Source organism: Paraburkholderia fungorum (assembly GCF_046027215.1).
GTDB classification, from domain to species: Bacteria; Pseudomonadota; Gammaproteobacteria; order Burkholderiales; family Burkholderiaceae; genus Paraburkholderia; species Paraburkholderia fungorum_D.
Genome location: NZ_JAQQEN010000001.1, coordinates 1552830 through 1668172, shown reverse-complemented (window position 1 = coordinate 1668172; position 115343 = coordinate 1552830). Strand labels below are relative to the sequence as shown.

The window sequence follows — 115343 nt, the reverse complement described above, 5'->3', positions numbered from 1 at the left end:
ATGCTGGTGGCGCGCGAGGAAACGTTCGGTCCGCTGGCGCCCCTCTTCCGCTTCGAGACCGAGGACGAAGTGGTCGCAATGGCAAACGATACTGAGTTCGGCCTCGCGAGCTATTTTTATTCGCGCGATCTCGGCCGCGTGTGGCGCGTCTCGGAGCGGCTCGAATACGGCATGGTCGGCGTCAATACCGGTCTGATATCCAATGAGGTTGCGCCGTTCGGCGGCATCAAGCAATCCGGCGTGGGCCGGGAGGGATCGCATTACGGCATCGAGGATTACCTGACCATCAAGTACACGTGCATGGCTGGGCTCTGACAATGAACCTGGCCACCGATTCAGGCGGCGGCCAGGCTCCGGCTCCAGGGAAGCCGTCACCGTCCCCGGACCTCGCCCGCCCTACGCCCCGCTCAACCTCTTCCAGAATGTCGCTATGCAGATAGATGGCAATACCCAGCTCGTCGGCATCATCGCCTCGCCGATCGCACACGTGCGTACTCCCCAGCTCTTCAACGCCGCTGTGGCAAGGCAAGGCTTGAATGCGGTATGTGTGCCGCTCCATGTGGATGCCGCGCAGTTGCCGGCGTTTCTGGCCGGTGCGCAAGCACCGCACAATCTGCTTGGACTGGTGGTCACCATCCCCCACAAGGAAGCCGTGGTCGCCGCATGCGGCGAGTTGACCGACACCGCCCGGCTGGTGGGCTCCGTCAATGCGATGCGCTTTGACCGGACAAAGGGTCATTGGGTCGGCGCAAATTTCGACGGCGACGGCTTCGTCGCCGGCTTGCGCGAACGCGGGCACACGATCAGTGGAAAACGTGTTCTGCAAGTCGGCGCGGGCGGCGCCGGCAAATCCATGGCCTACGCAATTGCCCGCGAGCGGCCGGCCGAACTCGTCATCCATAACCGTTCGGCCAGCAAGGCCGCGGAACTGGCTGCGCAATTGAAAAAGGCACTGCCTGACGTATCGATTCGCAGCGGAGACAACAATCCTGCTGACTTCGATATCGTAGTCAATGCCACTGCCCTCGGCTTGCACGACGGCGATGCGATCCCGGTACAGGCTGAACTGCTGAGCGCTGGCACGCTGGTGTGCGAGGCGGTGGTCCGGGATGAAGATACGTCGTTACTAAAGACGGCGCGCGAGCACGGCTGTCCGGTGCATCACGGGCAATGGATGCTGTATGGACAGATTGTTGAAATTGCCCGGTTCCTTGAGGTCCCGCTGGAACCCCAATACGTTGAGCGCATGCTGGGCCCTTTTGACGACCGCTGATGCCACCGTGGTTCCCAATGCGTCAAAGTTCGACATACAACATCGCTTCGCCCTGGTGAACCAGACGCTGGAATTCCGCTACCCATTGGGAGATTTATCATGAACGCTCGCGACATCCTTCTGACCAAGGAAACACTAGTGCGCCATGCCGATGGCGTCTATACGCTGGGAGGCCAGGGTAATTCACTGGTCGTCGATCTTGGCGACACCCTGCTCCTCGTCGATGCGGGCCCTGGGGACGAGATTACCGAGGCCATGATTCAGGAGCTCAGGGGCAGCCTCGTCAAGCCGGTTGCTTATCTGGTCTACAGCCACGGCCATATGGGCTACAACAACGGCGTGTGCTACTGGCAGGACGATGCGGCGAGGCGCGGCCATCCCGCGCCAATTCTTATTGCACAAGAGAACGTGCCTGCGCGGTACCGCAGATACCGCGAAACAGCAGGGCTCCAGGCATATACGAACGTCCGGCAGTTCCGCAGCGGCTATCCCGCCGACCCGCCGGCACACTGGTTCCAGATGCCCACGCTGACCTATCGCGAACGGCTGGTGGTGCACGGGAGCGAGCGCGAGGTCATCCTGATGCACGTCCCCTCCGAAACCGATGATGGCACCGCAGTATGGATTCCAGATGTCCACACGCTGTTTGCCGCGAACGCCTTCATCAAGACATGCCCGAATGCGGGTTCGCCCTACCGGATCTTTCGCGACCCCATGCGTTGGGCGCAAACCCTCGACCAGCTTGCCGAACTGCGCCCGCAGGTGTTGATCCCGCAGTTTGGCAAGCCGGTGACCGACTGCGCCGACATCCACGAAGCGCTGAGCGTTCCCGCACGCGCCATGCGATATCTGCGCGACGAAGTGCTCAGACGGATGAATCAGGGCATGGAGGAAAACGACATTATTCATGACGTTCCGCTGCCAGACGAGTTGTTTGGCAGCAAATTCATGAAGCCGGCCTACGGGTGCGCAGAGTACCTCATGCACGACATCTGGCGCTCGGAGAATGGATGGTGGAATCGCAATCCGACAGACCTGCACCCGGCCCCGCCGGCGCAGGTCGCCGCAGCCGTGCGGCGCGCGCTGGCCCACCCGGAAAAAGTACTCGCGCGTGCTCGAGAGCTGCAGGCTGCCGGTGAAATCCAGCTTGCGCTGCATGTGATCGACCTGCTTACCGAAGGGGACGCGCGGGACACGCTCGCGAACGAGGCAAGGGCGCTGAAGGCGCAACTCTGCAAGGAGAGAGCCGGCACGGTTACCGCTGCCGTATCGCACAACCTCTATTTGAGCGCCGCAGACGAGTTGCTAGGGTTGCCGGCGGGGGCTGACGACCTCGCCCGCGTCGACTCATACGAGTGGAAATGAGTGGAAGTAGTCAGAATTCGACAGCAGGGGATCAAAACATGCAATCCAATATAAGCAAGGCGATCGACAAGCAGGTTAAGCCAGATGCTGGCCTGGGAATGCCTGCGACCGGCGAACTGCTCGAGAACATCGTGCCGGGGGTTCATACCCTTGGTGGACAGCGCAACACACTTGCCATTGAAACCGCGCGCGGCGTGATCATCGTCGATGCCGGACCCGGTGGCTGCGCCACCGAGGCAATGATTGCGCGGTTACGCGAGCTGACCCCGGCACCCGTGCTGGCTATTGTCTATAGTCATGGCCACGCCGGCTACAACCGGGGCGTGCCGCAGTGGCTGAAGCACGCCGCTTTGCGCGGCGAGCCACGGCCGACCACGATTTCCCACGAGGGCGTGCCAGCAAGCTATCAGCGCCAACTCCAGGCTGCATCGCTGCAGGCGTGGATCAATAATCGGGAAAACAGAGAGGCGACGCAGCCGTACACCGCGGATGACTGTCCGATGCCCGACCAGACCTTTGGCAGCAAACTGGTGATCGACGGCGCGGATCGCACCGTTGAACTGCTGAGCGCTCCATCCGAAACGGACGACGCGCTCGCCGTCTGGTTGCCCGCCCAGCGATTCCTGTACAGCGGACTTTCGATGAGCCGCGGAATCCCGAACGTTGGCATGCCGCTGCGGACCCTGCGGGACCCCATGCGTTGGGCCACTACACTCGAGCGCCTCCATGCGCTGGCCCCACTCTGCGTATTGCGTGAATCTGGCGCGCCGATCAATGATCCGAAGGACATTGAAGACGCCTTCCTCGTGCCGGTGCGGGCACTACGCTATCTCCGACAGGAAGTGGTCAAGCGGATGAACGCCGGGATGAATGAACGCGAAATTCTGCATGACATGGTGTATCCGGAATCTTTTTTCGATCATCAATTCATGCGGCCGATATTCGGTTCACCGGACTACATCGTGCGTGCGATCTGGCGTACGGAGAACGGCTGGTGGGACCGCAATCCGGCCAACCTGCATCCGGCCAGGCCGGCGGATGCCGCCAACGCAGTACTGTCTGCGCTTCTCGATTCCACGCACATCCTCGACGAAGCCAGGCGGCTACAGGCACAAGGCGAAATTCAACTCGCCATGCATGTGATCGACCTGCTCGCGCTCTCGGGCGAAGATCGTCCAGACGTGAAGGCGGCACGGCAAATCAAGGCGCAGTTGTGCCGGCAGCGGGCCATGCAAGTGTCTTCCGTCGTTTCCCGGCAGATTCTGCTCAGCAGCGCGGAAGAGTTGCTTGGTCTTCCGATTGGGAGCACGAGTGCCGGGGATCCACCCGCATCTTTTTAGTAGTATGCCGTGATGTCGCCGACGCCCCCAGGCGCTGCAAGACTCGATATGCGAAATTGCTTCACCGGGTCAATCTCAGACAACGCGGCATCGACGCGGCACCATGCGAATCGCGCTTTAGTCGGGGGCGCCAGGCTGCCGTCATTTGACGGGTGCCGGATCCTCGTCCATACCGGCCACGGCATTGAGCGCGCCACAATCGAGTACGCGAATCGATGAATACGCCAGGCAAATAAATCCTGCGTTTTCGAGCGCCTTCAGTTCACGGTTGACGGATTGCCGCGACGCGCCCAGCAACGCGGCGAACTCTTCCTGCGATAACTTCAACGTAATGGACACCGTCTCGCCGTGCCGGACCCCGTGGACCGGCAGCAGCGACAGCAGCGCGCGCGCCACCCGCACTCGCAAAGGTGCCAAAGCACTTGCTGCGGCGCTGCCATACAACGCGCGAGACCGCTTGCAAAAGAGCCGCAGGAGCGCCTGTGCCAATCCCGGGTCTTCCCGGACCGCCTGCGCGAACACCGCCCTGGGAATGAGCAATGCCACCGCCTCGCCATGCGAGCGTGCGTCATGGACAGGGCCGCCGCCATCGAGAATGGGGATGAGCCCGAAGATCAATCCAGGCCCGAGATAACCGATTACGAAATGCTTGCCTGAAACGGTGGACAGCCCGACCTCGATCGAACCGCTCAACACCACGACAAGTGCCTCCATCTCACCGCCGGCTACGGCCAGTACGTTTCCATCCAGGTACTTTGCAATCCTGCCGTTTTCGACGAAGCGCTCCAGTGTCTCACTGGCCGCACCGCGCAGGTCATCCGAGCGGGCCAGTAAGCTGCGCGCCAATGCGCGATAAGGGGAATCTGGGAATTGTGTCGTCATTGCGACAGATTGCTGCGGCGCACCACGCTCACACTGTGCAGCACATGAATGAGATCAGACAAGACGTGCCCCCGAGAGACATTAAATGAAGCCAGAGCAAACAACGTTGCCTCCCGACTCCTTCCTTCATACGGCGGACCCGGCCGCAGGCTATCTCGGCCGGATCGGTAAAACGTTGCGGGAGTCTACACCATGGTGGAAGCCCCACAGCCGCGCGCCGCACGGCACACCGAACGTCATCGTGATCTTGCTCGACGATCTTGGCTTTTCGGATTTCGGTTGCTACGGCAGCGAAATCCGCACGCCGAATATCGATGCGCTGGCCAGCGCCGGGCTGAGATTCACAAACTACACCACGGTTCCGATGTGCACGCCGGCGCGTGCAGCGCTGCTGACTGGCAAGAACCCTCATTCGGTTGGCTGTGGCTGGCTGACACACAGCAGCCCCGGCTATCCGGGCTACATGGCGGGTGAAATGTCGGAGGACGCGCCGACCATTCCGGAACTGCTGCGCGAGCGCGGATTTTCGACCTACGCGATCGGCAAATGGCACAACACCGGCGACCATAACGTCTCGCCAACCGGCTCACGAAACTCCTGGCCTTTGCAGCGCGGATTCGACCGGTTTTACGGCTTCCTCTCCGCGGAGACCAACTATTTTGCGCCGGGGCAATTGGTCGAAGGCAACAGTTTCGTCGATACCGACGTCTACCCGGAAGACTACTATTGCAGTGATGACTGGACCGACAAGGCTGTCAGCTGGCTCAAGTCTCATCAAAGCAGCAGCCCCGACAAACCGTTCTTCCTGTACCTCGCGCACAACGCGCCCCACGTGCCACTGCACGCAAAGAAGGACGATATCCAGCGTTATAGCGGCCTGTATGAGAAGGGCTGGGACACGGTCCGGCAAGAGCGTTACGCGCGCCAGATCGAGGCCGGACTGATTCCGCAAGACTGGCGCTTGTCCGGCCGTTCGCCGAATATCGCGGACTGGCATACGCTCGATCAGCCGACCCAGGCGCTCTATGCCAGCTATATGGAGCTCTATGCAGCGATGGTCGACAACATCGACCAGAACGTCGGCCGCCTCACGGATTTTCTCAAAGACGCCGGACTGTTCGATAACACGCTGATCATCCTTACCTCAGATAACGGCGCCTCTTCGATCGGAGGCCCGGAGGGGTCGGCGAACATCTTCGAGAAGCGCGTGGCCGGCGCCGAGACAGCCGGGCTGGCGAGCGAGATGATGCGTAGCGGCAAGCTCGGCGGCATGGAATCGTATGCGGCGTATCCGGTCGGATGGGCCAACGCGTCGAATACGCCATTTCGCTTTTATAAGCGCACGCCGATGAACGGCGGTATCCGCGTGCCCTACATCGCGCACTGGCCGCAAGGCATTCTCGACGGCGGCGCGATACGAACACAGTGGATTCACGTCACCGATACCCTGCCGACGCTACTGGAACTGGTTGATACGCCCTACCCCGCAACCTTCCGCGGTCATGCTACGCGCGGACTCAACGGTCAGTCCTTCGCCGGCATGCTCGACGACCCGCATCAGGTTTCGCGGCGGGACCGGCAACATTACGAGCTGGAGGGCAATCGCGGCTATATCAGAGACAACTGGAAAATCGTCTCGCTGCAGCCGCCCGGCACGCGCATCGATCTGGACAACTGGATGCTCTTCGATCTCGCCAGCGATCCCACCGAGTGCGATGACATCGCCTCATCCCACCCCGAACTGCTGGCGGCGCTCATCGCCGAGTTCGAGGCGCACGCGCAGGCCAACTACGTCTACCCGCTCGATAACCGGGACAGTCGTCGTGGGCTTTGCGTTCCGCCGTTTGCCGAGGCGAGCCTCGGTCAGGCCAGGACCTTTTATCCCGACACGTCCACCGTGCCGGGCACCGTCATCTCACCTCTGATCGCCGACCGGAATTTCGAGCTGGAATGCCGGTTCGAGTACAGCGGCGCCGAGGAAGGCGTCCTGGTGGCTGTCGGCAACGCGTTCGCGGGCTTCACCTTCTTCGTGGATGGCGCGCGATTGCACTTCACGTTTCGCAGCGGCTCGAGCCTGACGGAATTGACCGACATCGTACTGGCTCAAGGCGTCAATCATCTGGTGCTCGAGCACCGTGCAACCGGTGACCGGCGCGGCATCGGCCATCTCAGGCTCAACGAAACCCCGGTAACCCCGGCCTTTGCGATGACCCCCACGATCCTGCGCCTGACTGGAGAAGGTCTCGACGTGGGACGCGACCGCCGCATCCAGGTCAGCGAGCATTATCGGGACCGCGGCGCGTTTCCCTATGCTGGACGAATCCATTTCGCACGTCTGACGCCCGGCGCGCAGGCGCCCGGCAGCATCGCGAACCGGCCTGAACAGTTGGCGCAGCTCGACTAACCCGCCATGCCGCGAAACCGTTCCGCGACACATTGCAAACGAGCGAAGCCACTGGCTCCTTCCTTCTCGCACCGAGACCTATCTTGACTGCCTCTGCCGACTACCGACCACTAGCCGCCTGGTCCATCGCCCTGCTGCTGACGGGTCTCTCGCTGATCAACTTCCTCGACAAGATCGTGCTCGGGATGGTGGCCGTGCCCTTGATGGCCGAGTTCAATCTGTCACCTGCCGCGTTCGGCGTGATCGCCGGCAGCTTCTTCTGGCTTTTTTCGGTGTCAGCGGTCGCCGGTGGCTTTCTCGCCAATCGCATCTCCACGCGCTGGATCTTGCTGGCGATGGCCGTGACCTGGTCATTGCTGCAAGTGCCGCTCGCGTTCGCCGCCGGCGTGCTGCCGATTCTAAGTTGCCGCGTGATCCTCGGCGCGATGGAAGGACCGGCTGCGCCTGTGTCGGTGCACGCGGTATTCAAATGGTTTCCCAACCACAAGCGCAGCCTGCCGGTGGCGGTGATCAACCAGGGCGCCGCCTTGGGCGTGATCGTCGCCGGCCTCGTGATTCCACTTGTCACGCGCGGCTGGGGCTGGCGCATGAATTTTCTGATTCTGGCCGCCATCGGCGCGATCTGGAGCGTTCTCTGGCTGTGCTTCGGGCGGGAAGGACAGTTGCAGGAGGCCGCAGCGTCATATCCCGGCGTGACCAGCGCCGATGGACACGCAACAGCCAAACCGGCGCGGCTGCCGTACCGCACGATACTGAGCTCCCCCTACGTATTGCTCGTCTTCCTGCTGGGATTTGCAGCGTACTGGACATTGGGCCTCGTGCTGACCTGGCTGCCCGCCTACCTGGAAAAGGGGCTCGGCTTCAACGGCATCACGGCCGGCCGGCTGTTCGCAATGGTCGTGCTCTGCAGCACACCGACCACGATCGGCCTGTGCTGGTTGTCGCAACGCCTCCTGACGAGCGGAGCGTCGACCCGAAAGGCGCGCGTCCAGTTAATCAATTTTTGCTTTTTGCTCAGCGGCGCGCTGTTCCTCGCATTGGTCGCATTCGATCTCACACCGATGCAAAAAGTACTGCTGTTCACGTTTGCCAGCGCCCCACCCGCCGTCTGTTTCGCACTGGCCTCGCCGATACTCGCCGAACTGGTGCCGGCGGGGCAGCGTGGGGCCATTTTCGCGATTCATACCGCGCTGTCGAGCCTCGCCGGCGTGATTGCCCCAGCGGTGATGGGTCGGCTGCTTCAAGCGCATGGCACCGCAGACGCACACGGCTATGAAACGGGCTTCCTGATCGGCGCCGTTGTACTGATCGCCAGCGCGCTCGCCAGCCTGTGTTTCCTGCACCCTGAGCGTGCATCGCAGGTGCGCCGCACCCGTGCCACAGAGCCGGCTTGACGATGCTTGCGACGGTCCGATTGCGGTGAACTGCACAACGCAAACCCACTGCGACTCGCTCTACCCCGTTCTTTTTACGCCACCGGCTTGCCCCGCAGCAAAAGGAAAACATTCATCATGACGTCCCAGCATTTTCTTGCGCCCGTTACCGCCGACAACTTCGTGCGTGCGGAGTCACATTTCTATTTTGCAACGGCCGTCCGACAGGGCAGTTTCGGCCGGTTCTTTCATCGCCGCGCGCTGGCACCGGTCGAACAGCAAACCATCGTACGCGTCAATCGCGACACGCTTTATTCAACGGCGGTATTCGATCTCGATGCCGGCCCCGTGACAGTCAAGTTGCCCGATGCGGGCGACTGTTTCAGGTCGATGGTCGCAATCAATGAAGACCAGTACGTCGGCACTGTCGTGTACGACGCTGGGGACCATACGTTCTCGAGGGAACAGATCGGCACGCGCTATGTGCTGATTGGCGTGCGCACACTGATCGACCCAACAGACGCCGATCAGGTTCGCCGCGTGCATGCGTTGCAGGACGCGATCGAGGTCGAGCAAAAGGAAGCAGGCCACTTCGACGTGCCGCAATGGGATCCGGTGAGTCAGAAGAAGGTTCGCCTCGCCCTGCAGACATTAGGCGACACACTGCCCGACTCGAGAGGTATGTTCGGCACGCACGACGAGGTCTCGCCGGTGCGGCATCTGATCGGCGCGGCCAGCGCATGGGGCGGCAATCCCGAGCGACATGCGATGTACCTGATGGTCAACCCGGCGCGCAACGATGGCGCCACCTGCTACCGGCTTTCGGTGCGGGACGTGCCGGTCGATAGCTTCTGGTCGATCAGCGTCTATAACGCTGCAGGCTACTTCGAGCCGAATCCGCATGCCGCCTACACGCTCAATAACCTCACGGCGCAAAGAGAGAAAGATGGCTCGATCTGCGTGCAGTTCGGTGGCTACGATGGAAAGACGCCCAATTGCCTGCCGATCACGCCGGACTGGAACTACATGGTGCGGCTTTACCGGCCACGCCCAGCAATCCTGGACGGCAGCTGGAGCTTCCCCGACGCGCAGCCGGTGAACTGATTGAAGCATTGATCGTCGCGCCCTGTACCCGCGTACGCGCTACCGCTAACCAATCCGGCCCGGCCACGCCCTCCTAACGAGGTAAAGACACAATGATTAAACCGCATTCGAATACAGGATCCATCGCCCTTGCGGCTGACGAAAGCAGCGCACCGCCGCTGCCATCGGAGTCGCATGTCCGATCGTTGACGCCGGCGACAGCGCGCGCCATCGCAAAAGAGGCCTACATTTATGGCTTCCCGCTCGTGGACTCGTATCGAATCCAGTATTCGTACTTCGTGGACCGTGACCATCCGGAATACAAAGGGGCGTGGAATCGCGTTCACCACATCGCGCGCGTCTACACGCCGGATGACCAGGCGATCCAGACGCCGAACTCGGACACGCCGTATTCGCACCTTGGCGCGGACTTGCGCACCGAGCCATTGGTGCTCACGGTCCCGGAGGTGGAAAGCGCCCGCTATTACGCGCTCCAGTTCATTGATCTGTACACGTTCAATTTCGCCTATGCCGGCAGCCGGACCTCGGGCAACGGCGCCGCCAGTTTTCTGCTGGCCGGTCCGCACTGGACGGGCGAGAAGCCGGAAGGCATCCATTCCGTGATCCGCGCCGAAACGGATTTCGCTTTCGTGTTCTATCGGACACAGTTGTTCAATCCAGCCGACATCGAAAACGTAAAAACCGTGCAGGCCGGCTATCGGGTACAGACGCTGTCGCAGTATCTCGGCAAGCCGGCTCCGACCGCGCTGCCGGACGTGCGCTTCGTCAAGCCTCTCACGAGGGAACAGGAACGAACGTCGCTCGATTTTTTCAACGTCATGAACTTCGTGCTGGGGCTTTGCCCACCGCATGCATCCGAAGAAGCGCTGCTGGCACGGTTCGCCGAACTGGGCATCGGTGCGGCGCAGCCCTTCGACGCACAAGCGCTCGCCCCGGAAGTTCGCCGCGCGATGGAGGACGGCATCGCGGATGCCTGGCGCGACTACGATGCGCTGGAGAAGCAGATGGCCACCGGCGAACGTACGAGCGGCGACGTATTCGGAAACCGGACCTACCTGCAGAACCATTACCTCTATCGCATGCTGGCAGCGGTGGATGGCATCTATGGAAATTCGAAAGAGGAAGCCATTTATCCCGGCTATCTCATCGACTCCGACGGCCAACGACTGAACGGCGCCCAGCAGCGCTACGCGCTGCGCTTCGCGCCCGGCCAGTTGCCACCGGTTAACGCATTCTGGTCGCTTACGTTGTATGAGGCTCCATCGAGATTCCTGTTCCCCAACCGGCTCAATCGCTATTTGATCAATTCGCCCATGTTGCCGGCGTTGAAGCGCGATCCCGACGGCGGCGTGACGCTCTACGTCCAGCATGCATCGCCTGGCGAAGACAAGGAATCTAACTGGCTACCTGCACCGGCCGGCCCTTTCATCATGGCATTGCGCCTATTCTGGCCGAAGCCCGCAGCACTCGATTGCAGCTGGAAGGCCCCGGCGTTGCACAAGGTTCACTGAGCCGTCCGAACGTCGATCGCGGCGGCGACCGTGCTGCGCGTGTTGACGCCTATGACCTCGCCGGCAGCGCCGACGGCCGTGAGCGTATGAGCGGCGCTGCCGGGGTCACAAGCCGCACCAAGATTTCAAGCAAAAAATATGTAGTGCTACGTTAAATGCGATGTTCGCGATTTAACAGGAATCACTTTCGTCTGGACGTATTGGGGGGCTGGATCGCCGAACGGCGTGTGTGCAGCCAGCCGGCATCTGCTTGAGTTTGCTTCACCCCGTGTCGGTCAGACACGGCAAACACAAAGAGGAGACATGCATGCGTTTTATCAGTCAGGGTATTTGTGGTGCCACATTGATCCTAGCTGCAGGCAGTGCTGCAGCGCAATCAAGTGTGACGCTCTACGGAGTGGCCGATACGTTTGTACAGTATCAGAACAATGGCGGCGCGCATTCGTTTGCCGAAAAAAGCGGTGGCAGCACGGGTTCCCGGTTCGGTCTCAATGGCAAAGAAGATCTGGGGAACGGTCTGCGCGCAATTTTCGACGTGGAGAGCGGTTTCAATATCGCTAACGGGGGATTCTTCGTTGACAGCACGGCGCTATTCTATCGTCAGGCTTGGGTCGGGCTGTCGGACGAGAAATATGGATCGCTGACCTTTGGTCGCCAATATGCGCCGACCTTTTGGGCCGTTTTCCCGACCGACCCATACCGTGGCGACGAAACCCTCTCGCCGCTCGCAGCCGCTGCGGCGACCGCCGATAGAAAAACGCTGGCCACACAGACCGCATCCGCTCGAACCAGTAATTCAATCGTCTACCAGTCGCCTGTGGTAGGCGGACTGAAGCTTTATGCGATGTATGGCCTGACTGCGACGGTGACCCAGCCGGTGCCGGAGACAGTGGGCAATACACTCGATCTTGCAGCGACGTATTCGGGTTACGGTTTCTACGCAGGTCTGGCCTATCAGAATCAGCATCCGGGGACGGAAACTATCCCTGGGCTGCCGTCTGCGTTGAATCTGTTGGGAACGGAGCATTTCACCGGTGCACTCGCCTATCGGATCGGTATCGTGAACTTCCAGTTCAACTATGCGTATAACCGCTCGAAGGACGCGCCGGCGAAGTCGTTGGCGGCCACGCTTGGCGCGGCGCATTCGTTCAGCGTCGCTGAATTGGGCGCGACGATTCAGGCGACACCCGCCGATACCATCGAGATCGCTGGCATCGAGCGCAACGTGCGCGGCGTGCACGACAATACGCCTGGCATCCAGATCGGCATCGACCACAACCTGTCCAAGCGCACAGAGATTTACATGCGCGCGGGATACATGAAGAACCACGGAAGCGCGACCATGAGCTGGCCGGGCACGACGGTGACCGGGATCGACACGTCGCAGACCATCGTGGCAATAGGGATGGCGCATCGCTTCTAACAGACGTTGGCGCTATTTGCGACGCCACCAGGCGGTGCCGTTGATAGCGCCCGACCCGTGCGAAAACGGGGGTGAGCGAGTGTGCTCGGAATTTCAGGAATTTGACAACAGGAGAATTAAATGAAGACAACTCAGGCAATCAGGCGCGTCGCTGGCGTGCTCGTTGTTATGGCGTCGCTAAACGCTTATGCGCAAAGCAACGGTGAGACCGCCGCACCGGCGGTTTCTGCCGCGTCGGCTACGAACGCGAAGGCGGCCAATCGCGCGTTGCAAAAGAACGTGCTGCGTGCGTTGAGCAAGACCAAGGGACTTAACGTAACCGCCATCACGGTTCGGGCCAAAAACGGCACCGTGATGCTGGAAGGCACCGTGCCGGAACAGACGCAAATCGAGCTGGCGACGCACGCCGCCCAGGATGTGGCTGGCGTCAGTTCGGTGAGGAACGAATTGACTCTCGCGGGCCCGGCAGGAAGCCAGTAATACATCGACGGATTCGACGACTCTGCTGAAGCCTTCGTCAGCAACTGAGCGAGAAGTCTTCGCCATTAGGGGCGGGCAGCCGGTTAGCCGCCTTGTCCGCGCCTGGCGACCGGCTGCACGTAGATCGTCAACGAGCCGTCAGCGCCGTTTTTCAGCGTCCCGCTCCTGGTGCCGGGAGAATCGCCGTTATATCCCTGTCGTCCCCAACGCTGCATGGCTCGATATGCGAATGCACATCGTTTGGTCAACCCATACAACGCGGCATCAGCGCGGCGTCATACGGATCGCGCCATCGAGACGCACGCTCTCGCCATTGAAATAGACGTTGGTCACGATGCTCTCGACCATCGCGGCGAATTCCTCGGGCCGGCCGAACCGCTTGGGAAATGGCACCGATTGCATGAGTGCATGCTGTACGTGGTCAGGCGCACTGCGCATCAGCGGCGTTTCGAAAATCCCTGGCATGATCGTGTTGATGCGAATGCCGTCGTTCATGAGATCACGCGCGATAGGCAACGTCATCCCCACGATACCGGCCTTGGACGCACTGTACGCTGCCTGACCGATCTGTCCGTCCTCAGCCGCCACCGACGCCGTATTGACGATCAGCCCCCGCTCGCCATCGGCGAGCGGGACTAATTCAAGCATGCCCGCGGCAGATTTCGCGATGCAGCGAAACGTGCCGATCAGGTTGATCTGAATCGTGCGCTCGAACCTGTCGAGCGGATAGTGCTTCGCTTCGCCGGTTGTCTTGTCGCGGCTTGCGGTTTTGATTGCATCGCCCGTACCCGCGCAGTTGACCAGAAGACGTTCCTGGCCATGAGCGGCGCGTGCCTTTGCAAACCCTGCATCGACTTGCGCGCCATCGGTCACATCGACTCGGCAGAACACACCGCCGATCTCGCGCGCGAGCGCATTGCCGCGCTCCGCGTCGACGTCGAAAATCGCGACACGCACGCCACGCAACGCGAGACGCTGCGCGGTGGCCGCGCCGAGGCCCGATGCGCCTCCGGTGACTACCGCTGAAACCGTTGAGTCGAGCATCATGACGAATCACGCTCCCTGTCGATGATCACCTTGCTTGAGCGCCGACACGACCGCACGGCACACCGCCGAAGTGGCACGCTGCGCCCTGCGGCTTCGGCGCACCCCGCATCCGATGCACGAGGCCCTGATGCGCTGGCTAGCTCGCCTCGACCACGATGGTCTGACCGAGCTTGGACCACTTCTGCGCCTTCGCCAGATAGCGATCCTCGATAATGCTACGCCTGATCTTGAGGGTCGGCGTCAGGAAACCATTGTCGATCGACCAACTGTCTGCGACGACCACCATATAGCCCAGCTTCTCGTGGTCTTCGAGCATGGCGTTCACGCTATCGAGCAGGCTCTGAAGTTCCGCCGTCAGCGGTTCGCGCGCGTGACGGTCCTGCATTTGCCGCTTCGCATCGGGCGCAAGCATCGCGAGGACGAAGGGCTGCGGATGTCCAGGGCCCGTCACGCACACCGCTTCAACCTTCGGGTGGCTAAGCAAGTTTTCGATCGGCACCGGCGCGACGTATTTTCCCTTGCTGGTCTTGAAGAGCTCCTTGACCCGCCCGGTAATCTTCAGGCGGCCGATCTCGTCCATCTCGCCGCGATCGCCCGTCATGAAAAAGCCGTCCGCGGTCGTGGTTTGCGCCGTCAGTTCCGGATCCTTGAAGTAACCGAGCATCTGAGTGGGTGTTTGGAGCAGGATCTCGCCGTTGTCCGCGATGCGGCATGTCACGCCAGGGAGCGCCTGACCGCTATAGCCGAGCCGAACCTGCCCTGGCCGGCTGTAGTGCGAGTACGAAAAATTCTCCGTCATGCCGTATACATCGAGCAGTTCGAGGCCCAGCTTGCGATACCAGTTCACGATTTCTACTGGCAGCGGCGCGGAGCCGGTGAAGGCAATCCTGACGGCATCGAGTCCCAGCAGCGCAAGGATCTTCTTCTTGATGGCGCCCGAGACGATGGGCAGCGAGAACAGCAGTTTCTGCTTCCATGCCGGGAGCTTCGCGCACGCGCCGATGTAAAACTTGGTCCACAGGCGCGGCATCGAGATGAACAGTGTGGGCCGCGCACGCTGCAAATCCCGCCCAAACGTCTCAAGACTGTCGGAGAAGTAGACGCGGCATCCGTGGCAAAGCGAGTTCGACTCCACGAAGCACCGTTCGGCGCCGTGCGCCAATGGCAGGTAGGACAACAAACGGTCGCCCGTCCCAAACCCGCAAAAGCGGCCGGATTCCAACGCATACGTGATCATGTTGCGAAAGCTGTGCATGACGCCTTTGGGCTTTCCAGTGCTACCTGACGTGTACATGATGGTCGCTAGCTCGTCGGGCTGAGGCAAGCTCACGTCCTGCAACGGTTTCACATTGGCCATGATCTCGTCCCAGTGCGGTACGCCCCCGATCTGGGCCATCGGCAAAGCGACGATCGGCAACTGTGCCGACGCGCCCGAGCGAATCTCATCCCAGCGTTGCGGCGCACCATCGATCCTGCCGGCAAACAGCAGGCGGGTATTGCAGTGCTCGAAGATATAGCGCGCGGAGTCGGCGCTGATGGTGGGATATAACGGCACGGACACATGCCCCGCCAGCCAGATCGCAAGATCGGCCATGATCCAGTGCGCGCTGTTTTTCCCGAGAATCGCGATGTGGCTCTTCGCAGGCAACGCAAGCGAGCGCAGATATGCAGCCATGCGCCTCGCCTGGTCGCCGACTTCCTTCCAGCTATAGTCCACCACCGTTCCATCAGGATGCGGCTGAGTAAAGTAGACAGCGTCTGGCTGAGACTGCTCCCATTGCAGGAAGCGGTGAACCAGACTAATAGAATTCATCTCTTTCATGCTTGTCCCCAAGATTCTTCTGATTTGCTTCATCCGGATGCGAGCCTTGCGAGCAGCAACGTAGGCGAGCGATGGCTGCGGCAGGCGCACGTCATACGTTCCCGATTGACGTGGTATTCACGCCGTTCGAACGAGTCGGCACCAGGCCATCATAGGCAACGTCCTGTCGGGCCGCCCCTTCCTTTTCTAGGGGCGCGGCGCAATGGCAGGCTCTGCAGCGCTGAACATCGAGGTCAGCTCGCAAGAGCGGCCCGATTTGCGCGACAACCACTGCGTGATGGTCAAGTGCCCCCCCGTTTTGGGAGGGCGGAAAGCGCGACGCCTGCGCTATTCTTTTCGGCAAGAAAAAACGCGCGGACAGACCCGCTAAGTTCGCCGAACCGGCCCGGAGACTGAGATGCGGAGTGAGCGCCAATCTTCGGCCCTAAGCAAACAGGCCTTGCGCGTGGTCGGGCCTTTCATCCCGATTGTGTTCGCATTGATGCTGGCCAGCAGCCTGAGCATCGATCTGCTCTCGTCCGTTCGCGCCTATGTGGGTGGAGAAAGCCTGTGGAGTAAGGGGCAAAAGGACGCTGTGCTCCATTTGATCCGCTATGGCGAGACCCACAATGAAGATGAGTTCCTCGCCTATCAGCGTGCCATCGCCGTACCCCTTGGCGATCGCGTTGCCAGAATCGAACTGCTGCGCGCGCAACCCGACCTGGACAAGGCCGCCGCCGGCCTGATCGCCGGCGGCAACCATCCGGACGATATTCCAGGCATGATCCGCCTCGTTCTGGATTTTCGCCGCCTGCCGCCGCTCGAACATGCCATCACCATCTGGACCCAAGCGGACGCCGAGGTGCAATTGCTCCACGACCTCGCGGAGCAATTGCACGTCGCGACGCTCGGCGGCGACCACGGCGCGGCGAACGTTGCGCGCTTGATGCTTCAGATTCGGGAATCCAATGACCGCCTCACGCAGCTCGAGGAGGCCTTTTCCTATTCGCTCGGCGAAGTCTCGCGTCGGGTGCGCAACCTGCCGATACCGGGCATTGACGTCGCCTCATTCCTCCTCTTGGCCGCTGGGATATTTCTCGCCGCGCGCGGCATGCGCAAGGAGCTGAAGCTCAGGCAGGCACTGTCGCGCAGCGAGGAACGGCTCATGCTCGCCATCAGCGGCAGTAACGACGGGCTGTGGGATTGGGACTTGCGCAGCAATGCATTCTATTTTTCGCCACGCTGCACACGGATGCTGGGCTACGACGAGTGTGAGTTGCCCCAATCGTTCGCCACCTTGCTCGCGCTCATCCACCCGGACGATTTCTCCTCCATCGAGTTGAAGCTCCACGGGCATCTGCAGGACAGCCTGCCCTTCGATGCCGAGTTTCGCCTGCGCACCAGGACCAACACCTACTTATGGGTTCGCTCGCGTGGACGCATGGTGCGCGACACCGTCGGACTCGCGCAACGCATGGCGGGCTCGCTGACCGATATTACCGAGCAAAAGCGTGCAGAGGCGCTGCTGTGCGCAGAGCAGGCGCGCGAGCGGGAGCATGCCGCGCGCCTCGCGCACGATGCCACCCACGACGCGCTGACCGGCCTCATCAATCGCATCGAGTTCGAACGGCGTCTGGCCGACGCCATGCAACGCGGACAGTCTGAGAACTGCACGCATGTCCTGATGTACCTCGATCTGGACCAGTTCAAGGTGGTCAACGATACGTGCGGGCATGCTGCGGGCGACGAACTGATTCAGCAACTGGTGTCCGTCATGACAGCGGAGTTGCGCAAGTCCGACATGCTTGCGCGCCTCGGCGGCGACGAATTCGGCGTGTTGCTGGAGGACTGCACCACCGAAGATGGCGAATGCGTAGCGGATTCGCTGCGCGAGGCGATTGCACGCTTTCGCTTCGTGCACCGCACGCGCAGCTTCGCGCTGGGCGCGAGTATCGGCATGATCCGCCTCGACGCGGACGTGTCGCACGTGGCCGAGGCGTTGAGCGCGGCCGATGCCGCCTGTTATCTGGCCAAGCAGCGGGGACGCAACCGCGTGCAGGTGTATCAGCCGCACGACGACGCCGTACGTGTCCTCCACGACGAAATGGAGTGGGTCAGCCGTACGCACGCGGCACTGGCAGACGGACGTTTCGCGCTGCATGCCCAGCAGGTAGTGCCCTTGCAGGCCGACAGCGGAACAGGCCGGCATATCGAGTTGCTGCTGCGCATGGTGGACGAACAGGGCCAGCTGGTGCCACCGATGGCCTTCATCCCTGCGTGCGAGCGCTACAACCTGATGCCCACTCTGGACCGCTGGGTGATCGATGCGGGCTTTGCCGAGCTTGGGCGCTTGCGCCGCGCGAATCAAGCGGATATCGCAGTCTGCGGACTCAATCTTTCTGCCGCTTCGCTGTCCGACGATCAGTTGTCCGAGCATATCCGCGAGCGCGCGGCGCATCACGGCATCCCGCTCGATATCGTCTGCTTCGAGATTACCGAGACCGCGGCAATCAGCAACCTGACCCAGGCGACTTCATTCATCCGCCAACTGCAGGCGATGGGCTGCCGCTTCGCGCTGGATGATTTCGGCGCGGGCATGTCGTCATTTGCCTATCTCAAGCACTTGCCGGCTGAGTACATCAGGATCGACGGCGGCTTCGTGCGCGAGATGTTCGATGATCCGATCAATATGGTTGTGATCGAGGCGATCCAGCGCATCGCCCAGGCCATGGGCATGAAGACCGTTGCCGAATGGGTGGATAGCGATGAGGCGTTGACGCACCTGCGTGAGTTGGGTGTGGACTACGCGCAGGGTTATGGCGTGGCGAGGCCGGTCCATTTTGCAGGCCGGCGCGAAGCCGGCCTGCAAAATGTCGGCAGCGCAGCATGAAACAGGGGCCGTGTGCGTCCCCTGCCGTCCTCCCCGCATTTTTGCGTATACAGATACGTATATTGCGCACACAAATAGAAATTTATTGTTTAATAATCAATCTACTACATGTCATATTCGAGTCCTCTCCTGGCACCAACAGTTGTTCCGGCCTAGTTTCAACATAAGCCGAAGAAGTTCGAGAAACCCCGTAAGATTAAAGTCTTACGGGGTTTTTTGTTGTCCGCCATTCCTCTTGTTGTCCGCTATTCCTCCCCCACTCCATTACGTTCCGCTGACGTCGGCGCTTTTTGCAAATAGACATCACAGGTGCAACGACTGACGCAAGTCGATAGACCCAGCCGGTGTACTTTCTCCTAATTCTTCGCTCATTCCATGCCGGTACGATGAACACCATTCAGTCGCTCGGACGTTATCGCCCGTCGAGAAATCATCAGATCTGAAAGGAGCTCATCATGTCACCGGCAGCAATCATTCACGGCACGCCAACCTGGGTCTGGGTGCTGCTCGTCGTTCTGCTATCGCGCGGCTTCAAGGCACTGAGAAGCGGAACGGCATCACTCTCGAAGCTCGCTATCGTCCCACTCATCTTTGCGGGCTGGGGTATTGCGCATCTGCTTTCGGATCCGCTGGCGGGATGGTCCGCCGCGATCGCCTGGACGACAGGCGCACTCGTCGGCATGATGGGCGGCGTTTTCATCGCGAGCCGGTCCCGGTTCATGGTCGATCCGATTGCGAATACCGTCATGCTGCCGGGTTCCGTGTTGCCGTTGCTGCTGATTATCGCCACATTCGTGACCAAATTCTGGCTCGGAGTGGAATTTGCGACCGTGACCGACGCATCGTCGCTCGGGACGGTTGTCCTGATCGATGCCGTGGTGTCCGGGGCCGTCGCCGGCGTATTCGCCGGGCGCTTCTTCACCTACTGGCGGGCACTGAGCGCACGCCGGACTCTTCAGTTGCAGTGACGTGAGGGTTGCAGTGCGGTCAATCCGCCACTTGCTGAAAGCCTCGTCCTTGACGAGCACCCTGGTCCGTTCGGTTTTGAAGTAGCCCGGCCCGAGACCGTTGACCTGGACACCATGCTGTCCCCAGCCGATCGTCATGCCTTTCGTCAGCATCTTCACGGCGCCCTTGCTCGCCGTGTAGGCGGCGATGTTGGGGCGGCCAAGTTCGCTTTACACTGAAAGAGGTTGTACGTAATGGGCGTGGCATTGCCGCCGTTGTTGCCATTGGCGCCGGTGACATGGCCGCTGTCCTGCGCACCGTCTTGCGGCAGCGGTTCGGCTGCGTTGCCGCCGTTGGCCATCATCAGGATGGCCGTCGTACCTGGCGTGCTGCCGTTCCAGCCGTTGGTGCTGACGACCGATCCGGACTGGTTGAACGTGATCTGGCTCGCGTCGCCGCCACCACCGGGCATGTCGGGATTTCCGGTAGCGCTGGACATCTCGCCGGCCGTACCACCGACGCCGCCATTGCTGGCTAGCTGCACCGCGGCGGGGTTTGTAGTGTTGCTGTTGACGCTAGTGCCAGCGTCCATGGTCAGCGTCACGCCACCCGCATCACCACCGGACCCACCGTTACCCGTCGGGTTGCCACCATTCGTGCCGGTACCGCCGGCGCCGCCGATGCTAATCAGCGAAATCAGGCTCTGGCTACCGGAACTGAGTCCGTAAATGACTGGCTCCGCCCTGCGCACCGCTTTGATCGGGTGCCGGCGAGCCAGACAGGTTGTTCACCGGCAGGTTATTGGCTTAAGCGAATGCGGTCGTGTTGCTGAAGGCGGCTGTCGCGAGGCAAAAGGCGAGCGAGCGATACAACGGGCGTCGAGCGAAGCAATCCGGCGCTCGTTGTGCAGAATGGTGCGAATGAAATGGTTTGGTCATGGTCGGAACGTCCAGCGGGGATCGAGGAAGGTTTGGTCGCGTACTGGTAGATGAACTCAATGCGCCACCGTCCAACCGGCCCCGCGCACGTTGCGGATCAGAGACCGCCCAAACTTCTTGCGCATCGCATGAATCAGCACGTCAATGGCATTGCTTTCGACCTCTTTACCCCATCCGTACAGCCTGTCCTCAAGCTGACCGCGCGACAGGACCATGCCGGGTCTTTCCAGGAACGCGTGCATCAGCGCGAATTCGCGCGCAGAGAGCGACGACGCCACCCCGTTGCAGCACAACATGCGCTTGTGGAGATCGAGGCTGAGCGACGCGGCACCGATACGCGAAGTGGCGTAGCCCGCCTTGCGCCGCAACACTGCCCGGATGCGCGCAAGAAGTTCGCAGACTTCGACTGGCTTGAGTACACAATCGTCGGCACCGATATCAAGACTGCGCACACGCGTTTCCAGATCGTCCTGTGCTGTGAGAACCAGAACGGGGACGTGGTTGCCCGCGGCACGCAACGAACGCAGCAGATCGATACCCCCTGCGCCCGACGGGCCGGGATCGAGCAACACGACAGCGTAGTAGGCCGTGGTGACGGCAGCGCTAGCGGCGTTGCCGTCGCGAACCCAGTCGACAAAGCAACCCGCATCCTTCAATGCGCGAAGCAGGTTCCCACCAATCTGCAAATCGTTTTCAACCAGTAAAACTCGCATGACGTCCCACCGTTCTGGATAGCGTTCGCGCCACGTCGGCCGCGCGCTATTGAAACTGATAATCCCCCTGTTGATTCGGATAACGTATTGTGATGGGCTTAAACCAACTGGAATTCACGTTCGTGAAATGCCTTGCGCATCCCCGCGCATGGTTTTGCCCTGGATCGAATCACGACAAGCGGTCGTATTGATACTGCGGGGCGGAGTGTGCAAGATTATTTGGAATGGCGAAAATACCGGCTCGTGATGCCGGTATAAGCGGCGCATATAGCTACGTCCGTAATTCCTGGCTCATTCTCGACCCCTATCTTCACGCCACCGGATCGATCCATACGAGAAGTCGATTGCAAGATTCGGTCACGTCCCGCCACATACATCGTGGCGGTTGCAAGGTTGATCGAAGGAGACGCCATGAGCTTCAATCCAGAAATCATTGCCGTCCTCGTGATCGCGGGCGTGTTCTGCGGCTTTCTCAATACAGTTGCGTCATCGGGATCGGCGGTATCGCTGCCGGTTCTCATGTCGATCGGCCTGCACGCTGCCGCCGCCAATGCGACCAATCGGGTTCCGGTTCTTGTCGGCGCGCTTGCCGCGACGATCGGTCTCGCACGCAGCGGAGCGATTCCGTGGCGACGCGCGCTGATCGTCGCTGCGCCGATGACGCTCGGCGCAGCCCTGGGCGCGCTTGCGAGCGAACAGCTTCCGGGACATGACCTTCGCAAGATCATCGTTGGCGCGGTGGTCCTTGCGCTGATTCTGATATTCGCCAAGCTCAAGGATTTGCTGAACGTTGCGGGAGACCGCGAGGTACGCCTGGGCGTCAAGCAGATGGCGCTACTTTCTCTCGTCGGATTCTGGGCAGGTTTCATCGTGCTCGACTCCGGCACTTACATGCTGCTCGTGCTCGTACTCGCAGCGGGACTGACGCTCGTCCACGCGAATGCCATCAAGAACTTCGCCACGCTGATGACGACCGCGGTCGCAATGCTGATCTTCGCCGAACACCAAAGCATCGACTGGACGAGCGGAGGACTCATGGCGCTGGGCAGTCTGGTCGGCGGCTTTCTGGGTGCGCGCGTCGCAATCTCAGCGCAGGCGCGACGCTGGATCGTCGGCTTGCTGATTGTCGTCGTCGTGGGTGAACTGGTGCATCTGGCAGTGCCGATTCAGTGGCTCGACAAACGGGTCATTCCCGCGATCGAAACGTTCGCCGCCGTGAATACCGGGGCAAAGCCGAACGTCGCCCCTGGCGTCTAGCATGCAAATCAAGACGTATCTTCAAACCCCATACATTGGAACGACGAGGCGCTCGATTGCAGCTTGCTGCTGAGCGCCAAACTTGTCGCGGCCGTCGAGCGCCGCGGATGACGCGGGCCACTCGATAGCAATCTTGATCGCGCTGCAATTGTCGACAAAGTAACTGCCGGTAATGGCTTTCAGTTTGAGTCCAAGCGCGATCGCCAGGTTGCGCGCGCAAAAGAGGTTGGAGAGGAGCGCCATTTCATAGGCCTCTTTCGACCTGAAAAATACGTCGATAGTCAGCCAGCCGGTACCCGTACCCTCGCTTCGGAACACGCAAGCGATCTCAAGCAGACGCCGGCTTCGGAATGGCCTGCCGTGTGGCGGCACATCCTCGATGACGCAAAGCGTCCTCGCATCGAGATTCTGTGTCCCTGCCAGCTCCCCCACCTCGAAGTACTCCGCTCGCGCTTGACCCGCGCCGACCCATTCGCGCCCGCTTACCCGATAGTAGTGGATCGGAAACAGGCTATCGCGGATGATCTCCTCGTTTTGCAGCAGGTGATCGATCGTCCATTCATGGATAGACCCACGACGCCGCGTGCCTTCGAGCCTGATGCTTGGCGGCCACGACCTCCTTATACGATAGAAGGCACTCCTGCGAATGCCGGCGGCCAGCGCGCTGACGGGAAAAAACTCGGTCTCTGCCGTGTTTAGCACGCCTTCAGGATAGAACTGCAGTTGCGGGTGAGCTTGCTCGTAGAGCGAATGCGCCGCGATAGAGTATGGCGTGCAGTGACGGCTTTCGACGGGTGCTACGAAAACTGCGCTGCCATCGTCATAGATTTCCGCCACAAGACAGTCGGATGACGATCCGGTCTCACATGCGCGCGCACCGTACTTGAGCACATGGCCTACGTGATACGCGAGCCCAGGCGAGATGCCGCGGCGAATCATGTCGGCGGCAAAGAGGGCCGCGCTGCACGAGCGGCCGGCGAAGACGTACTTCGCGCTACTCGCGAGGGCTGCACACAATGGATGAATGCCCATCTGGCCCACAATCGTGCTCGCGCGCAGCGCCGCTTCGTCGAGTGTGGGTCCGGCGCCCAACGGCCGCAATGCACCAGCGCGCAATTCGTCGATCACGATCGACGGAGCGACTTCGGAGCGGATCACGGCCACCTTCACGCCGCGCACCTGCAGTTCCTCGAAGATCTCCGTCGCAATGTCGAGCATCCTGTCGAGATCGCGGTCGCCGCCGGCCGTCACGCCACTACCGATGATTACGGGGGCGCCGATCCGATCGCCGGCCTCGACCATCTTTCGAAGATCGTCCTTGACGGCTTCGCGCTCGGCGCACGGGTCGCCACTGCCGACGTAGCGCTGATTTACGCCCGGTGAGCCAGCAGCGGCAATCACCGCATCGACCCGGCCATTCAGTGCCTTTTGCAGCGATTCACGCGGGAATCCGCATCCCAATGCGCCGCATGCGGACACTACCCGGTAAATCAGCCTTGCCATGCATGACTCCCACTTTGCACCTGAGGGCGACATACCGTCCTCCCGGCGTTGCGGTGTGAAGTTTGCAGGCTTTTAGGGAAGAGGAGAAATATCCGGTTGCGATGCCGCTATAAGCAACGCATATGGGCGGCCGCTTCAGTTGCAGGTGTCCCAACATCGCGACGAGCCGAGTGGATCAGGGTTAGACAGGTACAGCACCGGCGATTTTTTGTTCTTCCAGGTACCGGACTATCAGGTTACGAATCACCTGAGATGTCGCCTCGGCAGCAGGCGCCAACGGCTGCTCGGCTGACGTTATCTGAGTTACCGTCATATAGATGGGAGGCTCAAGCGGGACAGCTTTCACCTCAGCCCCACCCTTGGCGCTGGATAAATCGCCGATCGCCATGAGTGCGCTTCCAAGACCCGCCTGGACTGCCGAAAGTGTCGCGAAGACATCGTTCTCTACAATCATTCGTGGCGCAGGAGACCCCTCGTTGAACAAGGACGCAATGATCGTCCGGGAGATAACTTCATGCGGACGGGCAGGCAAAATGAGGGTCATGTCTCTCAGCCGGTCCCAGGCAACACGGTCTTCGCCGACAAGCGTTTTGGCTTGCGTGAGGAGAAAAAGCTTCTGTCTAAAAAGCGTGTGGCTGGCGACGCCCTCCGAAAATGTGCCGTCAAAAATCACCGCCATATCGAGAGTGTGTTCACGAACACGACTGGTTAGCTGCCCGCTCGTCGCACTGACGAAATGCAGCGTGACGTTGGGCAAAGCCGCTTTGCAGGCACTGGCAACGGCGTTTGACATGAACCACGCTAACACCGTTGACATTCCGATGCGAACCACGCCCGTGACATCTTCGCCGCACGACCGAACAAGGTCCGGCAAATGCTCGATGCGATGGATGATCGCCTCGGCTTCTGCGTGCAGTAGCTTTCCGGCGGCCGTTGGCTGGACGCCTCGCGCGCTGCGGTGTAGCAGAGACACGCCAAGGCTCTCTTCCAGTTCAGCCATTTGCTGACTAAGAGCGGGTTGCGCGACGTGAATCATGGTCGCTGCACGCGAGAAGCTACCCGCTTCAACGATCTTAACGAAGGAAAGCAGATGCCGCAGTTGTATTCTCGATCTCGCCATGCGCCCTCCACGAAACCAGATTCGCCCATTGCGTATGCAATTTACGCCGGGCCTCCGCTTTGAAGCTTCACGCACTCACAGATAGTCAACAATGCAGTCTACGTGGCCACCCGATTTCGGTTCGTGGCCGCGAACGCGGCAAATGCCGATCCGCGTGCTGCCGGGAGTATGCGCGTCTGGTCAGTCGCGGCGCATCCTGCAATATTATCGTGATTCGCCGACGGATACTTCTGACGTCGACCACTCCAGCGGCGACAGGGGTGACCTTGGGCCACCCGCGCGATCTGGATCACGCCTCGCCCTCGGACCACTCCGGGCTATAGCCGCCCAGCGTCGGGTGATACATTTCATCGCCAGAATGCTGGGTGAACTCGACATTGAGACGGTCTTCGCGCAGTCCGAGAATCTCGATGCAATCGCGGCAGAGTGCTTTGGCCACTTCCAGTCGCAATTCCGCCGAACGCCCGCGGCGGATGTCGCACATCAGTACGGACACGGGAACGGGTTCGCCGTCTACCGTGCGCCACACGCCGCCCTCCCCGGTTTCCCGAATGGCAATGCTAATGCGCCGGATATCGACACTCATCAGATTCGAATAGGTCTCGCAAAGCTGGCGGGCGAGGCGCTTTTTGTCGTCGGTCGAATGTTGGCCGTTAACGTCGAGTTGCAGGTACGGCATATCAGAGAGTCCCTTGAAATGAGTTGAAAACACGCATCGATCAACGCGAGCGACGCGCTTCAGCACGGCTCGCCAACGAAGGAAACAGCGACTCGATCGCGTGGGCGACTTTCAGCAAGGCCCAGTCGCCACCACGCCGCCCCACCAGCATCAAGCCCACCGGTGCGTCGCCCGGACGATGAATCGGCAGCGAGATCGCACAACGATCCAGGAAGTTGAACGGAGCGGCATTGCGCAACAGACGGGTCCGGATGGCATCCTCGGCGTTCGCGCACTCATCGAAGGTGGGTGCCACGATCGCAACCGTCGGCATGATCAGCGCGTCGTAGTGTTTCGTCGCCTCGTCAAAGGCTTCGATCAACTGTTGACGGCGCTCCAGCATCGCAATGTAATCGCTCGCCTGAATCCGCAGCCCGGTCTCGATCCGCGCCTTGATGCGCGGGTCATAGTCCTGCCCCCTGCGGCGCAGCAAGTCTCGATGCCAGCTCAATGCTTCTGCAGGTTGGATGACGCCGTTTCCGTTCAGCGCATGCACGGCGGCGAGCGCCGGAAACGACTCCGTGCTCAGGTCCGCGCCCGCTGCCGAAATGGCGCTGCATGCCGACTCGAATACCCTTGCAACCTCCGCGTCGAGATCGTCGAGCACGACTTCTCGCGGGATTGCCAGTCTCAGTCCCTTAACCCCCAGGTCGAGCGGCTGCGTGGTCTCGCCTGCGATTACCGCGTAGACCTCCGCGCAATCGGCCACCGTATGAGCCATCGGCCCGATCGAATCGAGCGTGGTGGACAGCGGAATGGTCCCGCCCAGCGGCACTGTGCGCTGGGTCGGCTTGAATCCGACGATGCCGCATAGCGCCGCCGGCACGCGGATCGAGCCGACCGTATCCGAACCGATCGCAGCGGTCGCCATGTCGTCGGCGACCGAGACGGCGGCACCCGACGACGATCCGCCTGGAATCCGCGTGCGGTCCCACGGATTACCCGGTGTACCGAAGTGCGCGTTGAGACCCACCACCGAGAACGCAAACTGCGTCATGTTGGTTCTGCCGACCAGCACCGCGCCTGCGGCCTTCAGGCGCTGCACCACCGGAGCGTCGCAGCGCGCGGCAGGCGCGTCGTCCAGCGCGATTGAAGCAGCGCGCGTAACCTCTCCTTTGATGTCCAGCAGATCCTTGATTGACACCGGTACGCCGGCAAGCGGCGAGGCCCGATAGCCAGCACTCAACAGACTGTCTTGCGCAGCGGCCACCTGACGCGCCTGCTGGTCCCACACCTTGATGAAGACCCGCTTGCCCTCCCCTTGCGGGTCGGCAATGCGTGCCAGGCACGCGTCCACACGCGCTGCACTGGTAGCGGCCCCAGCCTCGATTTGCGCAGCCTGCTGTGCGATGGTCAGCCGGCGTCCATCGGCTCCGAGCGGTGACGCAAGGGCCGGCGTGATGACATGGTTCAAATTCGAACTCCTTCAGTACGTCTAATATCGCTCACCGCCGCGGCCACGAAATCCTCGGCGACGGCGTCTCCAAAGCGCGTTTTGCGCCGATATCGTCAAACCCCAAGCAACTCCTGCAGCAACTGTTGATCGTCGAATAATTCACTTCTCGAGACCTGACGCACCACCGTCCCACGGTCCATTACATACGCCCGGCCTGCCAGTCCAAGACAGAAGTCGAGGTCCTGTTCCGCTACCAGGATCGCCAACGCGCGCTCGCGATTCAGCCGTTTCAGGATCTCCGCGATTTCTTCGACGATCGACGGCTGAACACCTTCGGTAGGCTCGTCCAGAATCAGAAGTTTCGGCTGTGTTGCGAGTGCCCGTGCGATCGCCAGCACCTGCTGCTGGCCGCCGCTCAGTGACCCGGCCAGGGTATGGGCTTTCTGCCGCAGCATCGGAAATTCGGTGAGCATGTCCTCGACCACATCAGCGCGCGACAAGCCGAACGCCGCGGCCACCGCCGCGATATTCTCGACCACCGACAGACGCGGAAACACGTAGCGCCCCTGCGGCACGTAGCCGAGCCCGGCCCTCGCGCGAACGGACGGCTCGTGCGACAGTCGCACGCCAGCCAGTTCGACGTGTCCGGCTACCCGTTCCAGCAGCCCCATTGCGTACTTCATCAGCGTTGTCTTGCCGGCTCCGTTGCGGCCCAGAAGGGCGACGACTTCCGCAGTCTCGACCTGGATCGAGGCGCCGCGCAGGATGATCGTCTTCTGATAGCCGCCGCGCGCGTCAGATATGGCGAACATGCTTTCTTCTCCCCAGGTAGATGTCGAGAATGCGCTCGTCCTGTCGAAGCGTGTCGATATCGCCTTCGGCAAACACCTGCCCTTGATGCAACACCGTCACGTTAGCGTTCAGCGTCTTGATGAACTCCATGTCATGTTCGACCACGACCACCGCGATCGACGCCGACAGGATGCGGATCAACGCGGAGAGTTCGCGTCGATCCGCGCCAGTCATGCCGGCCGCGGGTTCGTCGAGGAAAATGACTTTCGGCGCCAGGCATAGCACCATGCCGATATCCAGCCATTGCTGTTCGCCGTGCGAGAGGTCACCCGCCAGCCGTTCGGCGTGCGGCATCATCGCGAGCATGGCCAGCATTTTTTCGGTGACCTCGTCGGCGCGGTGCCTTTCGCGCGTCGCGCTATAGGCGGCAATCCAGAGATTGGCACGCACGCTTAGATCACCGAAAACCTGTGGCGCCTGCAACTTGATCCCCACGCCTTCACGAATCCGCTCAAAGGTTTTTGCCCGTGTTATATCCCGCCCAGCGAGCGTGATGCGCCCCTGGTCAACTGGAAATACACCCGTACAGCAGCGCAAATATGAGCTTTTGCCGGCGCCGTTCGGGCCGATGAGGCAGCGTACCCGGCCGGCGCTGAAGCTTTGCGTGACACCCCCGACCGGCACGACGCCGCCAAAGCGCTTGACAATGTCATGCGTCTCGAGCGACACAGACGGCACCCATGCCGGACCGCTTTTCATCAGTTGCGCCAGTAGCGCGGCATCGATCCGCACCGACTGCTCGCTTGCGTCTCCGTTGTCGGCCCCCGCACGGATGTTCAGTGCCGCTGCGCGACGCCGCGTCAGCGCGCCGAGCAGGCCGCCGCGCATGAACAGCACGAGACCGATCAGCGCCGCGCCCATCACCAGCGTCGTTTGCCCGCCGGCGGCGCCGCCGCCGAGCCAGAACGACAACCCACCGATCGCCAGCGCCCCGACGAACGGGCCGGCCAGCGTGCCGATGCCGCCCACCAGAACGTAGATCGGCACGAGCAGGGCTTCCTGCACGCTAAAGATCGAAGGACTCAGGTAAGTCGCCCATCCGCCGTAGAGCGCGCCGGCAAGACCCGCGATCGAACCCGACAGGCAGAAGGCGGCAAGCTGGTAGCGGCGCACGTCATAACCTAGCAGTTCGGCTTTTTGCTCGTTCAGACGGACACAATCGATCACCATGCCGAACGGCGAGCGCATGATCAGCTGCACCACCAGATACACGATCAGCACAATAGTTAGCACGCCAACGAATATCGCCCGCGCGGAGGGTACGGATGCATTGTTCACAAACGCAATCGAAGGAATGTTCGACATGCCGTTGTCACCGCCAATCACCGCTTGCCCGACCGTCGCATTGAGCGAAACGGTCCCGGTCCACATCAGCAGACCCGCCGTGTACGTCAGGATCGTTCCTTGCAGCGTACCCATGCGTCCATAAAAGATAATCCAGCCGATCAATGCGGCCGCCAGCGCGCCGGACGCCACCCCGGCAGGCAACGCCCAAAGCAGAATGCTGGGATTGTCGCCGCCGAGGTTGATCGCGGCCAGACTGCCGAGATAGCCGCCGATTCCATAGAACGCTGTTTGACCGAGGCTGAGGAAGCCCATGCGCCCCCAGACAATGTCGAGGCTCAGACCCAGCAACCCGAATATGAGCCACGAGGTCGCCACGTTGGCGAAATACGGCGCGAAAAACATCGAACCTGCCGCCACCGCACCGCCGACGAGAACCACCCGGCACCACCACGACCTGGCCCAGCGCGGCAACCCGCTACCTGCGGTCATCCGCGAACTCGAGTGAAGCGTGCTTGAATCGAAATTCATCGTGTACACCTTACAGTTTGAGGCGCCAATGTTCGGAAATGCCCTTTGGAAACATGCGCAAAATGGCCATCGTGGCGCAGAAGAACAACAGGTCGCCGACCACACCCGACCAGTAACTCGATGCGAGGCCCGACGCTGCGCCGAGACCTCCGGCCGAAGCCAGCGTGCCGGCCAGAGTGACGGGACCGCCCACGACCACGGCGAGAAATGCTTTGACGGTGAAGCCGAAACCCATATTGGGCGTAGCGGGAATCGAGGGCAGCAGAATCGCTCCCGCGAAGCCCGCAAGGCCGGCGCCCAGCGCGAAGGTCGCGGTATTCAGGCGTTTGACTTCGATACCCAAGGCGCTGGCCGTGGCACGATCCTGGATCGCAGCGCGCGCCATCAAGCCATAACCCGTGCGCGTCAGCAGCAAATACGATGCGGCGAACAGCAGCACCGCCGCACCGATCAGAAAGAGCGAATAAGTCGCTACGGCATAGCCGCCAATGCTCACATTCGACATCGGCAAGCCGATACCGGGTGTGACCGCCCCGAACAGCACTACCGCGAGCTGATAAAGAACAAGGCTGAGTCCCCACGTCGCAAGCATCGTGTCCAGCAGCCGCCCGTATAGGCGGCGTACGATCAGCCGTTCGACGACCGCGCCGAACAACGCAGTCGCCAACGTGGCCACCAGCACCGCGATGCAGAACGGCAGGCCGGCTTTGAAGGCGAACAGCGCGCAATAGGCGCCGATCATGATGAATTCGCCGTGTGCAAGATTGACCACGCCCATCAGCCCGAATACGACCGCCAGTCCGAGTGTCGCAATCAACAGGATCGACGCGCTCGATAGCGCCATCACCAGGGCGTGCAACAGATATCCCGTGTCCATGTCTCGTCTCCTCGGGCTCAGGAACCGGTCGGCGTGAACTGAATCGCCGTGCGTGGGTTCTTTAGCAGATCGCACTTCTCATCTTCGTAAGACGGTGCAACGGATGGATACACCGCGATTACATCGAAGCCGCGCACACGATTGCCGCGCGCGAGAAAGATGTTCTGCTTCAGGTGGTGCGAGTGAGCCTGCAGCGTGGCGAGGCCGTTCGGCGCGTCAAAGCTCAGGTTGCTTTCCAGCGCCTGCCGGACCTTGGCCGGCTCCACGCTGTTTGCCTTGTTGGCTGCCGCCGCCCAGAGATGGACGGCGTCCCAGACGTCGGCAGCGGCTTCCACGACCGGTTCCCTGGTGCCGTAGGCTGCCTGCCACTTAGCCTTGAAGGCCTTGTTTTGCGGTGTATCGATACCGTCGAGGTAAGGCAGCGAGACAACGATGCCGTCGCTGGCGTCGGGCGAAACGACCACCTGCTGATTGCCGGAGCCAAAATTGGTCGACACGATGCCAATCTTTTTCTTCAGACCTGCCGCCGCGAACTGCTCGAGAAAGCCCGTCTGGTTCGCGCCGACCGGCAGCGCGAATACGAAGTCGGGGTGCGCGGCCTCGATCTTCTGGATGGTCGACGAGAAATCGGTGACCGTCAGCGGAATAAAATCAGCACCGACGACTTCCGCACCGAACTCCTTTGCATAGGCGCGCACCCAATTGGCGGAAATCGTGCCGAAGTTGAAGTCGGCCGCCATGATGTAGATCCGCTTGCCATACTTCTCGATCGACCATTTGATCAGCACTTTGAGTTGCTGCGACGCGGAGGGACCGGTAATGAATGTATTGCCGTCGCACACGCCGCCTTCGTACAGCGACGAATAGAAGTACAGCGTGTCGCTCCGGCGTGCAACCGGACGCATCGCCTCGCGCGAAGAACTTGTGAGCCCTGCGAAGAGCGCAGCAATATGATCGCGCATGATCATCGTGTTCGCGTACTGGGTGTACTTGCTCTGCTCGGATTGCGCGTCGCTTTCCACGATCTGCACCGGTTGGCCGAGAACACCTCCGTGACTGTTGATATCGGCTACAGCAAGATGTAAGGCTTCGCTTTGCTGAATGCCGTAGATGTTCAGGCCGCCAGTCAGGTCAAAGATAGAGCCAATCCGGATCGGCTCGGCGGCACGGACCGAGGCTCCCACGCCGGCCGCCATCGCCACGCTGAGCAGGCAGCGCGCGACCACACGCTTCCATCGGCCTGAGGCTCTGTAGTCATGCTGATTCTTTTCTGTCGAATCGTCGGCCACCCAGGCGGTGGACGGCGGATTCGGTTCGGTGCGGTCGCGGTCGGCCATGGTCTTCTCCCAGAAGCGAATAGTGAGGATGCGAAGGATTGCGACGAGGCTGCAACATAGTTGCAAACTAAAACTACATGCAGCGTAGGCTGGATAGTTTAAAATTGCAACTGGAGAAAATAAGTAAGGTACCGAAACGGCTTTAGCCTGGTGAATACCCCGAGGCGGAGCCGGCTCGCAGCGGGTTGCACAGGCCACACGTGCAGCCCAAATGTCGGATGAATACGCGTATGCTGCTGCTCGCGCAGTGCAAAGCATGCGCTGGCGATGAACGGAGAAAAATGATGGCTAAGCGAAGGAGCCTGAGAAGCGACGACTGCCCAATGGCACGCGCACTCGACGTGGTTGGCGATCAATGGTCGCTGCTTATCGTGCGCGACGCATTCGACGGCATGCGTCGTTTCGGCGAATTCCAGGCAAGCCTCGGCATTGCCCGGAACATTTTGACGGAGCGCTTGCGCAGTCTGGTCGCCGAAGACATCCTCGAATTGGCGCCGGCATCGGACGGCAGCGCGTTCCAGGAATATGTGCTCACCCCAAAAGGCGAAGGCTTATTTGCCGTGGTGGTCGGGTTGCGCCAATGGGGCGAAGACCACCTGTTCGCCAAAGGCGAACGCCATTCGAAGATGATCGAGCGAAAGAGTGGCCGGCCCATTCAGCGGATGGTGTTGCGCTCGGCGGACGGTCAACCCGTTGCGTCGTCGGAAACCTATGTGAAGAAGTTGCCGGCCAAAGCGGCTGCAGCTAGCCAGGCCTCGTCGTAACCTGCGTTAAAACCGGGCGCCGTCGCGGCCCGGCATTCAGTTGCCGCGCATCGCGCCAACTTGATCCTCCCCTTCCTCCTTAGCGCGGACCGCCAGCAATGCGCTGGCGGTCTGTCTCTGCGTGTTGTCAAAGCCGTCCGTGACTATCGCTGCAGATGCGGTATTCATCGATCCCTCTCTTAGTTGCAAATTGAAACTTCAACTGCTAACCTTCTTAAAGTTTCATTTTGCAACCATCCGGCGCAAACCACAGGCCCGGACCATCAGAGCGAGGCAAATCATGACTGATTCAAACCACACCTCCGTCACAGCGGCAGAACCTCACGCCGCGGACGAACTACGCGCCAGCCCCGTCAAGGTCGCGGTCGTGCAGTTCGCTCCGCAAGTGGGCGTCGAAAACCTCGAATCGAATGCGGCCGCCGTGCGCCAGCGGTTGACCGCTGCTGTCGACGCGGGTGCGCAGTTGATCGTGTTGCCAGAACTGGCGACCACTGGCTACTGCTTTACGGGCCGGGAAGAAGCGTACGCACATGCACAAGCCGTGCCGGATGGGCCGACCGTCGCGGAGTGGGAGAAGTTCGCCGCCCGGCATAACGTGTTTATCGTCGGCTGCCTGGTCGAACAGGATGGCCTTCAGTTGTTCGACACCGCCGTGCTGGTCGGACCCGACGGGTATATCGGCCGCTATCGCAAGACGCATCTGTGGAACAACGAAAAACTGTGGTTCACGCCAGGCAATGAAGGCTATTCGGTGTTCGAAACGCGCATTGGCCGGATCGGGCTGCTGGTATGCTGGGACATCTGGTTCCCGGAAAACGCGCGCATCGTCGCGCAGATGGGCGCTGACATCATCTGTATTCCGACCAACTGGGTGTGGACGCCGCCGCCGCTTTACGACGAAAGCGGCGTTTGCATGGCGGCCTATCTGACCATCGCGGCGGCGCACTCGAACAACGTGTTCATCGCCACGGCGGACCGGGTCGGTGTGGAGCGCGGCGCGGGATTCATGGGCAATTCGATCATTGCCAGTACCAATGGCTGGCCGGTCGGCAGGATCGCAGGTCCGGATGAAGACACCATTCTCTACGCCGATATCGACCTGACCCGGACTCGCACCGCCCCGATCTGGAATCAGAACAACGATTTACACCGCGACCGCCGCACGGATCTTTACGATCAGATGCTGGGCTACGCCGGCGCCAAGCCGCACCCGCGGTAAGCGATATCGGCGGTATGTATTCGAATGAGGGCGCCGGTGGATAGGTTGCCTTCGTTCGGAACGTCTACATTGCAATGCATCGAATCCCTCGACTGGACATGCAGTCGTTCGCGGTCGAGGTGACGAAAGCGCGCGCTCATCCGGCGCGGCATCCACTTGCGCCTACGTCTGCTGCAGCAATTGCGCGGCGATATCCGCGACCCGCGCTACATGGCTTGTGGCTGCATCGCGCGCCCGCTGCGCGTCGTGCGCGCGGATCGCGTCGAGGATCCGGTTCATCTCCTGCACGGCCTGCCGGCCGCGGTCATCGGAGGCGATCGTCATTGCGCGCAGACGGTTGATCCGCGCATTGAGCGTCTGCACGATCTCCCACGACACGCGCTTGCCGCCGCCATGGAACATCGCCTCATAGAACGTGGCCGTGAGCTCACGCACCATCTGATGCGCGTGCGCTTCGAACGCCTGCTGGATTCGTGTGATCGACTCGGCCAGCAGCGCGATCACCGCGTCATCCGCATGTTGCGCGCACGCCATCGCCGCATCGCCTTCCAGCAGCGCGCGAATCTCGTAGATTTCGGCAGCCGTCCCGGCATCCAGCCTGGCGACAATCGGCCCCTGGTTTGGTATCGAATCGACCAGCCCTTCCGTCTCCAGATGCCGCAAAACCTCCCGCACGACGGTCCGGCTCACGCCCAGTTCTTCACATAGCGAACGCTCGACCAGCCGTTCGCCCGGACGAAAATGCGCCTCCAGAATCGCCGTACGCATTTTCTCAAGCGCGAGTTCGCGCAGCGTCGTGGTGCGGCGTTCGACTTTCAGCGAAGGCAGAGCGTCACTCATGGCGTGCATGACCGTGCTCACGCCTGCGCGAACAGTCGCACATCACGCATATCCCAATCGACGAGCGCATGGGTGCCAATCTCGAGGCCGCTGTCACGGCGATGTCCCGCCGACTTGCGAATCGAGATCTCCTGCTGCCAGGGCGTGGCGACGGCGTAGTGCATCGCGTCGCCGAGATACGTGATGTCGCGCACCGTGACGGGCAGACCCGCCGCGCTGCTCGCGTCGCGCAGTGGCTGAATGCGCATCTGCTCCGGGCGAATCATCAACATGCCTTCGTCGCCCGCCGTGAGCACCGGATTGAAGCTGCCCGACACCACCGTATGACCATTCGGGAACACGCCGTTCATCCGGCCGTCGCTGTGCGACGTCACGCGCACCGGCAGGAAATTCGAGTTGCCGATAAAGCTCGCGACGAAACGCGAAGCCGGATTCGCATACAGTTCCTCACCCGTGCCGACCTGCTCGATGCGCCCGTTATTGAACACGGCGATGCGATCCGACAGCCGCAACGCCTCTTCCTGATCGTGCGTCACATAGAGAATCGTGACGCCCGTCTCCTGATGAATGCGGCGCAGTTCGAGCTGGATTTCCTCGCGCAGCTTCTTGTCGAGCGCGGAGAGCGGTTCGTCCATCAGCAGCACCGGCGGATCATAGGCGAGCGCGCGGGCAATCGCGACGCGCTGTTGCTGCCCGCCCGACAATTGCGAAGGCATCCGGTCGCGGCACTCGGACAGATGCACTAGCTTGAGCATCTGTTCGACCTTGGCCTTCACTTCCGCATCGGGACGACGACGCACGCGCAACGGAAACGCGATGTTCTCGCCCACGGTCAGATGCGGAAACAGCGTATAGCGCTGAAACACCATGCCGATGTTGCGCTTGTTCGGCGCGACGGAGAGCAGCGGCTTGCCGTCGAGCAACACGCGCCCTTCGCTCGGCTCCTGGAAGCCGGCGACGATATAGAGCGTCGTGCTCTTGCCCGAGCCCGACGGCCCGAGAAAGGTCATGAATTCGCCCTTGCGGACATCGAGCGACACCTGGTCGATGGCGACGACGTCGTCGTAGGTCTTGCGCAGGCGCTGGATTTGCAGGAATGCGGCAGTCATGGCTGATTCACCTCGGTTATCGTGCGCGGCGCAACAGGGCGCCCGCCAACATCAATACGGTCGTCAATCCGACCAGCAGCGAAGACGCCGCCGCCACAACGGGCGTCAGGTCTTGCCGCAGCGTGGCCCAGATCCGCACGGGCAGCGTCTGCAAGGTCGGACTCGACATGAAGATCGACACCACCACTTCGTCCCACGACGCGAGGAACGAGAAGATCGCGGCAGCGAACAGGCCGAGCCGGATCGCCGGCAACGTGACGCGCAGCTTCACTTCGAGCGGCGACGCACCGCAAATCAGTGCCGCGTCTTCGAGCGCCGTGTCGAAACTCGACAGCGAGTTGCTGATCGAGATGATCGAGAACGGCAGCGCGATGATCAGATGGCCGATCACGAAGCCCGTCATCGTGCCGTTCAGACCGATGCGCAGGAAAAACGCATACAGCGCGACAGCCAGCACGACGACAGGCAGCACCATCGGCGTGAGGAAGAACGCCTGCACGGCATTACGTCCGCGAAACTTGCCGCGCACGAGTGCCAGCGAAGCAAGAAAGCCGATCAGCACGGACAGCGCGGTGACGATGACGGCGAGCTTCGCGCTCGTCAGCAGCGAATCGACCCAGCCGGCGTCGGTGAAAAGCTGGCGATACCACTCCAGCGTCCAGCCCGGCGACGGAAAGATCAGCCACTGCGAATCGCCGAACGACAGCGCGACAATGAACGCGATCGGCAACAGCAGAAAGAGCGCAACGGCGGCGCCAACGGCAAGCAACATATAGCGCAGCGCGCCTAGACGATCGAAATCGAGCAGCATGTCAGTCCTCCCGCCGGGCCGCCCCAAGGGGGACTGACGCCCCCTCGGGGGGCAGCGAACATAGTGAGCGTGGGGGTTGTTTCATCTCAGTCCTCCCGCCGGGCCGCCCCAAGGGGGACTGACGCCCTCTTGGCAGGCAGAGAATGTAGTGAGCGTGGGGGTTGTTTCATCTCAACGGCCTCCCAGATTGGCGCGCGCACCGCCGGTGAAGCGCAGTTGCAGCGCATACAGTGCGAGCGTCACGGCGAGCAGCACGAAGGCGGCCGCACCCGCGAGGCCCCAGTTCAGCAACTGCTGCACGAGTTGGGCGATGAGTTCCGCGAGCATCATGTAGGACGCGCCGCCGAGCAGTGCGGGTGTGACGAAATAGCCGAGCGCCATCACGAACACCATCAACGCGCCCGAGGCGATGCCCGGCATCGCGAGCGGCACCAGCACGCGCCAGAACGCCTGCCAGCGAGTGGCGCCGCAGATCGCCGCGGCACGCAAGGTCGACGGATCGATGCCACGCAGCGTCGCGTGCAGCGGCATCACCAGAAACGGCAGCATGATGTATGTCATGCCGATGGTCACGCCAATCAGGTTGTTGACGAGCGTCAGCGGCTCGCTGATCACGCCGAGCGCCATCAGCAAACGGTTGATCGGGCCGGTCTGCTGCAGCAGCACCATCCAGGCAAACGTGCGCGCCAGCAGGTTGGTCCACATCGACAGCAGCATGATCGCGAACAGCACCGAACTCAGCTTGCGGGGCGCGATGGCGAGCAGCCATGCTGTCGGGAATCCGATCGCAAGGGTTACCACCGTCACGACCGTCGCCACCAGGAACGTGTTGCCGAATACCCGCAGATAGGTGGTCGAGCCGAGCAGTTGCGCGTAATTGTTCAGCCCCGGCGCCGGTTCGAGCACGCTACGCAATAGCAGCGACAGCACCGGCAGCAGAAAGAAGATCACAAGCAGCAACAGCGCGGGTACCAGCAGGCGGATACTGCGCCAGTCGCGCCGCCGCCGTATGGCCGTCGCGGGCGGATGCGCGACGGTACTCAGAACATTAGGCATGGTGTCTCCCTGTGCAACGCTCACCTGCAGCGCGTTTATTTCGACTGCCATGCATACCAGCGCTTGGCGATCGCATCGCGATTCTCGGCCCAGTACTTCATGTCGAGATTGATCTGCGAGGACTTGTACTGATCGGGCAGCGTCTTCGCGATAGCGGGCGACATCAGCGCGGCCGATTTCACATTGATCGGCGCATAGCCGGTATCTGTCGCGAACCTGGCCTGCGCCTGTGGACTAGTCGCGGCGGCAAGGTACTTCATCGCTTCAGCCTTGTGCTTGGCGCCCTTCGGAATCACCAGCATGTCGGCCGCCGTCAGGTTCTGACTCCACGAGATGCCGACCGGCACGCCGGTCTGTTCAAGCGCATGCAAACGTCCGTTCCAGAACATGCCGATGGGTGCCTCGCCCGATGCGAGCAGTTGCTGCGATTGCGCGCCGCCGCTCCACCAGACGATATCGCCCTTGATCGTGTCGAGCTTCCTGAACGCGCGGTCGAGGTCGAGCGGATAGAGCTTGTTCGGCGGCACGCCATCGGCGAGCAGCGCGATTTCGAGCACGCCAGGCGCCGACCATTTATAGAGCGTGCGCTTGCCAGGGAATTTCTTCGTATCGAACAGATCAGCCCAGCTGGCCGGCTGCGCGCCCGTGTACTTCGCCTTGTTGTAGCCGAGCACAAACGAATAGTAGAAGCTGCCCACTGCGTCCGGCGTCGCGAAGCGCGGATCCAGGTCGTCTTTCTTCACGACGGAATAGTCGATCGGCTCGATCAGTCCTGCCTGCTGCGCGGCGTAGGCGAAATCGCCTTCGACATCGACCACATCCCAGTTCACGTTGCCGCTATCGACCATCGCCTTCAGCTTGCCGTAGTCGGTGGGGCCGTCCATCAGCACGTTGACACCGGTCGCTTGCGTGAAGGGCTGCGCCCAGTTTTTCTGTTGCGACGACTGCGTGGTGCCGCCCCAGCTCGTGAAAACGATCGGGTCCGCGGCCAGTGCCGGCGCCGCCGCGAGCGTCGCCGCGCAGAACGCGATCAGCGGCGCGATTGAGGAGGTGGTTCTGCTGCTCATGTCTGTCTCCAAAGATTGGTTTGATATCGTGGCAACGTGTACGGCGGCCCGTCGAACGCTCTATCTCAGGCAAGCGGCGAAAAACGCGCTGGCTTCATGATCTTGTTTTCCATCTCTTCCATCAGCGCCTGAATCTTCGGCGCGAAGGCCTGCCACGCGGGATCTTCAGCGAGCGCGGCACGGCGGCGCTCGCGTTCGTCGAGACCCGGATAGGCCCAGATATGCACGATCTGATTCTGCGGTCCGATCTCCGAAAAGAAGTAGCCGACCAGTTGACCCAGATACCGCTTCTGCAACTCGATGCCCTCTTCCTCCACGAGTTTCAGATAGGCGGGCACGGCGCCCGTCCTGATGCGGTACGTGCGGATTTCGTAGAACATGCTGGCTCCCGGTTGCGAGTGTTGGCGTCTCAGCGCATCACGAACGGATCGGCGATCGGTTCGTCCGAGGTGCGGATCCACACCGACTTCGTGCGCGTGTAGTCGAGCACCGCGTCAAGCCCGCCTTCGCGGCCGAGACCGGACAGGCCATAGCCGCCGAACGGCACGATCGGCGACACCGCGCGATACGTGTTGACCCACACGATGCCCGCGCGCAACGCGCGCGTGAGCCGGTGCGCGCGCGTCAGGTCACGTGTGAATACGCCCGCGGCGAGCCCATAGCGCGTGTCATTGGCGAGCGCAATGGCATCAGCTTCCGTGTCGAACGTGACGACGCTCAGCACCGGACCGAACAGTTCTTCTGTCACGCTCGGCACTTGCGCGTGAGCGCAATCGACGATGGTCGGCAAAAAGTAGTTGCCTCGGCCGACGCCGTCCGGCTGCTTGCCACCGGTGACGATGCGCCCGCCCGCTTCGACGCTCGCGCGCAGCACCTTCTCGATGTGTTCAAGTTGACGGCGGGTCGCGAGCGGTCCCATTTCGGTCGCCATGTCCTGCGGATTGCCGATGCGAATCGCCTGCGCCTTCGAGACGAGCCGCTCGACCAGCGCATCGTGAATGCCGCGCTGCACGACGAGACGCGAGCCCGCCACACAGCTTTGTCCCGTCGCCGCGAAAATGCCGGCAATGACAGCGTTGCAGGCGCTATCGAGATCGGCGTCGTCGAACACCAGCACGGGCGACTTGCCGCCGAGTTCCAGCGACATCGCCGCAAGGTTCTCCGCCGAATTGCGCACCACGTGACGCGCCGTTTCCGGCCCGCCCGTGAACGCGATACGCGACACCAGCGGATGACTCGTCAACATGCGCCCGCAATCATTGCCGAAGCCCGTGACGATATTGACCACGCCGTTCGGAAAGCCCGCTTCGTGCACGAGCCGCGCGAATTCGAGCAACGGCGCGGGACCGTCTTCCGACGCCTTGAGGACGATCGTGCAACCCGCGGCAAGCGCGGGGCCGACCTTCACCGCCGAGAGGAAGAGCTGCGAATTCCACGGCACGATGCCCGCGACCACGCCCACTGGCTCACGCCGCAGCGTGACTTCCATATCGGGTTTGTCGACGGGCAGCCACGCGCCCTGAATCTTGTCCGCGAGGCCCGCGTAATAGCGGTAGTACTCGGCGACATAGCCGATCTGGCTGCGCGTCTCACGGATGATCTTGCCCGTGTCCCGCGTTTCGAATTCGGCGAGACGCGGTGCATGTTGCGCGACGAGATCGGCAAGCCTGTAGAGCAGCTTGCCGCGCGCGCTTGCCGTCAGATTCGCCCAGGCGGGATCGTTCAGCGCGCGATGCGCGGCGCGCACCGCACGGTCGACATCCTCCGCGCTGGCGGCCGGCATGCTCGCCCACACGTCGCCTGTCGATGGATCGACGCTGTCGAAATGCTCACGCGCATCTTCGAAGGCACCGTCGATGTATTGCTGGAACCGCTGGACCATGTCAGCCACTCCGTGGAGTTAACAGGTGTGAAGTCGTTCGCGTCAGCGCGCGTCGAACGCGGGCATCACGTCGGAAATAAACAGCTCCACCGACTTGCGCTTGCGCTCGAAGCTCATGTGGCTGTCGAGCCAGAAGCTATACTGGTCGTAGCCCAGTTCTTCGTATCCCTTGAGACGCGCGATCACCTGCTTCGGCTCGCCGATCACGAGGTTCTTGCGGATCGCCTCGGGCGAGTACTGCGGGAACATCTCGACATCGGCATCCGTCAGCGGCTCGATAAAGCCCTGCTCGACCGGCCGCTCGTTCCTGAACCATTTGCTGAAGTAGCGATAAAAGCGTGCGAGGTCTTCCACCGCTTCATCCACTTCGGCGGCATTCGCGCCGACGAACGTGTGCATCAGCATCATCACCTGCGGACGCGGCACGTCCGGATGCGCGGCGCAGGCGCCGTTGAAGCGCTCCATCAGACTCACCACCTCGGCATCGCCCTGGGCGAGCGACGTCACTTGCACATTGCAGCCGTTCGCGACGGCAAACGCATGCGAGTTCGGATCGCGCGCGGCGAGCCACATCGGCGGATGCGCTTGCTGGATGGGACGCGGCACCGGCGTCGTCAACGGCCACGACCAGAACTCGCCCTGATGCGCATAATCGCCCTTGAAGAGCTTGCGCAACGCGGGCACGAGTTCACGCATCCGCGCACCGGCGCCCATCGCGTCGAGGCCCGGCAGCAGGCGTTCGTATTCGAATGAGTACGCGCCGCGGGCAATGCCCAGATCGAGCCGCCCGTTGCTCGCCACATCGACCATGCCCGCCTCGCCCGCGAGCGCGATCGGATGCCAGAACGGCGCAATCACCGTGCCCGTGCCCAGACGAATGCGTTCCGTCTTCGCGGCCAGATACGACAGGTTGACGAACGGGTTCGGCGCGATCGTGAATTCCATCGCGTGATGCTCGCCGATCCACGCTGTTTCGAAACCGCCGCGCTCGGCGATCTGCACGAGCTCGGTCATCTGGTCGAACAGTTCGCGATGCGACGTCGTGTTGTCGTACCGCTCCATATGCAGGAACAACGAAAATTTCATGATGTTTGCTCTCCCGTGTCGACCGGCGTCCGTGCTTTAGCACTGACTCCGGTCCGATGCTGCGGGCTGCGCGTCGAGCGCAGCAGGATTCGTCGGTGGATTGGCCCTTGGTGCGCTCAATGCGCGAGTGCGAGGGTCTGCACCTTGCCGGCTTCCGTGTCGCCAACATAGATGCCGAACGCGTCTTCACTGCGTTCGCGCACGTAGCGCTCGAGCATCAAGCGCACCGCGTCGTCGTGCAATTCGTTCCACGGAATCTGCGCCAACGGGACAATGCGGATCGTGCTGTCCATCCACGCCGCACCGCTGTCGATCACGCGGCCGCGATAATAGATTTGTACACTCGACGCCTGCCCGCTGCCTGATTCGAATACGGCGAAGATAAAGTCGAGATGCGCTTCGAGGCCGAGCTTTGCCAGCACGCCACGCAGGCTCGCCGCATCGCTCGCGGGTTCGAGCTTGATGCCAGTGGGCAACTGCAAACCCTTGGGCGTATCGAGCAGCACGATGCCATCGCGATGTTCGAGGATCGCGCCCACGTGCGCGCGCGATCCCGCGGCAGCCAGCGCATCCTGGGACAGGCTGAAGTTCACGTATGCGCCCCGGCAGTAGCCGAGCGGCGACGAACTCGTATGAACAAAATCGACCACACGTCCGATCAGAATGATGTGATCGCCGGCATCGACCACCTCATGCGTTGTGCAATCGAAGGTCGCCGCCGCGCCGTCCATCACCGGTGCGCCCGTTGCGCGGGTCTGCCAGGCGACTTGCGCGAACTTGTCGGCCGCCTTCGATGCGAACACGCCGGACACGGACTTCTGATCTTCGGCGAGCACGCTCACGGCGAAGTGGCGAGTCTGCGAAAACACTTCGTAGCTCGAAGCGGTCTTCGCGATGCATACGAGGATCAGCGCCGGATCGAGCGACACCGACGTGAACGAGTTGGCCGTGAAGCCGCGCGGCGAGCCGTCCGGCTGGATCGTCGTGACGACCGTCACGCCCGTCACGAATGAGCCGAGCGCGCGGCGAAATTCGGCGAGGTCGAAAGTCTGTTCCGCAGTCTGGTCAGGCATCGGCTCAGTCATGGCGTTCTCCGTTGATCGATTCATGCGGCGCTGCCTCTGCCGACACTTCGGCGAGAAACGCGAGCAGCCGTTCGTTGACACCCTCGGGATCGGTGACGTTCATCATGTGCCGCTCGTTCGCGATGATCTCCGCGCGGCCGAACGGCGCGGCCGCCGCCATCGCGCGCGACATGGCCGGGCTCGAATTCGGATCGCACTCGCCCGTGAGAAACAGCGCGGGCACGGCGAGGTCGGCGAGACGGCCGACATGAGCCGCGTCCGAGCAGGCGAAGAGCCGATAGGTGCGTGCATAACCGACCGGATCGACCGACAGCAGCAGCCCGCGCACCGCTTGCGCCGCCTGGGTCAGATGACCCGGAACCGGATCGCCGAACCAGCGTGACACCGTGGCGTCGACACCGGTATCCAGGGGCACATCGCCGAGCGTCGCGGCGCGCGTCATCACGGCCTCGCGCTGCGCCGGCGTGCGGTCGTATACCGCGTTCAGCGCGGTGACGCTCAGCGTGCGTTGCGGATGCGTCAAGGCGAATTCGAGCGCGACGAGCGCGCCCATCGAGTGTCCAATCACATGCGCGCGCTCAATGCGCATCGCGTCGAGCAAAGCTTCGAGTTGCGCCGCGTATTCGTCGAGCGTCGGCGCGGCTGTCGGCAGTGCGCTGTCGCCGTGACCGAGCATGTCGTACACGGCAACCCGATAGCTCGCCGTCAATGCTTCGATCTGCGGCGACCACACGGTCTGGTTCATGCCCACGCCGTGAATCAGCACGACCGTGGCGCGCGCTTCTTCCGACTGCGGCGTGTAGACGCTGTAGCTCGTGCCCGCGGCCTCGCCACGCGACACGGCACGCCCGGACGCGAGCTCAGGCTTCATTGGACTCGAGCTCCTTCAGGTCCTGATAGCGATCACCGATACGGTGATGCGGACGGCCACCAATCGACGCGCCGAGCGCGATCACCAGTTCATCGGGACCAGGCGCATCGACGATCGAAAACTGCACGGTCAGGTAATGCGAGCGCATGCCTTCGTCGTGCTTGTGCATCAGCGGAATCGAGATCGGGCAGTTCGGTCCGCCGCGCAGATTCGTGAAGCTCAGATAGCTCTTCGCACCGACCGCGTCGCGATAGTGGTTGCCAAAGCGCAGCGTATGAATCAGCGCCGACGCGTGCTCGATTTCGCCCGACGTGCCGACGATCGCCGCCTTGCCGTAGCCTTCTACCGCATCGCCGGAACCGGCCACGCGCAGCACTTCCGCCGTCAGCATTTCGCCCAGTTGCGGCGCGAGCGCATGAATCTCGGGCTTCAGGTCTTCGACAAAGCCGCGCCCCGCCCACGGATTGCGCAGAACGGCCGCCGCACCGAACAGCTTCAACGGCCTCGCCGCCTCCTTGCCGCCTTCAATGAAAGTCTCTTCGACGTAGGTGACCAGCTTGCGCACTTCCAGCTTCATATCGTTCTCCTGACGGGGGCCGAGGCCGTGAATGTCGTTCGTTGATATTATGGTATTCCATCTTATGGCCCACACCAAGAAATTTGGTCTTATGGAATACCATGATACGAAGCGTGCCTGTTCGGGCATGTTTTCAGCTAGCGGGCCCGCCAGTGCGTCTATTTCTGCAACGCAACACGCCGGCGCCGGGATTTGTCAGAAGAGAGCGTGGAGTCGGCTGGGCGCACAAACAAAAAGGCCGCCGGGGTCACCGGCGGCCTTCATGGGAACGGGAGGAATGCGGCTCAGACGTTGCCGGCGGTCTCGCTTTGCTGCGCTAGCGCGCTCAGCGCCAGTTCGGCGGTCCGTTTGATGTGTGCGGCCGATGCTGTCGAAGCGGCATCGCCGTCACGCCGCTCGATCGCGTCGAGCAGCTTGTTCATCTCGCGATTGGACTCGCCGCCGCGACCCGGCACGGCGATGGTCAGCGCGCGCAGCCGGTTGATGCGCGCGTTCAGCGTTTTGACGACGGCTAGCGATACGTGCTTTTGCGCGCCCTCGAACATCGCTTCGTAAAAGCGCTCCGTGTAGTCGAGCACGCGTGGCAGGTCCTGTTTCGCGAACGCGTCTTCGATGACCGCGCGAATCTCGCGGAGCCGTTGCACCAGTTCGGGGGTCGACTGCTCTGCGCACGCGCGCGCGGCATTGGCTTCGAGCAGGCCGCGCAGCTCGTAGATTTCGCCGACCTGTTCAGGGTCGAGCCGCGCGACGATCGGACCTTGTCGCGCGACGATCTCCACGAGCCCTTCCGTCTCCAGATGCCGCAGTACTTCACGCACAACAGTGCGGCTTACCCCGAGTTCGTCGCAAAGCGTGCGTTCGACGAGCCGCGCGCCTGGCCGGAAATACCCTTGCACGATTGCGCCGCGCAACTTGTCCAGCGTAAGTTCGCGCAGCGTCTTGGCATTGCGGTCGATTCTGAGGTCTGACATGGGCGGCAAAAAGAGAAATGGATGATGCCCTTGCCGCGCGCTCATACGCCGAGTTACGCGGGGGCTGGAATGCCATATTATCGTCCATCTCACCTTCATGCCTATAGGGCGGACTTCGCGGTCGCGGATTGCGAAACTTTTGCGCACCGATGACCGCGGGCCGCCTGAGCGACCCGTCAGCACCGACCTCACACCCGCCCCTGCCGTGTTAGCGGACCTCCTGCGCTCCGCTCTCCGCCGATTCGCTCCCGCGTTTGCCGAAGATCCGCGCAGGCGCCGTTTCCTTCAACGCCAGGACCGCAATGGCGCCGGCGCAGATTGTCCAGAGCGGCATGGTGACTGCATGCTCGATGCCGAAATGCTTGGCCAGATAACCCGCATATGCAGGCGCCACGCCGCCACCGAATACCTCGCCGACGCCGATGATCATGCCCGACGCAGTGGACATCAGTTGAACCGGAACGGCTTCCGCTGCGACCGGCCCCACGGTCAGAGTTATCAGGCTATACAGACAGCCCATCGCGACCATCAGGCAGAGGAACAGCGGAACCGGCGCCGCACCCGTGCGCAGGAAAATCCATAGCGACAGAAATACGCCAGCCGTTGAAAACAGCATGACGGGCTTGCGGCCGACGCGGTCTGATAGCGCCGGCAGCACGAGAGCGCCGATCGCCCCACCAAAGCCGAGTGACGAAAGAATGAAACCCATCTGCTGCATGTCGAGATGCAGATAGTCGACAAGATAGTTGGGGAACAGCGCAGCAATGACGATCTGACAGGCGAGCCAGCACAGCATGCAAATGATGCCTAGCGGCACATTGCGATAACGAAATACCTCATGCCAGCGATGCTGGGCAATATCGTGCGTCGCCGTGTGTTTCGCGATTTCAGTCGGCGACGGCCGGCGCAGCACCCTTTGTGCGAGGAGCGCTACGATGAGACCCGGAAACGCCACGAGCAGGAAAATCCACGGCCAGTTCATCACCTTGAGAAGCTGTGTCACAACAATCGGTGTCAGACCCAGGCCAAGCAGCGCCGGCATCATTTGCTGGATCCCCACATTGCGTCCGTGCCGGTTCGGCGGTGACGCATCAATGGTCGCAATGATGCTCGCGGGCGTGAAGGCGCCCTCAGCCATCCCCATGAATGCGCGAATGGCGATCAGGCTGCCGACTCCCGTCGCGAGTCCGCCAAGACCCGCTAGCAACGAGAAGCCGATCATTGCTGGCACGATGACTCTCTTGAAGCCGATCCGGTCGGAGAGATTGCCGGTCAGAAGCGCCGACAAACCCCACGCGAGCGCCAATGCTCCCGTGATATGCCCGAGATCCTGATAGTCGAGCTTCAGGTCGCGCATCAACACCGGCATCAGCGGCACAATCAGAAAGCGATCTATGCCGACCAGCCCCATGCCCAGCGCCATCAGGGTGACGGCCTTCCATTCATAGCCCTTTGACGGCTCGGCATGCGACGGCGCAACCGTTGAGGGCGCCAGTGGAGGGTTGATGTTCATTCGAAGTCCTTCTGATTGAATGGCATCGCTCGTTCGTATGCCGGATTACAGATATGAACGACAGGACCCGATGTGGGATGTGCAGCGATCACCTTCGTCTCCTGCTCGTGTTTATGTTGTGACTCACTATCGACGCTGCCGTGATCACTGTCCAACGATAAAAATCGACTACGTGATCTCGATAAGCAATGACCGGAGGTCCGCGTTCAACGCACATTCGGTAGGCAACCAGCGGCGCGTCGCGATCTACCGCTCTATCGCGTACACGCTGAGTCGATTGTCGACCGACGACACTCCCTGCACGCTCCTCGCGACATCGCCGGCACGAGCCACCTGATCACTCTTCGGCACGGAACCCGACAACGTCACAACGCCGCCTTTCGCGTAGACGAACAGCTGTGTCATGTCGATCCCCTTTGCCTTCGCCATTGCGGTACGCACACTTTTGGCGAGCTTACGATTGGCGGCCCTGATCGCTTTTGCACTATTTGCACTCGAGGCGCTGCCCGCATCCACCGCCACTGCCCCACTGCTATTGCCGTCCTGCGCGAACGCCGCAAACGGTGCGACAGTGGATGCCAATGCAACCATCAATCCAATCTGCACGATTGTTCTCATTTCGCTTTTCTCTATTCTGAAGAGGTTGGAGACCTGTGTGGAATCATCCGGAAGCCTGCGAATCCGTGTGGGAGGCACTGCCCGCGCAGTGCCTCTCCGCTACAGATCGCTATTTTTAAGGCGGCCGGCTTGACGTCTTCAGGCCTTAGAATGAATGCCGGATGCCAATCTGCGCACCGGTCTGACTACTATCGGCAGACGCCGTCCTGTAAGCCGCAGACGTACCGTTGTACGAGTCGAAGTTAAGCGCTGAATGGCGCGAATAACCCACTACCACGTACAGATCGGTGCGCTTTGATAGCAGGTAGTCGCCGATGGCCATGATCTGCTGCGGGCTGGCCGGCCTTGTCACCTCGCCATTCGCGCCGGTTGCCGTCTGAATGCGGTCGTAGTAGTACGCAAGGGTCAGTATCTTGTCGACCGCGAACAGGTAGCGTGTGGCCACCCAGAAGTAGTCGTCGCGTGCGGCGTATCCGGCAAGCGGATCGTTCTTCCCATACCGATACCCGCCCATGAACTTGAGCGCGGCAGTCGAATAGGTGATACCGATAGCGGCCTTTTCGAATCGCGCATAACTATTGCCAATGCCCTCCGAACGATGAAGGTTGTCGTATCCCAGGCTTACGGTGAGCGTACCGTTATCGTAGGCAGCAGCACCGCCGTAACCCGAACCATTCGAAAACTGTCCCGCGAGATTGCTAAAGGAATAATGTCCTGTCAGCGTCACCGGTCCGAATGAATTCTTGTATTTGACGACATTGCTCTCCCACAGGTTGGAGCCAACTTCCGCAACGACCGGTTCGTATGTCCCTGAGAGGTCCGTCGGCGAAGACGGATAAAGTGCATCGACGAGGGAGGTGTACTGCCGACCGAAGCGGAGTGTGCCCGCCTTCGGCGATGTCAGACCGACCCACGCGCTACGGCCGAAAAATTCCTGCATCAGAGCGCCGCTAGGAACCAGAAATCCGTCCTCCACCTGGAACTCCGCCTTCAGACCACCTCCAAGGTCCTCATTGCCAGTCAGACCCCAGCGGGAACCACCGGAGCGCGCCCCGTCGGCCATTGACCAACGGTTGCCGCTCGCCGCAGGCTGGGCGGCGCTGGTTGGCCAATGATTGGTGAACTCGATTGCGGTGTCGAGAATGCCGTAGAGCGTTACACTCGATTCAGCATGTCCACAAACCGCAAACGTCCCGACCACCAGGCCAGCAAACATCTGCCTCTTCATCAAAAGTCCCCTCCGTTTAGAATTGCCATTTCGAAACCTTTTGCATCCCCACTTATTCGAATTTTTTGTGGCGGGCATTCTCTGCGTCGCATGAAAATTGCGAGCAACCTCGCTCTTTCAGACGAAGGAAAATAGCGAAACGCAAGTCCAGCGGTATGCCCACTGGTGGAGAAACGTCTTTTCCACGATCAACTTAGTAGTACTACTACTTTGATCGCCAATCTCACCTCGAATCAGAGCGCACAAAAATCCTCCCGGACATTAAAAAAATGCCGGCAATCAAGGACTTTGGAATGTATCGCGCCGATGCTTCAGGTCAGAACCGCGTGTCAATCGTGGGAAGGCTTTTCACCGTCAAGTCTCCGCATTGCGTTTTGCATTGATGCAAACTATCGGGGTTGCGGTGATCTTCGTCTAACGATTAAAAATAACCACGCGATCTCGATACGCGATCACCGGCATCCGGAATTCGGAGAAGGAATCGATGTGAACTATTGGTCTACTGGCTGGAGAAGCAGCTGACCGGCGATCCCAGTCGCGATTTCACGAAAGTTTGCGACCGCCGGATTGTCCGTGCCGGGATTCCACGCGGCGATCAGTTCGTAGGATGTGAGCTCGTCTTCAAGAGGTATGTAGGTGACGCCGAGTTGCTGGACACGCGCCACCCACTGAGGCACCAACGTAACGCCCAGGCCTGCGCTAACGAGCGCTAGAAGAGTATGAAGCTGTTCGGCCTCCTGGACGATTCGAGGCGCAAACCCGGCCGACGCACAGCAGGCGACGATGATTTCAACAATCCGGCTGTTCATTCTGCGAGGAAACAGAACAAACGGCTCGCTTGCGAGTTCGGCGATTGAAAGCGTCGACCGTACGGCAAGCGGAGTGCCTTCCGGGATGGCCGCCACCAAAGGGCCGGTAGCAAGTGCTGTCGACTTCAGCGCATGACCAGGCGACGGCGAGGGCATGATCCCTATATCGATGACCGACGTGCGGATCGACTCGATCTGCGCGCTTCGATCGAGCGGATGCAGCGTCAATTCGACCTGTGGCCACCTTTGGCGAAAGTCCCGGAGTATCGGCGGCAGGATGGACCACAGCACGTTATCGACGAAGCCGATCGCGAGCCGCCCGACCGTACCATCCGCCGACGCGCGAGCGCGGCGCATGGCCTCATCTGCCCGACGAAGCAGATCACGCGCTTCCGGTAAGAATATCTCGCCCGGCACAGTGAGCCGAACATTGTGGCGTGAACGCTCCAGCAGCGAAAATCCCAGCTCCTCTTCAAGCTGTTTCACCTGATGACTCACCGCGGACTGCACCACGTGCATACGCTGCGCGGCCCGGCCGAAATGCAACTCCTCGGCGACCGCCGTGAAATACCGAAGTCTACGCAGGTCCATGATGAGAGAGCGACATAAGGTTGGGAACGTCCCGGCGGAATTTCGTTACCGTCGGGCGCTTGCATCACAAGCTGAACTACAGCCCATTGCTGACGGCAGGCCAGGCAATCTACGCAGGCCGTGTTTCGCCACAACGGGCAACTGGTATCACCGGGTCGCGTCGAGCACGACCTTGCCGCGAGCGTGACGGGTCAAGTTCTTTTTCAGGGCATCGGCGGCACGCGAGAGCGGAAAGACCGTTTCGACTTCAGCCATGAGCTCACCCGAATCGAAAAGTGCGGCGATCGCAGCCAGCTGCTTGCCGTCGGAGCGCGTGGCGAAATGTTTCGCCACCACACCCGCCTGCCTCGCGCGCTCGGCATCCGGTGGACTGACCGGTGACACCAGGGTGGCGCCCGCCTTTAACAGCGACCAGGAGCGATCCTGTGTTTCGCCGCCAACCAGATCCAGCACGATGTCCACGGGCGATATGCTCTCTTCGAAGGACTCCGTCTCATAGTTGATGACCTGCGCCGCGCCAAGCCGCCTGAGGTACTCGAGATTGCCGGAGGATGCCGTTCCGATTACGTGTGCGCCGGCGATTCTTGCCAACTGCACCGCCATACTGCCAACGCCACCCGCCGCGCCGTGAATCAGCACGCGCTGCCCCGCCCTGATGCCGGCGTGCTCATGCAATGCCTGCCATGCAGTCAATGCTGTCGCGGGCACGCCTGCCGCTTCGAGCAAGGAAAGTTTCCGTGGGACCAAAGCGAGGCGTTCCGTCGAGGTGATCACCTTCGTCGCGTACCCGCCGACGATCCCGCTGAAAGCGAAGACTTCCTCACCCACGGCGAAACCCGTTACTCCGGCGCCCAGTGCCGAAATCTTTCCCGATACTTCAACGCCAGGCGTGTAAGGCAGTGGCAGCGGCAGGAACGCCTTCATCCGGCCTTCCAGAATTTTCCAGTCGACCGGGTTCACGCCGCTCCCCGCAACGTCGATCAATACCTCGCCCTCTCCCGGTACCGGGTCAGCGATATCTTCCAGCGTCAGAACTTCGGGGCCGCCGTAGGCGGAGGCGCGGATTGCTTTCATGAACTACTCCTGATTGGGCAACCGTGCATGGACGGTTGCTTTGATGTGTCAGATCACCGAGAGCAGGCCGCCATCAACCAGCAAGGCGATCCCGGTGACATAGCTCGACAGGTCCGAGCCGAGCCACGCAACGGCGTCGCCTATTTCGGACGGCTTGCCCAGGCGGCGCAACGGAGTGCGTTGTCGAAAGCCTTCCGAGGCCGCGGCGATGCCAGGATTCGTGCGCAGCAAGTGCGTATCGATCGTGCCGGGGCAGATGGCATTCACGCGGATACCGTCGGGGCCGAGCGCATCCGCCAGAGCCTTGGCCATCAGCACGACACCGCCCTTGCTGGTCGAATAGGCGACGGTCATACCGGCGCCCGAAATACCCCCCATGCTCGCCATCAGTACGATGCTGCCCGGCTTGCCACGCGCCTTCATCTGGCGTGCCGCGGCTTGCGCACCGAAAAGCACGCCGTCGAGATTGACCGCCATTAACCGACGGTAGTCACCTTCGGCAACGTCGGGACCGTCCTCGCGCAATGTGATGCCGGCGTTGCACACCATGACATCGACGCCGCCGTACTCCGCCGCTGCATCGATCAGCGCATCGACTTCAACGTGCTGCGTCACGTCGGTGCGGTGAAATCGCGTGGGCACACCCAGCGCTTCGATTTCGGCGGTCGTCTGCGTGCCGCCCTCGTGCGGGGTTTCGGTGACGTCAGAGACGATCACTGCCTTCGCCCCATGCCGCGCCGCGCTGATTGCAATGGCACGACCGATGCCACTGGCCGCGCCGGTAACCAGCACGACTTTGTCCTTAAGAATATCGCTCATTTTGGTATCCTTATAAAATATCAAGCTCGGCTACACTTATTGGATCAACAGTCTAGTGTTGCGTAGCGGGTGTCACCACGCCAGCGCGTGGGTACAGTCCGCTCTTCACGCTTTCTCAGCGCCAGCACGAAAAGCACCGAGTTGCTGCATCAGCGAGAACAGATTGGCGACGCCCCAATGCTCGGAAATCTTGCCGTTGCGCACGCGCATCGCGTCGACAGTTTCGAAATGGATCTTTCGACCGGTGGGCGGCACGCCAAGGAATGGGCCTTCGTGTGTGCCGTGATACGTCTTGTAGGTCGTCACCAGATCTCCGTCGGCGACCTGCCAGTGGATGTCCGCGTGGAAATCGGGAAACGCTGCGCGCAGTGCGTGGTAGAGGCCGCGTGCGCCATTCTTGTCCGGGGTGCAGTTCGGCTGCGGCGTATGGTCGACAAAATCGTCCGCGAATAATTCGTCGAATAAGTCGAAGTTACCGCCGCCTTGAACCTCTTCGGTATTGCGACGAATGACGGCCTTTGCTTCTTCGCTTGCGTTGCTATGGTTCATGTCATGCTCCAGAACGGTTGAGACGTGGCTGCCGGGGCGCAGCGGGTGTTGTGCGAGGACGACCCAGGGCCGTCCCGAATGTCGTTACTGTGCGGTACCCGAGACCAGAATTTCGCGACGGCTATCGAAACTGAATGCGCCTGCGCCATAAGCGGCGACCTGGATCAAGCCACCGGCCATCGCAACGTTCTTGAGAAAGTGGAACATCTGATTCTGGTCGCCGAGCGCGTGGTGGAAGATCAGCGCGGTAACAATCGAATAGACCGCCAACAGCACTGCGACGAGTCGCGTGCGATAGCCGACCACCAACAGAACGCTGCCGACCAGTTCAAGAACCATCGAGCCCAGATAGCCAACCAACGGTGCGGGCAATCCTAGCGACCCGATGTAGCCGATGGTCGCCGCGGGCGCTGTGAGTTTGCTAAAGCCGCTTACGAGAAAAATGGCAGCGATAAGGATGCGGCCGATCAGCGGAAGTGTCGGGTAAGAATTTGCAGAGGTTGCGTTCATGACGAGTTCCTTAAGGTTTAGGAAAGAAAGTGCGAAGCTTCAATGGACTACCTGTACGACTATCGGATGCGGCCACGCGAGCGAAGCTGCTCGCCAAGTCGCGCGATCTGTGCCTCTCCCGCTTGCAGCGCGGCTTCTGATGTGTGGACCGAGTAGTAGCCGAGCACCAGGTCATGCGGGTGTTTCACTGCGGACGCGAAGATGAATTCGGTGTCGCCTTCCGCGACGAAATCGAGCGCGTCCCCGGACTCGCTGAACACTGCGATTTCGTTGCGCAAGCGTTCGTCTGCCACACGCAGCACGCCACGATGCACGTGGGTCCAGGCCACGGTGTGTCCAGCGGGCGACACATAGCGCCAGCGCTCGCCTGCGTCGAGCCGCACGTGCAGATAGTTGATCCCTTCCGGAGCCTGCACTGGGCTATGCGCATCCCTGTAGCTGCCGAGAATGACGCGCGCGGGGCCGACATGCGGGATGGCCTGCGCGGGAAGGTACTGCGTTTGCGGTTTCCCGTTCTCGAGTTCTGGCCGCAACGCCACCCACATCTGATAACCGTGAAAGCGCTTGAGGTCTGCGGGACTGGCGTCGTGCCAGATACCGCCGCCTGCGTTCATCCATTCGACGCTGCCCGCGGACAACACGCCCGACGCGCCCGTCGTATCTTCGTAACTCAGGTTGCCCGAGAGCAGGACCGTGATCGTCGCGATACCCGAATGCGGGTGCATCGGAAACAGCGCGTCGCTCGACGGTGTGAAATCGAAGTAGTCCAGGAACACGAACGGCTTGATCAGTTCGCCGAGTTCGGCGGGGCTGACAATGCGCGTGACCGGCCCATGTCGGCGCCCCTGGGTACGCGCCACGATGGTGCGCGAAAGACTGGCCGACCGGACAACGGAAGCGGCGGCATCGAGTAGATCAGTGGCAGGCACCATGGCGATTTCCTTGTGGGGATGACATGGCTGTAGGTTAGAGTCAGGTCATCTCCCGCGGAAGCCTATATATTTGGATAGAATCCATCGTATCGACCGATAGCTCCCCTGCGATGGTTAGCAATCAGTTATCGCAATCACCGATGAGTCGCTTTCGATGAGTCCTGGTGCGGTGGCCGCTTTGGAATGTGCCGTTGCGATCTATCGTGGCTTCCATCTGCACCATGTTGTGTGCAGTGTTTTGAATCGCACGACCGGGAGATTGATCCGGAGCAGGATCGAGATATACGGAAAAATATTTCGGGTGAGTCGACCGCGACGATTACTCTTCGTTCGAGGTCTGCTTTAGTCGACCGAGAAACCATCGGCCCGCGGGGCCTGGCGGCGTATCTTTGCGATAGATCGCAAACATGGCAATCGGCGGCGTTCGCGGCTGAAAGTTTTCGATTCGCAGCGATACCAGATCGCCCGACACAAGATCGGCGTGTACCATCGCCGCGGGCATATGCCCCCATCCAAAGCCGGATCGCAAAAACGCATGCTTCGCGCCCAGATCCGCCAATCGCCAGATCTGCGGAGAGAACACGCCGAACGATTTACCCTCAGTCAGCGGCGTGCGATCAGTCAATACGAGCTGCACATGCTCTTCCAGCTCCCGCGACCGGATCACTCTATTCAGCGATGCCAGGGGATGCGTCGGCGCGGTGACGGTAACCATCGGCACATCGAGCAGCTTCTCGGCATCGACCGTTTCGGGCACGGCCGGCATCGAACCACTAATGCCGAGCCTGCACGCACGTTCAAGCACGCGTTGCACTACCGCACCCAGGGCCTCGACATATAAGCGCAATGGCGTGTGAGGAAACGCGTCACGGAATTCTCCGACCGCCACGGTGAGTGAGGCCATCGGATACATGACGTCCACCACGACGGACAGTTCTGGTTCAAGTCCTTCCGCCATGGCTCGCGCCTTCGATTTGAAACCATCCATGCCGCTGACGACGAGACGCGCCTGCGACAGCAATGCAGCACCTTGCTCGGTCAATCGCGGATAGCGACCGCTCCGGTCGAACAATGGCACATCGATCTGCGCTTCAAGGTTGGCGAGTGTCTGGCTCACGACGGACTGGGCCCTGCGAAGCTTACGTCCTGCCGCAGAGAAGCTTCCCTCATCCGCAGCAGCGATAAAGGTGCGCAGTTGATCCATGGATACGCCGTCGAGCATATATCTATTTCCCGGATGGTATCCATCGAGAAATATAGCCTTCCGCGCATGGTGTCAAGTGCCTACGCTTTTGTCATGTCGCTTCACGCACTAACGCGCACGCATCGACGCAGCATTGAATGTGTGGAGGTCACGTTGCAACAGGCAGGCAACCCGAAGAGAGGCGTGGTGATCTGAATTCAAGATCACGAAGTCAGTATTCAGCGTTGGACGCGTCAGCAGCGCACAACCATACTTCTTGTCCCGTCATTTAGATTCCATCTTCACAACCGATAGGAGTTAGTCATGAATTACGCCACCCTGGCGGCGCCAGGCCGAGAAATGCCCACGGCGGACGCGCTGACATTGATGCACGTCCCGGCAAAGTTCGACGTGACGAAATGGCCCCGGGAAGTTGAAGCGTTCCTGCACAAGACCACCAACCCTCATCACCGGGCCATGTTAAAGAATTACTTCCGCCATTTGCTGCTGGAAGTAGCAGGGTACTGGGATCAGATCATCGTCCCGGAACTCACCGTGGACGAGCCCATGTATCGCGTCGGTGACCGGCGCGAAATGCATGTGCTAACGGGAAAGGCCGCTGTCGAAGGCTTCTATCGCGAAGCCGCCGAAACGCGCCAGAACGTCATGGGCGCACGGACCATGAACATGGGCGTCGACGACTACGGCGTGACCACTGAAGCCGTATGGACCCATGTCGTGCCCGGGGTATGCCTGAAAGACCACGGCATCGATGCCGACCCCACGGCGCACTATCTGATGACGCACCACCTCTTCCAGATCTTCACGTATACGAACGAGCCCAGGCCCAAGCTCATCGCAGAACGTATCTACGACGACCCGGAGAGCTATACCTATGAAAAGCTCGCACCTGCCGATGTCGTGACGCCGGAGATCGCCCGGGAACTCCTCGCCCCCTTCCTGGCTCGCGCCACGCTGGACTGATTCCCCCTTAGGGCGGGCCGGCCCGGCACCGTCTAAAGCGAGAACGACAGGCGGCGAGTTCGCGCCGCAGCAGAAATGCCTAGTCCGCGCAGCATTTCCGCAGATCGATTCTTACAGGATGTGCACGGCCACATGTAGCTGCCCGCGAGCGCGCCGCTGCCGGGGGCGCTCGCTGGACCGATAACCTGATATTCCGGCGGGTTGGGCCGCGGATTCGCACCGGTTCCGCCCCACCAGAAGCAAACCTGTGAGCGCACGACAACCGTGCGAGTGTCCAGCGACTGCTTTGAAAGATACGCGAAGGCGCGCGGTTCGGCGCAGTAACGAGAACGCGTCAGCGTGTCCCAGATCTTGCCGATCATGCGATCCATGACGGAGTCGCCGAGTGGCGGCGGCCGGTCTTCGTTCTTTCCGGCGATGGCGTTGAGTTGCCTCGGCATCTCGTTGTACAGATGATCGATCGCCGTTCTGATGCGGAGTGCTCCCGCCGCGCTCATGGCATTCAAAAGGGTGTCGAGTGCGCTCCGGACGGCCATGCGATGCGCGGATTCAACGGCATTGAGCCGCAGCGCAAGGCAGACGCCGATCAGTGCCTGAAGCTGGTCGGCGGACAACTCTTTTGATGTGCGGATCTGGTCGAACAGGGTGATTCGATGGTTCGCCTGATTCACCAGGTCTGCTATTGCCGATCCGTGTTGTGCCTGCCTGACTGCGGCCTGCTTCTTTTGATGGCCATGCACCACGGCCCTTTGCGAGCGATTGATCTGTGCACCCACCGGCAGTTGTGGCCCAGCAAGTCCTGAGGCATCGATCAACGCGGTGACCTGCTGAAAAAGGCCTTGCACGTCCTGCAACTGAACCTTCCGCACAGCGCCGTCGAATGTCGGCGAGGCCTTTTTGATGGCGCCGATGGCGTCCTTATGCATCGGCTGATACAACTCATAGGCCTGGTTTGCATAGATGAATTCAACATGGATGTTCAGGGCCCGCAACTCCGCGGTCAGATCCCGATTCGCCGCCGCCAGGTCGAATGGCTGCCCGTTGTCCGTTTCATTGAGCGCATCAGGTTTGCCGGAAGTCGCAATTACGTATTTGCGCACCGCTTCGGAGCCTATCTCGACTACCTCCACCGCGGCGCTTGTCGATGTGCGGACAATGTGTTGCTTGAGAACCTCCGCCGCAATCACCACCTCTCTCGACGGCTGCGGAAATTCACCCATCCTGCCGGCACCTGCCTGGTACACCCCAAGTACATTGCTCACATATTCCTGGTCAATTGGCATTGCCTGCCCCCCCCGGTTAGGAAAGTTCAAAAGGATACGCGAAAAAGATGCAACGTATTTGACGAACACGATTCAATGCTGGCGGCATTAATTGAATCGCAATTGGCTGCTATGAACCCTCTGGCGATCGAAGCAGAGACAGCGGAGGCAGAGACAGCGTCCCGGCGGAACGTACGAGCGCTTACCAGCGCTCACGATCGCGAAGCGTCCGTCTTCCGGATAATACTTATCTCGCCGTTGCGTTCGAGAATCGCACTTTTCACCCGGTCGAGGACATCGGAGCCCAGTTCCTGGCGAACGGTCTCAAGGACGTCTGTGCGGGTTATCAACGCCGCCAGCATCTCACGCTGGTTGAATCGGCCGTCGCTATATACCTCTCGTTCAACGCCTACCACTAACGATTCCAGCGCCCGCGAGCGGATACAGGCCCAAGCGAGCGCCCGATGTATCAGAACGATAACCAGCGACGCGACAAAGATCGGGACAGCGGGCGATGCGCCAACAATAGCTCGACTCAATGTCGCACCGAGCAGGATGGCCACGACGTAATCGAATGGCGAACGCTGTCCGAAAGACCGTCGACCGGATATCCGGATGAACACCAGAGCGGCAAAAAACGTCACCGTCGCACGCATCGCCATCTGCAATGAAGAAAGGTCCCTTCCCTCTCCGAAAAGTGCGATGAGTATTTGCATATCTGTCTCCTCCAGACCCAGTCGGGCGGATGACGGGTACACCTGAACAGGTCCATCCGCCGCCCTTTGCCTGGCCATACTAACCGTAGTCGCGACCCCGAAGTCACGACTCTTTAACTGCCACCCGAACCCGGATTGGTGGCTGAAGCCGGCGTGGCAGCGCCGGACTTTTTATGCATCTTCTTGTGCGAGGTCCCGGCGGCGGGCGCCATGGTATTCGCGCCGGACGCTCCCGACACAGTATCGGTTGAAGCATTTGCGTTCGGTTTGCTCATCCCCGTTCCGCCTTGACCCCCGGCTGCCCCACCGCCCCCCGCGCCTTGTGCGTAGACGGTCCCTGATATACCGACAAACAATGCTGAAATCAATATTCCTCTCGTCGCAACTCGCATGGCAGTCTCCTTAAGCGCGAAGCGGTCGTTAGCACCGAACGGTGTGAGCCCGCATGCTGTTGTCCGCAATTCCCATGCCGCCGGTCGGACAAACCACTCGGGCTGACGCGATACGCCTCGAGCGATATGCCAGCGCCGGCGCTTGTCGTGCTGACAGCGGCGATCAGCGAACCCCATTCCCCACCTTAAATAATGGGCGCGCCACCCGTCACGGCGATCGTTGCGCCCGAGATATAGCTTGCTTCGTCGGATGCCAGCATCACATAGGCGGCTGCCAGTTCGGCTGGCTGGCCCGGGCGCTTCATCGGCACCTGCTCGCCGAATTTCTCGACTTTCTCCGCCGGCATCGTCGATGGAATCAACGGCGTCCAGATTGGCCCCGGCGCTACGCAATTCGCCCGTATGCCCTTTTCCGCCAGCAGTTGGGCGAGACCTCCCGTGAAGTTCTGGATCGCGCCCTTGGTGGTCGCGTAGGCAATTAACCCCGGATTCGGATGATCCGCATTGATCGACGACGTGTTCACGATCGACGCCCCGGGCTTCATATATTTCACCGCCGCCCGCGTGATTCTGAACATCGCGCCGATGTTGGTATCGAAAGTCTTGTCCCATTCCTCATCACTGATGTCTTCGAGTGACGGGTAGCTCATCTGATAGGCCGCATTGTTGACCAGCACGTCGAGGCGCCCAAACGCCTCGACCGCCCGCTCGACGATCTCCTTGCAATGCGCGGGGCGCGTGATATCACCACGCAGCAGCAGCGCCTTTCGGCCCGCTTCTTCCACCCAGCGAGCGGTCTCGCGTGCGTCGTCGTCTTCGTTGAGATAGGAGATCAGCACGTCAGCGCCTTCGCGCGCGAACGCGATGGCGACAGCGCGCCCGATGCCGCTATCGCCGCCGGTGATGATCGCTGCTTTACCGGCGAGCCGTCCTGAGCCCTTATAGGATTTCTCGCCGTGATCCGGCTGCGGTTTCATGGGCGCGGTTTGCCCGGGCGTCTGCTCCTGCTGCTGGTTTGGAAACGGCGGCGTGGGACGTTGCGGGTCGGTCATGACGATCTCCAGAGCACGGATGAACATGCGCGGCGCGCACACAGCACGCAGCGGTTGGCTGGGATATAGCAACCATTGGACCCGCGGGTGAGAGTTGGGTGAAGCGAATGGCGTGTTCTGTGCAAGCCGGGTTACGGCGCAGAAGCGCCCGGCTGTCTTCACGCATCGTCATGACTGGCGGGGGCATTCATGATGCAACTGGCGTGGGTCTGTTTTCCTCATATTCGGTGCGCACACCCTTGGGTAGCCATGGTTCTTTATGACAACACCAAAGCTCGTAGCTCGGTTCATAAAGCCCCACACGGTCAAATGCTCCCAACGGGAGATCCAGTTCATCCTTGTCCAGGTACTCCATAAACGCAACCGATCCGCATGTCGGGCAAAAATGCCTGCGCGCGCCAGGCGAACTCTCCCATGCCTGGGTAGGACCGGAAAATTCCACTGCGCCGCGCACGAACATTGCATAACCGGCGAATACGTTGCCATGTATCCGCCGACACGTCATGCAGTGGCATATCGACACTCGCGTTGGTCGCGCGCTGACGCGGAATCGCACCGAGCCGCACGCGCATCCACCGGTTGCCTCGACTGGGTCGCTCTCTGTCGCCATGATGTCCTCCGCCGCTGCTGAATCTTCGCGCCTGGTTCAGCGCGATCGCTACAGCCTGCCTGGTGATACGGCAGCATGCGGCGTGCCAAACCCGCGACGGTCAGGAGCTCACTTGCGAGAAGGTTGTTACTGTTCCATCAGCGACACGCCGGGCTTGCGAGCCAGGTCGACAAAGCCTTTGAGGTAGTCAACTTCCGTGTCGGTCTCGCGGGCGCCCAGGAAAATCTGCTTGGCGATGCCTTTGCGCCCGAGGCGCACCGGGACGACGTTCATCTTGTCGGCATACTCTTCCACCAGCCAGCGAGGCAATGCCGCGACGCCCCTGCCGCTTGCCACCATCTGCAACATGATGTCGGTGGTCTCGATCACCTTGTGGCGCCGTGGCGTGACACCTGCCGGCATCAGAAACTGGTTGTAGATGTCGAGTCTGTCGGTCTCTACCGGATAGGTGATCAACACTTCCTGCGTCAGCTGATCCGGCTTCACATACTCGGCGCCGGCCAGCGCGTGCTCGCGGTTCACCACCAGTACCTGCTCGTAGTCGAACACGGGTTCGAAGCGCAAGCCCGGCTTGTAGAGCGGATCGGGCGTCACGAGCAGGTCGATCTCGTAGCCGAACAACGCGCCGATCCCACCGAACTGAAACTTCTGCTTCACGTCGACATCGACGTCGGGCCAGCGCGCGAGATACGGCGAAACCACCTTGAGCAACCACTGGTAACAGGGATGACACTCCATCCCGATGCGAAGCGAGCCACGTTCGCCCTGCGCGTACTGCCCCAGCCGCTCTTCGGCAAGCACCAGTTGCGGCAGCACGCGGTTGGCAACGGCAAGCAGGTATTGACCCGCCTGAGTCAATCGCAGGCTGCGCCCCTCGCGCAACCAGATGTCAGTACCCAGTTGCTGCTCCAGCTTCTTCATGGTGTGGCTGAGCGCGGACTGCGTCACGCACAGGATTTCCGCCGCGGCGGTGAGGGATCCGTGTTTGTCCACCGCCTGGACGATCGCCAGATGAGTTCTCTCAAGCATGTGCTGCGATCCAATGATGCATGAACAAAACTAATGGTTCGTTGAATTATCACCATTTTACTTCATAAATCGCCTTCGATAGGATTCACGCATCCGCAACCGACCAATCAAGGCGCCACGATGGCAACGACACACAATCTCGGATTTCCCCGTATCGGCGCAAAACGCGAACTGAAGTTCGCACTCGAGTCCTACTGGAAAGGCGCGTCTTCGCTCGGCGAACTGAAAGCGTTGGGCGCGCAGTTGCGCCAGCGTCACTGGGCGCATCAGGCCGACCTCGGTCTGGCAGCCGTAGGCGATTTCGCTTTCTACGACCAGGTGCTGGACATGAGCTTCACCCTGGGCAACCTGCCGGAGCGCGTGCAGGGCTTTCACGGCGATGCCCTCGACAACGCCTTCCGCGTCGCCCGCGGCCGTTCGGCCAAGGGTGCCGAAGACCACAGCGCGTGCTGCGGCGGCGTCGCTGCCGGCGAGATGACCAAGTGGTTCGATACCAACTACCACTACATCGTCCCCGAATTCAGCGCCGGCACCGAATTCAGGCTCGATCCGTCGCGTCTGCTGGAACAACTGGCCGAGGCGAGGGCACAAGGCGTCAAGGCCAAGCCGGTCATCGTCGGCCCGGTGACCTATCTGGCGCTCGGCAAGGCCAAGGACGATTCCGACAAGCTGGCGCTGCTGCCGCGTCTGCTTCCGGCTTACGCGGAACTGCTGGCCACGCTGGCGACGCAAGGCGTCGAATGGGTTCAGATCGACGAGCCTGTTCTCGTCACCGAGTTGTCCACGGAATGGCAGCAGGCATACAAGACTGCCTACCAGGCGCTCGCCCACGGCAAGATGAAGCTGTTGCTGGCCACCTACTTCGGCCAGTTGGTCCACAATCTGCCGCTCGCCTGCAATCTGCCCGTGCAGGGGCTGCATCTGGATGCGATCAATGCGCGCGTCGAAGTCGACGCGGTGATTGCCCGATTGCCGCCGGACCGCGTGCTGTCGCTGGGCGTGATCAATGGCCGCAATATCTGGAAGACCGACCTGGCTAGCGTGCTCGACTGGCTCGAACCGGTCGCGAGTCAACTGGGCGAACGCCTCTGGATCGCACCCTCATGCTCGCTTCTGCATGTACCGGTGGATCTCGACAGCGAGCAGAAGCTGGACGCGGAAGTCCGCTCCTGGCTGGCCTTCGCCCTGCAGAAACTGGGGGAACTGAAGCTGCTGGCCACTGCGTTGAACGAAGGCCGCGACGCCGTCAAGGCGGAACTGGCCGCCAACGGTGCCGCCATTGCCGCGCGGCGCGCTTCGCCGCGCGTGAACAACCCGGCAGTGAAGGCTGCCCTCGCGACGATCAATCCGGCACTGGGTCGGCGCAAGAATGGCTATCCGGCGCGGGCCGACAAGCAGGCTGCATTGCTGAAGCTACCGGCTTACCCCACCACGACCATCGGCTCGTTCCCGCAGACCAGTGAAATTCGCCAGGCACGCAGCCAGTTCAGGACCGGCGCACTGGACGAAGCCGGCTACAAAACCTCGATGCGCGCCGAGATCGAACGCAGCGTGCGTGAGCAGGAAGCCCTCGGCCTGGACGTGCTGGTGCATGGCGAAGCCGAGCGTAACGACATGGTCGAATACTTCGGCGAACAGCTCGATGGCTACGCCTTCAGCCAGTTCGGCTGGGTGCAGTCGTATGGCTCGCGTTGCGTCAAGCCGCCTATCCTGTTCGGCGACATCAGCCGCCCGAAGGCCATGACCGTCGAATGGATCAAGTACGCCCAGTCGCTCACCAGCAAGCCGATGAAAGGCATGCTCACCGGTCCGGTCACGATTCTGAACTGGTCCTTCGTGCGAGACGATCAGCCGCGTTCGGTCTCGTGCTACCAGCTTGCACTGGCGATCCGCGAAGAAGTGCTCGACCTGGAAAAGGCCGGCGTGCGCGTCATCCAGATCGACGAGGCTGCACTGCGCGAAGGCCTGCCGCTGCGTCAATCGCAGTGGAAGCCATACCTCGACTGGGCGGTGGAATCTTTCCGCATCACGGCGAACGGCGTGGACGACGAGACGCAGATCCACACGCATATGTGCTATTCGGAGTTCAACGACATCATCGCGTCGATTGCCGACATGGACGCCGACGTGATCACCATCGAGACCTCGCGCTCGGACATGGAGTTGCTCGACGCTTTCGACAACTTCAACTATCCGAACGAGATCGGGCCTGGCGTGTACGACATTCACTCGCCGAATATTCCAACCCAGGAGCACATCGTGCAACTGATGAAGAAGGCTGCCGGGCGCATTCCGGCGCAACGCCTGTGGGTGAACCCGGACTGCGGTCTGAAGACGCGTCAGTGGGAAGAAGTCATTCCGGCGCTGACCAACATGGTGGCGGCCGCGAAGACACTGCGCGCTTCAGCCTGAGGCGCACCCTCTGCCTGCCCAGTGCGTGCGGCGCTGGTTCACACCGGACCGGCGCCGCATGTCAGGTGAGCGCCCTGACGAGGCGCTTCCAGGTGTACGATTGAACGCGAAGCGCCTCCTGTGAGGCCTTGCAAGCTGTTGGAAGCGACGCCCGTTCACCGTTCCCGCCGACCTGGCATGGAGAAAACATGGCCTATCGCAACTATCACAAGCGCAAGATTGCCGATCGCGATCTGCATCCCGAAACCCAGATGATGTCTTACGGCTACGATCCTTTCCTGTCGGAAGGGTCGGTGAAGCCACCGGTCTTTCTGACATCCACATTTGCGTTTCGCACCGCTGAGGACGGCGCTGACTTCTTCGATATGGTTTCGGGCCGCAAGCCTTCACCCGAAGGCGAAAGTGCCGGCCTGGTGTATAGCCGCTTCAATCACCCGAACCTTGAAATTGTCGAGGATCGTCTTGCGCTGCTCGACGGCGCCGAGTCGGCCGTGGTGACATCGAGCGGCATGTCCGCCATCGCAGCGATCCTGCTGGCCTTCCTGCGGCCGGGCGACTGTGTGGTGCAATCCGTGCCGCTTTATGGCGGCACTGAGACGCTGATTGCAAAGTTTCTGCCGGAATGGGGCGTCCGTTCCGAGGTGATCAACGACGGGCTTTCGGTAGAAGCCATTCGCAATGCACTCGAAGCGGCGGCGCAAAAGGGCAACGTACGAATGTGCTACGTCGAAACGCCGGCCAACCCGACGGATGCGTTGTTCGATCTGGAAGGACTGCGTCGCGAGATCGATGCTTTCGAAACGCGCCACGGTTATCGTCCGCTTTCGGTATGCGATAACACCCTGCTGGGACCGCTGTATCAGAAGCCGGCCAGACAAGGCATTGATCTGAGCGTGTATTCGCTAACGAAGTACATCGGCGGTCATAGCGACCTGGTCGCGGGCGGTGTCACCGGCAACCGCAGCCTGATCACGAAAGTACGCGCGATTCGCAGCCTGCTTGGCTCGCAACTCGATCCGCATTCGTCGTGGATGATTACGCGATCCATGGAGACCCTTGTGCTGCGCATGGAGCAGGCTGCGCGCAGCGGCAGCGCCGTCGCGCGATGGCTCGCCACCAATCCACATCGCCCTGTCAAGGTCCTTCATCCGGAACTGATCGACGACCCCGCATACCAGGCGGTCTATCAGCGTCAATGCACCGGGCCTGGATCGACGTTTGCGTTTGTCCTCGACGGCGGTCGTGAGCAGGCATTCAGACTCATCAACGGCCTGACGTTGTTCAAATCGGCCGTGAGCCTTGGCGGCACGGAGTCGCTGATCTGCCACCCCGCTTCGACGACGCATTCGGGCGTGCCCGCCGACGCACGCGCTGCGGCAGGCGTGTCGGAAGGATTGATTCGCGTGTCCGTGGGACTGGAGCATCCAGACGACCTGATCGCCGACCTGTCGAACGCGCTCGAACACTGCTGAGGGAAGCCATGTGCGAGACAAGGTCTTGTCCCGCGCTCGGCGTATCGTCGTGATGAAGAGAGAAGCAGGCGCGACGCCGGCACGGTCGCGCCGCTGTATCCAGATTGAGAGCCGCGCGCTTGCGATGCTGCGCGCCCATACAACCGCTCACGGATGACTGGGTATCAGTTCAATGCTGTCCAGCTGAGCGGCGCAGATATCCCGAACGATCTTCACAAAATCATCGAAGTACGGCCGGCCCGCTATGCCTTTGGGTGCGACCGCATAGAGTTCGCTCCAAAGTCCCCCGGCACCTACCCGTTTCGCGAGCACATAGTCGTGATCGACGTAATTCTTGACGCCCCAGTTCGGTAGCGCCGCAATGCCGCGACGGCTTGCCACCAGTTGCATGATCGCGATCGTCAGTTCGGCGGTTCGCCGTTCGAGCCTGATCCCGGCTGGCTCCAGCACTTCGCGGATCAGGTCGATACGCGACTCCGGGACCGGATAAGTGATCAGCGTTTCTCCTTGCAGGTCGTCAGCGCCGACGCGGCGTTTGTTGCGCAAACGATGTTCGTTGGCCATCACCACCTGTATCTCGAAGCGGAACAGCGGCGCAATGTGCAGATTGCGCTTTGTGGCCGGCTTCGAGCCGATCACTACGTCTGCCCTGCCCTCATTCAGCAGTTTCATCGGATCGGCGTGAAACCCGGCGACCAGATCGACTTCGACCTCCGGCCAGCGACGCCGAAATTCGTCCATGACCGGCATCAGCCAGTCGAAGCAGGTATGACATTCCAGCACAATTCGCAACTCGCCCCGAACGTCGCCCTTCAGACGCACGAGATCACGCTCGGCTGTGGCGACCGCCGCCACCGTTTCCCGTGCCAGCGCGAGGAGCCGCTCTCCGGCTGAAGTAAAGCGCAAGCCTTGCCGGGTCCGCTCGAAGAGCGATACCTCGTAGTGGGCCTCCATATCGCGGATCTGATGCGACAGCGCGGACTGGCTCAGATTGACGCGCTCGGCAGCGGCCACCAGCTTGTCGGACTCGGAGATCGCGATCAGCGATCGAAGATGCCGCAGTTCAAGCATGGCACCGCCGGCGTCGAGCAGGAGGAAACGAATAAAGGAGCAAGGTTTTGATATGAATTTGGTTCATACGATGATGAAAACATGTCGATTGATGAATCATAGCGCGACTCGCACACTGCGCGGTATTCATTCAAGGATCCGTATGGCTCGCACTCACATCTCCGGTTTTCCGCGCATCGGCGCACATCGCGAACTGAAGTTCGCGCAGGAATCTTTCTGGCGTGGGGAGTCCGACGATGCTTATTTGCGCGAGGTCGGAAAGGAACTGCGCGCTCGCCACTGGGCATTGCAGCGTGCCGCGAAGCTGGATTTCGTCGCGGTCGGCGATTTCGCCTGGTACGATCCCATGCTGAATTTGACGGCGCTGCTGGGTGCGCTGCCGGAACGTTTCGGCTTCGAGCCGGCAAGCCTGTCTCTCGCTCAGTATCACGAGCTGGCGCGTGGCAACAAGGCACAGCCAGCCATGGAAATGACCAAGTGGTTCGACACGAACTATCACTACCTTGTCCCGGAGCTGGGTCCCGAAACCACCTTCAATGGTGGCGTCGACTGGCTCTTCGATGAAATCGACGAGGCGCTTGCACTGGATTTTGCGGTCAAGCCGGTGCTGATCGGTCCTGTCACCTATCTGTGGCTCTCCAAAAGCCGCGTGGCGGGCTTTGATCGCCTGTCGTTGCTGCCGAAGCTGGTCATCCGCTATCTGCGCATTCTCGACAGGCTGAAAGCACAAGGTATTGAATGGGTCCAGCTGGACGAGCCTGCGCTCTGTCTCGATCTGGACGCGGATTGGCTCGAGGCGTTTTCCGCCGTGTATAACGTGCTCGGCGACTCGGGCGTCAAGGTGCTGCTGGCGACCTATTTCGACACTGCCGCCGATCATGCGGCCACCGTCGCGAATTTGCCTGTTCACGGTGTCCACATCGATCTGGTCAGGGCGCCGCAGCAACTGGAAGTGTGGCGTTCCGCTCTTCCGGCGCACAAGGTGCTATCTGTCGGCGTGATTGATGGACGCAACATCTGGCGCGCCGATCTCGGGGAAATCGTGGCTTCGCTGGAAAGCCTCTCCGCGGAACGCGGCGAACGACTATGGATCGCCCCGTCGTGTTCGCTGGTCCATGTACCGGTGACACTTGCTTCCGAAAAAAGACTCGATGCCGAACTCAGGTCGTGGCTTGCGTTCGCAACCGAAAAACTCGATGAGATCAGCACGGTTGCGCTGGCGCTGCGCGATCCGTTGGCAGCGGAACCTGCGCTTGCGGCGGCGGATAACGCGCTCGAATCGCGGCGCAGTTCAGGCACGGTAGCCAATGTATTGGTACAGAGACGGGTGGCCGCCATCACCGACACGATGGCCCGCCGTAAGAGTCCGTTCGCCGACCGGAGTCGTGTGCAACGTCATTCGCTCAAGCTGCCGCTCCTGCCCACCACGACCATCGGTTCGTTTCCGCAAACGGCCGCGATCCGGCAAGCTCGCGCCGCGTATCGGCGAGGCGAGATACGAGCACTCGAATACCTCGAACGTATGCGGGCCGAAACAGCGACCGTCGTTCGCCGGCAGGAAGAACTGGGGCTCGACGTGTTGGTGCACGGCGAAGTCGAGCGCAATGACATGGTCGAATTCTTTGCGGACAAGCTGTGGGGCTACGCATTCACTGAGAACGGGTGGGTTCAGAATTACGGCTCGCAGTGCGTCAAGCCTCCGATCATTTACGGCGACATCTACCGACCCGAGCCCATGATGGTGGACGCGGCCTGTCACGCGCAATCCTTGACCGACAAGCTGGTCAAAGGGGTTCTGACCGGGCCGGTAACATTGCTCGAGTGGTCATTCGTTCGCGACGATCAGCCGCGCTCAACCACGGCGCTCCAACTGGCCCTGGTCATTCGCGACGAAGTCGTGGACCTCGAAAAAGCCGGCATCCGCATCATCCAGATCGATGAGCCCGCATTCCGTGAAGGCCTGCCTCTGCGTAAGTCGGACTGGTCCGCTTATCTCGACTGGGCGACCCGCGCTTTCAGGATTGCAGCGGGTGGTGTCTCCGACGCCACGCAGATTCACACCCACATGTGTTATTCGGAGTTCAACGACATTCTGCCGTCGATCGCAGCGCTGGATGCGGACGTGATTACGATCGAGACGTCGCGTTCGTCGATGGAATTGCTCGACGGTTTTGGCGAGTTCGCCTATCCGAATGGAATCGGGCCTGGCGTCTACGACACCCATTCGTCGCGTGTCCCGAGTATCGAGGCGATGCAGCGATTGCTTGAACGCGCCTGCGAGGTCATTCCCGCCGAACGTCTGTGGGTCAATCCGGACTGCGGCCTGAAAACCCGTGGCTGGGCCGAGACGGAAGCCGCATTGACCAACATGGTGTTAGCCGCCAGAACATTGCGACAGAGGTTCGCGGCGCAACGAGCCGGCTCGCCCGACCAGGGTTCATCAGAACAGATTTCATCCATCACAAACCATCATTTGATGTGATCTAGCGGTCGATATATCGTCCAGGAAACAGAAAGCTGCAGCCCAGGAGGTCGACCAGGCAATCTCCTGATGGGACTGGGTATCAACATCCTTCCATGGACGGAGACAAGCTGATGGACACAACTGCAGTTGCCGGTATCCGGAGCAATCCGCTATTCGGTGCGCTGGTAAGCCGCCGAAGAAGATTTGTCGCCTGGCTGACCGCCGCGACGGTCATTCCCTACTACGCCTTTATCCTGATCGCTGGATTCGCTCCAAACGTTCTCGCGACGAAGTTTTCGAGTACGAGTGTCATCAATATCGGCTGGCCGGTGGGCATCGCGCTGATTGTCGGGACCTGGTGTCTCACGGGCCTGTATATTCGACGCGCCAATGGCGAATTCGACGAGCTCACCGCAAAGATCCTGGCGGGAGCAAGCAAATGAGACTTGCCCGTCAATTCCTCATTATTTCAGCGCTTCCAGGCGTATCGATCACCGCGTCTGCATCACCTGCGCTGCAGGCAGTCGAAAAACAGCCCATCAACCTCACGGCGATCGGGATGTTTCTGGTGTTCGTGCTGGCCACCTTGGGGATCACCTACTGGGCGGCCAAAAAGACGAAATCGATGCAGGACTTCTACACCGCGGGCGGCGGCATCACCGGCTTCCAGAACGGCCTCGCACTGGCCGGGGACTACATGTCGGCGGCTGCGCTGCTGGGTGTCACCAGCATGATCTTTTTCCATGGCTATGACGGCATGATCTACGCGATCAGCTTCTTCGTGGCATGGCCGCTTCTGCTGTTCCTGTTTGCCGAGCGCATCAGGAATCTGGGCCGCATCACCATTGCCGATATCGCGTCCTTCCGGCTCGATCAAAACCGGATTCGTACGCTGACGGCTTTCGGATCATTGACCGTGGTCTGCTTCTACCTCGTCGTCCAGATGGTTGGAGCCGGGCAACTCATCCAGTTGCTGTTCGGCCTTCAGTACGACTATGCAGTGATCGTGGTCGGCCTTTTGATGGCGATCTACGTCACCTTTGGCGGCATGGTTGCAACGACGTGGGTGCAGATCATCAAGGCCGCTCTGCTGCTGTTCGGCGGCACCGTGCTGGCGATCCTCGCGCTGAGCCGCTTCGGCTTTTCACTCGATGCGCTGTTCACGCAGGCCGTGGCGACCCACGGCGCACGCATCCTGTTGCCGAGTACGTTGGTGTCCGATCCGTTCGCGATGATCTCGCTGTCGGCCGGCCTGGTATTCGGTACCGCAGGACTCCCGCACATTCTGATGCGCTTCTTTACCGTTCCCGACGCGAAGCAGGCTCGCAAATCCGTATTCGTCGCAACGGGTTTCATTGGCTTCTTTTTCCTTATCGTATCCGTGCTCGGGATGGCCGCCATCGCGATCGTCGGCCGCGATCCCGCGTTTTACGAGGGTGGCGTGCTGGGCGGCAAGCTGATCGGCGGCGGCAACATGCCCGTCATGCATCTGGCGAAGGCGCTGGGTGGCAATCTCTTCTTCGGTTTCCTTTCCGCTGTCGCCTTTGCCACCATTCTGGCTGTGGTGTCGGGCCTCACCATGGCGGGTACGTCGGCGATTTCTCACGATCTCTATGCCGTGGTCCTCAAGAAGAATCGTGCCGATCCGGTCGACGAACGACGCATCTCGAAGATCGCATCGGTGTGCATCGGCGTGGTCGCGGTGGTGCTCGGCATCCTGTTCAAGGAACAGAACATCGCCTTTCTCGTCGCACTGACGTTTGGGGTTGCGGCATCCGTCAATTTCCCGATTCTGGCGCTTTCCATGTACTGGCAGGGGTTGACGACGCGTGGCGCGCTCATGGGCGGGGTCGCGGGCCTCGTGAGTGCCGTCGGACTCGTCATCCTTTGCCCGGCCGTCTGGGTCAAGGTATTGGGCCATGCCACGGCCATTTTCCCGTATGAATACCCCGCAATTGTGTCAATGACGGTGGCCTTCTTCTTTGCCTGGCTGGGGTCGATCACCGACCACAGCGAGCGGGCCGTGCGGGAACGCGGCGATTTTGATGAGCAGTTCATTCGTGCGCAGACGGGGCTAGGCGCAGCCGACGCGGTTAGCCACTAGGTTTGCGGCTCGCGCCTGCCTTGAGGGCTGAATTCCACCAGACGGTCTCAGCCCTCTTCACGGCCCGCGCATCCACAGAAAACACCTGCAAGGAGATAAGTATGCAACTGCGAGACAACGGCCTCGGGTTCTCGCCCATCACTATCGCGCTGCACTGGCTCGTGGCCGCGCTGCTCTTCTCGATTATCGGGCTCGACATCGCGCTCTCCCAGGCAGCCGGTGAGGTGCAAAGGGAGGCCTTGATGCGGGTGCAAAACCTGCTGGGCGCCGTCCTGTGTGTCATCTCGATCTATCGATTCTGGGCGCGGATTACTTCGTATCACCCCTTGCCCGTCGGCACGCCGAACCCCATCGAAGTGATTGTCAGCCGGTCCGTGGCAGTGTCCCTGGCGCTAGCGATGGTTCTGCTGCCGATCGCCGCGTGGCTTTCAAAGTCGGCTGCGGGTGACGTCATTGCACTACCAGGCGGATTCGCGATACCTGCGCTGATTGAACCCAACGCGCAGGTGAAGCGGGTTGTCGATTTCCTTTTCAACGTCGGCGCGACAGCCTTTCTGCTAGGTTTGGCGCTGCATATGTTCGGCGCGCTCAAGAATCACTTCGTTCTGCGGAATGACGCCTTGAAGCGTATGGCCGGAAAACACGTGGAGCTTTGAAACCATGAGCGAATTCAAATCGGGTTTTGCCGGGAACGAGGTGACTCAACTCTGCGGCGTCAGGTATCCCATCTTTCTCGCGGGAATGGCGGCGATTTCCGGCCCCAGGCTCGTCGCCGCGGTGGCGAATGCCGGCGGGATGGGTACGCTCGGCGGCCTGCGTCTGCCGCCGTTGTCCCTGCTCAAATGGATACGGGAAACCAGGGAACTGACGGATAAGCCCTTCGGCGTGAATCTCGTGCCGTCGTTTGGTGGTCCTGACGTATTCGAAGCGCAGTTCCAGGTCATCCTCAGGGAAAAACCGCGGCTGCTGTCACTGTTCTACGCCGAGAAGTATGCCGGGATGATTCCCCGTGCCAAGGATGCCGGAATGGTGGTCTCCGTGCAGGTAGGCTCGGTCGAGCTCGCTGAGCGGGCGATCGCGCACGGCGCGGACATGATTGTGGCGCAGGGAAGCGAGAGCGGCGGCCACCTCAACCGCGGCACCATTGGCCTGATGTCGCTGCTGCCATCGCTGTGCAAGATCGCAAAAGGACGGCCGGTGCTGGCGGCTGGCGGCATCACGAATCGCGATGACGTCAGAGTCGCGATGGAGCTCGGCGCCGCAGGCGTGCTCGTGGGCACAGCGTTCGTGGCCAGCCACGAGTCGAACGCCCATGCGCTTTACAAGCAAAAAATCGTCGAAGCCACCGTGGACGATACGGAGTATCGGACGGGCTATTCATTCGGCTGGAAGTACGGCACCCCGCACCGGGTGATTCCAAACCGCGATAAGTGGAACCTGCTGCGCTTCATCGGCGGCGGAGCACGCATCATCGACAAGCCGCGGATGGCGCAGAAATTGTCGCTCTACGCCGGACAGGGTGTGGGAAAGATCAGCAGCGTTGTGTCCGCGGCCGAACGAGTTGCCGAACTCATCGAAGGGCTGCCTGTGTCATCGGCTTACCCTGGAACGGTGGACAATGATGCGAGCGACCATTGCGCATTAGCACCGCTTTATCTGGCAGCGGGCGGGGGTATCTAGCCGCGTCGGCGTTTCAGATCAGATCCATGGTTCCCGCCGCGTGGAACGACGCAAGAAGCAGCCGTCACCGCGGCGCTTCTTGCCGACCTGATCGCAAGCCGCTTCAGGCGGTCTTGCGATCCCTAGCGCGCGTTGGGTACCAGCGCTTTGGTGGCAGCACGTTTGCCTGCCTGTCCTTTTGCCGGGCCGGCTTTCGTGCCGCCATTCACCTGGATGAATTGATCGCGCGCGAGACCAATGAACGCGGCCAATGCCGGAGTGATCATGGTGTCATTCCTGCGGATGAAAACCGTCTTGACGTTGGCGAACTCGGGCGGAAGCTGGTGGTACCGGATCGCCTGCCGCGATCCGTAGCTTTCGGCGACGGTCTTCGGCAATAAGGTGACGCCCATGCCGGCCGCCACACACGACAGGATGCCATCGAGCGTTCCTAGCTCCATTACCTGATTGGGGACCAGTCCGACCTGATAGAACCAATGCTCGAGCGTGGAGCGGTAGAAACAGCCCGTGCGAAATACCAGCACCGTTTGCTGAGGCATGACGCGGATAAGCGCTGCAAGCGAATCGAACTCGCAACTGCTCACAAGGACCAGTTCTTCCTCGAACACCTCTTCCTGCGACAGATCCGCGTTCTCGTGAAATCCGCCAACGAAAGCGCCATCGAGGCGATAACTTTCAATGGCCTTGATCAATTCAACAGTGGTGCCCGTCAAAAGAGATAACTGAACCTGAGGATGCTTTTCGCGGTACCTGGTCAGCACCGGAGGCAGACGTATCGCGGCCGTCGTTTCCATCGACCCGAGCCGAAGATGGCCTGCGGGCGTGGCGGTATCCAGCAACGCGTTGCGGCTCTCATCCGTGAGTTGCAGGATACGCCGCGCGTAGCCCAGGAAAGTCTGTCCAGCCGATGTGAGGACCACGCCACTCTTTTGCCGAATGAACAACTGCTGACTCAATTCGGTTTCGAGTTCTTTCACCCGCATGGTGACGTTGGACTGAACGGTATGCACTTTCTCCGCCGCCGCAGTGAAGCTGCCCTGCTCTGCCACAGCACAGAAAATCCTCAACTGACGCATTTCCATGACTGATCCTATGAATCACCAAAAATGATGAATGGCATCACGCAATATCACTTTACGCGATCCATAGTATGCGGCACAGTCGCGTAAACACTGACGCCAGGAGTGCTCGACGATGAAGCCCACTTCGACCATTGATCATCTTTTTGCTGGAGGTCTTGGCTACCTGGATGAAGGGCAGCGCAGCGGCATCTTCAAGCGGAGAATCCTTGGTCCGGTTCTCGTGCGAGCGCAGGGCATTGTTGGCGACGAGCATGGTGACCCGCGGGTACATGGTGGCCCGGAAAAAGCCGTCCACCACTACGCGGCGGAAAACTATGGGCGGCTTGCGCAGGCGTTCGAGCAGAGCGCGCGGGCGTTGATTCCTGGAAGCCTGGGGGAGAACATCTCGTCGCGCGATCTGTGCGAGCGCAACGTACATATCGGCGACGTGTTCCAGATTGGCGGTGCGGTTTTGCAGGTTTCCCAACCGCGCAGTCCCTGCTGGAAAATCAATCACCGTTTCGGTGTTGAGCGCATGTCGGTACATGTTGCCCGGGAGAGGATCACGGGCTGGTATTACCGCGTCATCAGCCCCGGCGTCATTCAGGAGGGCGATACGATTTCGCTGCTGGAAAGGCAAACCGAGCGCTTTTCGATTGACCAGTTCTGGCAGGTACAGCTGTCCCACCGACCATCGATCGACGACCTCATCGAGCTGACGGCTGTCGCGGGTTTGGCGCAGGACTGGAAGCGACGTCTGGGAGAACGGGTTATATGGCTTCGAAAGCGGACGGAGCCCCCGGTGTCCCTGGCAGACCCAACCGCGACGCACGCAGTGCGGAGTGGGAGCGGATGACGGCTGTGTCACAGACACTAATGGACCGAGGCGTGATCCGTTAATCGGATCACAGTCCCCTCCAAGCCAGGGGACCCACTTAAGAATTAGCGCTGTGAAGCCGCTTTCTTTGCTTAGGAATGTCTGCAAAAGTCCTGGCGTTGACGTGAGCGTGGACTATCCTGGGAGCAGGGGAATTCAAGGAGTGACGTGATGACGCAACTTGGTCTTGGTCTGGATCTGTCAACGAAGCGCACCCGCAAGCGTGAATTTCTCGACGAGATGACACGCGTGGTGCCGTGGCAGAAACTGATTGCGCTCATCGAGCCGCACTACCCTAAAGGCAAGACTGGCCGCCCGCCGTTTCCGATTGCGACGATGCTGCGCATTCACTTCATGCAACAGTGGTTCAGTCTCTCGGACCCGGCGATGGAGGAGGCGCTGCACGACATTCCGCTGTATCGGGAGTTCGCGCTGCTGGACGTTGGCATGACGCGGCTGCCCGACGAGAGCACGATCCTGCGGTTCCGGCACCTGCTCGAGGCTCATGAACTGTCGGTCAGCATGCTGGCGACGGTCAATGAGATCCTGCAGGCGAAGGGCTTGATGCTCAAGGTGGGCTCGGCGGTCGACGCGACGCTGATTGCCGCGCCCAATTCGACGAAGAAGCCCGGCACGCGGGACCCCGAGATGAGCCAGACGCAAAAGGGAGGCAGCTGGTACTTCGGCATGAAGGCGCATATCGGAGTCGATGCCGAATCGGGTCTGGTGCACACGGTGAAGTGCACGCCGGCGAACGTTCACGACATCACCGTGGCGCACGCGCTGCTGCACGGCAAGGAGAAGGTTGTATTTGCCGACGCGGGCTATGTGGGCATCGAGAAGCGAGGCGAAACGGGTGCGGTTCAGTGGCACGTCGCGATGAGGCCGAGCAAGCGGCGAAAGCTGGACAGGAGCAAACGAATCGATAAGATTTACGACGAGATCGAGCGGCTCAAAGCGGCCGTGAGAGCGAAGGTGGAGCACCCGTTTCGGGTGCTGAAATGTCAGTTTGGATATCTGAAGGCACGGTATCGGGGATTGGCGAAAAACACGGCGCAGATCGAAACGCAGTTCGCGCTGGCCAATCTCTGGATGGCGCGCAAGACGCTGTGAAGCGCAATGAAGGACGAAAACGAACCGCACGGGCGCAGCGCCAATGACAAGACGCGACAGGTATTGGCTCAACTCAGTGCGAATGACGGCGCGATCTTCACTCTGAGTGTGCCAGTTAAAAATCCCAAGCAGAAAACGGGTTGTTCAGACCTTCCCTTACTTTCTTTGCGGCGGCAAAGAAAGTAAGTGCCTGCCCCGCACAGGGGCGACGCTAATAAACCAATAAGAAAACAAGGAAAGGCCCAAGAAGCCAATCCGCCGAGCCGGCCCCTCTTTCATGCAATGAAACCCCAAACTAGCGCCTGCAACAGCCAGCAAAACCGGAATCAAAAACCCCCACCCCACCCGCGTAAACTCAAAAACAAGCACAACAGCGGTAACAGGCATCTGCATGGAAGCAGCCAGAAACGCCCCCGCGCCGACAACCGCAAACGCCCCTAAAGAAGCCCCAGGCCAGACGAGATTCCAAATCCCGCCAAGCACAACCGCCAGCAAGGCGCCACTCGCGAGCCCTGGCGTCAACAACCCACCTTCCGCGCCCGCGCGCAAACTACTCGCGGTAATCAAGACCTTCAACACCAGCAACGTAGCCGCGAGTCCAATAGTCAACCCACCATCGAATGCAAGCCCAGCAGGCCCTTTCCCGTTGCCGAGCAACTGCGGGAAATGCATCGCCAGCGCACCAATAATCGCGAAGTTCACCAGCGAGAACACCGGTAACCGCCAATCCCTCGGCGCCCGTGCGCGCGAGCGCTTCATCAGCTCGGTGAACGCCCATGCCGCGACGCCGAAAATCGGCCCGCACACCACGGACCACACCACCAGCGACGCACTCACCGTCAGCGACGGCACCAGATACTGATGTTCATTGCCCAATCCCGCTTGCGCAACCAGTGCAGCAATCGACGAAGTCACGATCGCCGGCACCCAGGCCCGCCAGCCAAACGTGCCCAACAGCACTTCGAGCACGAACACCGCGCCACCCAGCGGCACGTTATAGACCGCGGCGAGGCCCGCGCCCGCACCGCACGCAACCATGATCCGGCTCTGCTCGACCGACAGGCCCGCGCGCCGCGCCAGCCACCCGGCCTGCGCCGAGCCGATCTCGCGTGGCGCCACTTCGCGGCCGAGCGGCGAACCGAGCGCAACCGTGACGATCTGCAGTAGCGCATGCACCGTCGTGCTCAATATAGGCATGCGCGGGTCGTCGGATTTCACCGCGTTGCGAATGCTCACGAGCGGCCGCCCGAAGCGGTATAGCAACCACCAGCCAGCTCCGGCTACCAGTCCGCAAATCGCCAGCACCAGCAGGCGCCGCTCGGGCGCGGCATCGGTCACGCCCTGCAGAAAACTTTCGCCGCTAATCACGTGTGTGACGCTGTAGCCGTATGCGACATGCTGAATGCCGCGCAACAGCAACGCGAGCAACATACCGCCTACACCTGCGCCGATACCCGTCAGCAGGGTGACCGCCGCCAGCGCCGCCAGCGCCGCCAGCGCCGCCACAGGACGCCGCGCGCGGTGAACAGGTTCGGAAGTGATTGATTCGACTGACATAATCGTCCACCGGACAGCATAAATGAGATGGCAGTCATCTTATTCTGCGTCATATCATGAATCAAATTGATTTTTCTGCTCTACTGATGCGTGCAGCGCATATATTTGGTCCAATGCTTCAATGGCTCCGTTTCGCCTCGGTTCGACCACAACCCGTCCGCGATTCGCCGTTTCAGCGGACCGACACAAGGAACATAGACACCACACACGCGAGACCGACAAACCACACCAGCGAGCGCAACGACGCCAGGTTCGCCAGGTACAGCAAGCCATGCAGCACGCGCGTAACGACAAACATGATCGCCAGCCAGTTGACCCACGTGCTCGACCCGCCCGCCTGTCCGGCCACCACGACCCCGGCGGTGAACAGCGCCAGCGCTTCCCACGCGTTCTGATGCGCGGCGTGCGCACGGGCGCGCCAGCCTTCAAGACCCGCGAGGTAAGCGCGCGGCGTGCGATTGTCGTAACGCTTACTGACCTTCGCGACCATGGTCCATGGAAACGGCAGCAGCGCCACGATAAGCAGGCATAGATGCGGAATCGTCATTCGTCAGTCTCCTTGTATGCGCGACGTAAATGCCGCGCGAGCCGCTGTTATACCTGTGCGCATCGGGTGCGGCCAACCGGAATTCGCAAGTGCAAGCACGAGTGCGGTCTCTGCCGCTGCTCATCACGCTGAAATCAGAACGACCGCATTACGCCACACGCCGCCGCAGAAAATACATTACAGATAACAAACAATTCCGCAAACGCAATTAATACAATAATTACATTTACCCGACATATTGCCGTGCATGGAAATTCTCAATGAAATTCACTCCAGGGATTAATACGGATAAACGGCTGTTCAATCATGCAAGCGTTTAACAGTCGGCGTACACTCGCTCGAAGCCTACGCCACGGGGCGTGCGGGGCCGCGGAGCCGCCCGTCGTAAAAGACGGGATATTGGAGACTCAGGAGAACAATCAATGAGCTGGACACGGGAACAGAGAAACGTCACGATCGCCGCCTATCTGGGGTGGACACTCGACGCATTCGATTTCTTTCTAATGGTATTCGTATTGAAAGATATCGCGTCGGAATTCAGTACCACCATTCCGGAGGTTGCCTTCGGCATTATGCTGACGCTGGTGATGCGTCCGGTCGGCGCCCTGATTTTCGGCTGGCTCGCGGACAAATACGGCCGCCGTCCCACGCTAATGGTGAATATTGCGTGCTTCTCGCTGCTGGAATTGCTGTCCGGCTTTTCACCGAATCTCGCCACCCTGCTCGTGCTGCGCGCCCTGTTCGGCATCGCCATGGGCGGCGAATGGGGCGTCGGCGGCGCACTGACCATGGAAACGGTGCCGCCGAAATCGCGCGGCATCGTATCGGGCCTCCTGCAGGCCGGCTATCCGAGCGGCTATCTGCTCGCCTCGGTCGTATTCGGCGTTTTCTATCAGTACATCGGCTGGCGTGGCATGTTCTTCGTCGGCGTGTTGCCGGCGCTGCTGGTGCTGTATGTACGGGCACACGTGCCGGAATCGCCGGCCTTCAAGACGCTCGAAAAGAAAGCGCGCCCGGGTCTCGTCGCCACGTTGAAGCAGAACATCAAACTCTCGCTGTACGCAATCGTGCTGATGACGGCGTTCAACTTCTTCTCGCATGGGTCGCAGGATCTGTATCCGACCTTCCTGCGCGTGCAGCATGGCTTCGACGCACATACGGTGTCGTGGATCACGATCACGCTGAACATCGGCGCGATTTGCGGCGGTCTGTTCTTCGGTTCGTTGTCGGAGAAGATTGGCCGCAAGCGCGCCATCTTCATCGCCGCGCTGATCGCGTTGCCCGTGCTGCCGCTGTGGGCCTTCTCGACCACGCCGGTGCTGCTCGCGGCCGGCGCCTTCCTGATGCAGATCTCGGTGCAGGGCGCATGGGGGGTGATCCCGGTGCACCTGAACGAAATCTCGCCAGATGAAATCCGCGCGACATTCCCTGGCCTCGTGTATCAGCTCGGCAATCTGATCGCGTCGGTGAACGGTCCGCTGCAGGCAAGCGCCGCCGCGGCGCATGGCAACAACTATGCATTGATCATGGCCATCGTGATCGGCATCGTGGCAGTGGTGATCGCCGTGTTGATTCCATTTAGCCGCGAGCGTCGTGGCATCGACATGACGCAGTCGGCGAAAGAGGTCGCCACGCCGGCTTAAGCGTTCGAACCCAACGGCTATTTCGCCGCTCCGTTATCGCGCACGATAGATACAAAGGCGGCTCGAACCGCCACGCGAGAAGCAGCAAGGCCAAACACAGGCAACAGGTAATACGAGGTCGTTCCGATTCCGATCGGAACGGCCTTTTGTATTTTCCACGCGGTTTCGACGTGTCGCGCCGCCTGGGAATACAACCGACCTTCGTCAGGTCTTCTAGAGGAGTTAGTCCAGACCGAACGCTTGATCGCAGTCCTTATCCTTCTTATCCTGAAAAAACGACTGTTTCAAATAGTTATTTGAAGCGCTCGTTTGCGGGCCGGACGCCCGGCAACTGGGAGACGCAACATGGCAGTGCGCACAACAGGCCGGCATGCCGGCGACACGAAGTCCCGCATCCTCGACGCCGCCGAAACGCTATTCATCGAATGCGGCTATGAGGCCATGTCGCTGCGCCAGATCACCTCGCGTGCCGAAGTCAATCTCGCGGCGGTCAACTACCACTTCGGCAGCAAGGAATCGCTGATCCACTCGATGCTCTCGCGCCGGCTCGACCGGCTCAATCAGGAGCGGCTCAAACTGCTCGACCGTTTCGATGGGATGCTCGGCGCCCGCCTGACCTGTGAGCATGTGCTCGGCGCAATGTTCATTCCGGCGCTGCGGCTCTCGCGCGATCCGCGGGTCGGCGGCAAGGCTTTTTTGCGGTTGCTGGGGCGCGCGTATACCGATCCGTCGGCGTTCATTCGCGACTTCCTGAATGGGCATTACGCCTCAGTGGCTGTGCGCTTTTTCGATGCGTTCCAGCGGGCACTGCCGCATCTGCCGCGCGAAGAACTCGGCTGGCGCCTGCACTTCGCCATCGGCGCGCTATCCGGCGTGCTGGCCGGCACCGATACGGATAGCCTGATTTCCGAGTTCTCGCAGGGCAAGTCGATGAACGATCTGCAACTGATCGCACGCCTTGCCTCGCTGATGGTCGCCGCACTCAAAGCGCCGCTGCCCGACGGCACGCAACTGGCGGCGTTCGCAGCCGTGCTGGGCGACGCGACCGATGGCGGCAATGAAGGCCAGATGGAAAGCGGAAGTGCGGCTTCGGTCGCACAACACGGCTCAGGCGGTCTGGAAGCGTCGGACTCACCGGCGGGTGAACACCGCGGCGGCGGTGTCGAGGCGGGCGCGTTTCAACCCGCGTTGCAGGGGACCGCTTAGATCCGCCGGCTCGTCCGGCGAACCGGATGTGTGCCCACCCGCCATCGAAACAGGAGGAAACGTCATGCCGTGGTTCATCCTTGTGCTCGTTATCGCCGCTCTCGCGCTCGTCTATGTTCAGGCACGCGCCTCATGGTGGCTTGCCCTCATGATCGTGTGGGTGGCCGCCGCGCATCTGAGCGGCGCAGCGGGCCCGGTGGCAACCACGATCCTCGCCATCCTGTTCGTACTGCCCGCTTTCGTCCTGACGCTCAGGCCGCTGCGCCGCGCGTGGTTGACCAAACCAGTATTCGAAACCTTCCGCAGGGTCTTGCCGGAGATGTCGCCGACCGAGCGCGACGCGATCGAAGCCGGCACGGTCTGGTGGGACGCCGAACTGTTTTCAGGCCGCCCGCATTGGGACACGCTGCTCGGCTACGGACCGGCCACACTGAGCGCCGAGGAGCAATCGTTTCTCGATGTCGAATGCGAGCACTTGTGCGATCTCGCGAACGATTGGGAAACCACGGTGGTGTGGCAGGACCTGTCGCCGCAAAGCTGGCAGTACATCAAGGACCGCGGTTTTCTCGGCATGATCATTCCGAAGCAGTACGGCGGCAAGCAGTTCTCGGCTTACGCGCATTCGCAGGTGATCATGAAGCTCGCCACGCGCTGCTCGGCCGCCGCTGTCTCGGTGATGGTGCCGAACTCGCTCGGCCCGGCTGAATTGCTGATGCACTACGGCACGGAAGAACAGAAGAACCACTATTTGCCGCGCCTCGCGCGTGGCGACGAAATCCCCTGCTTCGCGTTGACAAGCCCCTACGCCGGTTCCGACGCGGCGGCGATTCCGGATGTCGGCATCGTCTGCAAGGGCGTGTTCGAAGGACGCGAAACGCTGGGTTTTCGCGTCACGTGGGACAAGCGCTATATCACGTTGGGTCCGGTTGCGACCGTGCTCGGCCTCGCGTTTCGCGCACTCGATCCGGAACATCTGCTCGGCACTGCCGACGAACCCGGCATCACCTGCGCGCTGATTCCCACCAACCATCCGGGCGTGAATATCGGCCGTCGCCACTGGCCGCTCAACGCGGTGTTCCAGAACGGTCCGAACTCCGGCAAGGACGTGTTCATTCCGCTCGACTGGGTGATCGGCGGCCGCGCGCAAGTGGGCAACGGCTGGCGCATGCTGATGGAATGTCTCGCGGCGGGCCGGGCGATTTCGCTGCCGTCGTCGAATGTGGGGATGGCGAAGATCGCCGTGCGCGGCACCGGCGCGTATGCGGCGATCCGCCGCCAGTTCCGCACCCCCGTTGGCAAGTTCGAAGGCGTCCAGGAAGCGCTCGGCCGGATGGGCGGCAACCTGTATGTGATGGATGCCGCGCGCCGCCTGTCCGCGCACGCGGTGGACCTCGGCGAAAAACCTTCGGTGATCTCGGCAATCGCGAAGTATCACATCACCGAGCGTGCCCGCATGGTCATCAACGACGGCATGGATATCACCGCCGGCAAGGGCATCTGCATGGGCCCGTCGAACTTCCTCGCGCGCGCCTACCAGCAGGTGCCGATCTCGATCACGGTGGAAGGCGCGAACATTCTGACCCGTTGCCTGATCATCTTCGGGCAGGGCGCGATCCGCTGTCATCCGTATGTGCTGAAGGAAATGACCGCCACGCGCGAGACCGATCGCGCCAAGGCACTGCGCGACTTCGACGCGGCATTCTTCGGCCATGTCAGCTTCACGCTTTCCAACGTGGTGCGCAGTTTCATTTACGGCATCACGGCCGGCGCGTTGATCGCCAAACCGCGCACCGCGTACGCGCCGCTGCTGTCGTATTACAGCGCGGCCACCCGCCTCTCGAGCGCATTCGCGTTGCTCGCCGATGTCTCCATGCTGGTGCTCGGCGGCGATCTGAAGCGGCGTGAACGCATTTCCGGCCGTCTCGGCGACGTGCTGTCCCAGCTCTACCTGATTTCCGCCACGCTCAAGCGTTTCGAAGACGAGGGCCGTCAGGAAGAGGATCTGCCGCTCGTGCGCTGGGGCGTCGAGGATTCCTTATACAAGGCGCAACACGCGCTCGACGGCGTGCTCGCCAACTATCCGAACCGGCTCGCCGCGGGCCTCGTGCGTGTGCTCGCATTTCCGTTCGGCCTGCCGTATCGCGAGCCCTCCGATCGTCTCGGCACCGAGATCGCCGAGTTGATGCAGACGCCGGGCGCGGCGCGCGATCGTCTCGTGTCGGATTCGTACGTGCCGCATCCCGATGTCGATGCGCTCGGTTATGGCGAACTGGTGTTCCAGCTGAACCCGCGCGTCACCGAGATCGACCAGAAACTGCGCGATGCGGTCAGGCAGGGCCTGCTCGATCCAATGCCGCAAAGCCTGCCGCAGCTGGCCGCGTGGATCGATGCAGCGCAGCAGAAAGGCCTGATCGACGCCGCGGATCGGCGCGTCCTGGAGGATTACGCGCGTTACGGTGCGCAGGTCGTCAAGGTCGACGACTTCCCGGCTGACTTCGATATGCTCGCCGGTCTCCAGAAGCGCAAGGAGGCGCTCGAAAAGGCGCTGGAACTCGCCGCCTGAGCGCTGCCCCAAAAACATCCTGCCGAGCCGCACCCGGTGCGCCAGACTGGGTGCACACTGACGCACATCCGTATCATTGAACTCCCCAGGGCAACTTCCTGCGGGGACGGGGATTTTCTTCGGACGTGGCCAGCGGAGCATCGAATAATATGAACGACTCTTACCTGAACTTCGTCAATTCGCCGGTCGGTGCGCGCCTCGCCCGCTCGCTCGGCCTACCCAAGCCCGAGGTGCTGCGCCGCTATCGCGCGGACCAGCCCGAGTTCGACGGACTGGTCGCGATCGGCGCGGGACGCGAACCGCATCTGCTCGACGCGCTCGCGAACCTGGTCGCCAGTATCGGCGTAACCAGCGTCGCGCATGAAAGCGCAGGGCTGTGGGTGCCGCTCGCGAATCGTCATGGCCTGATGACCGGGCGTTTCGAACCGGCGGACTCCGGCTCGCATGGCAGGCTCTCTGCCCTGCTGTTCGATGCGAGCGGGATCGAAGACAGCGGCCAGCTCGAACCGCTATACGGCTTCTTTCACGACACGCTGCGCTCACTCGGCAGATGCGCCCGGATCATCGTGCTGGGACGGCCGCCCGAGGCCTGCGCGACTCCGCGCCAGTGGACCGCGCAGCGCGCGCTCGAAGGTCTCACGCGTTCGCTCGGCAAGGAGGCGCGCCGCGGCGTGACGGCGAATCTCGTGTACGTGGAACAGGGTGCTGGGAACGGCATGGAAGCGACCCTGCGATTCTTCCTGTCACCGCGTTCCGCGTACGTGTCGGGCCAGGTGGTACGCATCGGCGTGCGCGCGGGCACTGACGCCATGCCGGCATTCGACTGGAATCAACCGCTCGCGGGGCGCCGCGCGGTCGTCACCGGCGCCGCGCGCGGCATCGGCGCGTCGATTGCCAGCGTGCTGGCGGCCGAAGGCGCGCACGTGATCGGCATCGATATTCCGTCGGCGCGCGACGCGCTCGACGCCACGATCCGCCAGCTTGGCGGCACCGCCCTCGCCTTCGATATCGCCGCGCCTGAAGCGCCCGCGCAAATCGCCGCGGCGCTCGATGAGCAAGGCGTGGACATCGTCGTGCACAACGCCGGCATCACCAAGGACAAAACCATCGCGAAGATGACCGAAGGCGCCTGGCAAAGCGTGATCGACATCAACCTCTCCGCGCAGGAACGGATCGATGACGCGCTGCTCGCGGCCGGCATCCTGCGCGACGGCGGCCGCATTATCGGCGTCTCGTCGATCAGCGGTATCGCGGGCAATCTCGGCCAGACCAATTACGCCACCTCGAAAGCGGGCGTGATCGGGCGCGTGCAAAGCATGGCACCGCATCTGCGCGCACGCGGTATTACGATCAACGCGGTCGCGCCGGGCTTCATCGAAACGCAGATGACCGCGAAGATTCCACTGGCGATTCGCGAAGCCGGGCGCCGCATGAATTCGCTGAGCCAGGGCGGCCAGCCGGTCGACGTCGCGCAGACCATCGCGTGGCTCGCGCATCCGGGGTCGGCGGGCGTGAGCGGCCAGATCGTGCGCGTGTGCGGACAAAGCCTGATCGGAGCGTAACCATGGGTGAGCCGGGTGATCCGTTCAGGGGCGCTCATGCAGGCAGCGCGATCCGACCGAAGACCGTCGTCATCGAGACCTTGCCCGCGCCGGCCAAGCTCTATGCGCGCGCATTGTCCGGCATCGTCAAACGCGGGCGCGACACGCAATTGCCGGCGCTGCGTCTCGTGCGCCCCGCCGCGCCGCTCGACCCAGGGCCGATCTGGCGATACGCGCGGGTGTGCGGCTTCATCCCCGAACATGGCGTGCCGCTCACGTATCCGCATCTGCTGGCGTTTCCCTTGCATCTGCTGATGCTGACCGATCCGGCATTTCCATGGCCCGCTCTCGGGCTCGTGCATCTGGCCAATCATGTCCGGCTGCGGCGGCCGCTCGCCTATAAGGACGTGTTACGCGTCGAGGTGGAATTCGGCGCGCTGCTGCGTCACGACAAAGGCCAGGCGTTCGTGCTGCATTCACGTCTGTACCGCCGTGGCGAAGCGGTGTGGGATGGCGACAGCGTCTATCTGAAACGCGGCGTGCCGGCGCTCGGCAGCCCGCTCGATGGACTCGAACTCGGCCACGACGCGCTGCAACGCATCGCGCGCTGGCAACTCGCGCCGCAACTGGGCCGCGACTACGCCGGCGTATCCGGCGACTACAACCCGATTCACCTGAGCGCGCTGTCCGCCAAAGCCTTCGGTTTTCCGCGCGCGATAGCGCATGGCATGTGGACGCTGGCGCGCGCCGCCTCGGCGTCGCAACCGCCCAAGCCGCTCGCCGAAGCCACGCTCAGCGCCGAATTCAAACTGCCGATGCTGCTGCCGGGCGAAGCGTCGCTGTGGAGCGCCTCGCCTTCGCTGATCGAACGCGACATCGAAGTGCGCGATATTGCCGGGGAAAAGCCACATTTACGCGGACGCATGCAGTGGAAGCTGCAATGAAGCACGCCTTCATTCGCATCGTTCGCATCGTTCAATAAACAGAGCAAACCGGCCACGACCCAAAGGAGCCGAGCATGTCCAACCCGCAGCCCGCCGTGCGCCGCGTCGCCATCGTCGGCGGCAACCGGATTCCGTTTGCCCGCTCGAATACCGCCTATGCGACTGCGTCGAATCAGGACATGCTGACCTTCACGCTGCAAGGCCTGATCGACCGCTACAACCTGCACGGCGAGCGCCTGGGCGAAGTGGCGGCCGGCGCCGTCATCAAGCACTCACGCGACTTCAACCTGACGCGCGAAACCGTGCTGTCCACCACGCTCGCGAAGGAGACGCCCGCCTACGACGTGCAGCAGGCGTGCGGCACGGGTCTCGAAGCGGCGATTCTGGTGGCCAACAAAATTGCGCTCGGGCAGATCGAGGCAGGCATCGCGGGCGGCGTGGACACCACCTCCGATGCGCCGATCGGCGTCAATGAGCGGATGCGCAAGATCCTGCTCGAAGCGAATCGCGGCAGGAGCACTGGCCAACGTGTCAGCGCGCTGAGCAAGCTGCGGCCCGGCATGTTTTTCAAGCCGCTTCTGCCGCGCAACGGCGAGCCGCGCACCGGGCTTTCCATGGGCGAACATTGCGAGCTGATGGCCAAGCGCTGGAACATTTCCCGCGAAGCGCAGGACGTGCTTGCCTACGAGAGCCATCGCAAGCTTGCAGAGGCGTACACGCGTGGCTTCGTGAACGATCTGATGACCCCGTACCGCGGCCTCGCGCGCGACAACAATCTGCGCCCGGACCTGACGCTCGAAAAGCTCTCCGCCCTGAAGCCGGTGTTCGACCGCGACGCCGGCACCCTGACCGCCGGCAATTCGACCCCGCTGACCGATGGCGCATCCGCCGTGCTGCTCGCAAGCGAAGCATGGGCGGCCGAACATGGCCTGCCGGTGCTGGCGTATCTGAGCTGGTCGGAAACCGCCGCTGTCGACTTCTTCGACAAGAAGGAAGGCCTGCTGATGGCGCCCGCCTACGCCGTGCCACGCATGCTGGCGCGCGCCGGATTGAGCTTGCAGGACTTCGATCTTTACGAAATTCACGAAGCTTTCGCCGCACAGGTGTTGTGCACGCTCGCGGCATGGCAGGATGATGAATATTGCCGCACGCAACTCGGTTTGCCGGGCCCGCTCGGCGCAATCGACCGCACCAAATTGAATGTGAACGGCAGCTCGCTCGCAACGGGTCATCCGTTTGCGGCAACCGGCGGCCGGATCGTCGCCGGGCTCGCGAAGATGCTCGCGCAGCTCGAAAAACCGGCCGGCCCCGCGCGCGGCCTGATTTCGATCTGCGCGGCGGGTGGCCAGGGCGTGGTGGCGATTCTCGAACGCGATCAGCACATAAACAGATGAAGCCATGGCTTCAGGAGACGACCGATGACCCAGCCTACTCAAACCCCGCTGTCGCCCACTGCCGCGTCCGCACCGGCGGCATACGCGGCGAATCCGACGAATCCGGCGCCGAACACCGACGGCGTCTGGTACCCGTCGTATCCGGCAAGCGTGCCGCATGAAATCGACGTGGCGCAATACGACTCGGTCTCGCAGTTCTTCGACGAATGCATTGAGAAGTTCCGCGAGCGTGTCGCGTATGTGAGCGTCGGCGCGAATCTGACGTATGGCGAACTCGGCCGCAAGGCGACCGCATTCGCCGCGTATCTGCAGAGCATCGGCGTGAAGCCGGGCGAGCGCGTCGCGATCATGCTGCCGAACACGTTCCAGTATCCGGTGTCGCTGTTCGGCGCGCTGAAAGCCGGCGCCGTGGTGGTGAATGTGAATCCGCTTTACACGGTGCGCGAACTCGCGCATCAGTTGAAAGACAGCGGCGCGCAAACCATCATCGTGTTCGAGAACTTCGCGAAGACCGTGGAAGACGCGCTGCCCGGCACCAAGGTGCAGAACGTGATCGTCACCGGTCTGGGCGATCTGCTTGCGGACGGCCTGAATCTGAAGGGACGTCTGCTCAATTTCATGCTGCGCCATGTGAAGAAAATGGTGCCGGCGTACAACCTGCCGAAAGCGGTGCCACTGCTCGAAGCACTCGCAATCGGCTACACGCGTCCCTTGACGCCGGTGCGCCCCACGCATAACGACATCGCCTTCCTGCAATACACCGGCGGCACCACGGGCGTGGCCAAGGGCGCGATGCTCACGCACAGGAACATCATCGCCAATCTGCTGCAGGCGAAGGTGTGGTCCGAGGGACAACTGAGCGGCGGCATCGAAACGGTGCTTACACCGCTGCCGCTTTATCACATCTATTCGCTGACCGTGAACGCGCTGATCTTCATGGGACTCGGCGGGCGCAACATCCTGATCGCGAATCCACGCGACATGAAGCGCGTGATGATGATCATCCGTCACGAGAAATTCACCGGCATGACGGCAGTGAATACGCTCTACAAAGCGTTCCTCGACAACGAAGAGTTCTGCAAACGCGACTTCTCCGACCTGAAGCTCGCGATGGCGGGCGGCATGGCGACGCAAAAATCGGTCGCCGATCGCTTCAAGGCGGTGACCGGCGTACCGATCGTCGAAGGTTACGGCCTGACCGAGTGCTCGCCGATCGTCTCGATGAATCCCGTCGACCTCACCCATCTGCGCGATTTCGAAGGCTCGATCGGTTTGCCCGCGCCGTCCACCCAGGTGCGTTTCAGGAAAGACGACGGCACGTGGGCGAATATCGGCGAAGCGGGCGAACTGTGCGTGAAGGGCCCGCAAGTGATGAAAGGCTACTGGAACCGTCCGGAAGAAACCGCCAAGGTGTTCGATGCTGACGGCTGGCTCGCGACCGGCGACATCGGCGTAATGGATTCGCGCGGCTTCATGCGTCTGATCGATCGCAAGAAGGACATGATTCTGGTGTCGGGCTTCAATGTCTATCCGAATGAAGTCGAAGACGTGATCGCGATGCACCCCGATGTGCGCGAGGTCGCCGCAATCGGCGTGCCCGATGCGGCGCAAGGCGAACGCGTGAAGGTGTTCATCGTCAAGCGCAATGCGTCATTGACGGAAGAGCAGATAATCGCTCACTGTCGCAAGAATCTGACCGGCTACAAGGTGCCGAAACTTGTCGAGTTCCGCGATGAACTGCCGCAAACCAATGTCGGCAAAATTCTGCGCCGTGCGCTACGTGACGAGGAACTCGCGAAGCAAAAGCCTGCCTGACAGCAAAGGCGCTTCGCGCCACACCCCCGGAGAGATTCATGAAGCACAGCACGCCCGCGCTTTCCCGCCTTACGCCGGCCTTCATGCGTCTCACCCGTTTATCGCTGGAAATAGCCGCGTCGCCGGCGTCGTCGAAGCAGGGTTCGTTGCGTGCGGTGGCATCGCGTGGTCTATTGATCGGTGCACTGATAGCGGGCATGGCGGCGGTCACGGCGTCCCCGGCGGTCGCGCAGAACGACGACGCGCCGCCCCCGCTCGATACGGCCAGCGCCGTCAAGGCGCCCAGCACGCCTTCGGCACAGGTCGGCAAGCTCACGCTGGATCAGCAGGTCAAGTGGCTGCGCGCCGCGCAACGAAGCGGTGCGATGGAAAAGCTCGACGACGCACAACTCGTGCAACTGTTCCAGTCGCTCGATCCGCTTGCGTTGCCGCGCTACATCAAGGAAGGCCCCAACGGCTATCCGTCGTACGAGTTCACGATGTCGCGCCAGGAACGCATTCACGGCCAGTGGCCCGACAAGGCCGATCACATGCTGGTGCGTCTCGCACACGACCCGCTGCGAATCTACGCGAAGTGGCTGCCCGGCGGCGCGCACGCCGGCCAGGAGATCATCTACGACGAGTCGAAGCGAAGCGACGAAATGTACGGCCATCTCGGCGGCCTGCTCAATGTCATGCCGGTGTGGGCATCGTTGAACGGCGTGCTGGCGCACGCGCAATCGCACCATCAGGTGCGCGATCTCGGCACCGAATACATCGCGAATCAATACCTCGCCGAGGGCAAGAAATACATCAAGGCCGGCCTGCCGCGCTCCACCCAGGTGGAAGTCAAAACCATCGACGGCGTGCGCGTGGTCGCCTTCACTTTCGAAACGCCGATTGGCCAGCCGCAGTTCTACGCGAAAAAAGAAACGCTCGGGCTCGATCTGCGGCATCCGTATTTCCGCTCAGTCGAGTCTTACGATAACGACGGCAAGCTCTTCGAGAGAATCGTCTTCGAAACCATCACGCCGAAAGCCTTCGACGACTCGACGTTCGATCCGAAGAACACGACGTATAAGTTCTAACGGGTGGCGTGCGGCGCAAGCACGAAAGCGACATGTGCGATGCGCCCACTCCCCTGCTCGTGGCGGTGTTCGATCATGGGCCCCGCGCGCGTGGCAAACTGTTTGAGCACAAAGTAATCGGATGCGCGTATGAGGCCGATGAGCGACAGCGGCGCTTGCGCATAGGATTGCGCATGTGTTTGCGCAAACAGTGGCGCAAGCGTTCCGTACCAGAGCGCGCCGATATCGTCACCGGCCTCGAAAGCGCTCAGCTTCATGTGCGCGACATAATCCGCGAACGAAGGGCCGCCCGCTAACGTGGAGTCGACCACCGCGACCGTGTTGCCACGCGCCGCCGCGTGCGCGAGCCATGGCCATGCGCCGCTCGCCGCCGTCGAAAGCCATGCGCCGGTCATCACGAAGGTGCGTCGGTCCATTTGATGACGTCCTCAGGTATAGCCGCGCCGGTCACGCCAGGCCGCCGGCCAGATCCCCTGCTTGCCCGGCGCGAGAATGCCGTTCGGGTCGAGCGCGTCCTTGATTGTTTCCGAGAGCCGCAGCAATGCGCCGTCGTTGAAACTGTACTGGGCGGCAGCAAAATCCATATACGCGAGATGGGCGCGATATTCCCCATAGCCAGCCGCGCGCGCATCGCTCATCAGCGAGCGTACCAACGCGCCGGCCTGTTCGACCTGGTTCGCGTCGTCGCGGTCGAAGATCGCCGCGAAAATGTGATGCAGATGGCGCACGCCCGCGGTGAAACCGCCGTAGTAGTCGAAGCCATACTCCGCGGCGCGCGTCTTGACCATCGTGTACTGGCGCAGGGCGTCACGTCCGGTCGCGGGGCATAACGGCGCGAAATCGACATGCGCGCCCGCGCCGCCGCGCCAGTCGAGCATGCGAAACGCGCTCATCGCCGGAATCCCGGCGAGGTTGCGATCGCCGCCCGCCGACGGCTCCGTGTCGCCGGCATAGCGTGCGGCCGAGAGCCTGGCCTCGGGCACGCGAGCAAAGGCTCGCTGCACGATCGCGTAGCGCGCGTCGACCAATTCAGGCGTGCCGTACAGTGCGAAATGCAGATTCCAGCGGCCGACGTTCAGCTTTTCGAGCATCGCCGTCACCGCGTTCTCCGGCATCGCGCCTTTGCCGTCGTACCACTGCGCCCGCGCTGACAGTCCCGCGGCGCGCCGCAAACCGCCCTCGATCACCGCGTTGTTGCGAATCGTTTCATCGAGACGCAACGGCCGCAAGATTTCGACGATCGCTTCGAGATCCTGTTCATGACGGAACTGGATTTCACCGAGCAGATACGCGGGCGGCGCCGGCATCAGCCAGACGCCCAGCTTGGTGACGATGCCGTAGTTGGACTGCATGAACATCGCATCGAACGAAGGGCCATAGCCCGGCTGATAGAGCTGCCACGCGGTGCCGATTTCAATCCCGCCCATGCCCGTGCGCAGCACGTCGCCATTGGCAAGCACCACTTCCATGCCGCACTGCGTCGCCGCATGATCGCCATACGCGGTGTAGCCGAAGCCGCGCTCAAGCGTATTGCCGACCACACTGCCCCACCCCGCCGCCGGCGGATCGACCCACAGCTTGTAGCCTCGTTCGCGCAGATGTGCATGCAGATCGAAGTAGCTGACGCCCGGCTCGACGAGCGCATAGGCGAGCGCCTCGTTCACTTCGATGATCCGGTTCATCCGCTGCAGATCGAGCACCACCGACCCCGGCAAGCGCGGCGCGGCGCCACCATAGGCGAAGTTGCGTCCGGTCGAGACGGTCCACAACGGAATGCGATATTGATTGGCAATCCGCAACACCGCGCGAATTTCGTCGACGGAGGCGGGCAGCAGCGCGGCGCTCGCATGGAACGCTTCGCGCTCGCCGGGCGCGAAGGGATCGAGATAGGCGGCGAGCCCCGCCGCCGAGGTCACCACCTGCGGATCGCCGACAATCGAACGCCAGGCGGCGAGCGCGCGGTCGAACTGGGCGGCGGAGAGGGTGGGCGGCAGGCTGCGCGTCAAGGGCACTCCCCGGCCGCGCCCGATGCGCCCGGCGGCACGCTAGCGGCGCATTCCTCCACCGCCATGCGACATGCCGCCCCAACTGTGCATCGGCGCGCCGCCATGCCAGCCGCCGCGAGCGCCCATTCCCATGCCATACGATGTGTGCGTGTAATGCACATGGTTCATGTGATGAAAATGATGAAAACGGTCGACGAAAATGAACGATACGCCAACGCCGAATATCACCGGCGGCCCCCAGTACCACGGATCGTAGTAATAGACCGGCGCCGGCGCCGGCGTATACGCAAACGCACCCTCGTCACCCTCGACGATCTGCCAGGTGCCGTCCGGCTGCAGGCACGCGCGGCCGGTGATCTGCTGCATGACGCCGTCGATTTCCGCCTGACCCGCGACAAAGCGGCACGTCGCCGTGTCGTCCGGTGACGCGGTTGCATCCGTCTGCGCCGCGCAGCCGGCACACAGACACAGACCGCATAGGCTGGAGCATAGCCCCGTGCCGAACTGATGGAAAGTAAGCATGATTTCGCTGCCTCGACGCGCCGGCGTAGCGACGCGCAAGCGGCGCGTCGGCACCGTGAAGACTCCGTCGGTTAGCCTCGCTCGAGACCCTGCCTGCCGCTCGCATTCGCGCCGCGACAGCAGGGCCCTGCAGCGAGTAAACGGATCGCCCGACGGCGCTATTCCGCGGCCGGCGCACCGGTGTCAGGCTTTTCTGTTACAGCATGTTGCAGCGCCCGCCCCGCTACGGCCAGCTTACTGCCAGGTCTCCGGCTTACCGCCGAGCGCGCTGCACACGTCGACGGCAATCGAGCGCAGCTTGCCCTCCGCGATCGGCCCGGACAGCGCGTAGCCCATGCGGTCGCTGACCCAGTAGAAGGTGCGCCGGTTGCCCTCGCGGAACAGGCGGAACGCGGTCTCGTCGCGCGGAATACCCGTGATATACAGCGTGAGCCGCGCACCGCTGTGATTTTCGTACATGAATTGCGCAGCCGGTCCGGCTTCGCCGGGCAACAGGCGTCCGCCCACCAGCGAGTAGCCGTACTCCTGCAACGACGGCACCGACAACGGCCGGTTCAGGCGTTTGGACAGCCAGTTGATCAGATGCTCTTCCTCGCTCGCCGCGACTTCCACCGGATGGCGCTTCTCGGGTGTATAGACCGCGTAGGCGATGTCGGCGCGCTCCGCGAAGTTCATCGGCGCGGTGCCCAGACCGCCCCACGCGCCGCCCGTCAGACGCGGGGCGAGCGGCCCCAGGGCAAGCGCGAGCCCCGCGCCCGCCACCAGCCAGCATGCCGCGAGGCCCGCGTGCCGCCACCACGGCGCCGAGCGCTGCACCACGATGAAAGCCGGCTCTTCGGCCTCGTTGCCTGCATGGCCCGCGTGGCCTGCATTGCGCTGTGGCGCGCCGCACAATACCCGCAAAGCGGCCGTCTGCGCGCGCCATGCGGCCACCCGCGCGGCGGCTTGTGGATGCTGCTCCAGTTGCGCCTCGATCGCCGCATGCTGCGCGGGCGGCAATTCACTGTCGACGAACGCCGACAGCGCTCGCAGATCGAGCCCCTCGGGCAAGCTGGAATCGTGGTCGTCGTTGCTCATCACGGATTTCTCACTACTTTCAGTGGCGGGGCCTTGCGGGTCGAACCTGGCGTCGCGTTCGACGCCGAACCCTGCGCCGATCCTTCGGACGGTCCATCCGTCAGCAGCACGCGCATGTGTTCACGCGCGCGCGACAGGCGCGACATCACCGTGCCGATCGGCACGCCGAGCGCGCGCGACGCCTCCTGGTACGTCAGTTCCTCCACGCCGACGAGCAGCAGCACTTCCCGCTGCTCGACCGGCAGACAATACAGCGCCCGCTGCAGATCGCGCAGCACCAGTCCGTCGACCTCGCCATGCGGCGCTTCGAGATTGCGCCAGGGCGCGCTTTCCTCGTCGACGGCGATCTCGCGGCGGCCGCGCAACTGGTCGATGTAGAGATGCCGCAGGATCGTCAACAGCCACGCGCGCAGGTTGCTGTTCGGCCGGAATGCCGCCCAGCGCGCGAGCGCACGCTCCGCCGTATCCTGCACGAGGTCGTCGGCCCAGGCGCGGTCGCCCGTCAGTGCGCGCGCATAGCGGCGCAACTGCGGGAGCCACGAAATCACTTCCGCTTCGAAATTCACCCGGCGCGTAGCGGCTTAATAGCCACCACTGCTGCCACTGCCACCGCTGCTGCCGGACGCGCCCGTATCGGTCGCCGACGTGCAGCCGCTCGTCGCGAGCGAGCCGAGCGCCAATGCGAGGAGCACAAAGACAGTGGAAAGAATGCGGGTTGCTTTCATGTAAGTCTCCTGAAGAAGAAGAGGCCTGCGCACTCCGCGCCGCAACCCGCTGAACCACTTCGTGGCTCACGTCCAGGTCAGGTGCGGAAAAAACGCGCTGCCATGCTGACTTAACGCGACCAGACGCGGATTTATTCCGTCCGATCGTCCGCAGGCGCCATCTTTTTCCGCCACCCACGCCGGCCGACGTGGGCACGGCAGTCGAGCCGTCATTCGTCCGCAGATTCGTAACTCAACGTTACAGTCAATAGTTATCAGATGCTTATGTGCGCGCAAGCCGTTATAGTGGACCCAGTTCGCCCGTTGACGCGTTGCGCCCCTACACAGGGTAGAATCGCAGCGAACAACCGTCTTTCTAACCTGAATTGTCCATGGCTTCCGCAGAATCGCACCCGCAAAACGATTTCATGAACGCTGCGCGCAAAGAACGAAAGCGCGTCGAGATCTATCTTGTCAATGGCATTCGCCTGACAGGGTGTATCGAGTCGTTCGATCAGTATCTGGTGATGCTGCGCACGCCTGTCGGCCTGCAAGGCATCTACAAGCGCGCGATCTCGACGATCCAGCTCGACACCGGCACGCGTCCGGCGCCGCGGGCCGGACGGCCTTCGCACGGCGAGCACACCACGCGTGGCCCGCACGGCTCGCGTGAACCGCGCGATCATCGTGAACCGCGTGAACCGCGCGAGTCGTACGGTGCGCAAAGCTCGTCCGACCGGCCGGCATCGTCGGAGCGCAGCGGCACGTCGGACGGCCCGGTGGTCGTCACACGCCGCCGGCGTCTGTTCGGCACGGGTGGCGGCGACGGCGGCAACCATGGGGGCGGTAATCATGGCGGCGGCAATCACGGCGGTGGCAGTGGTGGCCCGACCGGCGGCAACGAATAAACGGCCGCTGCGGCGGCTGGCTAATCCGCTGAATGGCCGAGCCGCTGCAAAATCTTTTCCAGACGCATCCCCTGCTGATCTGACAGTTCGAAACCGCCTTTGACCCCCAGCACGCGGCGCCGCCAATAGACGGCGTCCAGCATGCGAAGCGTCGGTTGGCGCGTTGCCCAATCCAGATGTTCCAGTTCGGCTTCGACCACGTGTGAAGCGGTGTAGCGCTGCGCGCGCGCAGGGGTCATTGGACTCATGGTGTTTTGCTGCCTTCCGTTTGCTTGCTGGTTTGGCGTTCCTTCCTCGGCCAGGCATGCCGGTGAGGGGTATGCGCTGTCGGGTTTGCGGTTCTGCATGCCGATGGTGGTTTTTTGTACGTGGCATTCGGAGAACGGCTTGATGCGGGATGGATTTGATTTTTTTCCGGGTTTTTTTGAAGCGGATGCTTAGGGGCTGGCGTTCGGGTTTGGGTCAGGTGCTTCGCCCCGCACTCTGTGAGCCGCGCTTTGCGCTATGCTGAATCGTTGACACTCTTTGCAAGGAGCACGTCATGACCAGGCAGAAACAACTCGCACCACAACATGAAGAAACGGAGCCGGCCGTTAAGGCGACGGAAAGTCGACTCGATGAGGCTCTCGAGGAAAGCTTTCCTGCAAGTGATCCAGTCGCTATCGATATGAGAGAGCCACGGCACTTGCCAATGGGGACGGTGCCTTCGGCTGGGAAGAAGCGGCACTAGAATAGTAGTAAGTGGATCTGCAACTGCTGCACCTGCCGCTGCGCAGCTCGCAATTGATCCTGTGCCGCGGCCTTCTGCTGCGCCAACGCCATTGCCTCGGCACGCGTCTGCTGCTGTTGGCTCACGCCAATATTCTGCTGCTGCCGCGCCACATCCAGGTCAGCCTGCAAGCGGCTAGCCCGATCCTGCGACAACGCGATCATCCGCTCCGTGAACGCCTTCTGTGCCTCGAGCTGCGTACGCCGAATCTCGACGTCGGACAGTTGCAACGTCTGACGCACAAAATCCTTGTAGATCATGTCGGCACGCGTCACGTCCTGCGTCTTAATGACGCGCCAGAAGTTCTTCCGCTGGAACAGCGCAATGTAATGCGTCATTTCCTTGCCGTAAAACAGCAAGCTTGCACCGTAGCTGCCGTTGTACGCCGTACGCAATTCGCTTAGATCCGACCCGTGGATCATCTGCTTCAATTCCGCAACATTGTCCGTTGCGGATTGCTTCGCCTCGTCCGGTGTCAACGCGCCAGTGTGCACCTGACCCGCCTGCGAAGTGGCCGGCAACGCCGCCAGCGCGCCCGGTTGGGAAACAACGGCAGCGCTCGCGCGGCTATCCGGCAGAGCCTGCGCATCAACACCCTGCACAACCCCCATCGCGATGAATGCGCTAGGGCAATCTGTCGTAGTTTCGACTTGTGGTCCATGTAAATCCTGCTCGAATAGTTTTTGTTTTAGTACACGTCGACCGCAAACCGTTCGACGTCAGCACCGGCATCGATTTCAATCACCCCGGCGTGCAGGGCCTGCTCACCGCGACCGAGAACGGCCTGACCGCGCTCGGTGAACAACTAAGCGTGTCGACCCTGCTCCCCAAAGGCCGCGATAACGTGACCTATCTCGCGGCGCACGGCGCGGTGCCGATCGGCAGCAACGGATTGATCGCCAGGATCGATGCATCGCACTATCGCGGCAATCCGGTCGACAACCCCGGCCTGCCCTCGTATATCGAGCGTACGGTTATTAATGACAAGGTGGGCGGCTCACTGGCCTATCCGATCCTGCTGAGCAATACGCAAAGCGTGATCGGCACGGCCTCGGTCTAAGCATCGCACGACGTCGCGCAGTCCGCGTATCAACGCCACGTTCTTGTATCAGTTGAACTGAAAATGTAAGGCGCCGCCCTGTGATTAGAGGTTCCACTATCAAACGGCGCGCGCACTTTCACGTATTCTGCGCTGACGATGTTCGACCCGCGACGCTCAACCCCCGTGTCGCAAACCGATGCAGCTGAAGTAGAACCTGAGAGGCAACATCAGGCGTCACGGCGGCTTGAAACCCGACTGGGTCAAAAGTATCGCCCAAGACGCCCATAACGTCGCGCGACCATGATCGCGCCGTCTTTTATCAAGGAGGAAGACACGATGCAATTCACGAAATTCACGCAACGCGCGCGCGCCGCCGCGCTCCGCACTGCCAAACATGCTGCTCTCGCCAGCGTGCTGCTCGCCAGCGCCGTCACTGCGATGGCGCAGACCGATAGTCCGGTCGGCACCTGGCAAACGATCGACGACCACACCGGCCAGCCCAAGGCGCTCGTGCAAATCGCACCAGACAGCGCTGGCTCGCTGAACGGCAAGGTCATCAAGGGATTGGGCGCAAACGATCAACCCGACCGCCGCTGCACCGCATGCACCGACGCGCGCAAGGATCAGCTGATTCTCGGCATGACCATCATCAGCGACATGAAAAAGGACGGCGACGGTTGGGATCACGGGCAGATTCTCGACCCGGAAAACGGCAAGCTCTACAAGTGCAAGATGCACCTGGAAGATGGTGGCAACAAGCTGGTGGTGCGTGGCTATATCGGCGTGGCGCTGCTGGGCCGCTCGCAGACGTGGATTCGCCAACAATAGTTGGGGCCTGGCTCAGGCGGCGATACCTGACGTGATGGTCTGGACTACCAACGACACAGCAGCGGGACTCACTGCGCCCGCTACTGCTACGCGGATAGATCCTGAAAAACCGGCCGGCGATCGCCATCGCCCGGCCGTTTTGTTGGATGAACTCGGCTGGTTGGACTCGTCATGCAGCGTGCTTGAAAGGCGACGACGCATACGCGAACGGCGAAGACGGCAGCGGCTTGGCCGCTGCGGGGTTGTACACGGCCGGTGCCTGGACCTGAACCTTTTCTGCCTCGACGCCCTTCTCCCGTGTGCCGACGTGTGTGCGCATACGTGCTCCCATCAAACCACACAGTTCTTCGCTAGCAGCGCCAAACAGTTGATCCATGACGCGCTTGAGCACACCGGATTCGAACCAGGCCTTGAAGCGGCGATGGCAGGTTTGATACGACGGGTATTTTCGCGGCATGGCCGACCAGGTCGCGCCGCTGTACATCACCCACAGCACGCCGTTTAGCACCGAGCGGGTATTGGCAAGCGGCCGGCCACGCAGTTCGGAGCGCGGACGCAGTTCGGGAAGCAGCGGTGCGACGCGCTGCCATTCTTCATCATTGATATCGCGGTACGGATTCATGGTATCTCCTTTGTCAGAACCATGACAAAGAAGATATCCAGTCGTGAGCGGACGGAATATAAGACCAATCCGAATCTTGAAAATGCGCCTTCGGACACCGCCCATTCGGCGAGCGGACCGTGTGATCTATCGCAAAGCATCCGCGGCCGCGTCACACGGCCGCTTAGGTCAGCGACGTATCGACAATCCGGCGCGGCGCGTCGAGATACTCTTTCGATTGCATTTCAACGATACGCGACACCGTTCGCGTGAATTCGTTGGCCATCGGACCGTCGAGATACAGCTGGTCGGGCGGCACCGCTGCCGACATCAGCAGCTTGACCTTGTGGTCGTAGAAAACGTCGATCAGCCAGGTGAAGCGGCGCGCCTCCGAGGCCATCCGCACCGACATCTGCGGCACGCCGGACAGGATCACAGCGTGAAAGCGGCTCGCCAGCTCCAGATAATCGTTCTGCGAGCGCGGACCGCCGCAGAGCGTCGCGAAATCGAACCATACGACGCCGTCAGCGCGCCGGAGTGCCTTCAGCTCGCGCTTTTCGATGCGCAGGATAGGGCTCTCATCAGGAACCGCTGCAAGGCGCGAAAACGCGTCGCGCAATGCTTTATCCGAAGCCGCGCCGAGCGGCGTGTGATACACCTCGACCTGAGCCAGCGTGCGCTTACGGTAGTCGATCCCCGCGTCGACATTGACCACGTCGAGCTTGCTCTTGATCAGCTCGATGGCCGGCAGCATGCGGTCGCGGTGCAGACCGTCCGGATACAGCGTGTCCGGATCGTAGTTGGAGGTCATCACGAATTGCACGCCATTCTCGAACAGTTTGTCGAGCAGGCGATACAGGATCATCGCGTCGGCGATATCGGATACGTGGAATTCGTCGAAGCAGATCAGCCGGTAACGTTTGGCGATGCGGCGTGCGAGTTCGTCGAGCGGATCGGCCGTGCCTTTCAGCTCTTCCAGTTCGCGGTGCACTTCGCGCATGAACTCGTGAAAATGCAGCCGCGTCTTGCGGTGCAGCGGCACGATCATGTAGAAGCTGTCCATCAGGAAGCTTTTGCCCCGCCCGACTCCGCCCCACATGTACACGCCGCGCGGCAGATCCGGATGGATGAGCAGTTTCTTGAACGCATTCGAGCGGCGCGATTTGTATTCGGTCCACTCTTCAAAGCACCGCTGCAGGCGGTCAACCGCCGCGCGTTGCGCCGGGTCCGATTGATAACCGCGCGTCTGCAGTTCTTTTTCGTAGTATTCGGTGACGTTCATTGTGTTGCTGCAAAAAGAAAGGCGGGAGGGAGTGAACCCGCCCGCCTTTGTGGTGATGCCAGAATTGCGTTCAGTCAGGCGTGCGCGTGATTACATGTTCAGCGCGCGCTTGTCCACGGCGAGCGCCGCTTCACGCATGACTTCCGACAGCGACGGGTGCGGATGGCAAATGCGGCCGATGTCTTCCGACGCCGCCTTGAATTCCATCGCCACCACGGCTTCCGCGATCAGGTCCGATGCGTTCGCCGAGATGATGTGCACGCCCAGCAGTTCGTCGGTCTTCGCGTCGGCGATCATCTTGACGAAACCATCCGCCTTGTTGATGCCCAACGCGCGGCCGTTCGCCATGAACGGGAACTGACCCGTCTTGACTTCGCGGCCTTCGGCCTTCAGTTGCTGTTCCGTCTTGCCGACCCACGCGATTTCCGGCTCGGTGTAGATTACCCACGGAATGCAGTTGTAGTCGATATGCGGCTTCTGACCGTCGATGATTTCGGCCACCATCACGCCTTCGTCTTCAGCCTTGTGCGCGAGCATCGGGCCACGCACCACGTCGCCGATCGCGTACACGTTCGGCGCAGCCGTTGCGCAATGGTCGTCGACGTCGATGAAGCCGCGTTCGTTCGCCTTCAGGCCGATCGTTTCCAGACCGAGGTTATCGGTGTTCGGCACGCGGCCAATCGACACGATCAGACGGTCGGCTTCGAGCGTTTGCGCGTTGCCGTCCTTGTCCGTGTAAGCGATCGAGACGCTGTTGTCGGTGGTCTTCACTTCGCCGACCTTCACGCCGACGTGGATGTCGAGGCCCTGCTTCTTGAACTGCTTGGCGGCTTCCTTGGCCAGCGCCTGATCCGCGGCGCCGAGGAATTCCGGCAGCGCTTCGAGCACGGTCACGTCCGAGCCCAGACGGCGCCACACCGAGCCGAGTTCCAGACCGATCACGCCCGCGCCGATCACCGCGAGCTTCTTCGGCACGGAGTCGAACGTCAGTGCGCCTTCGTTGTCGGCAACGATCTTGTTGTCGACCGGAATGCCCGGCAGATGGCGCGCCTTCGAACCCGTTGCGATGATGACGTTCTTCGCCGTCACGACTTCGGTTTCGCCTTCGCCGCTCACCTCGATCTGCACGCCGGCGTCCGTCTTGCCGGTGAACTTGCCATGGCCCTTGAGCCACGTGATCTTGTTCTTGCGGAACAGGAATTCGATACCCTTGGTCATCTTCTCGACGATGCCTTCCTTGCGGGCCAGCATCTTCGCGATATCGACCTTCACGTCCGACACGGAGATGCCGTGATCAGCGAGGTGGTGCGACGCGTTTTCAAATTCTTCCGACGACGCGAGCAGCGCCTTCGACGGAATGCAACCCACGTTCAGGCACGTGCCGCCGAGCTTCAGCGTGCCGGCCGGGTTCTTCCATTTTTCGATACACGCGACCGTCTTGCCGAGCTGCGCTGCGCGGATTGCGGCGATGTAGCCGCCGGGGCCTGCGCCAATCACGACGACGTCAAATTCTTTGGACATGACAATCCTTTTGATGACGGAACGGCGCGCGGCCACGCTTCGTGGCGGGCGTCGTCCCAGTACTGCGGAATGCGAAAGACGTGCTGCTTGCTTGATGCTTATATGGTGCCGGCTTGCGCGATGACAAGCCGGCACCCGCCAAACCAGCGCTTACAGGTCGAGCAGCAGGCGCGCGGGGTCTTCCAGCGCATCCTTCATGGCGACCAGCGACAGCACGGCTTCGCGACCGTCGATGATGCGGTGGTCGTACGACATCGCCAGATAGTTCATCGGACGGATCACGATCTGGCCGTTTTCGACCACAGCGCGTTCCTTGGTGGCGTGCACGCCCAGAATCGCGGATTGCGGCGGGTTGATGATCGGCGTCGACAGCATCGAGCCGAACACACCACCGTTCGAGATCGAGAACGTGCCGCCGGTCATTTCTTCGATCGACAGCTTGCCGTCCTTGGCCTTCTGGCCGAATTCGGCGATCTTCTTTTCGATCTCAGCGAGGCTCAGCTGATCTGCATTGCGCAGGATCGGCACCACCAGGCCGCGCGGCGAACCAACCGCGATACCGATGTCGAAGTAGCCGTGATAGACGATGTCGTTACCGTCGATCGACGCGTTCACCAGCGGGTACTTCTTCAGCGCGTGAACGGCCGCCTTCACGAAGAACGACATGAAGCCCAGCTTCACGCCATGTTCCTTTTCGAACTTGTCTTTGTACTTGTTGCGCAGATCCATCACCGGCGCCATGTTCACTTCGTTGAACGTGGTCAGGATAGCGTTGGTTTGCTGCGACTCGAGCAGACGCTCGGCGATACGCGCGCGCAGACGCGACATCGGCACGCGTTGTTCCGGGCGGTCCTTCAGCCACTGGTCGGCCGATGCCGGCGCCTTGACGTCCGGCAGCGACGGCTTGGCAGCCTTCGGTGCGGCAGCCGGTGCGGCCTTGGCAGCCGGAGCCGGAGCCGGTGCGGCTTGACCCGCGCCCAGCACGTCGCCCTTGGTGATGCGGCCGTCGCGGCCCGTGCCGGCGACGTCGCCAGCGGCCAGACCCTGTTCCGCCATCAGCTTGCCGGCAGCCGGCGAAGCAGCGGTGTTCGCACCCGTTGCGGATGCGGCCTGGGCGGCCGGTGCAGCGGCGGGAGCCGGTGCGGCAACCGGTGCCGGCTTCACTTCGGCTTCAACGGCAGCGGCGCCTGCCGTGCCTTCCGTGTCGATCTTGGCGATCACCTGATCCGCCACGACGGTGTCGCCGTCGTTCGAGATCACTTGCGCGAGCACGCCGGCCGAGGGTGCCGGCACTTCGAGCACGACTTTGTCGGTCTCGATTTCGATGAGAATTTCGTCTTGTGCAACAGCCTCGCCGGGCTTCTTCTTCCACTGCAGCATGGTGGCTTCCGAGACCGACTCGGACAGCTGGGGAACCTTGACTTCAACAATAGCCATTATGAATATCCTGAATACGTATCGGGTGACGGCGCGCGATCCATGGACTCGACGACCGCCTGCGAACCTCGAATGCCGCGACTGAACCGTCGAACCGGTCGCTAGAGGCGGCACGGGAAAGCGCAGCGCGCTTTCCCGGTTCGGCTCTTGTGATTATTTAGCGATCGACGAGCTCTTGAGACGGCCAAAAGCGCCTTCGACCAGCGCCTTCTGCTGCTCGTAGTGCTTCGCGTAGTAGCCGACTGCCGGCGAAGCCGAAGCCGGACGTCCGCTGTATGCCAGCTTCTGCCCTTCCTTCATGCCTTCCTTCAGGTGGTGCTCGATGTAGAACCACGGGCCCTGATTCTGCGGCTCGTCCTGCACCCACACCACTTCCGTCGCGTTGTCGTACTTCTTCATTTCCGCTTCGAACTGCTTGTGCGCGAACGGATAGAGCTGTTCGATACGGATGATTGCGACGTCGTTCGACTTCGATTCGCGGCGATGTGCCAGCAGGTCGTAGTACACGCGGCCCGAGCACACGATCACGCGCTTGACCTTCTTCGCGTCGATTGCTTCGTCGATTTCGCCGATCACAGGCTGGAACGAACCCTTGGCCAGTTCCGACAGATCCGACACGGCTTCCTTATGACGCAGCAGCGACTTCGGCGTAGCGACGATCAGCGGCTTCCTGAACAGGCGGATCATCTGACGGCGCAACAGGTGGAAAATCTGCGCCGGCGTGGTCGGCTGAACGACCTGCATGTTGTGGTCTGCGCACAGTTGCAGGAAACGTTCGATACGTGCCGACGAGTGCTCCGGACCCTGCCCTTCATAGCCGTGCGGCAGCAGCATCGTGAGACCCGAGACGCGGCCCCACTTCACTTCACCCGACGAGATGAACTGGTCGATCACGACTTGCGCGCCATTCACGAAGTCGCCGAACTGCGCTTCCCACGCGACGAACGTATTCGGTTCAGCGGTCGAGTAACCGTATTCGAAGCCCAGCACCGCTTCTTCCGACAGCACCGAATCGATCACGTTGAACTTCGCCTGACCTTCAGCGATGTTCTGCAGCGGGACATACGTGCCGTCGTTCCAGCGTTCGCGGTTCTGATCGTGCAGCACCGCGTGACGGTGCGTGAACGTGCCACGGCCCGAGTCCTGACCGGTCAGGCGCACGGCGTAACCGGATGCGACCAGCGACGCGAATGCCAGGTGTTCGCCCATGCCCCAGTCGAGCTTCGCTTCACCGCGGCCCATCGCGCGACGGTCGTTGATGACGCGCTCGACCAGCGGGTGAACCTTGAAGTTTTCCGGGATCGTGGTGATGCGCTCAGCGAGGCGCTTCAGTTCCGCGAGCGGCACGGCCGTATCGGCTGCGTCGGTCCACTTGCGGTTCAGGAACGGCACCCAGTCCACTGCGTACTTGCTCTTGTAGTTCGACAGAACCGGGTCGACCGTGTGGTGACCTTCGTCCATCGCCTTGCGGTACGCCTTGACGTATTCGTCAGCGTCTTCAGCCTTGATCACGCCTTGTTGCACCAGCTTTTCAGCGTACAGCGCGCGCGTGCCCGGGTGCTTCGCAATCGTCTTGTACATCAGCGGCTGCGTGACAGCCGGCGTGTCCTGCTCGTTGTGACCCAGCTTGCGGAAGCAGACGATGTCGACGACGACGTCCTTGTGGAACTGCATCCGGAAGTCGATGGCCAACTGCGTAGCCAGCACGACCGCTTCAGGATCGTCACCGTTCACGTGCAGCACCGGCGCTTCGATCATCTTGACGACGTCCGAGCAGTACAACGTGGAACGCGAGTCGCGCGGATCCGACGTGGTGAAGCCGATCTGGTTGTTGATGACGATATGCAGCGTGCCGTGCGTGCCGTAACCGCGCGTTTGCGCGAGGTTCAGCGTTTCCATCACGACGCCCTGGCCTGCGAAGGCCGCGTCGCCGTGGATCTGCACCGGCAGCACTTGCAGGCCGCTGTCGTCGCCGCGACGATCCATACGCGCCTTCGCCGAACCTTCGACCACCGGGTTGACGATTTCAAGGTGCGACGGGTTGAACGCGAGCGACAGGTGAACCGGGCCGCCTTCGGTCGAGACGTCCGACGAGAACCCCTTGTGATACTTGACGTCGCCGGCCGGCAGGTCGTCGACGTGCTTGCCTTCGAATTCGGCAAACAGGTCAGCCGGCATCTTGCCGAGCGTATTGACCAGCACGTTCAGACGGCCGCGGTGGGCCATGCCGATGACGATTTCCTGGACGCCATTCGCGCCGCCGTGACGCACGACTTCGTCCATCGAGGCGATGAAGCTTTCGCCGCCTTCGAGCGAGAACCGTTTCTGGCCAACGTACTTGGTGTGCAGGAAGCGCTCGAGGCCTTCAGAGGCCGTCAGGCGATTCAGGATGTGCTTTTTCTTCTCGTTGGAGAAATTCGGCGTCGAACGGATCGATTCGAGCTTCTCTTTCCACCAGCGCTTCTGTTCCGGATCGCTCAGGTACATGTACTCGGCGCCGATCGTGCCGCAGTACGTGTCCCGCAATGCCTTGACGATCTCGCGCAGCGACGCACGCTCGAATCCGAAGTACAGATTCGTTGCGCTGAACTCCTGGTCCATATCGGCTTCTGTGAAGTCGTAGAACGCGGGTTCAAGTTCGGGGATAGCGGGACGTTCGCGGCGCTTCAGAGGATCGAGGTTGGCCCATTGCGAGCCGAGGAAGCGATATGCGCCGATGAGGGACTGCACATAAACCTGCTTGCGAGCGGTAGCGAGATCTTCGCCGCCAGCTGCCGTGCGCGGGATGAAGGCATTAGCCTTGGCCCGTTGAGCAAACGATTCGACGATCGGGCCATGGGCCACGTCGTTGGCATTGCTGCCATCCGATGCAGGGACGTTCTGCAACGCGTCGAAATAGCTGCGCCAGTTCTCGGGCACTGACGCCGGATTATCGAGATACGCTTCGTACATTTCTTCTACGTACGGAGCATTGCCGCCGAACAGATAAGAGTTCGACTGGAATTGCTTCATCATTTTTACGCTCACCTTTCTTCGAGTTTCTCGAGAAATAGCGGGTTACAGAACCTTCCGCGACACGGCCTGACCGTTTAGCGGATTGCGCGAATCAAGTCTTGCTTGGAAGGACCTAAAACTTTGCACCCGAAGAGCATAGCACAGAAGCGATAGCCGATACAGGACGCGGGGCAGCCCTGAAATCCCGCGGCGACACGCTTTAAGGGCCGTTTTAACGGCCCGCAACAATGCGTGCTGCTGCGCACAACGATCCCGGCGCGCACGTCCTGACCGGTGCCGCCACACTGCCGTCATATCTATTCAACACCTCGCCCGCGCAACTTTCCGCACACTGGATGGACGCAATACGGTTCCGGCATTGGCCTCCGGGCGTGCAAATCGCCGGACCGCTGCGTATCGCCCTGCTGTCCGTTTTCATGCTTTTTCCAGACGCCCAAAGGAGCAGCAAATGGAACTTACCACCCAATACACGAATACATCTTCTACACAAAACACGCCTCCGGAGACATCCGCCGACCGATCGTTATCCGCGAACGCGCCTGCGGCTCAAGCCAGGATTTTTCCCGAATACGGTTTCAGCGATCGCTCCGCGTTGACGCCACAAGACCGGGCGGTCGATTTGCGCCCCAACACGGCCGCTCATCTCCAGTCTGAGGGCGGCAAACATCTGGCAAGCGATGACCAGCTACTCAGCCGGGAAAAGCGCGGCGGCGTGCTGGGCGCATGCGCGAGATCGCCCTATCGCGAATGCCGGGGCGGCGAAGCCCTCGAAGAAAGTTCATCATCTTATGAGAGATTCGATCAAACCGACCGCAGGGAAACGAGAGGTCCCGAAGGCAGGGGATCGTGCGACGGCATCGTTCGCGAAACAATGAGTCGCATCAACAAGAATTTTGGGACGCAATCGGCAAATGTGCTGTCGCAGATCAAGGACATGAAGAGCGAGATGAAATCCGGCGCCGCTGCCGACAACAGACTTTACGACAGGATCCAGGGATTTCAGAATAATCTGATCCCACTCCCGCTATCGAGATTCGACGAGACGCTGGACAGGAGTTTTCTTCCGCCGCGCGGCACAACCCCTCCACCAGACGAGGACCGTGAGCGTCGCATAGGCGGTCTGATGACGAACTTGGAAGGCCTGTCCGTAGGGGGCCTCGCGTATATACACGTAGGCATTGAGCGAGGTAACGCGGCGAGTAATCTGGGTCATGTATTGCTGGCACAGCGCCTTCCCCCGGACCCAAGTGGTGACGGATATGCCTCTCCGGACCGATATCAAATCCTCGATCCGAACAACGGCGTATTCACATACGAAAGTCGGGGCGACATGGAAAGCGCCTTACGACGATATATCGATACCGCATTTGCCGAGGATGGCTACCGTGCCGTGCCGGATAGACTCCAGCTTTATAGTCCGCATACTGCGGACGATGGCCCACCACACCCCACGACAACCGTTGTTCCGCCCCTCGACGCGATTCAGCTCGAGCCCCCGGAATTGCCACACCATCGTTTTGCCGGAAACGCAGAACTGTAATTGCGCTGTCGGTAAATCAGGCCTGTGACCAGGTAACGCAGTCCCACCCAGTTACCTAACCAAACAAAAAGCCGTTCCGGGCATACCCGGAACGGCTTTTTCCTCACGTATGCAGCGTAGTTGTCAGGAACCGTGTTCCCGACAACGCGCACACCCTTCGATCAGTCCACTGCGCCCTTACGGCTCGCGCTGCGGCGCTCGTGTTCCTTCAGGTAACGCTTGCGCAGACGGATGGATTGCGGCGTGACTTCGACGAGTTCGTCGTCGTCGATGAATTCGACCGCGTATTCCAGCGACATCTGGATCGGCGGAACGAGGCGCACCGCTTCGTCCGTACCCGACGAACGCACGTTGGTCAGTTGCTTACCCTTGATCGGGTTCACGACCAGGTCGTTGTCGCGGCTGTGAATGCCGATGATCATGCCTTCGTACAGCGGCTCGCCCGGCGACACGAACATACGGCCGCGATCCTGCAGCTTCCACAGTGCGTATGCAACCGCCGCGCCGTCGTCCTGCGAAATCAGAACGCCGTTGCGACGCTCGCCGACCGCGCCCTCCCTGACCGGCTGGTACGAGTCGAACGTGTGGCTCATCAGGCCCGTGCCGCGCGTGAGCGTGAGGAATTCCGACTGGAAGCCGATCAGGCCACGCGCCGAAATGCGGTACTCGAGACGCGTACGGCCACGGCCGTCCGACGCCATGTCGAGCATTTCGCCCTTGCGGCGCCCCAACTCTTCCATCACGCCGCCCTGGTGGCCGTCTTCCATGTCGACCGTCAGGTTTTCGTACGGCTCGTGCTTCACGCCGTCCACTTCCGTCATCACCACGCGCGGACGCGACACGGCCAGCTCGTAGCCTTCACGGCGCATGTTTTCCACGAGAATGGTCAGGTGCAGTTCACCGCGGCCTGCCACTTCGAACGTGGTTTCGTCGCCCGTTTCTTTCACGCGCAACGCCACGTTGTGATTCAGTTCCTTCATCAGACGGTCGCGGATCTGGCGGCTCGTCACGAACTTGCCTTCCCGGCCGGCCAGCGGCGACGAATTGACGAGGAAGTTCATTGTCAGGGTCGGTTCGTCGACGGTGATCATCGGCAGCGCTTCCGGCGCTTCCGGTGCGCAGATGGTCACGCCAATACCGATTTCTTCGATACCGTTGATCAGCACGATGTCGCCCGCTTCAGCCGAATCGACCTGCACGCGCTCGAGACCCTTGAACGACAGCACCTGATTGATCTTGCGGTTCAGGATCGCGCCATCGGGGCCCGAACGCACGGCGACCGACATACCCGGCTTGATCGTGCCACGGGTAATACGGCCCACGCCGATACGGCCGACGTACGACGAATAGTCCAGCGACGTGATCTGCAGTTGCAGCGGCGCTTCCGGATCGGCCGGACGGACCGGCACGTGTTCCAGCACGGCTTCGAACAGCGGGCGCATGTCGCCTTCGCGCACGTCCGGCGTCAGGCCGGCATAGCCGTTCAGGCCCGATGCGTAGACGATCGGGAAGTCGAGTTGTTCCTCAGTTGCGCCCAGCTTGTCGAACAGGTCGAACGTCTGGTTGATCACCCAGTCGATCCGCGCGCCCGGCCGGTCGACCTTGTTGATCACGACGATCGGCTTCAGGCCGAGCGCCAGCGCCTTCTTGGTGACGAAGCGCGTTTGCGGCATCGGGCCTTCGACTGCGTCCACCAGCAGCAGCACCGAGTCGACCATCGACAGCACGCGCTCGACTTCACCGCCGAAGTCGGCGTGGCCCGGAGTGTCGACGATGTTGATGTGCGTGCCTTCATACTCGACCGCGCAGTTCTTCGAAAGAATCGTGATGCCACGTTCCTTTTCGATGTCGTTCGAGTCCATCACGCGCTCGACAACCGCCTGGTTGTCGCGGAAGGTGGCGGTCTGGCGGAGGAGCTGGTCGACGAGCGTGGTCTTGCCGTGGTCGACGTGAGCAATGATGGCGATGTTGCGTAGGGCGCGAGTCATAGGAACCTGGAGACAGTTGAGTGCGCCAGCAGCAGCATTGTGTACAAGCCAACAAAGCCCAAAGCGCACTTTTGGGAACCCAATATTGTAGCACGCCCAAATGAAGCTCTCTGGTATTCCCTGATAGACCGATAGTTTTCGACGCAACGCCCTGTCGGATACATGCCCAGCTTACGTCCGCAAAACCCTACGCAAAACCGCGCGCATTCTCCCTTGAGCGGCAAAAGATCCTTGCCTAAGCTGCAATAACGCTTGCCGTGTCAATCAACCGACCCCTATAATCCTGCCTAGTCAACCATTGCATTCGCACGAGATCATGACAGAGCCGACCCCTACCCCCGACCCGGCCATCAGCGAATATCAGCTAGGCGAGAGCATCGGCTACCTGGTCTCGCGGGTGAAGTCAACCCTGTCCAATCTGGTCACTCAACGCAGTATGGCTGAGCTGGGTATCACCAGCCAGCAAGGCAGCATCCTGTTCATGGTGGCCAGCGGCAAATGTCTGCTGGCGGCCGAACTGGCGCGTGAATACGGCATTGATGCGAGCGCCGTGACGCGCCTGGTCGACCGGCTGGAGAAACGCGGCCTGCTGACCCGCGTGCGCAGCAACGAAGACCGGCGCGTCGTACGCCTCGCGCTCACACCGGAAGGTCACGCCGTCGCGGCGAAAATGCCGGCGATTTTCAACGGCGTGCTTGAAAGCCTGCTGGGCGGTTTTACCCCCGAAGAAGTGGGGTTCCTGAAGAGCATGCTGCGCCGCGTGCTCATCAATTCCGGCGAACAAACGGGACTACCCCGTGACGCAGCAAGCATTTTCGACAGCAAATCGTAATAAATTGCTTGCAGTGTCCATCATTACATTCCACTCAAAGAGTCGAGCGATGAAATCCCTTTCCCTGTCCGCGCCCGCGCTGTCGAGCCGGGCCGCTGTCGCCGCTGCGGTGACGGCGCTCGCCCTCACGGGGTGCGCGAACTACTTCGGTATGAAGAGCGACAAGCAGATGTCGTCGCCGGCTCAGTTCGAGTCCACGCAAAGTCTGCCCGGCCAGGGCGGCCAGTGGCCCTCGCTCGACTGGGCCAAGCAGTTCGGCGACCCGCAACTGCCGAAGCTGATCGCAGAAGCACTGGAAGGCAGCCCGTCGATTGCGCAGGCGCAGGCACGTGTGGCGAAAGCCTCGTCGTACATCGAAAGCTCACGCTCGGCGCTGTACCCGAAGGTCAACGGCAGCTATTCGTGGAACCGCGAGCTGTTCTCCGGCACCGCCCTCTACCCGCCTCCGTACGGCGGCACCTGGTATAGCGAAAACAACGTGCTGGCGAGCGCGTCGTGGGATCTGGACCTGTGGGGCAAGAATCGTCAGCGTCTGGGCCAGGCCGTATCGCAGGAAAAGGCCGCCGAGGCCGACATGCAGCAGGCGCGCGTGACGCTCGCCGCGTCGGTGGCGAGCACGTATAACCAGCTCGCCCAACTGTATGCGTTCCGCGATATCGCACAGCGTGAAATCGCCAACCGTGAGGACATCGGCCGGATCACCAATGGCCGCGTGACCGCCGGGCTCGACACCAACGTCGAGCGGCAAACCGCGAACGGCAACATCGCGACCAGCCAGTCGAATTTGACCGACCTCGACGGTCAGATCACCGTAGTGCGCTACCAGTTGGGCGCGCTGCTCGGCAAAGGCCCGGATCGCGGCCTGCAAATCGCCCAGCCGGTTCTGAACAAGGGCGACACGGTGGCGCTGCCGAACAACCTGCCGGCCGATCTGGTCGCGCGGCGCGCGGATATCGTGGCGGCACGCTGGCAGGTCGAGGCCGCGATGCACGACGTGAAAGAAGCGAAAGCCGAATTCTTTCCGGACATCAACCTCGCGGCCGGGTTCGGCTTCGATGCGTTCGGCTGGGGCCGTTTCCTGACCTCGGCAAGCCGTCAGATCCAGTTCGGGCCGGCCATCCATCTGCCGATCTTCGACGCCGGCGCGCTGCGCTCGCAGTTGAAGGGCCGCTACGCCGATTTCGACCTCGATGTGGCGAACTACAACCAGACGCTGATCAACGCGCTGTCGGATGTCGCGACTCAGGTGTCATCGATCCGCTCGATCGACCAGCAATCGGGCGACGCACAGCGCGCGCTCGACGCGTCGACCAAGGCGTACCAACTGGCCGTGATCCGCTACAAGGCCGGCTTGTCGCCGCAATTACAGGTGTTGACCGCCGACCAGAACCGCCTCGCCGCCGAACAGACGGTGACGAGCCTGAAGATGCGCCGCCGCGATATGCAGATCGGACTCGTCAAGGCGCTCGGCGGCGGTTTCGACGCAACACAGACCGGCCTCGTGGTGCCGACCGATGCCCCGGCAGCGGCCGCCGCGGCATCGGCCGCCGCGGCAACGACCACCGCTGCGACCGCCGCGGCAAACTGAGCGCTCGAAACACGGCCAGATCGAACACACGCACGAACATCCGAATAAACGACGACGTTTGAAGAACCCGGAGCACATCAATGAGCACCACCCAACAGCCCGCGGCTACCACTCAGCCGACTCCGCCGGCCCCGCAACCGGCCCCGCAGCCGGCCCCGCAACCGCCCCAACCACCGGCACAGCCACCGGCGAACAGCGGCAAACGCAAGCGCATGATGACGCTGCTCGTCATCGTGATCCTGATCGCCGCGATTGCTTACGGCCTGTACTATTTCCTCGTCGCGCGCTTTCATGAAGAAACCGATGACGCGTATGTGAACGGCAACGTTGTGCAGATCACGCCGCAAGTCACCGGCACGGTCGTCGCGGTGAACGCGGACGATACGCAAACCGTGAAGGCTGGCGATCCGCTCGTCGTGCTCGATCCGGCGGACGCGCGTGTCGCGCTGCAACAGGCTGAAGCGAATCTGGCGCAGACCGTGCGCCAGGTGCGCGGCCTGTTCGCCGACGACAATCAATACCAGGCGCAAGTCGCCCAACGCCAGTCCGATCTGTCGCGCGCGCAGGACGACCTGAAGCGCCGCATGACGATCGCGCAAACGGGCGCCGTGTCGGCGGAAGAAATCTCGCACGCTCGCGACGCCGTGAAGAGCGCGCAAGCATCCGTCGACGCCGCCCAGCAACAACTGGCGTCGAACCGCGCGCTCACCGCCAACACCACGATCGCGAATCACCCGAATGTGCAGGCTGCCGCGGCAAAGGTGCGTGACGCGTACCTGGCCAACGCGCGTAACAACCTGCCGGCGCCGGTCACGGGTTACGTCGCGAAGCGCTCGGTGCAGGTCGGCCAGCGCGTCTCACCGGGCACCCCGCTGATGGCCATCGTGCCGCTGGGCGGCGTGTGGGTCGACGCGAACTTCAAGGAAGTGCAACTGAAGCACATGCGCATCGGCCAGCCGGTCGAACTGACGGCCGACGTGTACGGCTCGTCGGTGGTGTATCACGGCAAGGTGGTCGGCTTCTCGGCGGGCACCGGTTCGGCGTTTTCGCTGCTGCCGGCGCAGAACGCCACCGGCAACTGGATCAAGGTCGTGCAACGTCTGCCGGTGCGGATTGCGCTCGACCCGCAGGAACTTGAAAAGCATCCGCTGCGCATCGGCCTGTCGATGCAAGCCGACGTGACCATCAAGGACGACCAGGGTGGTCAGCTCGGCCAGGCACCGAACACGATCTATCAGACCAACGTGTTCGAAAAGTACGGCGACGAAGCCGACGCGGAAATCGCCCGCATCATCGTGGAAAACGCCGGCCCGAATGGCGGCGCGCCGAAAGCGCCGCAAGTCGGCACCGCGAAGCCCGCTGCCAAGCCGATGTGAGCCTCGTGACGATTCATACAAGGCTCTTTTAATGGCTCAGGCTCAGGCGCAAGTCCCTCACGCGCCGCTCGAGGGCGCGCAGCTGGTGATCGGCACCATCGCGGTATCGCTTGCCGTTTTCATGAATGTGCTCGACACCTCGATTGCGAACGTGTCGATCCCGTCGATTTCCGGCGACCTCGGCGTGTCGTCCGACCAGGGCACGTGGGTGATCACGTCGTTCGCGGTCGCCAACGCGATCTCCGTGCCGCTCACCGGCTGGCTCACCGAGCGTGTCGGGCAGGTGCGCCTGTTCATGGCGTCGATCGTGCTGTTCGTGATCTCGTCATGGATGTGCGGCCTCGCGCCTACCCTGCCCTTCCTGCTCGCCTCGCGCGTGCTGCAAGGCGCGGTGGCCGGCCCGATGATTCCGCTGTCGCAAACGCTGCTGCTCGCCAGCTATCCACGCGCCAAGGCGCCCATGGCCTTGTCGATGTGGGCGATGACCACGCTGGTCGCGCCGGTGGCCGGCCCGATTCTGGGTGGCTGGATTTCGGACAACATCTCGTGGCCGTGGATTTTCTACGTCAACATTCCGGTCGGCGCGATCGCCGCCGTCGCCACGTGGACGATCTTCCGCAACCGCGATTCGGTCATCCGGAAAGCGCCCATCGACGGCGTCGGCCTCGCCCTGCTGATCGTCTGGGTCGGCTCGTTGCAGGTGATGCTCGACAAAGGCAAGGATCTCGACTGGTTCTCGTCCACGACTATCGTTGTGCTGGGACTCGTCGCGGTGATCGCGCTCGCGTTCTTCATCGTGTGGGAGTTGACGGCCGAGCATCCCGTGGTCGATCTGTCGCTCTTCAGCCGGCGCAATTTCACGGGCGGCACGGTCGCGCTCTCGATCGGCTACGGCTTGTACTTCGGCAATCTGGTTCTGCTGCCGCTGTGGCTGCAAACCGATATCGGCTATACCGCGACTGAAGCGGGTCTTGTGATGGCACCCGTGGGCCTGTTCGCCGTGCTGCTTTCGCCGATCACCGGCAAGGTGTTGCCGCGCACCGATCCGCGCTACATCGCGACGCTGTCGTTCCTGATATTCGCGCTGTGCTTCTGGATGCGTTCGCGCTATACGACGGGCGTCGATACTTACTCGCTGCTGCTGCCCACGCTGATTCAAGGCATCGGCATGGCCGGGTTCTTTATTCCGCTGGTGTCGATCACGCTGTCGGGCTTGCCGGGTAACCGGATTCCGGCTGCCTCGGGCCTGTCGAATTTCGTGCGGATCATGTGCGGCGGCATCGGCACATCGATCTTCCAGACCGCCTGGGATCACCGCACCATCATGCATCACGCGCAACTGGCGGAACAGGCGTCGGCGTACAACCCGGTGTTCGATCAGTCGATGCGGCAGATGGGTGCGGCGGGTTTCAGCCAACCTCAGGCGTATGGGCTGTTCAATACGATGGCGACGCAACAGGCCGCGCAGTTGGGCGTGAACGATCTGTTCTTCATCTCCGCCGGCATTTTCGTGGCGCTGATCGCACTGATCTGGGTCACGAGGCCGGAGCGCGCGGGCGGCGATGCGGGAGCGGCTGCCGCGGCGGCGCATTGATGGTTTAGCTGCGCTCCGCGACGCGGATTGTATGTAGAAAAAAGGCGGGGCCGCTGTTGAGCGGCCCCGCCTTTTTTTGTTGTCCCGCGAGGCGCCGCTTTAGCTCGCGGCGGTGACCACCAACCGCTCCGGCGCGAGTACACCGTCGCCCTGTTTGGCGACGCCCAGGAGACGCCCGTCCGCGGCATACACGCGCACGCGCGGCGCATTCACTGCATCGCTGCCGATGGTCAACTCGGAGAGCTTCAACCGCTGACCGTGCAGAAACCGGCGGGTCGAATCTTCGTCCAGCATGATGAGCGCAAACGTGGACAACAATGCATCGACCGGCTGCAGCCACGTGTCGCGCTCGCTCTCCGTCGCATCGGACAACGCGTCGAGCGTCACCGAATTCTCCAGCGTCAGCGCCCCGACGCCCGTGCGGCGCAATGCAACCAGATGCGCGCCGCAACCCAACGCTTCACCGATATCCTCGGCGAGCGTGCGCACATACGTGCCTTTGCTGCACGTCACCCGAAATGTCACGTCCGGCAACGCGCAAGCTAGCAATTCGAGCGCGTGAATCGTCACCTGACGCCCTTCGCGCTCGACCGTCTGGCCCGCGCG

Annotated in this window: 99 protein-coding genes and 3 pseudogenes (2 of these 102 cut by a window edge); 41 read left to right on the top strand and 61 right to left on the bottom strand. The window is 61.5% G+C overall.

Annotated features, from left to right (window positions below; genetic code table 11):
• The 4 genes from gabD to PQR27_RS07410 form a co-directional block, all read left to right on the top strand.
• On the top strand, nt 1-315 hold the end of the coding sequence (gene gabD, locus PQR27_RS07425; protein WP_408511626.1) for an NADP-dependent succinate-semialdehyde dehydrogenase. Its footprint begins 1134 nt before the window's first position; 315 of the gene's 1449 nt are visible here — the last part of the coding sequence; its start codon lies off the left edge, out of view; its stop codon occupies nt 313-315.
• Between the two features lie 115 nt (nt 316-430).
• Nucleotides 431-1273, top strand: a complete 843-nt coding sequence (locus tag PQR27_RS07420) for a shikimate dehydrogenase family protein (RefSeq protein ID WP_408268995.1) — start codon at nt 431-433, stop codon at nt 1271-1273.
• 99 nt (nt 1274-1372) lie between these two features.
• Complete coding sequence (locus PQR27_RS07415) at nt 1373-2638, top strand: alkyl sulfatase dimerization domain-containing protein (protein ID WP_408226300.1); 1266 nt, start codon at nt 1373-1375, stop codon at nt 2636-2638.
• Between the two features lie 38 nt (nt 2639-2676).
• Nucleotides 2677-3978 (top strand): alkyl sulfatase dimerization domain-containing protein, encoded by a 1302-nt coding sequence (locus tag PQR27_RS07410; RefSeq protein WP_408226297.1) that lies wholly within the window; start codon nt 2677-2679, stop codon nt 3976-3978.
• A 141-nt stretch (nt 3979-4119) separates the two neighbouring features.
• On the opposite strand, the gene PQR27_RS07405 is transcribed toward PQR27_RS07410, so the two are convergent.
• Nucleotides 4120-4860 (bottom strand): Crp/Fnr family transcriptional regulator, encoded by a 741-nt coding sequence (locus tag PQR27_RS07405; protein WP_408226294.1) that lies wholly within the window; start codon nt 4858-4860, stop codon nt 4120-4122.
• Between the two features lie 85 nt (nt 4861-4945).
• Between PQR27_RS07405 and PQR27_RS07400 the strand changes: the two genes are divergently transcribed.
• The 6 genes from PQR27_RS07400 (at nt 4946) to PQR27_RS07375 (ending at nt 13155) form a co-directional block, all read left to right on the top strand.
• Nucleotides 4946-7264: an arylsulfatase gene (locus PQR27_RS07400; RefSeq protein WP_408226291.1), complete on the top strand. Its 2319-nt coding sequence runs from the start codon at nt 4946-4948 to the stop codon at nt 7262-7264.
• 83 nt (nt 7265-7347) lie between these two features.
• Entirely contained in the window at nt 7348-8658 is a 1311-nt protein-coding gene (locus PQR27_RS07395; RefSeq protein WP_408406222.1) for an MFS transporter, read from the top strand.
• 117 nt (nt 8659-8775) lie between these two features.
• Nucleotides 8776-9741: a DUF1254 domain-containing protein gene (locus tag PQR27_RS07390; RefSeq protein WP_408406224.1), complete on the top strand. Its 966-nt coding sequence runs from the start codon at nt 8776-8778 to the stop codon at nt 9739-9741.
• A 92-nt stretch (nt 9742-9833) separates the two neighbouring features.
• Nucleotides 9834-11252: a DUF1254 domain-containing protein gene (locus PQR27_RS07385; protein WP_408406226.1), complete on the top strand. Its 1419-nt coding sequence runs from the start codon at nt 9834-9836 to the stop codon at nt 11250-11252.
• Nucleotides 11253-11559: 307 nt separating this feature from the next.
• Nucleotides 11560-12675, top strand: coding sequence for a porin (locus tag PQR27_RS07380; RefSeq protein WP_408226279.1), 1116 nt, complete (start codon nt 11560-11562; stop codon nt 12673-12675).
• A 120-nt stretch (nt 12676-12795) separates the two neighbouring features.
• Entirely contained in the window at nt 12796-13155 is a 360-nt protein-coding gene (locus tag PQR27_RS07375; RefSeq protein ID WP_408226276.1) for a BON domain-containing protein, read from the top strand.
• Nucleotides 13156-13419: 264 nt separating this feature from the next.
• On the opposite strand, the gene PQR27_RS07370 is transcribed toward PQR27_RS07375, so the two are convergent.
• Together PQR27_RS07370 and PQR27_RS07365 are read right to left on the bottom strand one after the other, a co-directional pair.
• Complete coding sequence (locus tag PQR27_RS07370) at nt 13420-14202, bottom strand: SDR family NAD(P)-dependent oxidoreductase (RefSeq protein WP_408226273.1); 783 nt, start codon at nt 14200-14202, stop codon at nt 13420-13422.
• 136 nt (nt 14203-14338) lie between these two features.
• Nucleotides 14339-16024, bottom strand: a complete 1686-nt coding sequence (locus tag PQR27_RS07365) for an AMP-binding protein (RefSeq protein WP_408226270.1) — start codon at nt 16022-16024, stop codon at nt 14339-14341.
• A 397-nt stretch (nt 16025-16421) separates the two neighbouring features.
• Here PQR27_RS07365 and PQR27_RS07360 point away from each other — a divergent pair, with 397 nt between their 5' ends.
• Both PQR27_RS07360 and PQR27_RS07355 read left to right on the top strand, forming a co-directional pair.
• Nucleotides 16422-18893, top strand: a complete 2472-nt coding sequence (locus PQR27_RS07360; protein ID WP_408511628.1) for an EAL domain-containing protein — start codon at nt 16422-16424, stop codon at nt 18891-18893.
• Between the two features lie 455 nt (nt 18894-19348).
• Entirely contained in the window at nt 19349-19861 is a 513-nt protein-coding gene (locus PQR27_RS07355; protein ID WP_408523050.1) for a DUF6622 family protein, read from the top strand.
• A 12-nt stretch (nt 19862-19873) separates the two neighbouring features.
• Here PQR27_RS07355 and PQR27_RS07350 read toward each other — a convergent pair.
• The 3 genes and pseudogenes from PQR27_RS07350 to PQR27_RS07340 form a co-directional block, all read right to left on the bottom strand.
• Nucleotides 19874-20071 (bottom strand): annotated as a pseudogene (locus tag PQR27_RS07350) (SDR family NAD(P)-dependent oxidoreductase); the annotation flags it as partial.
• Nucleotides 20017-20592, bottom strand: a complete 576-nt coding sequence (locus PQR27_RS07345) for a hypothetical protein (protein WP_408523049.1) — start codon at nt 20590-20592, stop codon at nt 20017-20019. The gene PQR27_RS07345 and the pseudogene PQR27_RS07350, both read right to left, overlap by 55 nt.
• Nucleotides 20593-20835: 243 nt before the next feature.
• Nucleotides 20836-21492: a response regulator transcription factor gene (locus tag PQR27_RS07340; RefSeq protein ID WP_408523048.1), complete on the bottom strand. Its 657-nt coding sequence runs from the start codon at nt 21490-21492 to the stop codon at nt 20836-20838.
• 411 nt (nt 21493-21903) lie between these two features.
• On the opposite strand from PQR27_RS07340, the gene PQR27_RS07335 reads away from it, so the two are divergent.
• Nucleotides 21904-22749 (top strand): sulfite exporter TauE/SafE family protein, encoded by an 846-nt coding sequence (locus tag PQR27_RS07335; RefSeq protein WP_408523047.1) that lies wholly within the window; start codon nt 21904-21906, stop codon nt 22747-22749.
• Between the two features lie 21 nt (nt 22750-22770).
• Here the strand turns inward: PQR27_RS07335 and PQR27_RS07330 are convergent, their stop codons facing one another.
• The 8 genes from PQR27_RS07330 to PQR27_RS07295 all read right to left on the bottom strand — a co-directional run bounded on the left by PQR27_RS07330 (nt 22771) and on the right by PQR27_RS07295 (nt 32367).
• Nucleotides 22771-24252, bottom strand: coding sequence for a DUF4387 family protein (locus tag PQR27_RS07330; protein ID WP_408523046.1), 1482 nt, complete (start codon nt 24250-24252; stop codon nt 22771-22773).
• A 181-nt stretch (nt 24253-24433) separates the two neighbouring features.
• Nucleotides 24434-25372 carry a LysR family transcriptional regulator gene (locus PQR27_RS07325; RefSeq protein WP_408523045.1) on the bottom strand — a complete coding sequence of 313 codons (939 nt, stop codon included), beginning with the start codon at nt 25370-25372 and terminating at the stop codon, nt 24434-24436.
• 289 nt (nt 25373-25661) lie between these two features.
• On the bottom strand, nt 25662-26051 hold the full coding sequence (locus PQR27_RS07320; protein WP_408525433.1) for a tautomerase family protein: 390 nt from the start codon (nt 26049-26051) through the stop codon (nt 25662-25664).
• Between the two features lie 40 nt (nt 26052-26091).
• Entirely contained in the window at nt 26092-27504 is a 1413-nt protein-coding gene (locus PQR27_RS07315; protein WP_408523044.1) for an amidase, read from the bottom strand.
• A gap of 95 nt (nt 27505-27599) precedes the next feature.
• Entirely contained in the window at nt 27600-28298 is a 699-nt protein-coding gene (locus tag PQR27_RS07310) for an ABC transporter ATP-binding protein (protein WP_408523043.1), read from the bottom strand.
• Nucleotides 28282-30153, bottom strand: coding sequence for an ABC transporter permease subunit (locus PQR27_RS07305; RefSeq protein WP_408523042.1), 1872 nt, complete (start codon nt 30151-30153; stop codon nt 28282-28284). The genes PQR27_RS07310 and PQR27_RS07305 overlap by 17 nt, the downstream gene beginning before the upstream one ends.
• A 10-nt stretch (nt 30154-30163) precedes the next feature.
• On the bottom strand, nt 30164-31030 hold the full coding sequence (locus tag PQR27_RS07300; RefSeq protein ID WP_408523041.1) for a branched-chain amino acid ABC transporter permease: 867 nt from the start codon (nt 31028-31030) through the stop codon (nt 30164-30166).
• A 17-nt stretch (nt 31031-31047) separates the two neighbouring features.
• Nucleotides 31048-32367, bottom strand: coding sequence for an urea ABC transporter substrate-binding protein (locus PQR27_RS07295; protein WP_408523040.1), 1320 nt, complete (start codon nt 32365-32367; stop codon nt 31048-31050).
• Between the two features lie 284 nt (nt 32368-32651).
• Between PQR27_RS07295 and PQR27_RS07290 the strand changes: the two genes are divergently transcribed.
• Nucleotides 32652-33131, top strand: coding sequence for a winged helix-turn-helix transcriptional regulator (locus PQR27_RS07290; RefSeq protein ID WP_408523039.1), 480 nt, complete (start codon nt 32652-32654; stop codon nt 33129-33131).
• A 36-nt stretch (nt 33132-33167) separates the two neighbouring features.
• Here the strand turns inward: PQR27_RS07290 and PQR27_RS07285 are convergent, their stop codons facing one another.
• The gene (locus tag PQR27_RS07285; protein WP_408523038.1) at nt 33168-33299 is read right to left on the bottom strand and encodes a hypothetical protein; all 132 of its coding nucleotides are present in this window, start codon (nt 33297-33299) and stop codon (nt 33168-33170) included.
• Nucleotides 33300-33411: 112 nt separating this feature from the next.
• Here PQR27_RS07285 and PQR27_RS07280 point away from each other — a divergent pair, with 112 nt between their 5' ends.
• Nucleotides 33412-34350 (top strand): nitrilase family protein, encoded by a 939-nt coding sequence (locus PQR27_RS07280; RefSeq protein ID WP_408523037.1) that lies wholly within the window; start codon nt 33412-33414, stop codon nt 34348-34350.
• A gap of 162 nt (nt 34351-34512) precedes the next feature.
• On the opposite strand, the gene PQR27_RS07275 is transcribed toward PQR27_RS07280, so the two are convergent.
• The 22 genes from PQR27_RS07275 to PQR27_RS07170 form a co-directional block, all read right to left on the bottom strand.
• Complete coding sequence (locus PQR27_RS07275) at nt 34513-35190, bottom strand: GntR family transcriptional regulator (protein WP_408523036.1); 678 nt, start codon at nt 35188-35190, stop codon at nt 34513-34515.
• A gap of 17 nt (nt 35191-35207) precedes the next feature.
• On the bottom strand, nt 35208-36299 hold the full coding sequence (locus tag PQR27_RS07270; protein WP_408523035.1) for an ABC transporter ATP-binding protein: 1092 nt from the start codon (nt 36297-36299) through the stop codon (nt 35208-35210).
• A gap of 16 nt (nt 36300-36315) precedes the next feature.
• Nucleotides 36316-37110, bottom strand: a complete 795-nt coding sequence (locus PQR27_RS07265; protein WP_408523034.1) for an ABC transporter permease — start codon at nt 37108-37110, stop codon at nt 36316-36318.
• Nucleotides 37111-37281: 171 nt separating this feature from the next.
• Nucleotides 37282-38166 carry an ABC transporter permease gene (locus PQR27_RS07260; RefSeq protein WP_408523033.1) on the bottom strand — a complete coding sequence of 295 codons (885 nt, stop codon included), beginning with the start codon at nt 38164-38166 and terminating at the stop codon, nt 37282-37284.
• 35 nt (nt 38167-38201) lie between these two features.
• The gene (locus PQR27_RS07255; RefSeq protein ID WP_408523032.1) at nt 38202-39233 is read right to left on the bottom strand and encodes an ABC transporter substrate-binding protein; all 1032 of its coding nucleotides are present in this window, start codon (nt 39231-39233) and stop codon (nt 38202-38204) included.
• Between the two features lie 65 nt (nt 39234-39298).
• A complete protein-coding gene (locus PQR27_RS07250) occupies nt 39299-39613 on the bottom strand; it encodes an NIPSNAP family protein (protein WP_408523031.1) in 315 nt (104 codons plus the stop codon).
• A 29-nt stretch (nt 39614-39642) separates the two neighbouring features.
• Nucleotides 39643-41115: an aldehyde dehydrogenase gene (locus tag PQR27_RS07245; protein WP_408523030.1), complete on the bottom strand. Its 1473-nt coding sequence runs from the start codon at nt 41113-41115 to the stop codon at nt 39643-39645.
• Between the two features lie 42 nt (nt 41116-41157).
• The gene (locus tag PQR27_RS07240; protein ID WP_408523029.1) at nt 41158-42201 is read right to left on the bottom strand and encodes an LLM class flavin-dependent oxidoreductase; all 1044 of its coding nucleotides are present in this window, start codon (nt 42199-42201) and stop codon (nt 41158-41160) included.
• 116 nt (nt 42202-42317) lie between these two features.
• On the bottom strand, nt 42318-43286 hold the full coding sequence (locus PQR27_RS07235; RefSeq protein ID WP_408523028.1) for a flavin reductase: 969 nt from the start codon (nt 43284-43286) through the stop codon (nt 42318-42320).
• Nucleotides 43279-44157 (bottom strand): alpha/beta fold hydrolase, encoded by an 879-nt coding sequence (locus PQR27_RS07230; RefSeq protein ID WP_408523027.1) that lies wholly within the window; start codon nt 44155-44157, stop codon nt 43279-43281. Before PQR27_RS07230 ends, PQR27_RS07235 begins: the two co-directional genes overlap by 8 nt.
• The gene (locus PQR27_RS07225; RefSeq protein ID WP_408523026.1) at nt 44147-44734 is read right to left on the bottom strand and encodes an amino acid synthesis family protein; all 588 of its coding nucleotides are present in this window, start codon (nt 44732-44734) and stop codon (nt 44147-44149) included. Before PQR27_RS07225 ends, PQR27_RS07230 begins: the two co-directional genes overlap by 11 nt.
• A gap of 284 nt (nt 44735-45018) precedes the next feature.
• Nucleotides 45019-45705, bottom strand: a complete 687-nt coding sequence (locus PQR27_RS07220) for a GntR family transcriptional regulator (RefSeq protein ID WP_408523025.1) — start codon at nt 45703-45705, stop codon at nt 45019-45021.
• A 208-nt stretch (nt 45706-45913) separates the two neighbouring features.
• Nucleotides 45914-47218 (bottom strand): MFS transporter, encoded by a 1305-nt coding sequence (locus tag PQR27_RS07215; RefSeq protein ID WP_408523024.1) that lies wholly within the window; start codon nt 47216-47218, stop codon nt 45914-45916.
• A gap of 246 nt (nt 47219-47464) precedes the next feature.
• Nucleotides 47465-47836 (bottom strand): BON domain-containing protein, encoded by a 372-nt coding sequence (locus PQR27_RS07210; protein WP_408523023.1) that lies wholly within the window; start codon nt 47834-47836, stop codon nt 47465-47467.
• Nucleotides 47837-47981: 145 nt separating this feature from the next.
• Nucleotides 47982-49064, bottom strand: coding sequence for a porin (locus PQR27_RS07205; protein WP_408523022.1), 1083 nt, complete (start codon nt 49062-49064; stop codon nt 47982-47984).
• A 491-nt stretch (nt 49065-49555) separates the two neighbouring features.
• On the bottom strand, nt 49556-50464 hold the full coding sequence (locus tag PQR27_RS07200; protein ID WP_408523021.1) for a LysR family transcriptional regulator: 909 nt from the start codon (nt 50462-50464) through the stop codon (nt 49556-49558).
• A gap of 147 nt (nt 50465-50611) precedes the next feature.
• Nucleotides 50612-51538, bottom strand: coding sequence for an NADP-dependent oxidoreductase (locus PQR27_RS07195; protein WP_408523020.1), 927 nt, complete (start codon nt 51536-51538; stop codon nt 50612-50614).
• Between the two features lie 48 nt (nt 51539-51586).
• The gene (locus PQR27_RS07190) at nt 51587-52357 is read right to left on the bottom strand and encodes an SDR family NAD(P)-dependent oxidoreductase (RefSeq protein WP_408523019.1); all 771 of its coding nucleotides are present in this window, start codon (nt 52355-52357) and stop codon (nt 51587-51589) included.
• Nucleotides 52358-52462: 105 nt separating this feature from the next.
• Nucleotides 52463-52906 carry an ester cyclase gene (locus PQR27_RS07185; protein ID WP_408523018.1) on the bottom strand — a complete coding sequence of 148 codons (444 nt, stop codon included), beginning with the start codon at nt 52904-52906 and terminating at the stop codon, nt 52463-52465.
• Between the two features lie 84 nt (nt 52907-52990).
• Complete coding sequence (locus PQR27_RS07180; RefSeq protein WP_408523017.1) at nt 52991-53416, bottom strand: DoxX family protein; 426 nt, start codon at nt 53414-53416, stop codon at nt 52991-52993.
• A gap of 59 nt (nt 53417-53475) precedes the next feature.
• Nucleotides 53476-54348 carry a pirin family protein gene (locus PQR27_RS07175; protein ID WP_408523016.1) on the bottom strand — a complete coding sequence of 291 codons (873 nt, stop codon included), beginning with the start codon at nt 54346-54348 and terminating at the stop codon, nt 53476-53478.
• 319 nt (nt 54349-54667) lie between these two features.
• Nucleotides 54668-55570 (bottom strand): LysR family transcriptional regulator, encoded by a 903-nt coding sequence (locus tag PQR27_RS07170; protein ID WP_408523015.1) that lies wholly within the window; start codon nt 55568-55570, stop codon nt 54668-54670.
• Nucleotides 55571-55855: 285 nt separating this feature from the next.
• Between PQR27_RS07170 and PQR27_RS07165 the strand changes: the two genes are divergently transcribed.
• Nucleotides 55856-56515 (top strand): hypothetical protein, encoded by a 660-nt coding sequence (locus tag PQR27_RS07165; protein WP_408523014.1) that lies wholly within the window; start codon nt 55856-55858, stop codon nt 56513-56515.
• A 32-nt stretch (nt 56516-56547) separates the two neighbouring features.
• Here PQR27_RS07165 and PQR27_RS07160 read toward each other — a convergent pair whose 3' ends face one another.
• The 5 genes from PQR27_RS07160 to PQR27_RS07140 form a co-directional block, all read right to left on the bottom strand.
• Complete coding sequence (locus PQR27_RS07160; protein ID WP_408523013.1) at nt 56548-57798, bottom strand: hypothetical protein; 1251 nt, start codon at nt 57796-57798, stop codon at nt 56548-56550.
• A 191-nt stretch (nt 57799-57989) separates the two neighbouring features.
• Nucleotides 57990-58493, bottom strand: a complete 504-nt coding sequence (locus PQR27_RS07155) for a DUF421 domain-containing protein (RefSeq protein WP_408523012.1) — start codon at nt 58491-58493, stop codon at nt 57990-57992.
• Nucleotides 58494-59070: 577 nt separating this feature from the next.
• On the bottom strand, nt 59071-59937 hold the full coding sequence (locus PQR27_RS07150; protein WP_408523011.1) for an SDR family oxidoreductase: 867 nt from the start codon (nt 59935-59937) through the stop codon (nt 59071-59073).
• A 187-nt stretch (nt 59938-60124) separates the two neighbouring features.
• A complete protein-coding gene (locus tag PQR27_RS07145; RefSeq protein ID WP_408523010.1) occupies nt 60125-60547 on the bottom strand; it encodes a GFA family protein in 423 nt (140 codons plus the stop codon).
• Nucleotides 60548-60673: 126 nt separating this feature from the next.
• Nucleotides 60674-61576: a LysR family transcriptional regulator gene (locus tag PQR27_RS07140; protein WP_408523009.1), complete on the bottom strand. Its 903-nt coding sequence runs from the start codon at nt 61574-61576 to the stop codon at nt 60674-60676.
• A 120-nt stretch (nt 61577-61696) separates the two neighbouring features.
• On the opposite strand from PQR27_RS07140, the gene metE (PQR27_RS07135) reads away from it, so the two are divergent.
• Nucleotides 61697-63988 (top strand): 5-methyltetrahydropteroyltriglutamate--homocysteine S-methyltransferase, encoded by a 2292-nt coding sequence (metE, locus tag PQR27_RS07135; protein WP_408523008.1) that lies wholly within the window; start codon nt 61697-61699, stop codon nt 63986-63988.
• Nucleotides 63989-64176: 188 nt separating this feature from the next.
• Nucleotides 64177-65460, top strand: coding sequence for a cystathionine gamma-synthase family protein (locus tag PQR27_RS07130; protein WP_408523007.1), 1284 nt, complete (start codon nt 64177-64179; stop codon nt 65458-65460).
• Nucleotides 65461-65607: 147 nt separating this feature from the next.
• Here the strand turns inward: PQR27_RS07130 and PQR27_RS07125 are convergent, their stop codons facing one another.
• The gene (locus PQR27_RS07125) at nt 65608-66531 is read right to left on the bottom strand and encodes a LysR family transcriptional regulator (protein ID WP_408523006.1); all 924 of its coding nucleotides are present in this window, start codon (nt 66529-66531) and stop codon (nt 65608-65610) included.
• Nucleotides 66532-66673: 142 nt separating this feature from the next.
• Here PQR27_RS07125 and metE (PQR27_RS07120) point away from each other — a divergent pair, with 142 nt between their 5' ends.
• The 5 genes from metE (PQR27_RS07120) (at nt 66674) to PQR27_RS07100 (ending at nt 72779) form a co-directional block, all read left to right on the top strand.
• Nucleotides 66674-69013, top strand: coding sequence for a 5-methyltetrahydropteroyltriglutamate--homocysteine S-methyltransferase (gene metE, locus PQR27_RS07120; RefSeq protein ID WP_408523005.1), 2340 nt, complete (start codon nt 66674-66676; stop codon nt 69011-69013).
• Nucleotides 69014-69108: 95 nt separating this feature from the next.
• Complete coding sequence (locus tag PQR27_RS07115) at nt 69109-69438, top strand: DUF485 domain-containing protein (RefSeq protein WP_408523004.1); 330 nt, start codon at nt 69109-69111, stop codon at nt 69436-69438.
• Nucleotides 69435-71099 (top strand): cation acetate symporter, encoded by a 1665-nt coding sequence (locus PQR27_RS07110; RefSeq protein ID WP_408523003.1) that lies wholly within the window; start codon nt 69435-69437, stop codon nt 71097-71099. Before PQR27_RS07115 ends, PQR27_RS07110 begins: the two co-directional genes overlap by 4 nt.
• 101 nt (nt 71100-71200) lie before the next feature.
• Complete coding sequence (locus tag PQR27_RS07105) at nt 71201-71755, top strand: cytochrome b (RefSeq protein WP_408525432.1); 555 nt, start codon at nt 71201-71203, stop codon at nt 71753-71755.
• Nucleotides 71756-71759: 4 nt separating this feature from the next.
• On the top strand, nt 71760-72779 hold the full coding sequence (locus PQR27_RS07100; protein ID WP_408523002.1) for an NAD(P)H-dependent flavin oxidoreductase: 1020 nt from the start codon (nt 71760-71762) through the stop codon (nt 72777-72779).
• 122 nt (nt 72780-72901) lie between these two features.
• On the opposite strand, the gene PQR27_RS07095 is transcribed toward PQR27_RS07100, so the two are convergent.
• The gene (locus tag PQR27_RS07095) at nt 72902-73861 is read right to left on the bottom strand and encodes a LysR family transcriptional regulator (protein ID WP_408523001.1); all 960 of its coding nucleotides are present in this window, start codon (nt 73859-73861) and stop codon (nt 72902-72904) included.
• Between the two features lie 112 nt (nt 73862-73973).
• On the opposite strand from PQR27_RS07095, the gene PQR27_RS07090 reads away from it, so the two are divergent.
• Nucleotides 73974-74696 carry an MOSC domain-containing protein gene (locus PQR27_RS07090; protein WP_408523000.1) on the top strand — a complete coding sequence of 241 codons (723 nt, stop codon included), beginning with the start codon at nt 73974-73976 and terminating at the stop codon, nt 74694-74696.
• A gap of 192 nt (nt 74697-74888) precedes the next feature.
• On the top strand, nt 74889-75830 hold the full coding sequence (locus PQR27_RS07085) for an IS5 family transposase (protein WP_408522999.1): 942 nt from the start codon (nt 74889-74891) through the stop codon (nt 75828-75830).
• Between the two features lie 156 nt (nt 75831-75986).
• Here PQR27_RS07085 and PQR27_RS07080 read toward each other — a convergent pair whose 3' ends face one another.
• Nucleotides 75987-77387, bottom strand: coding sequence for a chloride channel protein (locus PQR27_RS07080; RefSeq protein ID WP_408522998.1), 1401 nt, complete (start codon nt 77385-77387; stop codon nt 75987-75989).
• 172 nt (nt 77388-77559) lie between these two features.
• The gene (locus PQR27_RS07075; RefSeq protein WP_408522997.1) at nt 77560-77934 is read right to left on the bottom strand and encodes an MAPEG family protein; all 375 of its coding nucleotides are present in this window, start codon (nt 77932-77934) and stop codon (nt 77560-77562) included.
• 422 nt (nt 77935-78356) lie between these two features.
• On the opposite strand from PQR27_RS07075, the gene PQR27_RS07070 reads away from it, so the two are divergent.
• From PQR27_RS07070 to PQR27_RS07035, 8 genes are all read left to right on the top strand, one after another.
• Nucleotides 78357-79577, top strand: a complete 1221-nt coding sequence (locus tag PQR27_RS07070) for an MFS transporter (RefSeq protein WP_408522996.1) — start codon at nt 78357-78359, stop codon at nt 79575-79577.
• A gap of 345 nt (nt 79578-79922) precedes the next feature.
• Nucleotides 79923-80783, top strand: a complete 861-nt coding sequence (locus PQR27_RS07065; RefSeq protein WP_408522995.1) for a TetR/AcrR family transcriptional regulator — start codon at nt 79923-79925, stop codon at nt 80781-80783.
• Nucleotides 80784-80847: 64 nt separating this feature from the next.
• Entirely contained in the window at nt 80848-83346 is a 2499-nt protein-coding gene (locus PQR27_RS07060) for an acyl-CoA dehydrogenase (RefSeq protein ID WP_408522994.1), read from the top strand.
• 149 nt (nt 83347-83495) lie between these two features.
• On the top strand, nt 83496-84908 hold the full coding sequence (locus PQR27_RS07055; RefSeq protein WP_408522993.1) for a 3-oxoacyl-ACP reductase: 1413 nt from the start codon (nt 83496-83498) through the stop codon (nt 84906-84908).
• Nucleotides 84909-84910: 2 nt separating this feature from the next.
• Complete coding sequence (locus PQR27_RS07050; RefSeq protein WP_408522992.1) at nt 84911-85831, top strand: MaoC family dehydratase; 921 nt, start codon at nt 84911-84913, stop codon at nt 85829-85831.
• Nucleotides 85832-85905: 74 nt separating this feature from the next.
• Nucleotides 85906-87225, top strand: a complete 1320-nt coding sequence (locus PQR27_RS07045) for an acetyl-CoA C-acetyltransferase (RefSeq protein ID WP_408522991.1) — start codon at nt 85906-85908, stop codon at nt 87223-87225.
• 24 nt (nt 87226-87249) lie between these two features.
• Entirely contained in the window at nt 87250-89040 is a 1791-nt protein-coding gene (locus PQR27_RS07040; RefSeq protein ID WP_408522990.1) for an AMP-binding protein, read from the top strand.
• 197 nt (nt 89041-89237) lie between these two features.
• Nucleotides 89238-90107 (top strand): DUF1571 domain-containing protein, encoded by an 870-nt coding sequence (locus PQR27_RS07035; protein ID WP_408525431.1) that lies wholly within the window; start codon nt 89238-89240, stop codon nt 90105-90107.
• Here the strand turns inward: PQR27_RS07035 and PQR27_RS07030 are convergent.
• From PQR27_RS07030 to PQR27_RS07005, 6 genes are all read right to left on the bottom strand, one after another.
• On the bottom strand, nt 90104-90523 hold the full coding sequence (locus PQR27_RS07030; RefSeq protein ID WP_408522989.1) for a hypothetical protein: 420 nt from the start codon (nt 90521-90523) through the stop codon (nt 90104-90106). The genes PQR27_RS07035 and PQR27_RS07030 overlap by 4 nt on opposite strands.
• A gap of 12 nt (nt 90524-90535) precedes the next feature.
• Nucleotides 90536-92113, bottom strand: coding sequence for an FAD-binding oxidoreductase (locus PQR27_RS07025; protein WP_408522988.1), 1578 nt, complete (start codon nt 92111-92113; stop codon nt 90536-90538).
• 39 nt (nt 92114-92152) lie between these two features.
• Complete coding sequence (locus PQR27_RS07020; RefSeq protein ID WP_408522987.1) at nt 92153-92635, bottom strand: hypothetical protein; 483 nt, start codon at nt 92633-92635, stop codon at nt 92153-92155.
• Nucleotides 92636-92869: 234 nt separating this feature from the next.
• Nucleotides 92870-93712, bottom strand: a complete 843-nt coding sequence (locus PQR27_RS07015; protein ID WP_408522986.1) for an anti-sigma factor family protein — start codon at nt 93710-93712, stop codon at nt 92870-92872.
• On the bottom strand, nt 93712-94278 hold the full coding sequence (locus PQR27_RS07010) for an RNA polymerase sigma factor (RefSeq protein WP_408522985.1): 567 nt from the start codon (nt 94276-94278) through the stop codon (nt 93712-93714). Before PQR27_RS07010 ends, PQR27_RS07015 begins: the two co-directional genes overlap by 1 nt.
• Before the next feature lie 15 nt (nt 94279-94293).
• Entirely contained in the window at nt 94294-94437 is a 144-nt protein-coding gene (locus tag PQR27_RS07005; RefSeq protein ID WP_408522984.1) for a hypothetical protein, read from the bottom strand.
• A gap of 371 nt (nt 94438-94808) precedes the next feature.
• Here PQR27_RS07005 and hfq point away from each other — a divergent pair, with 371 nt between their 5' ends.
• Entirely contained in the window at nt 94809-95324 is a 516-nt protein-coding gene (gene hfq / locus PQR27_RS07000) for an RNA chaperone Hfq (RefSeq protein WP_408522983.1), read from the top strand.
• A gap of 20 nt (nt 95325-95344) precedes the next feature.
• Here the strand turns inward: hfq and PQR27_RS06995 are convergent, their stop codons facing one another.
• Both PQR27_RS06995 and PQR27_RS06990 read right to left on the bottom strand, forming a co-directional pair.
• Nucleotides 95345-95572 (bottom strand): hypothetical protein, encoded by a 228-nt coding sequence (locus PQR27_RS06995; protein ID WP_408522982.1) that lies wholly within the window; start codon nt 95570-95572, stop codon nt 95345-95347.
• 478 nt (nt 95573-96050) lie between these two features.
• A pseudogene (locus PQR27_RS06990) lies at nt 96051-96754 on the bottom strand (DUF2968 domain-containing protein).
• 36 nt (nt 96755-96790) lie between these two features.
• Here PQR27_RS06990 and PQR27_RS06985 point away from each other — a divergent pair.
• Together PQR27_RS06985 and PQR27_RS06980 are read left to right on the top strand one after the other, a co-directional pair.
• Nucleotides 96791-97147 (top strand): annotated as a pseudogene (locus PQR27_RS06985) (ShlB/FhaC/HecB family hemolysin secretion/activation protein); the annotation flags it as partial.
• Nucleotides 97148-97471: 324 nt separating this feature from the next.
• Nucleotides 97472-97963 (top strand): DUF2147 domain-containing protein, encoded by a 492-nt coding sequence (locus tag PQR27_RS06980; RefSeq protein ID WP_408522981.1) that lies wholly within the window; start codon nt 97472-97474, stop codon nt 97961-97963.
• Between the two features lie 169 nt (nt 97964-98132).
• On the opposite strand, the gene PQR27_RS06975 is transcribed toward PQR27_RS06980, so the two are convergent.
• The 5 genes from PQR27_RS06975 to PQR27_RS06955 all read right to left on the bottom strand — a co-directional run bounded on the left by PQR27_RS06975 (nt 98133) and on the right by PQR27_RS06955 (nt 105819).
• Nucleotides 98133-98585 carry a transposase gene (locus PQR27_RS06975; RefSeq protein WP_408522980.1) on the bottom strand — a complete coding sequence of 151 codons (453 nt, stop codon included), beginning with the start codon at nt 98583-98585 and terminating at the stop codon, nt 98133-98135.
• A gap of 163 nt (nt 98586-98748) precedes the next feature.
• Entirely contained in the window at nt 98749-99846 is a 1098-nt protein-coding gene (gene zapE / locus PQR27_RS06970) for a cell division protein ZapE (RefSeq protein ID WP_408522979.1), read from the bottom strand.
• A gap of 90 nt (nt 99847-99936) precedes the next feature.
• Nucleotides 99937-101367 carry a dihydrolipoyl dehydrogenase gene (lpdA, locus tag PQR27_RS06965; RefSeq protein ID WP_408522978.1) on the bottom strand — a complete coding sequence of 477 codons (1431 nt, stop codon included), beginning with the start codon at nt 101365-101367 and terminating at the stop codon, nt 99937-99939.
• A 150-nt stretch (nt 101368-101517) separates the two neighbouring features.
• Nucleotides 101518-102804, bottom strand: a complete 1287-nt coding sequence (odhB, locus tag PQR27_RS06960; RefSeq protein WP_408522977.1) for a 2-oxoglutarate dehydrogenase complex dihydrolipoyllysine-residue succinyltransferase — start codon at nt 102802-102804, stop codon at nt 101518-101520.
• A 153-nt stretch (nt 102805-102957) separates the two neighbouring features.
• Nucleotides 102958-105819 (bottom strand): 2-oxoglutarate dehydrogenase E1 component, encoded by a 2862-nt coding sequence (locus PQR27_RS06955; protein WP_408522976.1) that lies wholly within the window; start codon nt 105817-105819, stop codon nt 102958-102960.
• A gap of 448 nt (nt 105820-106267) precedes the next feature.
• Between PQR27_RS06955 and PQR27_RS06950 the strand changes: the two genes are divergently transcribed.
• The gene (locus PQR27_RS06950; RefSeq protein ID WP_408522975.1) at nt 106268-107359 is read left to right on the top strand and encodes a hypothetical protein; all 1092 of its coding nucleotides are present in this window, start codon (nt 106268-106270) and stop codon (nt 107357-107359) included.
• Between the two features lie 161 nt (nt 107360-107520).
• Here the strand turns inward: PQR27_RS06950 and typA are convergent, their stop codons facing one another.
• On the bottom strand, nt 107521-109347 hold the full coding sequence (gene typA / locus PQR27_RS06945) for a translational GTPase TypA (protein WP_408522974.1): 1827 nt from the start codon (nt 109345-109347) through the stop codon (nt 107521-107523).
• Nucleotides 109348-109663: 316 nt separating this feature from the next.
• Between typA and PQR27_RS06940 the strand changes: the two genes are divergently transcribed.
• The 4 genes from PQR27_RS06940 (at nt 109664) to PQR27_RS06925 (ending at nt 114737) form a co-directional block, all read left to right on the top strand.
• Nucleotides 109664-110179, top strand: a complete 516-nt coding sequence (locus tag PQR27_RS06940; RefSeq protein ID WP_408522973.1) for a MarR family winged helix-turn-helix transcriptional regulator — start codon at nt 109664-109666, stop codon at nt 110177-110179.
• Between the two features lie 49 nt (nt 110180-110228).
• Nucleotides 110229-111767: an efflux transporter outer membrane subunit gene (locus PQR27_RS06935; RefSeq protein WP_408522972.1), complete on the top strand. Its 1539-nt coding sequence runs from the start codon at nt 110229-110231 to the stop codon at nt 111765-111767.
• 80 nt (nt 111768-111847) lie between these two features.
• Nucleotides 111848-113143, top strand: a complete 1296-nt coding sequence (locus PQR27_RS06930; RefSeq protein WP_408522971.1) for an EmrA/EmrK family multidrug efflux transporter periplasmic adaptor subunit — start codon at nt 111848-111850, stop codon at nt 113141-113143.
• Nucleotides 113082-114737 carry a DHA2 family efflux MFS transporter permease subunit gene (locus tag PQR27_RS06925; RefSeq protein ID WP_408522970.1) on the top strand — a complete coding sequence of 552 codons (1656 nt, stop codon included), beginning with the start codon at nt 113082-113084 and terminating at the stop codon, nt 114735-114737. The genes PQR27_RS06930 and PQR27_RS06925 overlap by 62 nt, the downstream gene beginning before the upstream one ends.
• A gap of 99 nt (nt 114738-114836) precedes the next feature.
• Here the strand turns inward: PQR27_RS06925 and truB are convergent, their stop codons facing one another.
• A protein-coding gene (truB, locus tag PQR27_RS06920; RefSeq protein ID WP_408522969.1) for a tRNA pseudouridine(55) synthase TruB crosses the window boundary here: on the bottom strand, nt 114837-115343 show its 3' portion. 429 nt of this gene lie beyond the right edge of the window; the window shows 507 of its 936 coding nt (coding positions 430-936); the start codon falls outside the window, past its right edge; its stop codon occupies nt 114837-114839.

Bases quoted from the DNA above. Each gene is read 5' to 3' on its own strand.
- PQR27_RS07420 (WP_408268995.1), top strand. From the start codon at position 431: ATGCAGATAGATGGCAATACCCAGCTCGTCGGCATCATCGCCTCGCCG.
- PQR27_RS07415 (WP_408226300.1), top strand. From the start codon at position 1,373: ATGAACGCTCGCGACATCCTTCTGACCAAGGAAACACTAGTGCGCCAT.
- PQR27_RS07410 (WP_408226297.1), top strand. From the start codon at position 2,677: ATGCAATCCAATATAAGCAAGGCGATCGACAAGCAGGTTAAGCCAGAT.
- PQR27_RS07405 (WP_408226294.1), bottom strand. From the start codon at position 4,860: ATGACGACACAATTCCCAGATTCCCCTTATCGCGCATTGGCGCGCAGC.
- PQR27_RS07400 (WP_408226291.1), top strand. From the start codon at position 4,946: ATGAAGCCAGAGCAAACAACGTTGCCTCCCGACTCCTTCCTTCATACG.
- PQR27_RS07390 (WP_408406224.1), top strand. From the start codon at position 8,776: ATGACGTCCCAGCATTTTCTTGCGCCCGTTACCGCCGACAACTTCGTG.
- PQR27_RS07385 (WP_408406226.1), top strand. From the start codon at position 9,834: ATGATTAAACCGCATTCGAATACAGGATCCATCGCCCTTGCGGCTGAC.
- PQR27_RS07380 (WP_408226279.1), top strand. From the start codon at position 11,560: ATGCGTTTTATCAGTCAGGGTATTTGTGGTGCCACATTGATCCTAGCT.
- PQR27_RS07375 (WP_408226276.1), top strand. From the start codon at position 12,796: ATGAAGACAACTCAGGCAATCAGGCGCGTCGCTGGCGTGCTCGTTGTT.
- PQR27_RS07370 (WP_408226273.1), bottom strand. From the start codon at position 14,202: ATGATGCTCGACTCAACGGTTTCAGCGGTAGTCACCGGAGGCGCATCG.
- PQR27_RS07365 (WP_408226270.1), bottom strand. From the start codon at position 16,024: ATGAAAGAGATGAATTCTATTAGTCTGGTTCACCGCTTCCTGCAATGG.
- PQR27_RS07360 (WP_408511628.1), top strand. From the start codon at position 16,422: ATGCGGAGTGAGCGCCAATCTTCGGCCCTAAGCAAACAGGCCTTGCGC.
- PQR27_RS07355 (WP_408523050.1), top strand. From the start codon at position 19,349: ATGTCACCGGCAGCAATCATTCACGGCACGCCAACCTGGGTCTGGGTG.
- PQR27_RS07340 (WP_408523048.1), bottom strand. From the start codon at position 21,492: ATGCGAGTTTTACTGGTTGAAAACGATTTGCAGATTGGTGGGAACCTG.
- PQR27_RS07335 (WP_408523047.1), top strand. From the start codon at position 21,904: ATGAGCTTCAATCCAGAAATCATTGCCGTCCTCGTGATCGCGGGCGTG.
- PQR27_RS07330 (WP_408523046.1), bottom strand. From the start codon at position 24,252: ATGGCAAGGCTGATTTACCGGGTAGTGTCCGCATGCGGCGCATTGGGA.
- PQR27_RS07325 (WP_408523045.1), bottom strand. From the start codon at position 25,372: ATGGCGAGATCGAGAATACAACTGCGGCATCTGCTTTCCTTCGTTAAG.
- PQR27_RS07320 (WP_408525433.1), bottom strand. From the start codon at position 26,051: ATGCCGTACCTGCAACTCGACGTTAACGGCCAACATTCGACCGACGAC.
- PQR27_RS07310 (WP_408523043.1), bottom strand. From the start codon at position 28,298: ATGTTCGCCATATCTGACGCGCGCGGCGGCTATCAGAAGACGATCATC.
- PQR27_RS07305 (WP_408523042.1), bottom strand. From the start codon at position 30,153: ATGAATTTCGATTCAAGCACGCTTCACTCGAGTTCGCGGATGACCGCA.
- PQR27_RS07300 (WP_408523041.1), bottom strand. From the start codon at position 31,030: ATGGACACGGGATATCTGTTGCACGCCCTGGTGATGGCGCTATCGAGC.
- PQR27_RS07295 (WP_408523040.1), bottom strand. From the start codon at position 32,367: ATGGCCGACCGCGACCGCACCGAACCGAATCCGCCGTCCACCGCCTGG.
- PQR27_RS07290 (WP_408523039.1), top strand. From the start codon at position 32,652: ATGGCTAAGCGAAGGAGCCTGAGAAGCGACGACTGCCCAATGGCACGC.
- PQR27_RS07285 (WP_408523038.1), bottom strand. From the start codon at position 33,299: ATGAATACCGCATCTGCAGCGATAGTCACGGACGGCTTTGACAACACG.
- PQR27_RS07280 (WP_408523037.1), top strand. From the start codon at position 33,412: ATGACTGATTCAAACCACACCTCCGTCACAGCGGCAGAACCTCACGCC.
- PQR27_RS07275 (WP_408523036.1), bottom strand. From the start codon at position 35,190: ATGAGTGACGCTCTGCCTTCGCTGAAAGTCGAACGCCGCACCACGACG.
- PQR27_RS07270 (WP_408523035.1), bottom strand. From the start codon at position 36,299: ATGACTGCCGCATTCCTGCAAATCCAGCGCCTGCGCAAGACCTACGAC.
- PQR27_RS07265 (WP_408523034.1), bottom strand. From the start codon at position 37,110: ATGCTGCTCGATTTCGATCGTCTAGGCGCGCTGCGCTATATGTTGCTT.
- PQR27_RS07260 (WP_408523033.1), bottom strand. From the start codon at position 38,166: ATGCCTAATGTTCTGAGTACCGTCGCGCATCCGCCCGCGACGGCCATA.
- PQR27_RS07255 (WP_408523032.1), bottom strand. From the start codon at position 39,233: ATGAGCAGCAGAACCACCTCCTCAATCGCGCCGCTGATCGCGTTCTGC.
- PQR27_RS07250 (WP_408523031.1), bottom strand. From the start codon at position 39,613: ATGTTCTACGAAATCCGCACGTACCGCATCAGGACGGGCGCCGTGCCC.
- PQR27_RS07245 (WP_408523030.1), bottom strand. From the start codon at position 41,115: ATGGTCCAGCGGTTCCAGCAATACATCGACGGTGCCTTCGAAGATGCG.
- PQR27_RS07240 (WP_408523029.1), bottom strand. From the start codon at position 42,201: ATGAAATTTTCGTTGTTCCTGCATATGGAGCGGTACGACAACACGACG.
- PQR27_RS07235 (WP_408523028.1), bottom strand. From the start codon at position 43,286: ATGACTGAGCCGATGCCTGACCAGACTGCGGAACAGACTTTCGACCTC.
- PQR27_RS07230 (WP_408523027.1), bottom strand. From the start codon at position 44,157: ATGAAGCCTGAGCTCGCGTCCGGGCGTGCCGTGTCGCGTGGCGAGGCC.
- PQR27_RS07225 (WP_408523026.1), bottom strand. From the start codon at position 44,734: ATGAAGCTGGAAGTGCGCAAGCTGGTCACCTACGTCGAAGAGACTTTC.
- PQR27_RS07220 (WP_408523025.1), bottom strand. From the start codon at position 45,705: ATGTCAGACCTCAGAATCGACCGCAATGCCAAGACGCTGCGCGAACTT.
- PQR27_RS07215 (WP_408523024.1), bottom strand. From the start codon at position 47,218: ATGAACATCAACCCTCCACTGGCGCCCTCAACGGTTGCGCCGTCGCAT.
- PQR27_RS07210 (WP_408523023.1), bottom strand. From the start codon at position 47,836: ATGAGAACAATCGTGCAGATTGGATTGATGGTTGCATTGGCATCCACT.
- PQR27_RS07205 (WP_408523022.1), bottom strand. From the start codon at position 49,064: ATGAAGAGGCAGATGTTTGCTGGCCTGGTGGTCGGGACGTTTGCGGTT.
- PQR27_RS07200 (WP_408523021.1), bottom strand. From the start codon at position 50,464: ATGGACCTGCGTAGACTTCGGTATTTCACGGCGGTCGCCGAGGAGTTG.
- PQR27_RS07195 (WP_408523020.1), bottom strand. From the start codon at position 51,538: ATGAAAGCAATCCGCGCCTCCGCCTACGGCGGCCCCGAAGTTCTGACG.
- PQR27_RS07190 (WP_408523019.1), bottom strand. From the start codon at position 52,357: ATGAGCGATATTCTTAAGGACAAAGTCGTGCTGGTTACCGGCGCGGCC.
- PQR27_RS07185 (WP_408523018.1), bottom strand. From the start codon at position 52,906: ATGAACCATAGCAACGCAAGCGAAGAAGCAAAGGCCGTCATTCGTCGC.
- PQR27_RS07180 (WP_408523017.1), bottom strand. From the start codon at position 53,416: ATGAACGCAACCTCTGCAAATTCTTACCCGACACTTCCGCTGATCGGC.
- PQR27_RS07175 (WP_408523016.1), bottom strand. From the start codon at position 54,348: ATGGTGCCTGCCACTGATCTACTCGATGCCGCCGCTTCCGTTGTCCGG.
- PQR27_RS07170 (WP_408523015.1), bottom strand. From the start codon at position 55,570: ATGCTCGACGGCGTATCCATGGATCAACTGCGCACCTTTATCGCTGCT.
- PQR27_RS07165 (WP_408523014.1), top strand. From the start codon at position 55,856: ATGAATTACGCCACCCTGGCGGCGCCAGGCCGAGAAATGCCCACGGCG.
- PQR27_RS07160 (WP_408523013.1), bottom strand. From the start codon at position 57,798: ATGCCAATTGACCAGGAATATGTGAGCAATGTACTTGGGGTGTACCAG.
- PQR27_RS07155 (WP_408523012.1), bottom strand. From the start codon at position 58,493: ATGCAAATACTCATCGCACTTTTCGGAGAGGGAAGGGACCTTTCTTCA.
- PQR27_RS07150 (WP_408523011.1), bottom strand. From the start codon at position 59,937: ATGACCGACCCGCAACGTCCCACGCCGCCGTTTCCAAACCAGCAGCAG.
- PQR27_RS07145 (WP_408523010.1), bottom strand. From the start codon at position 60,547: ATGGCGACAGAGAGCGACCCAGTCGAGGCAACCGGTGGATGCGCGTGC.
- PQR27_RS07140 (WP_408523009.1), bottom strand. From the start codon at position 61,576: ATGCTTGAGAGAACTCATCTGGCGATCGTCCAGGCGGTGGACAAACAC.
- metE (WP_408523008.1), top strand. From the start codon at position 61,697: ATGGCAACGACACACAATCTCGGATTTCCCCGTATCGGCGCAAAACGC.
- PQR27_RS07130 (WP_408523007.1), top strand. From the start codon at position 64,177: ATGGCCTATCGCAACTATCACAAGCGCAAGATTGCCGATCGCGATCTG.
- PQR27_RS07125 (WP_408523006.1), bottom strand. From the start codon at position 66,531: ATGCTTGAACTGCGGCATCTTCGATCGCTGATCGCGATCTCCGAGTCC.
- metE (WP_408523005.1), top strand. From the start codon at position 66,674: ATGGCTCGCACTCACATCTCCGGTTTTCCGCGCATCGGCGCACATCGC.
- PQR27_RS07115 (WP_408523004.1), top strand. From the start codon at position 69,109: ATGGACGGAGACAAGCTGATGGACACAACTGCAGTTGCCGGTATCCGG.
- PQR27_RS07110 (WP_408523003.1), top strand. From the start codon at position 69,435: ATGAGACTTGCCCGTCAATTCCTCATTATTTCAGCGCTTCCAGGCGTA.
- PQR27_RS07105 (WP_408525432.1), top strand. From the start codon at position 71,201: ATGCAACTGCGAGACAACGGCCTCGGGTTCTCGCCCATCACTATCGCG.
- PQR27_RS07100 (WP_408523002.1), top strand. From the start codon at position 71,760: ATGAGCGAATTCAAATCGGGTTTTGCCGGGAACGAGGTGACTCAACTC.
- PQR27_RS07095 (WP_408523001.1), bottom strand. From the start codon at position 73,861: ATGGAAATGCGTCAGTTGAGGATTTTCTGTGCTGTGGCAGAGCAGGGC.
- PQR27_RS07090 (WP_408523000.1), top strand. From the start codon at position 73,974: ATGAAGCCCACTTCGACCATTGATCATCTTTTTGCTGGAGGTCTTGGC.
- PQR27_RS07085 (WP_408522999.1), top strand. From the start codon at position 74,889: ATGACGCAACTTGGTCTTGGTCTGGATCTGTCAACGAAGCGCACCCGC.
- PQR27_RS07080 (WP_408522998.1), bottom strand. From the start codon at position 77,387: ATGTCAGTCGAATCAATCACTTCCGAACCTGTTCACCGCGCGCGGCGT.
- PQR27_RS07075 (WP_408522997.1), bottom strand. From the start codon at position 77,934: ATGACGATTCCGCATCTATGCCTGCTTATCGTGGCGCTGCTGCCGTTT.
- PQR27_RS07070 (WP_408522996.1), top strand. From the start codon at position 78,357: ATGAGCTGGACACGGGAACAGAGAAACGTCACGATCGCCGCCTATCTG.
- PQR27_RS07065 (WP_408522995.1), top strand. From the start codon at position 79,923: ATGGCAGTGCGCACAACAGGCCGGCATGCCGGCGACACGAAGTCCCGC.
- PQR27_RS07060 (WP_408522994.1), top strand. From the start codon at position 80,848: ATGCCGTGGTTCATCCTTGTGCTCGTTATCGCCGCTCTCGCGCTCGTC.
- PQR27_RS07055 (WP_408522993.1), top strand. From the start codon at position 83,496: ATGAACGACTCTTACCTGAACTTCGTCAATTCGCCGGTCGGTGCGCGC.
- PQR27_RS07050 (WP_408522992.1), top strand. From the start codon at position 84,911: ATGGGTGAGCCGGGTGATCCGTTCAGGGGCGCTCATGCAGGCAGCGCG.
- PQR27_RS07045 (WP_408522991.1), top strand. From the start codon at position 85,906: ATGTCCAACCCGCAGCCCGCCGTGCGCCGCGTCGCCATCGTCGGCGGC.
- PQR27_RS07040 (WP_408522990.1), top strand. From the start codon at position 87,250: ATGACCCAGCCTACTCAAACCCCGCTGTCGCCCACTGCCGCGTCCGCA.
- PQR27_RS07035 (WP_408525431.1), top strand. From the start codon at position 89,238: ATGGCGGCGGTCACGGCGTCCCCGGCGGTCGCGCAGAACGACGACGCG.
- PQR27_RS07030 (WP_408522989.1), bottom strand. From the start codon at position 90,523: ATGGACCGACGCACCTTCGTGATGACCGGCGCATGGCTTTCGACGGCG.
- PQR27_RS07020 (WP_408522987.1), bottom strand. From the start codon at position 92,635: ATGCTTACTTTCCATCAGTTCGGCACGGGGCTATGCTCCAGCCTATGC.
- PQR27_RS07015 (WP_408522986.1), bottom strand. From the start codon at position 93,712: ATGAGCAACGACGACCACGATTCCAGCTTGCCCGAGGGGCTCGATCTG.
- PQR27_RS07005 (WP_408522984.1), bottom strand. From the start codon at position 94,437: ATGAAAGCAACCCGCATTCTTTCCACTGTCTTTGTGCTCCTCGCATTG.
- hfq (WP_408522983.1), top strand. From the start codon at position 94,809: ATGGCTTCCGCAGAATCGCACCCGCAAAACGATTTCATGAACGCTGCG.
- PQR27_RS06995 (WP_408522982.1), bottom strand. From the start codon at position 95,572: ATGAGTCCAATGACCCCTGCGCGCGCGCAGCGCTACACCGCTTCACAC.
- PQR27_RS06980 (WP_408522981.1), top strand. From the start codon at position 97,472: ATGCAATTCACGAAATTCACGCAACGCGCGCGCGCCGCCGCGCTCCGC.
- PQR27_RS06975 (WP_408522980.1), bottom strand. From the start codon at position 98,585: ATGAATCCGTACCGCGATATCAATGATGAAGAATGGCAGCGCGTCGCA.
- zapE (WP_408522979.1), bottom strand. From the start codon at position 99,846: ATGAACGTCACCGAATACTACGAAAAAGAACTGCAGACGCGCGGTTAT.
- lpdA (WP_408522978.1), bottom strand. From the start codon at position 101,367: ATGTCCAAAGAATTTGACGTCGTCGTGATTGGCGCAGGCCCCGGCGGC.
- odhB (WP_408522977.1), bottom strand. From the start codon at position 102,804: ATGGCTATTGTTGAAGTCAAGGTTCCCCAGCTGTCCGAGTCGGTCTCG.
- PQR27_RS06955 (WP_408522976.1), bottom strand. From the start codon at position 105,819: ATGATGAAGCAATTCCAGTCGAACTCTTATCTGTTCGGCGGCAATGCT.
- PQR27_RS06950 (WP_408522975.1), top strand. From the start codon at position 106,268: ATGGAACTTACCACCCAATACACGAATACATCTTCTACACAAAACACG.
- typA (WP_408522974.1), bottom strand. From the start codon at position 109,347: ATGACTCGCGCCCTACGCAACATCGCCATCATTGCTCACGTCGACCAC.
- PQR27_RS06940 (WP_408522973.1), top strand. From the start codon at position 109,664: ATGACAGAGCCGACCCCTACCCCCGACCCGGCCATCAGCGAATATCAG.
- PQR27_RS06935 (WP_408522972.1), top strand. From the start codon at position 110,229: ATGAAATCCCTTTCCCTGTCCGCGCCCGCGCTGTCGAGCCGGGCCGCT.
- PQR27_RS06930 (WP_408522971.1), top strand. From the start codon at position 111,848: ATGAGCACCACCCAACAGCCCGCGGCTACCACTCAGCCGACTCCGCCG.
- PQR27_RS06925 (WP_408522970.1), top strand. From the start codon at position 113,082: ATGGCGGCGCGCCGAAAGCGCCGCAAGTCGGCACCGCGAAGCCCGCTG.